The sequence below is a fragment of the Ulvibacter litoralis genome, from assembly GCF_900102055.1.
Classification (GTDB): domain Bacteria; phylum Bacteroidota; class Bacteroidia; order Flavobacteriales; family Flavobacteriaceae; genus Ulvibacter; species Ulvibacter litoralis.
Window position 1 is genome coordinate 633,400 of sequence record NZ_FNBA01000001.1, and the last position, 115,343, is coordinate 748,742.

Here is a 115,343-nt window from a genome sequence, read left to right on the forward strand (position 1 = left end):
AATCAGCGCTTACTGTTGTAGTGGCAGCCGTAGTAACCGAAATTGTTTCCTTATTTTCACAATCGTCATTTGCGATACTAGTATATGCCTGAATATCAAAATCAGAGCTATTCGCGAAAAGTGTTCGCTCCGCATATCGCAACACGTAAGTGGTGTCTTCAGTTAAATTATAAAAGAAATCATTCCCAGAAAAGCAGTGTAACTCTGTGCCTTCACAGGCGTCATACAAGGTAAAGGTCTCTGTATTTGCAGCATTTGAAATTTGAATATTACCCGCAACAGGCATGGTAAACTCATACCATACATCTAAAAAGTCAATAGAAGTTGAAGTTTCACAGTTGGTCACAAAATCGGGAGCAGTAGGACTAGCCGAACTAAAATCGGCACTTACTGTTGTAGCCGCAGCAGTAGTAACTGAAATTGTTTCCTTATTTGCACAATCGTCATTTGCGATACTAGTATATGCTTGAATATCAAAATCAGAGCTATTCGCGAAAAGTGTTCGCTCCGCATATCGCAACACATAAGTGGTGTCTTCGGTTAAATTATAAAAGAAATCATTCCCAGAAAAGCAGTGTAACTCTGTGCCTTCACAGGCATCATACAAGGTAAAGGTCTCTGAACTTGCGGCATTTGAAATTTGAATATTACCCGCAACAGGCATGGTAAACTCATACCATACATCTAAATAGTCGGCAGAAGTTGAGGTTTCACAACTGGTTATAAAGTCTGGAGCGGTAGGAGTTGCCGCGCTAAAATCTGTACTTACGGTTATAGGTGCAGTCGTCGTAACGGAAATTGTCTCTCTATCTAAACAATCATCATTTGCGATACTGGCATATGCCTGAATATTAAAATTGGAGTCGTTTGCATAAAGGGTTCGTTCTGCATATCGCAACACATAAGTCGTACTCTCCGTTAAATTATAGATGTATCCACCACCAAAAAAACAGCGTAATTCTGTTCCTTCACAAGCATCGTACAACGTAAATGACTCCGTACCCCCTGCATTTGAAATTTGAATATTTCCATCAACTGGCATCGTAAATTCATACCAAACATCTAAATAATCGGTAGAAGTTGAGGTTTCACAACTGGTTATAAAGTCTGGAGCGGTAGGAGTTGCCGCGCTAAAATTGGCATTTACTGTTGTCGTGGTAGCTGTCGTAACCGAAATGGTTTCCCGATCGGAACAATCGTCATTTGCAATAGTAGCATATGCCTGAATATTAAAACTAGAGTTATTTGCGTATAGTGTACGCTCTGCATATCGCAGCACATAAGTCGTACTCACCGTTAAATCATAGATGTATCCACCACCAAAAAAACAGCGTAATTCTGTTCCTTCACAAGCATCGTACAACGTAAATGACTCCGTACCTCCTGCATTGGAAATTTGAATATTTCCATCAACTGGCATCGTAAACTCATACCAAACATCTAGATAGTCAGCCGAAATTGAGGTTTCACAGTTGGTTAGAAAATCTGCCGCAGTAGGAGTCGCTGTTCCAAGAGCAGCCGATGTGTTTGTTGTCCCCGTTGTTGTTACGGTAATGCTAATTCTATCAGCACACGCATCATTAATGGGGGTTTGCGCAAAAGTTTGAAAGGAACTAAAAAAAAGAAAAAGTAGTAGTAAAGGTGTTTTCATACGATAGTTTTTAGAAAAAATTAAAAAACAGCTTACTTAAAAAAACAACTCCAACCATAAGGAAGAAGCTATTTACTGTGAGGAGTTTAGACGACCAATATTATAAAAAAAGAAAAGAAAATTGCTCACTGAAATCTAAGAGAGATAAAAAGTACCTGTTTTCAGTTAGGAAAAATCGTACACAAAAAACCCTTTTACAATAAAGTAAAAGGGTTCTAATTTGGTTAGTCACTAAATCTTATAAACAAATGTAAACTTTAACACTTGCAATATAGAGTTAAGTATCATAGCATGATATACGTATAATCACGTATTTACTACGTGTATGCTCTTAGAGTTCTAAAATCACATTTCTATTCGATATCACCCAATTAATCAACGAATTACTTCCCTTTTCTAGGTTTAATTTCACAATAATATTGCTTCGGTGTTTTTCAATGGTTCGAGTTGAGACACATAATGATTCTGCTATTTCGTTATTTTTCTTTTGAAGTGCGGCTAATTTTAAAATGGTTACTTCGGAAGGTGTTAATAGGCTCAATTTTTTTACTTCTTCGGAAGCTTCATTAACAATACTATTTCTAAAAGAGGAACTAAAATAAACGCGATTGTTCAAAACCGATTCCATACATTTTTCAATCTCCAAAAAGGAATCTTCTTTTAATAGATACCCTTCAATTTGAAGCGTTTTTGCCTGTGCAATATAGGACGTCTCTTTATGAAATGACAATACAATAAACTTTGTTGTAACCCCTTTTTCCTTTGCTTTTTTAATCACCTCAAAACCGGTTAACAAAGGCATATCTATATCTAACAAGGCCAACGTTGGCTCATTTGTTAGTATTTCTTCTAGAGCTTTCATTCCGTTTGAGACACTATTTATAACCCAATACCCATTTTCTATTAACTCGTCATTCAAGCCTTTTAAAAGTATTGGATGGTCGTCTGCAATTAGTATGGATACCTTTTTCTTCTCAATCATTTAAACGTAGGAATTATTAATTGGATTGTTGTTCCTTGATTATTTTTACTGCGAATATCTAAGCTCGACTTTATAATTTTGGCGCGCTCCATTAGGGTTTTCATCCCTAGACTTGTGGCTAGCTTTAGTTTTTCAGAATATTCAAAACCTTTTCCATTATCTACAATTATGGCCTCAACGGCATTGTTTCGGTACTCAATAGTTACTGAAGCCGATTTTGCTTCAGCATGTTTTACCATATTATTTAAAACTTCTTGTAAAATTCTATAAAGATGTAACGATGTTTCTTTCGATAATAAATCGTCTATATTTTCAATTTCATTGGTGAAAAATATATTCGTGTTTGCATCTACTTCATTAACCATCGATATAATTGCCTCTGTAATCCCTAGTTTTTCTAACGTGATGGGATGCAATCCTCTAGAGATACTACGTAATTCTTCCAACGTATTTCCCGCCAGGCAATCTATTTCAAAATCGCCAAAGCGTTTGGCTTGCTTGGTTAACAACATTAATTTTTGTCCAACACTATCGTGAAGTTCACGAGCTACTCTTGTGCGTTCTTCTTCTTGCGCTTTTATTAAGTCTTGTGAAAAGTCTTCTTGTAATTTTTGACGTTTTCTCGCGGCATTTCTAGATCGTGCCAAAACAACAACGGCAAAAAATGCCAACATTCCTATACCCCCAAAAAGAATTAACTGATTTTTAATTTTATTTTGTGCATCTAACAGCGCAATATCACGCTGTTGTGCTTGAATTTTAGCATCTCTCTTCTCTGTTTCATAAAGAGTTTGGTAATACGACAACCCTCTTACTTTTTGAACATTTCCAATCGAGTCTTTTAATGCTTCATAATTTTTAAAATGAGCATACGCTAAAGTATTATTCCCAAGAGCTTCATACACATCGGCTAGAAACTTTTCTCCTCGTTGAATTTCCTCAAAATGTGAGCCTTCTTTTTTAATAGAAAGATGCTCCTTACCGTATATTAAAGCATTAGCATAATCTTTTTTCGCAAAAGCTAAGTGTTTTAAAGCGTCTAGATAGGGCTCTTTATTTTTTCCTTGCGTGTTTTGTTCTGGAGACTTCTCAATTTCTTTTATATAAGATTCGGCAACAGAAACACTGTCTATTTTCGAATAAGCAATAGACAGTCCTGCTAATAACATGGCTTCGTAATATTCCGGACTTCTCGATTTTTTTGAAGCGTCTAAGGCTAATTTTAATTCTTTAATTTGCTCTTCATTATTTCCTTGTTTACCAGCGTCTGTTGCAGCATTGTAATAAAAGGAAACCAAATGTCCCTCACTTTTAATTTTTTTGGCAAGTACAATAGCTTCATCTCTTTCTGCTTTTGCTTCTTTAAAAAAATTATTCTGACTGTATAACACTGACAAGGAATTCCTCGAGCTAATAATATTGAAGGTGTCATTTGTTTTCTGAAAAATCTTTCGAGCTTCTTGTAGCAATCGAGATGATTCAGAAAAATCTCCCCAATTACTCAATGTAGCTGCTTTGTATAGCTTTGCCAAACCTACAAACCGATCGTCTTTCGCTTTTACAGCATTCGTTTCAGCCAAATCATAATATCCAATGGAGTTGTCATAATCTTCAAGAAAAAAGAAACTATCGCCGCCTTCAATATAAAATTTCGCCAACGCTGTATAATCTTTAGTTTTTTCGGATGTTTCTAAAAAATCTAAAAAAAGTTGCTTTCCCTTTTCTGGATTTCCTTTAATATTATTCTGAAAAAAAATAAGGTTCGCTGTTTGCCAAGTTGCAATACCAATCGAATCTATTTCTAAAGCGTATTGAACCGTAGCTTTAACAATTGAATCATTTTCAAAATTTGTATTGGAAGAGATATAATTAGACAAACTGTCCATTAATTGAAGCTTTTCCCCTTTATGAGATTGCTCAATTTTAAGAAGTAATGTGGCTATTTCTTTTTCTGAATCATCCTCTTGACCAGAAACGATCGTACAAAGTAATAGCACGAAAAATAATATCGTTTTTTTCACGGGGAGTAAATCAATTAGTTAGTACTCACAAATATATCACTTTTAAGCTCAATCCCTTTTAAGTATAAATACGTATATTCTAAGTTAAAAAAGAGGGTTTCAATTTGCAAATTCAAAATCTGGAATAATGCGATTTAATTTTCTTTACTACGCAGGTAAATATTGCTACTTTAGCTGAACGAATTATGGCAAAGACTAAAACAACTTTTTTCTGTCAAAACTGTGGCGCTCAGTTTGCAAAATGGCAAGGACAATGTACCTCATGTAAGGAATGGAACACCATTGCTGAAGAAGTCATTCAAAAAGCCGAAAAAGCAAGCTGGAATCCCTCTGAAGCTCCTTCAAAGCGAGTGGCAAAACCACAAAAAATAAGCGACATTACTACGGCTTCCGAAGCGCGTTTAAACACCAAAAACAACGAATTAAACAGAGTGCTTGGTGGCGGACTCGTACCAGGATCGCTCACCCTTTTAGGAGGGGAACCTGGAATTGGAAAAAGTACGTTAATGCTTCAGATTGCCTTGCAATTACCGTACAAAACACTCTATGTTTCGGGAGAGGAAAGTGCACAACAAATTAAAATGCGCGCCGAACGTATTCATCCAAATTCTGAAAATTGTTACATTTTAACCGAAACAAAAACACAACATATTTTCAGAAATATAGAACAAATGAACCCCGATATCGTGGTGATAGATTCTATACAAACCCTACACACCGATTATATTGAAAGTAGTCCTGGAAGTATTTCTCAAATTCGTGAAACTACGACCGAACTTATAAAATTTGCCAAAGAAACAGCGACTCCTGTGATATTAATTGGTCACATTACCAAAGATGGAAACATTGCCGGACCTAAAATATTGGAGCACATGGTCGATACCGTACTTCATTTTGAAGGAGACCGCAACCATGTGTATCGTATTCTTCGCGCCAATAAAAACAGGTTTGGTTCTACCAACGAATTGGGAATTTATGAAATGCAAGGAAGCGGTTTACGTGAAGTATCGAATCCTTCCGAAATTCTAATTTCCAAAAACGACGAAGACCTCAGCGGAACCGCCATTTCGGCAACGTTAGAAGGCATGCGTCCGCTTATGATCGAAATTCAGGCGCTGGTAAGCAGTGCTGTGTATGGTACACCGCAACGAAGTGCTACAGGATACAATGCCAAACGTCTCAACATGATTTTAGCCGTTTTAGAAAAGCGCGCCGGATTTAAACTAGGCGCAAAAGATGTCTTTTTAAATGTAACTGGTGGAATCACAGTAGACGACCCAGCCATCGATCTTGCCGTGGTCGCAGCAGTTTTGTCTTCAAATATTGATATTGCCATCGATAAAACGATGTGCTTTGCTGCCGAGGTCGGACTTGCAGGCGAAGTGAGACCCGTTACTCGTGTGGAACAACGTATTCTTGAAGCCGAAAAACTTGGATTTACCTCTATTGTGATTTCAAAATATGCAAAGCTTCCGAAGCAAAACTACAACATCAACATTATTAAAGTAGCCAAAGTACACGATGTGGTGCACCATCTTTTCGGATAATACTGCGTTAAATAATTCAGTATTAACAATTTCTTAGGCGAAAGTAAACACAGGAGCGAGTATCTTTAAGAGACTCTAAAACTCGTACTATGTCTATTTTCTCAAAAATTAAACAGACTATTTCGCTCATGCAGGAAGTAGATCTAGATGCTTTAGCTAAAATTTCAAAAAAAATAAACATTCCTGAAGTCATGTCAGCCGTGGGTGAATTGGACGATACCCAATTAAAAGGCTTGATGAAAATGCTGAAAACACAAGGAAAAAGAGGGCAACACAAATTACCTCCTATCGATGGCGATTTTTACGACCTCAGCCTAAAACTGAGTCAGGAAGAACGCGATATTCAGATAAAAGTACGCAATTTCATGGAAGATGAAGTAAAACCCATCGCCAACGAATATTGGAATAAAGCCGAATTCCCACACCATATCATTCCTAAAATCGGTGCGCTTAATATCTGCGGAATCGCATATGAAGGTTACGGTTGCCCCAATCAATCTTTTTTAATGGAAGGCGTACTCGCCATGGAACTTGCCCGCGTAGATGTTTCTATTTCCACTTTTTTCGGGGTTCATAGCGGCTTGGCAATGGGCTCTATTTATCTCTGCGGAAGCGATGCTCAAAAAGAAGAGTGGCTTCCTAAAATGCAGCGTATGGAAGTGATTGGTGCGTTTGGCTTAACCGAACCCAATGTGGGATCTGCCGTTGCTGGTGGCATGGAAACTACCTGCTATAAAGAAGGAAACGAATGGATTTTAAACGGCGAAAAAAAATGGATAGGAAACGCAACTTTTAGTGATATTACAATTATTTGGGCAAGAGAAAAAGAAACCAATCGCGTAAAAGGTTTCATTGTTCGAAAGGAAAATCCAGGCTTTAAAGCCGAAAAAATGGAAGATAAAATGGCCCTTCGTACCGTTCAAAATGCGAAGATAACACTCACCGATTGTCACATTCCTGAAAGTGATCGTCTTCAAAAGTGTGATAGTTTTAAAGACACTGCCAAAGTGCTTAAAATGACACGTGCTGGTGTTGCGTGGCAAGCGGTGGGTTGCGCTAGAGGTGCCTACGAAAGCGCCTTAAAATACACCAAGAAAAGAGAACAATTTGGTCGTCCCATTGCGGCTTTTCAACTGATTCAAAATCATTTGGTAGAAATGCTCGCAAACCTTACTGCCATGCAAACCATGTGTTTCCGTCTTTCAGAATTACAAGACCAAGATCTTCTTACCGACGAGCAAGCTTCGTTAGCCAAGGTATTTTGTAGCATGCGAACTCGCGATGTGGTAAGTCGTGCACGCGAAGTCATGGGTGGCAACGGAATTTTACTTGAGTACGACGTTGCGCGTTTTGTAGCAGATGCCGAAGCCATTTACTCTTACGAGGGCACCAAAGAGATCAACACCTTGATTGTTGGTCGTGCAATTACAGGATATAGCGCCTTTGTAGGTTAAGATGCCGGATTCGGAATGCGTGCGTGAACTTGGTTTATTTCTTTTAAAATTTCTTCGGAAAGGGTTACGTGTACGCTTTCAATATTTTCGGAAAGTTGTTGCATTTTAGTTGCGCCAATAATTGTGGACGTTACAAAGTCTTGTTGCCGAACAAACGCTAATGACAACTGTGCTAAACTGAGTTCGTGTTTTTTAGCAATGTCATTATAAGCGCGAATTGCTTCAAAAGAGCCTTCACCGTGATATCGTACATAATTTGGAAACAATGTAACACGTGCATCTGAAGGGGTTGCGCCATTGAGGTATTTTCCGGTAAGTTGTCCAAAAGCAAGTGGCGAATACGGTAAATACCCAACATTTTCTTGCAACAATACTTCCGAAAGGCCAATTTCATCTCTCCTATTGAGCAAGTTATACGCATTTTGAACCGACACCATTTTCGTGGCTCCTTTACGCGATTCTTCCATGTAGCGCATCAGTCCGTAAGGCGTTTCGTTGGAGAGTCCGATGTGTTTAATTTTACCCTCTTTTACAAAACTTTCGAGACGCTCAATCACTTCGGAAAAGTTATCCTTCCAAGCTTCATTTTCACTATGATCGTACTCCCGAACTCCAAAAATATTGACCGCACGCTCGGGCCAATGCAGCTGATACAAATCTAAATAATCTGTTTGCAAACGCTTTAAACTTTTATGCAATGCGTCTTCCAAAGAAGCTTTGCTAAAATCTAAAGAGTCTCTTAAATAGGCAAATCCGCGCGATGGACCTGCAATTTTAGACGCCAAAACCACATTTTCTCGTTGGCCTGTTTTAGCCAGCCAAGTCCCTATGAATTTCTCGGTAAGACCCTGCGTTTCTTTACTTGCTGGAGCAGCATACATTTCGGCAGTATCTATAAAATTAACTCCTTTATCAAAGGCAAAATTAAGTTGTTCGTGCGCTTCTTGTTCGGTGTTTTGTTGCCCAAACGTCATGGTTCCAAGGCATATTTCACTAACGTCAAGATCGGTATTGGGTAATTTTGTGTATTTCATGTAAGCGTTTAAAAGCGATTTCTAGTACAACAAACTGCGACTCCTAAATCTCGTTTAATAATTTGTTTATTTCGTCAAGTTTTGGCGTTAAAATCACTTCAATACGTCTGTTTTTAGCGCGTCCTTCCGAAGTATTATTTGGAGCAATCGGTGCGTATTCGCCACGCCCTGCTGCTGTCAGGTTGTCTTTTAAGATAGATCCATTTTGCGTTAAAATAGTAACCACTGCGGTAGCTCTTTTTGCAGAAAGATCCCAGTTATCTTGTAGTGTTCCATTACCACCATACGGTACGTTGTCTGTATGCCCTTCAATTAAAACGGCAATCTCTGGATTGTCGGCCAATACTTTTCCTAACGCCACTACGGCTTCTTTTCCACGACTGTTCACGGCCCAGCTTCCACTTTCAAACAACAATTTGTTTTCCATAGAAACATACACTTTTCCGTCGCGTTGCTCTACGGTTAAGCCATTGCCTTCAAAATTGGTAAGCGCTGCCGAAATTGCATTTTTCAAGGCCTTCATTTTTGCATCTTTTGACGCAATGATTCCTTCCAATTCATCTACACGTTGTGAACGCGCAGCCAAATCGCTTTGAAGCTGCTTCAATCGCTCCGCTTCTGCCGTTAATGCTCTTTCTTTTTCCTCTAGTTGGGTTAACAGGTTTCTGTTCAGTTCTAAATTTTCAGTAAGCGAAGAAGAACTGTTTTTTTCCAAGGCATCGTACGAATCTTTCAATCGTTTGTAGTTACTTTCTGAAGCAGACAAATCCATCGCCAACCTACTTTTTTCAGCATTTAATTCGTCTAATTTTTTCTGAAGATTCGCCAATGTATAGGTATCTGCGTTGCCTTCAGCGCCATCTAACTGCGACATTAAATCTTCATTTTCAGACTTAAGGGATGCGTATTTGTCTTTTAAATCTTCGTAGATTTTTGAAGAGACACAAGAGGTGGTCATTGCAACAAGTGCAATTCCGAAGAAAATATTTTTAATCATTTAAATGCTATTGTAGGTTACTATTGGGTTTTAATTTTTAGACTATGCAAAAGAGAGCTCCACCAAATGCGGACAGTGATCACTATGCATCGCTTCTGGTAATATAACGGCGCGTTTCAAGTTTTCTTGTAAAGGTTGCGACACCATATTGTAATCGATACGCCATCCTTTATTGTTTGCGCGAGCATTAGCCCTGTAGCTCCACCATGTGTAATGGTCGGGCTCTTTATTAAAATGACGGAACGAATCTATAAATCCGCTCTCCATGAAATTTCCAATCCATTCGCGTTCAACAGGTAAAAAGCCAGACACATTTTTGTTGCGAACTGGATCGTGAATATCGATTGCTTCGTGACAAATATTATAATCGCCACAAATCACCAAATTCGGAATTTCTTTTTTCAGCTCATTAATATAGTCTTGGAACAATGCCATAAATTCAAATTTATGCTCCAAACGGGCAATATTGGTTCCACTTGGCAAATACAAACTCATTACTGAAACATTTTCAAAATCGACACGAATGTTCCGGCCTTCAAAATCCATAGACGGAATTCCTGTTCCGTAGGCAATATTTTTAGGCTTCTCTTTGGTAAAAATAGCAACGCCACTGTAGCCTTTTTTCTGAGCACTAAACCAATAATGATGGTAACCAGCCGCTTCAATTTGATCTACTTCCACTTGATCCATATTGGCTTTGGTCTCTTGAATGCAAATAACATCTGGATTGGCTTGTTGCAGCCACTCGATAAAACCTTTGCGCATGGCTGCTCTAATTCCGTTAACGTTGTACGATATAATTTTCAAAATGATTGATTGTATTGCCCTTTTTGTGTGATCTTACCTGTAAAAACAAGCTAAAAAGGAATTGCTATTAAAAACTACTAATTTAAATAACATTGTATTTTTACACGGTACAATCGCAGAACTATTTTTAAAAAACAATCAACAAAATAAACTGCGCTGTGAGTAGTTCTATAAGTAATGAAAATATACCTGTTCCTTTTTGCGTTTTGCTTGGCTTCTTTAGGCTATGCTCAAGATACTACGGCTACGTATCGCACGAAGAGAATTGCGGTTACCGACACCATCGTTTTAGACACGGTAAGTATTAATCCTGCTCGTTTTGAAATGAAGGATCACTTCGGAAAGGTAATAGACACCACACAATATACCGTAGATTATAAAAAGGGAGTTGTCTTTCTTTCTGAAAGTTTGCAACAAACAACCGACACCTTGGTCATCGATTATTTGCGCTACCCGAATTTCTTAACCCGTAATTATTTTACGGTAGACCCTAAAGTGATTGTTCCCAATACAGGCAAAATAGACCGTTTGTATTCGTTACAACAAAGCAACTCTAACAAAACCTTTACCCCTTTTGACGGTTTAAATACCGCAGGTAGCATTTCGAGAGGAATTACCATCGGAAATAATCAGAATGCAGTAGTAAATTCTGAATTAGACCTTCAAATTACAGGAAAATTAAGCGACAAGGTTTCTATTAGAGCCTCCATTCAGGATGCTAATATTCCCACGCAAGAAGGTGGTTATTCGCAAAGCTTGGACGAATTTGATCAAATTTTTATCGAACTCTACAGCGACAATTGGAACATTCGCGCAGGTGATGTTGATTTGCAAAATAGCAACAGCTACTTCGGACGTTTCAACAAAAAAGTACAAGGTATTTCGTTGAGCGGTTCTGTAACACATAAAAGTGGCGCCAAAACAACGGCGTATGCTGCTGGTGCTTTAGTGAGAGGTGTGTTTGCTAGAAGTGCTTTTGTGGGACAAGAAGGAAACCAAGGTCCATACAAATTAGTAGGTCCTAACGGAGAACTCTTTATTTTAATTGTCTCGGGAAGTGAGCGTGTTTATGTGAATGGATTGTTGTTAGAGCGAGGCGAAAACGAAGATTACGTTATCGATTACAACGCAGGGGAACTTAAGTTTAATGCGACCTATCCGATTACTGAAAACATGCGAATTTCGGTCGAATATCAATACACCGATAGAAATTACACGCGTTTTATTGGGTATGGCGGCGGAAACTATACCAGCGACAAACTCGATATTGGAGTTTATGTTTATTCTGAAAACGATGCTAAAAATCAGCCGTTACAGCAAAATTTATCCGAAGAGCAAGTCGATATTTTACAAGTGGCTGGAGACAATCCAGATTTAATGAATGCACCATCGGCAGTGTTGGACAGTTATTCTGAAAACAAAATATTGTACCGTAGAGCGATTCAAAACGGGGAAGAAATATATATATTTTCAACCAATCCGGAAGACGAATTGTACAGCGTTCGATTTACGTTGGTGGGCGATCAACTAGGGAACTATGTGTTAAACAGCACCAATGCGATTAACCGCATTTTTGAATATGTGGCACCGATAAACGGCGTTCCTCAAGGAAATTACGAACCTATTATTCAATTAAGTGCGCCTACCAAATTACAAATTGGTGGTTTGAATGGAAGCTACCATCCTTCAGAAAAGACTAGAATCGACTTTGAAGTGGCGGGAAGTAAAAATGACCTCAACCTGTTTTCAAACATCGACGACAGTAATAATAATGGCTTTGCAGGAAGACTAAACGTAAAACAAATCCTTCTTACTACTGCAGACACCTTGCAAGTAAAAGCATTTGGGTCTATCGATTTTCTAAATGAAGACTTCAGAAACATTGAACGGATTTACAATATTGAGTTTGCCAGAGATTGGAACCTTACCGACCCCTTAGGAAATCAACGATTTGTTACAACTGGACTTGAAGTTTCAAAACCAAATGTAGGTGGTGCACAGTATTCGTTTCAGAATTTAGATTACTCTGAAAACTTCAAAGGGTCCCGACACGAAATAGTTTCCGCAGTACAGTTAAAAAAGCTTCAAACGAATACCAATGCTAGTTATTTAGATAGCAAAGGCGCTACCTATGATTCGAAATTTTTCAGACTTCACAACAAGACGGTATATTCTTTAAATAAAGCGTGGGTAGGTGCAAAAGTAAGTATAGAAAATAACAAAGTAAAAACCATCGCCAATGACAGCCTAACGCCCTTAAGTCAGAGTTATACATCCTACGAAGCATTTACCGGAATTGGAGACAGTACGGGTGTTTACATAGAAGCTGGATACCAACATCGCGTGAATGATAGCTTGCGAAATTTGGCACTTACCAAGGTGAGCACGTCGCATACGTATTACTTAAAATCGAAACCTATTAATGGTAAAAATGCACAGCTCACACTTTATGCAAATTATAGACTTCTGAAAGATGAATATGGTGACGAAGCTGACGATGCTTCCTTAAACTCCCGTATTTTATACAATCAGTCGCTTTTAAACGGCGGAATTCGGCTGAATACTGCTGTTGAAACCAACAACGGTGTAATTCCGCAGCAAGAATACACCTACGTTCAAGTGGAAGCTGGAAATGGTGTTTATACGTGGATTGACTACAACCAAAATGGAATTCAGGAATTAGAAGAGTTTGAAATTGCACAGTTTCAGGATGAAGCCGAATACGTTCGCGTGCTATTGCCCAATCAGGTGTTCTTGAAAATTAGAGAAAATAAATTCAGTCAGATTGTGACGTTAAATCCGCAATCTTGGTCTTCAAAAGAAGGGTTTCAGAAGATACTATCACGCTTTTACAATCAGACCTCCTATATCATCGATCGGAAAATAAAACGTAAAGATGACAGTTTTGAAGTCAATCCGTTTCAAGATGGTGGTGAAGATCAGCTTGGGTTAACGCTAAATTTCAGAAATGCGTTATTTTTTAACCGCGGAAAGCAACGATACACCACAAGCTACACCTATTTATCTACTTCGAGCAGTAATTTACTATCGCTTGGACTTCAGGAAAACAAATTGAAAAGTCATCAGCTAAGTTTTAACCACAAACTATGGGAAACTTGGTTGGCAAATGTAAAAGGGACGTTAGGAAGTAACGAAAGTATTTCCGACAATTTTGTAGCTCGAAATTACACATTAGACACTTACGAAATAAACCCGAAATTGTCCTACTTACTAAACAATCAGACCAGTTTTGATGTGTTCTATCAGTTTTTAAACAAACGCAATCAGTTGGGCGATATGGAAACGTTGGATCAGCAAAAACTAGGATTTTCATTCTCGTACACCAATGCTGAAAAAATATCGATCAATGGTGAGTTTAATTACATCGACAACGACTTTTCGGGAAGTGCTTTTTCTCCCGTTGCCTATCAAATATTGGAAGGATTGCAACCTGGCGTCAATTATACGTGGCGCTTGTTATTTCAGAAGCGAATTACCAAATACTTGGATGCTAATTTGTCGTACTTCGGAAGGGATAGTAAAAACGCGAATACCGTTCACACCGGAAGTGTACAATTAAGAGCTTATTTCTAAAAAAAACAGCTTCAATTATAAAACTGAAGCTGCTTAGATATGTATTATAAAGTTTACTGCTTACGGAAGCCATTTTTTAAATGAAATCGTTTCTTGCATTTTCTCTGAAATTTCAGAAATAGCAATACGCTCTTGCTCCATCGAATCTCTATAGCGAATCGTTACCGTGTTGTCTTCTTTGGTTTGATGATCTACCGTAATACAGAAAGGAGTTCCGTTAGCATCTTGGCGTCTGTAACGTCTTCCAACAGCGTCTTTTTCATCATAGATTACATTGTAGTCCCACTTTAGGTCATTGATAATACCTTCAGCAATTTCTGGCAAGCCATCTTTCTTTACCAATGGCAACACTGCAGCTTTAACTGGAGCTAAGATAGAAGGTAGTTTTAAAACGGTACGTGTGCTTCCGTCTTCCAACGTTTCTTCTTGCAATGCTTTGCTAAATACCGCTAAAAACATTCTATCTAAACCTATAGAAGTTTCTACTACGTATGGCGTGTAGTTTTTATTAGTTTCATGGTCAAAGAACTGTAGTTTCTTTCCCGAATGCTCTTCGTGAGCTTTTAAATCGAAATCGGTACGCGAGTGGATTCCTTCTAGTTCTTTAAAGCCAAATGGGAAATTAAACTCAATATCGGCAGCAGCATTTGCGTAATGTGCTAATTTTTCGTGATCGTGGAAACGGTAATTTTCTTCCCCCAATCCTAACGAATGGTGCCATTTTAAACGGGTTTCTTTCCAGTATTCATACCATTTCATTTCTTCGCCTGGACGTACAAAAAATTGCATTTCCATTTGTTCAAATTCACGCATTCTAAAAATAAATTGACGCGCTACAATCTCGTTACGAAAGGCTTTTCCTGTTTGAGCAATTCCGAAAGGAATTTTCATTCTTCCCGTTTTTTGAACGTTCAGGAAGTTCACAAAAATACCCTGTGCTGTTTCTGGACGTAAGTACAAATCCATCGCGCTATCTGCAGAAGCTCCTAACTTGGTTCCAAACATCAAGTTAAACTGACGTACATCGGTCCAATTTTTAGAACCTGTATCAGGATCGGAGATTCCAAGCTCTTCAATAAGTGCTTTTACATCGGCTAAATCTTCTTTTTCTAAAGACCTCGCCATGCGCTCTAAAATTTCTTTTTGCTGTGTTTTATAACGAACCACACGATCGTTGGTTGCTACAAACTGAGCTTCGTCAAAGCTTTCGCCAAAACGTTTTTTTGCTTTATCAATTTCCTTTTGGGCTTTTTGATGTAGCTTTTCGGCATAGTCTTCTACTAAAACATCGGCACGATATCTCTTTTTCGAATCTTTATTGTCGATTAAAGGATCGCTAAACGCATCTACGTGTCCAGAAGCTTTCCAAGTAGTTGGATGCATCAAGATTGCTGCGTCTATTCCCACAATATTCTGGTGCATATACACCATACTGCGCCACCAATATTCTCTAATGTTCTTTTTTAGTTCGACTCCATTCTGTGCATAATCATACACAGCACTAAGTCCGTCGTAAATTTCACTAGACGCAAAAATGTATCCATACTCCTTTGCGTGTGATATTACCTTCTTAAACTGATCTTCGTTATTTGCCATAGTCTCGCAAAAATAAAAAAACCGCTACGATAAGTTCGTAGCGGTTTCAAGTTTTTTTTGCCAAAAGGCGTATAATTTTATTTCAAATCCATAGTTGTGGTAGCAACTTGTCTTGCGCCATCAAAAACATTGATGGTGTATTTCCCTTCAATAAGATCATCTTCTGCAGCATTCACTAAAATACATACATCCAATTCGTCATTTTCATAAAATACTTTACTAGAAGCACTATATTTAAGTTCGGCATCGTCTATCATAATAGATTCATTGTTTCCTAAAAGTGCATTTCTAGGATTTATTACCTGTACAAAAAGTAATTTATCTCCCTTTTCAGCAATATTATTTGGTGCCAATGTAAAGCAAGCTCTTACTTTATCAGCTCTGCTAGAACGTCGTGTATCAACAATTTTCCCACTTTTTCTAACAATTACAGCATCTCCACGAAGATCGGTAGCACTTAACGTTGCTCCTCTTTTAATGGTTTCCGCCATAGCAGTATTCTTTTGATTTACAGAATCTACCACCATATAAGTTTTAGAAAGCACATTAGAAGTACTATCTCTTTCTAGCGCCAATCGTTGGTTTGCGTAAATTAAGCTGTCTGCTTTTTTGAAAAGCAATTTACGCTCTTCTTTTAGCCTACCAATTTCAGCTTTGTAACGTCCAATAAGTGCCATATTAGCTTCCGATTTTTTTACGGATTCTAACAATTCTTCAATACGTTCTCTGGCTGCTAATAAATCTTTATCTTTTAGTTCATTGTCTTGAATTACCTCGTCATAATTTGCAATTAATGACTCTAATTCAGTTTCAATATCTGCTTTTTGTTGTTCTAATCCAGTAACTGCGGTTTTGCTATCGTTGTATAGGGATACCGTATAAACGGCTAATCCAATCAATAAAACTGATAAAACACCAATTAATATCTTAAATTTAGAACTGTTATTCTCTGTGTCCATTAGGTTACATGTTATTGTTTGAAGAAGCTAAAGTAGTAAGTGTGTTAAAATAAAACGTTTATAAAATGATAAAAAAAATTAAAATATGTTAAATGTTTTATTTCCAAGGACTTGTAACGCCTGTAAATCAACGCTTTCCAAAGCAGAAACCGTCATTTGTGTAAAATGCAGGCATGCACTTCCTATGATAAGTCATCATAAAACGGATAATGAAGCTATGAAAGTTGTTTTTTATGGAAGATTTCCTGTTGAAAATGCAACAGCTTTAATTCAGTTTCAGAAAAAAGGAATTACGCAAGAGTTATTACACAATCTTAAATACCGCGGAAAGAAGGAAATTAGTTCCTTTTTCGGGAAATGGCTTGGCAGTGAACTTTCAGAAGTAGCTGCTTATAAAGCGATAGATGTGGTAGTTCCTGTGCCGCTTCATAAACAAAAACGTAAAAAAAGAGGCTACAACCAAGTTGAGGGCTTTGGAAAGGAAATAGCCAAAGCACTTCAAATTCCGTATGAAGACAAAGTGCTTATAAAAATTTCAAAAACCGAATCACAGGTATTCAAGCAGCGGTTTACACGTTTTAATTCCGAAGAAATATTTGCGGTACAACATCCTGAAAAACTAACAGGCAAGCACATTTTACTCGTGGACGACATTATTACCACAGGTGCTACCCTCGAAAACTGCGCCTTGCAATTGCTTAAAATTGAAAACACAAAAATAAGCCTTGCTACAATTGCCATTGCCTAACAAAAATCTTATTACTTTTGCTGCATGAAACATCGGTTACTGTATATTCCCATCCTTTTTTTGCTGTCACTTTCATTTGTAGATTGTGCTAAAAAGGGCTCTCCGTCTGGAGGGAAACGCGATAGCATTCCGCCCGTAATTGTAAAAAGTAATCCAGAAAATTACAGCACACAGTTTACCGGAAATGAGATTCGTATTTATTTTGATGAATATATTAAACTGAAAGACCTTCAGAAGGAGTTAATTATTTCTCCTCCCATGAAAAACGCACCTAGCATCACGCCTTTAAGTGCTTCAAAAGTGCTGAAAATTAAAATTTTGGATACTTTAAAAGAGAATACAACCTATTCTTTTAACTTCGGAAACAGCATCGTTGACAACAATGAAGAGAATGCATTTGAATATTTTAAATATGTCTTTTCTACCGGAAGCTATATTGACAGCTTAAAAATTTCAGGGAAAATTGTAGATGCAGAATTGGCAAAACCAGAAACCCCTACTACTGTTGTTTTATACGAAGTAAACGATACATTTAAAGATTCCTTGGTCCTTTCAGAAAAACCAACCTACATCACCACCACAAAAGATTCGACAAGTACCTTTGAACTTACCAATATCAAGGAAGGGAATTATCTATTACTAGCACTGAAGGAAAAAACGAATGATTATACTTTTCAGCCAAAAAATGATAAAATTGCGTTTGAAAAATCGATTGTAACCTTGCCTACCGACAGCTCGTACACCTTAACTCTTTTCAAAGAAAAACCCGCCTATAAAATAGCACGACCGAAACACGAAACGAAAAACCATATCTCGTTTGGTTTTGAAGGCGATGCTACAAATTTGGAGCTTGAAGTGCTTTCTGAAGTTCCTTCCGATTTTGAATATACGACCTATAGAGATTTAAAAAAGGACACGATTCATTATTGGTTTAAACCTGCATTTGAAGCAGACTCTTTAATTTTTTTGGCGAAAAATTACACTAAAAGAGATACGCTTACCGTACGAATGCGCGATTTGTTTGCAGATTCACTCTCCTTTTCGCACATGAATGCGGGAACATTAACTTCTTTAGACACCCTAAAAATTCAAGCGACGAGACCTCTCGTAAAAGTGGCTTCGGAAAAATTACAGGTCTTAGACAAAGATTCGGTTGCGGTACCTGCTTCCATCGTTTTAGATTCAACTTATAATGTGGCTAAAATTGTATTCGACAAAAAAGAAGAACAACGATATGCCATAGAAATACTACCTGGCGGAATTACAGATTTCTTCGGAAAGACCAATGATTCCTTATTTTATAGAGTTACTACAAAGCCAACTTCCGACTATGGAAACTTAACGCTGGCGCTTAAAAATGCCAAAGAATTTCCTATTATCGTACAATTGGTTACTGAAAAATTTAAAGTGGTTTCTGAAACCTATCTAACTGAAAACAATTCTGTATTGTTCGATTATATCAATCCTGGCAAATATTACATTCGGATTATCTATGACGAAAATGGCAATAAAAGATGGGATACTGGAAATTTCTTGCAGCGTTTAGCACCAGAAAAGATTCTGTATTATCCATCCAGAATTGAAGTGAAAGCCAATTGGAGTTTAAATGAAACCTTTATTTTAGACTAAACGAATCACGATCTTTTAGAAACTGAAGGTGCTCGCGATTCTTTGTAATATGTGATTTCTGAAGCACAATCGTTTCTGAAAATTCTGTTTCAAAATCTTTTGTTGAAATTTGTTCCCCTAGCACATCATATACTGCCGAATGCCCAACGTATTCGTGTCCCATTCCGTCCAAGCCAATTCGGTTAACACCCACACAATACGTCATATTTTCGATAGCGCGTGCTTTTAATAATGCGTCCCAAGCCGTAATTCTTTTTTTAGGCCAATTAGCAACATAAAGCAACACATCGTAAGCTTCCGTATTCCGCGCCCACACTGGAAATCGAAGGTCGTAACAAATCAACGGACAAATTTTCCAGCCTTTATACTCAACCAACAAGCGTTCTTCTCCCGCAGTATAGGTTTCATGTTCTTTGGCAAGCGTAAACGTATGTCGCTTGTCGTAAGTAGTGTAAGTTCCGTCTGGAAATACAAAGAATAGACGGTTGTAATACGTATTATTTTCAGCAATAATAACACTTCCTGTGATGGCTGTTTGTTGTTTTTTTGCTTCTGAAATCATCCATTGCAAAGTCGCGCCATCGGTAGCTTCAGAAAGCTCTTTGGCATTCATTGAAAATCCCGTGGTAAACATTTCGGGCAATACAATAAGATCTGTTTTTTCAGAAATAGCCGCAATTCTTTCAGAAAAATGAGCGCGATTCGCTACTGCATTTTCCCAATGCAAATGCGACTGAATAATAGTAACAGCAAGAGTTTCCATTAGGTGAGTTCTTCTAATAAATTGATTATTTCTTTACTGCCTTGCATAGTAGCATGGTCTTTTGCAGTAAGCCCTTTGTCATCTTTAACCATTGCATCTGCACCGTTTTCAATTAATAGTTTCAGAATGTCTTTATGTCCAAAAGTTGCAGCGAAAATAAGTGCCGTAGCGCCATTGTAATTTGGAACATTTACGTTTGCTCCTTTTTCTAATAAAAGTTTCGCTAACGGCTCATATCCTTTGAAACAAATCCCCATAAGGGCCGTATTTCCTGAAGCATCTTGTGCATCTATATTTTGAGGGTGATTCAAAATAATTTCTGTAATGTCTTTGAACCCATAATAGGTCGCTAAAAGCAAGGGCGTAGAACCTCTCGCGTCTTTTTCGGTCACTAACTGAGGTGCTTCTTTTAAAACCTGTGCTACTTTGGCTGCATCCTCGTTTCGAATGGCATTAAAAAGTTCTTCTTTCATAACACTAAATATAAATAAACAAAGCAACATATAGATATGCTGCTTTGTTAAACTAATGATAAGATAAATTAATCTGTTTTTGAATTATGTCTTAAGATTATTTTACATCGAAACGATCTAAATTCATCACTTTATCCCAGGCTGCGATAAAGTCGTTTACAAATTTCTCTTTAGAATCTTCACAAGCGTATACTTCTGCAATGGCTCTCAACTCTGAATTAGATCCAAAAATAAGATCGGCTCTTGTTCCAGTCCATAAAAGCTCACCTGTTTTTCTATTGCGTCCTTCAAAAACTTGATCGTCATTGGAAGTTGCTTTCCATGTAGTTCCTAAATCGAGAAGGTTTCCAAAAAAGTCGTTGGTAAGCGCATCAGAAGTAGTTGTAAATCTTCCATGCTTAGAACCATCAAAATTAGTATTTAAAGCACGCATTCCGCCAATAAGCACGGTCATTTCTGGTACCGTAAGCGTTAATAACTGTGCTCTATCGATTAATAGTTCTTCTGCCGTTGCCTTTTGATCGGTATGTAAGTAATTTCTAAATCCGTCCGCCACAGGCTCTAAGTGTGCAAACGACTCTATTTCTGTTTGCTCTTGCGATGCATCTTCTCTTCCTGCAGTAAAAGGAACTGTAACATGATGCCCTGCATTTTTTGCCGCTTGTTCTATGGCAGCTACTCCACCTAAAACAATAAGGTCGGCGATTGAAACCTTTTTATCGCCAGATTGTGCATCATTGAATTCTTTCTGAATACTTTCGATTGTCTCTAAAATTTTCGATAACTCAGTAGGATTATTCACTTCCCAATCTTTCTGTGGTGCAAGACGAATACGTGCGCCATTGGCACCTCCGCGCATATCAGAATTTCGATACGTTGATGCGGAAGCCCAAGCAGTAGTAACTAATTGTGAAATACTTAATCCTGAAGCCAATAGTTTTCTCTTTAATACTTCAACATCTGCTGCATCAATTAATGTATAAGTAACTGCTGGAATTGGGTCTTGCCATATTAACTCTTCAGAAGGCACTTCTGGACCTAGGTATCGAGATACAGGTCCCATGTCACGGTGCGTTAATTTATACCATCCACGTGCAAAGGCATCTTCAAACTCTTTTGGGTTTTCAAGAAAATGTTGTGATATTTTTTTATACGTAGGATCCATCTTCAGCGCCATGTCTGCCGTTGTCATCATCAAATCTTGCGTTTTAGACTTATCGTGCGCCATTGGTGCTTTTCGAGCGTGGGAAGCTTCCGTAGGCTTCCATTGATGTGCTCCAGCAGGACTTTTTGTTAACTCCCATTCATATCCAAGTAACACTTTAAAGTAATCGTGATCCCACTGATTTGGAACTGGAGTCCAAGCACCTTCAATACCACTGGTAATTGTATCATCTCCACTACCAGAACCATACGTACTTAACCATCCTTTCCCTTGAGCTTCTATTCCAGCACCTTCAGGCTCTACCCCTACCAATTCTGGATCTCCTGCGCCATGTGCTTTTCCAAAAGTATGTCCTCCTGCTATTAATGCAACAGTCTCTTCATCATTCATAGCCATACGTCCAAACGTTTCTCTAATGTCAACCGCCGAACCAAGAGGATCTGGTTGTCCATTAGGACCTTCTGGATTTACATAAATTAGTCCCATGTGAGCAGCTCCAAGCGGTTTTTCAAGCTCTTTGTTTTCATAACGTTCTTTATTTCCCATCCATTCCGTTTCGGAACCCCAATAAATATCTTGTTCAGGTTCCCAAACATCTTCTCTTCCTCCAGCAAACCCAAACGTTTTAAAGCCCATCGACTCTAACGCACAGTTCCCTGCAAGAATCATAAGGTCTGCCCAAGAAATCTTTTTTCCATATTTCTTTTTAATAGGCCAAAGCAATAATCTTGCTTTATCTAGATTTCCATTATCGGGCCAACTATTTAAAGGAGCAAAACGTTGATTTCCGGTATTTCCACCCCCACGACCATCGGTGACACGATACGTTCCTGCGCTATGCCATGCCATTCTAATAAAAAGACCTCCGTAATGACCATAATCTGCAGGCCACCAATCTTGTGAATCTGTCATTAATGCAACTAAGTCTTTCTTTAATGCTTCATAATCTAAGCTATTAAACTCTTTGGGGTAATCAAATTCTTGTGACATAGGATTGGATTTCCATGTGTTTTGTCGAAGAATTCCTAAATTTAACTTGTTAGGCCACCAATCGCGATTGGAAGTTCCTCCACCCGCTACTTCATTTTGGATTCCTTCAAAATAAGGACACTTTACTCCATTACTATCATTAATTTCCCATGCTTCTCCTTTGTTGTTTGACGGATGATCTTTCATACTATTTATGTTTTTAAATGCGTTTATTTCACTAATAATGATAAAGTTACCTATTATTTACGTTTTTTGTATTGAAAAGCAATCGTATCTTTTAATTTTTTAATAGATAAAACTTATGCAAAAAGCACAACGCTATAACAATTAGACATTAAAGTTTATTTAAAATTGCAGCAGCTTCTTCTAAAGTTTCATTTGTCTTTGCAAAACAAACTCTAATTTGTTTGAAATCTTCTTTATTGGCATTGAACACAGAGGTTGGAATGGTTGCTACTTTGAGTGTTTTGGTAAGTCTTTCAGCAAAAGCAATGTCTCCTTCCGAGGAGATAGCTGAGAAATCTAATAATTGGAAATAGGTACCTTGAGAGGGAAGTATGCTAAAGCGTGATTTTTTCAGTAAGTCTAAGAAAAAATCTCTTTTCTCTTGATAGAACCTTGAGAGTCCAAGGTAATTTTCAGGATTTTGCAAATAGGTTGCCAATGCCTTTTGAACAGGATGATTTACACTGAACACATTAAACTGATGTACATTTTGAAAAGCCTTCATTAAAGGTTCTGGTGCGACACAATAGCCAACTTTCCAGCCTGTATTGTGGAATGTTTTTCCAAAAGAGGCTGTTATAAAGGTTTTGGAAGCTAACTTCGGAAACATTGCTGCACTTTGATGCTGTGCGCCGTCAAATATAATGTGTTCGTACACTTCATCACTAATTACGAGAAGATTGTGTTTATCAACCAAATTTTCCAACTGAAGCATATCACTTTCAGAAAAAAGCATTCCGCTAGGATTATGTGGTGAATTGATAATTATCATCTTAGTAGAAAGAGTTATTCTTTCAGCAACTTCATCCCAATTTGGCGCATAATTAGGTGCTTGTAATTGAATAGGAACTGCTACACCACCAAATAATTCTATCGTCGGTTGGTAACAATCGTAGGCTGGTGTAAATAAAATGACTTCATCACCTTTTTTGATAGTCGCTGCTATGGCAGTGAAAATAGCCTGTGTAGCACCAGCTGTAACAGTAATTTCAGTATTTGGATTGTATCTCTTAGAAGCTGTCCTTTCAATTTTAGACGCAATTGCCTCTCGAAGTCCCATATCACCAGCCATTGGAGCATATTGATTATACCCTTCATTCATCGCTTTTGTTACAAGATCGACCAGAACAGGATCACTTTTGAAGTTAGGGAAGCCCTGCGAAAGATTTATCGCTTTGTACTCTAAAGCCATTTGACTCATTACTGTAAAAATACTTGTTTCCATTTGTTTTTTATTTGTAAGTGTTCGCTTACTAAATTACCAATAGTATATCGTTGAAGTTCTTAAAATATCGATTTATAACCTATATATAAGAAAATGTGTATATTAGCTCAACCAAATTTTCCAAATCCAATGAAGAAATTTACAACTCTTTTATTGATATATTTTGTTTGTTTTACACTTTCAGCTCAAAAATCTTTATCTACTGAAGAACTATTAAGTAGTAGCGAAGAGGAAATCTCTGAGTATTTTTCAAAATTAGCAGACTCATCGAACAACTTTTATTCAAAAGGAAATTACAAACAATCTCTCGAAGTTAACATTGATTTTTTAATTAAAGCCTTTGCTTCAGAAAACCCATACTACATCCATCAAGGATACCGTTTATTGGGGCATAATTACGAAGCAATTAATGATACCATTCTTGCAAAAGAGAGTTTTGAAAAATCAAAAAAATTCGCTAAACTTTCAGAAAACAATCAAGCGACTGCACAATCGTATATGGATTTGGCGGGAATATTTACCACAAATAACAATCCCGACAAAGCCTTTGCCTATCACGATAAATCTATCGAGCTTTTTGAAAAATTAAAAGATTACGAAGGTCTTACGAAAGCACATTATAACACCATACTAACCGCCATGAAAGTGGACGATAGTAAAAAAGCATACTTACATATTTTAAAGGCACGAAGGCTTAATAATTTTGAAAAAGACAGTGTTATAAGTGTTGGCTTAGACTACTATTCTGGATTGTACTATGCAAAAAAGCATAAGTACGACATGGCTGAGAAATACCTCTTAAAAACCATCAAAGGTGCTGAAAAAGCAAAACTTACCGTTCAACTAGAACGGGCGTATGACGCTTACAGTCAAAACCTTGCAAAACAAGGTAAAAATGAAGAGGCAGCGGTTGCCGAAACCCTGTTTGAAATGTACAAACATCTTAATGAAGAAAATATAAAATCGTTAGAGACAGAAGCATTGTCAGCAAAATTTCAAGTTTCTGAATACCGAAAAGATGTTGAAGCTGCCGAGTTACAAAATCAATTACAAGCCGAAATAGTAAAAAGTAAAAGTAATTTAAATACAATATTAATTGTTGTTACTAGTTGCTTTTTAGTAATGTTTATCGCACTGTTTTTTGCGTATCGAAACAGGAAAAAGTTGGTAAAAGAATTAAAAGTAAAGAACAAAGAGTATTTGGCGGCTAAAGAACATTCTGAAATGCTATCTAAAACCAAAAGCACCTTCTTTTCTACCGTAAGTCATGAGTTACGTACTCCTTTATATGGTGTAATTGGATTAAGTACTATATTACTAGAGGACAAGACACTTAAAAAACACGAAGAAGATCTAAAGTCCTTAAAGTTTTCTGCCGATTATTTACTTGCCCTTATCAATGATGTGCTTCAAATCAATAAGATTGATTCCAAAACAATTGAAGACGAACAAACCTCTTTTAGCATTCGAGATTTATTCAAAAAAATTACGGCTTCTTTTGAATATATGCGACTTCAAAACAAGAACAGAATACACATTCATATTTCAGAAACCATTCCGAAGCACGTTCGAGGAAACTCCGTTCGATTGTCTCAAATATTAATGAATCTTATAGGAAACGCGTGTAAATTTACGGAAGACGGTGATATTTATTTAATTGCTGAAACGGGATCGGAAACTGAAGGTAAAACAACGATTAAATTTTATATAAAAGACACTGGAATTGGGATTCCGAAGGAAAAGCAGGAAACTATTTTTGAAGAGTTTTCGCAAGCTAATTCTATTAACTACCACTATCAAGGTACGGGTCTTGGACTTCCAATTGTGAAGAAACTACTTGCTTTGTCTGATTCTGAAATTCACTTAGAAAGTGAATCAGGAAAAGGCTCTTTGTTCTCGTTTGAACTTACATTTGATATTGCTGAAAATATTGTAGAGAAGAAGGAAGTTTCTATCTTAGATACAAGCAGATTGGACGGAAAAAGCATCTTAATCGTTGAAGACAACCGTATTAATCAGACAGTAACTAAAAAGATTCTTGAGAATAATAACGCTCTTTGTTCTATTGCGAATAATGGGGAAGAAGCTATTTCTAAGGTTAAAAATAACGCCTACGACCTTGTATTGATGGATATTAATATGCCACTTAAAAATGGTATGGAAGCCACGCAAGAAATTAGAACCTTTAACAAAACAATTCCTATTGTAGCTTTAACGGCAGTTGAAGTTGAAGAAATGCGTTTCAAAATTTTCGATTCAGGAATGAACGACATCATTGTTAAACCTTACGATATTAACAAGTTTATTCAAACCATTCTTAAAAACATCGTTACTGAAAAGCAAGAAGTTTCAAAAACAAAAGATATCAATACGCGCTTAAGAGCTGTTTAATTACAAACTAGCTTTTAAATATTCACGGTTCATACGAGCGATATTCTCTAATGAAATTCCTTTAGGACATTCAATTTCGCAAGCACCTGTATTGGTACAGTTTCCGAAACCTTCATTATCCATTTGCTCTACCATATTTAAAACACGCTGTGTCGCTTCTACTTGTCCTTGAGGCAGTAATGCATATTGAGATACTTTAGCTCCAACAAACAACATAGCAGAGGCATTTTTACAAGCGGCTACACAAGCACCACAACCAATACAAGTAGCTGCATCCATCGCTTCATCTGCAGCTTGCTTAGCGATAGGAAGTGAATTTGCATCTTGTGTATTTCCAGATGTATTTACAGAGATAAATCCACCTGCTTGTTGAATACGATCGAAAGAAGTTCTATCTACTACTAAATCTTTAATTACTGGAAATGCCTTAGCTCTAAACGGCTCTATGGTAATAGTATCACCATCTTTAAACATTCGCATGTGAAGCTGACATGTTGTTACTCCACGATCTGGGCCATGTGGTTCTCCATTAATTTGCATAGAACACATTCCGCAAATTCCTTCACGACAGTCGTGATCAAATGCAACAGGCTCTTCACCAGAATTAACAAGTTGTTCATTTAGAACATCCATCATTTCTAAAAAAGACATATGTTCTGAAATTTCAGAAACCTTATATGAGACCATTTTACCTTTAGACGTTCCGTCTTTTTGTCTCCAAATTTTAAGCGTTAAATTCATAATGTCTTTTTTATTTATATGAACGTTGTTTTAACTCAATATCTTTAAATTCTAACTCTTCTTTATGCAGTACAGCATCTCCTGGTTCTCCTTTGTATTCCCAAGCAGAAACATACGCATACTCTTGATCGTTACGTTTTGCCTCCCCTTTTTGCTCTCCATCTAACTCTACAGACTCTTCTCTAAAGTGACCTCCACAAGATTCTTCTCTGTTTAATGCATCTTTAGCGAACAACTCTCCTAATTCTAAGAAATCTGCTACACGACCTGCTTTTTCTAATTCAGGATTCATTTCGTTAGCATTTCCAGGGACTTTTACGTTTTTCCAGAAATCTTCACGAAGGGCTTTTATTTCAGACATCGCCTCGGTAAGACCTTTTCTATTTCTAGCCATTCCTACTTTGTCCCACATAATTTTTCCTAATTTTTTGTGGTAGTAATCTACAGAATGTTGCCCTTTATTATTGATAAAGAAATCTATTTTGTCTTTTACTTCTTTTTCAGCAGCTATAAACTCAGGAGTCTCTGTTGAGATTTTTCCTGTTCTAATTTCATGTGCTAAATAATCACCAATTGTATAAGGCAATACGAAGTAACCATCGGCAAGTCCTTGCATTAAAGCAGAAGCTCCTAATCTATTTGCTCCGTGATCTGAGAAATTAGCTTCACCAATACAATACAATCCAGGAACTGTAGTCATTAAATTATAATCTACCCAAACACCACCCATAGTGTAGTGAGTTGCAGGATAAATCATCATAGGTGTTTTGTATGGATCTTGATCGACAATCTTCTCATACATTTGGAATAAGTTACCGTATTTTGCTTTTACAATTGCAGCTCCTAATTCCGTTATTTTTTCTTGTGAAGCATTATGTATATGGTGCAATTTTGCTTGCTCTTCTCCATAACGTTGTATTGCAGATTTAAAATCTAAATAAACAGCTTCACCTGTTTTGTTAACTCCATACCCAGCATCACATCTTTCTTTAGCAGCCCTAGACGCTACATCTCTTGGCACTAAGTTTCCGAAGGCAGGATAACGACGCTCTAAGTAGTAATCTCTATCTTCTTCTGAAATCTCTGTTGGCTTTAACTTACCTTCACGAATGGCAAGAACATCCTCCATTTTTTTAGGCACCCAAATTCGACCATCATTCCGAAGTGATTCAGACATTAAGGTTAATTTAGATTGGTAATCACCAGAACGTGGAATACACGTTGGGTGAATTTGTGTATAGCAAGGGTTTGCAAAAAAGGCTCCCTTTTTGTGTATTTTCCAAGCAGCGGTTGCATTAGAACCCATTGCATTGGTTGATAAATAATATACATTACCATAACCACCAGACGCAATCACGACTGCGTGCGCTGAATGGCGTTCAATTTCACCTGTGATAAGGTTTCTAGCTATAATTCCGCGAGCTTTTCCGTCGACTTTTACAACATCTAGCATTTCGTGACGGTTAAACATCTCGATTTTACCACGTGCTATTTGGCGATTCATTGCTGAATATGCTCCTAATAGTAATTGTTGTCCTGTTTGACCTTTGGCATAAAAGGTTCTAGAAACTAACACACCTCCAAAAGACCTGTTGTCTAATAACCCACCATAATCACGTGCAAAAGGAACTCCCTGCGCAACGCATTGGTCAATAATATTTGCTGAAACTTCAGCCAGACGATACACGTTCGATTCTCTAGAACGGTAATCTCCTCCTTTTACTGTATCATAAAAAAGACGGTACGTTGAATCTCCATCCCCTTGGTAATTTTTTGCTGCGTTAATTCCTCCTTGTGCTGCAATAGAGTGTGCACGTCTTGGTGAATCTTGATAGCAATATGCTTTTACGTTATATCCAAGTTCTGCAAGTGTTGCTGCAGCACTTCCTCCTGCCAAACCGGTTCCAACAACGATTACATCAATGTTACGTTTATTGGCTGGGTTAACAAGATTAATTTGATTTTTATAATTTGTCCACTTATCGGCTAAGGGTCCTTCTGGAGTTTTAGAATCTAATATCGACATAGCTACTGCTTTTAGTGGGATAATTGGTTAAAGTGATGATACAATGCAATAAAAATAAATCCTAATGGAATTGCAATTGCATAAAATTTAGTGAATCCTTTCAATGCTCTTGAATACATATTATTGAATCCAATACTTTGAAGCGAAGAAGAAAATCCGTGCCATAAGTGAAATGCCAATAAAACAAAAGCAATGACGTAAATCCCAACTCGTATAGGACTCTCAAACTTATGAACCACTTCTGGAAAATATCGTGTTGCATCCTCAGGATTAGACTCTATATATTTATAAACAATTTCTGGAACCCAAAAATCGTAGAAGTGTAAACCTAAAAAAGCAAGTATTACTAAACCAGAAATAATCATATTTCTAGAAGCCCAACTTGAATTTGCGCTTCCTTTGTAAGAAACGTAATTAACTGCACGAGCATTTCTGTTTCTAAGTTCTAGTACAAAGCCCATCACAAAGTGAAAAATCACTCCGAAAATCAATACTGGTTGCAAGAGTCCTTGAACCAAACCATTGGTTCCCATAAAATGAGACCAACTGTTAAAGGTATCTGGTGCAATGACCGAAGTAAGATTTATGACAAAGTGTTGGCCTAGAAAAAATACAAGAAATAAGCCCGAAAGTGCCATCGCAACTTTCCTAGCGATTGAGGAGGTAAGTATTCCCATTATGGTTTTCTTTCAAAAATTAAGATTCACAAAAATACGCTTCAAATAAACGTTTGCCAAAAAATAATCTTCTTATCTCCTTATTTAGAATAATAATAAGTTAATAGAAAATTTTCAGCATAAAACAAAAAAGCCACCCCAATGTTGGGATGGCTTTTTTTATAGCGTGACTAAAATGTCTTATTTTACGATAAGTTTTTTAGTAGCTGTTGCATTGTTTTGAGTTACTTGAACCATATATACACCTTCTTGTAAAGATGAGATATTTAATTCAGTTCCTTCAAGAGTTGTAGAAATTACAGTTTTTCCTAATACATCAAAAACAGTTACTTGCTTAGCTCCTTGAGTTTCAGTTTCGATAGAAACAACTCCTCTTGAAGCAGGGTTTGGATATAAAGAGAAATTAGATAAGCTATTGTCATTAACACCAGCTGTATTCTCTAGCAATTCTACTGCAAAGATAATATCAGAAGGAGTTCCTTGATCTAAACCAACTAAAGCAATTACACCTGGAGAAACCTCATCAGAGATAATTAATCCACCTGCAATACCTGTAGCTCCCGCTGGCATGTCATTAGCAAAATCATACTCTACACCTGTTGGAATACCTGTAGCTGGGTCAAGTTGTGTAATTAAATCTTGACTAACTCCTTGGTTGTGAATCCATAAAAATGGACCTCCTGGAGATACATTATCAATTGCACCACCATATACAGCTGTACCATGAGTAGCAGCAGGAATAAGAGATAACTCATTTCCAGACATGTCTACAGAAGCAATATCGTTTCCGAAGTTACCAATCCAGAATCCACCAGCACCACCGTCTAATGTTTCATCATAAGTTACCATTCTAGCAGTTGCAGCAGAAGTAATGTTAATAATTGCATCGATACTTCTAGTTCCTGGATCTACTTGATAAATTTGAGTTCCAGCTGTACCAATGTAAATACTAGTTCCATCTGTAGTCATTGAACGAGTTCCTGTAATTCCAGGAATAGTAAATGTCTCAACAAATGCTCCTGTTACATCCAACACATGAATAAGGTCTGAAGCCCATGCAGAAACCCAATACTGTCCATCCATGAACATGATACCAGCATTACCGTTTGCTCCAATAGTTCCATTCGCTCCGATATCAATTGTATACAACAAATCGAATAAAGCGTTTTGAGAATTACTTGATTCTCCGGCTGTTGGACTAGCCTCTCTTAATTGTGCATTAGCAGAAATTGTCCCCACTAACAACGCCAAAATAAATAATTGTAGTTTTTTCATCATAATTAGTTTTTAGTTTAAGTCCTAAAGATAAGAAATTATTTTATTGTAAAAACATTCCTTGTTATTTTTGAATTAAATTTTACCAATATTACGTATTCTCCTACAGGCAAGTAAGTTAACCCATTACCGCTTTCACGCAACTTCACTCCATCTTTCTTTAGCAACTTTATTCCTTTTTCTGAAAGTGATACATTATACTCAAAGTTTGAAATTCCTTTTGAAACTTCCATAGTATACTGCTGCAGTTCTTTTCCATCTTTCGTTTCTATTGAAATTGAAGCCGTACCATTTTGAGGAGTATAAAACTGAATTGGAATTGAAGGTTCATACACAGTGCTCCATTGACTATAACCATCCCCCCAACGTCTTGAATGTTCAATACTTTCAATAGGAGCAACTAACAATTCATTTTTCGTAGCAGGATTTATTTGTTGTAACAATGAAATATCTGCAATATAAATAGACCTTCCGTGTGTTCCAACCACCAAATCTTTTGCGGCAGGTTGCACGACCACATCGTGAATCGCAACATTTGGCAATCCTTCTGAAAAAGCCTCCCAACTTTCACCACGGTCAAAAGAAACATACATTCCATTATCTGTACCCACATAAAGTAAGCTTTCATTCTCTGGATCTTCTTTAATAACATTAACCGCTCCTACTGGCAAACTGGCTCCAATATTTTTCCAAGTAACTCCATAATTTTCACTCATATATATATGAGGTGTGAAATCGTCCCAGCGATACCCGTTAAGCGTTACATAAACACGCTCCTTTTTATGTGAGGAAGCAATCACACGACTTACCCACAGCTCTTTCGGAAAAGAATCGGACAATCGACTCCAACTGCCACCGCTGTTTTTGGTAACCGACACCAAACCATCATCACTTCCCGTATAGATCAATCCAAACTGAAAAGGAGACTCGCTTATCGTTGTTAATGTTCCGTAAGCCACATTCCCTGCTCTGCCTCCTCCTGTAAGATCTTCAGAAATTGCAACCCAATCATCTCCTTGATTCATGCTACGCATCAATTTATTTCCCCCTAAATACAAAATATCTTGATTGTGCGGACTTAACAAAATAGGGGTTTGCCAATTAAAGCGGTACGGACTTTCACCCAATTCGTGTTTTGGCTGAATATATTTGTTTTTGTGCGTATCTCGATTGATGCGATAGTAGTTTCCGAATTGAAACCCTGTATACACAAGAGCACTGTTTCTGTTATCTATTTCAATTTGCATTCCGTCTCCTCCCATAATAGATTCATAGGGATAATCTCCTGTTTGATGCCATCTTTTATCTTCTTCAGCTGTATGAGGCCCCACCCAAACACCATTATCTTGCAAACCACCGTACACATTATAAGGTGTTTCATTATCTACATTCACAGCATAAAATTGCCCTACGGAAGGTGCATTGTTCTTTATCCAGCTTTCACCATCATCATAGGTAATATTTACACCTCCATCGTTCCCATCAATTAAATGACCTGGAAGATTAGGGTTAATCCATAAGGCATGATGATCGGCATGCACATTGTGAGCACTAATAGACGTAAATGTCTTTCCACCATCTTTCGATTTTACAATAGGAACACCATAAATATAAATCGAATTTTTATCTTGAGGCGCAACGTGTATCTTTCCGAAGTAATACCCGTACGAATAATAAATATCGTCTAAATAGCCTTCATGGGTTTTGTTCCACGTAACACCGCCGTCGTTACTTTTATAGACCTCAGCCCCTACCACAGGAGTATCGAACAACATCGAATTGGCATCCTCAAGGTATTTTGCCAGATCGATAGGCTTCACAGAACCAACACGCACCATTTGCTTTACATTTTCAGCTTTGTACTTTTCTTGAAACCCATTATTCCGAAGGTATTGATCCAGTTTTTTGTTTTCCAATGCAAGAAATTGAGCCGTAGTCATGGCCTTAAAATCGTCTTTTGCAAGTCCATCTTTAGCCGGAGTTGAACGATTGCTTTTTCGTCTGGTCTGATTGTCTAAAACGGCATACACCGTGTTTTCATCAAAAATTGCAATTCCAATACGTCCCACACCCTCTCCCGTTGGGAAACCACTAGATTCGGTAGAAACCTTTGTCCATGTTGTTCCCGCATCGGTACTTTTATAAATAGCACTTCCCGCTCCATCTCCTTTAAAATTCCATGCTTTTCGGTCTTTTTCCCAAGAAGAAGCAAACATGATATTAAAATTGGAAGGCGCAACCTCTAATTCTATCACACCCGACCGATCGTTTACAAACAATGTTTTTTTCCATGTTTTTCCGCCATCGGTAGTTTTAAAAACACCTCTTTCTTCGTTATTAGAATACAAATGCCCGACAGCTCCTACTACAAGTTCGTCCGAGTTATTTGGATTGATAAGAATACTGCTAATATGATGGGAATCTTCCAAGCCCATATTCTTCCACGTCTTACCATTATCGTTTGATTGCAATATTCCAATGCCAGCATACGATGAACGCGACGCGTTTACTTCTCCAGTTCCCACCCAAAGCGTATTTGTTTTCCAATCCATGGTTACGCAACCTACATTTTGTGTCGGACTGCTATCTAAAACAGGCGTAAATGTTGTTCCGTTATTTTTAGTATGCCAAACACCACCACTTGCATATCCTACATAAAACTCCACAGGATTATTAGGGTTTACAGAAAGTCCCACCACACGACCGCTCATTATAGTAGGTCCAATGTTTTTAAACGGAAGGTTTTTTACTACTGAATTTTGCGTGAGCGTTTCTTTTTTCAGCAATCCATTTTTCACAACAGTAGCCGAAGTAGCGGGTTGTTGCGCAAATGAAACAAAGCCAATAAAACATAATAGAAAGAGTAATTTATTTTTCATGTAAAGTATTTTTATCTGCTGAAAGTACTCAAATGCGCTAGCTTCTCAAAATTTTATATCGGTATTAACAGCCAATGGATTAATTTCTATTAATTTTGAATAAATTCTGAAAATTAAGCTCATGAAATACGATAGAATAGACAACTCCTTATTTATAAAAAACAGAAAAAACTTTGCTTCTCAAATGAAGCCGAAGAGTTTAGCCATATTCAACTCTAACGATATATATCCTATTAGCGCCGATAGCACCATGCCGTTTGAACAACATCGTGATATCTTTTTCTTAAGCGGTGTAGATCAAGAGGAAAGTGTATTGGTTCTTTTTCCAGATTGCCCGAACGAAAAACATCGTGAAATTTTATTTCTGAAAGAAACGAACGCACACATTGCTGTTTGGGAAGGTGAAAAACTTACCAAAGAAGCTGCATTCGCAACGAGTGGTATTAAAACCGTTTATTGGCTTCAAGATATGGAGAAGATTTTGTTTGAAATCATGACACAATCAGACACCGTGTATATCAATACCAATGAGCATTATCGTGCTACCGTTGAAACGGAAACAAGAGAAGCGCGTTTCACAAAATGGTTATTGGCAAAATACCCTGCACATTCGGTAGCAAAAAGCAATCCTATTTTACAACGATTACGTTCGGTTAAAGATCCGATCGAATTAGACTTATTACAACAAGCGTGTACTATTACTGAAAAAGGATTTCGTAGAATTCTAGGTTTTGTTAAGCCTGGCGTTTGGGAGTATGAACTGGAAGCAGAATTCATGCACGAGTTTTTAAGAAATCGCTCCAAAGGATTCGCTTACACTCCTATTATCGCAAGCGGAAACAACGCCAATGTTTTACACTATGTTGAAAACAACCAACAATGTAAAGACGGCGATTTAATTTTGTTAGATGTAGGTGCCGAATACGCAAACTACAGCAGTGATATGACACGTACTATTCCTGTAAGCGGAAAATACAGCAAACGTCAGTTAGAAGTTTACAACGCCGTTAAACGCGTAAAAGATGAAGCGACAGAATTATTAGTTCCGGGCGCTTATTGGAAAGAGTACCACGAAGAGGTTGGAAAATTAATGACGCGTGAGCTACTAAACCTAAAACTGATTGACAAAGCGGATGTGAAAAATGAAAACCCAGACTGGCCTGCCTATAAAAAATACTTCATGCACGGTACATCACACCATATGGGACTAGACACCCATGATTATGGATTGCTTTGGGAACCAATAGAGGCAAATATGGTATTTACCGTTGAGCCTGGTATTTATATTCCTGAGGAAGGCTTCGGAGTTCGTTTGGAAGATGATGTGGTAGTTCAAGAAAAAGGATCGCCTTTCAATTTGATGCGTAACATTCCTATTGATGCGGAAGAAATTGAAGACATTATGAATTCGTAAACACTTCTGAAATTAGCATTCAATCCGATACAGCAATCTAACCCATTGTTGTATCGGATTTTTTATTTCTGAAACCGAACAAATTCATTAGCAAAAAAGCAAGTGCCGCTGGCAACACCCAGCCCAAACTATTTTTCGATAGTGGAACGAGCGCTTTAATGGGGGCTGCAAAACTTTCCGAAGTAATAAAAGGTAAAAAATCTGGAACACTAAACAACAACGTAACAATTGTAACTGCTCTAAAAACTAGTGGGGAAGCAAATCGTTTTGGAAGTGCATTTAACAGAATTAAAACAATGGTAATTGGGTAAATAAACATAAGCGCTGGCAACGCGATATCGATGATATACCCCACATTAAATTGCCCCACTACAATCCCCAATAAACACCCTAAAACTGCCGTAACTTTATAAGCCACGGGAGAATTTCCCACAAGTCCTTTCACAAAATCTGACGTTCCTGTTACAATTCCGACTGCGGTGGTAAAACAAGCAAGCGCTACTAAAACAGCTAGAAATGCCGTACCAACATTTCCTAAGGTTTCTGTACTCAACACTGTTAGTAGCTCCGTTCTATTTGCCGCTTCTAAGGTGGTGTTATGCATCGCTCCCAAAGCGATTAATCCGCCATAAATAAGAAACAAAGCAATTCCCGCAATCAATCCTCCTTTAGCGATTATCGATTTTTTCTCGGTGTACGAAAACGTTCCTTGCAACGCCAATGAAATGACAATAACACCTCCAACCACGACACCTCCAATAGCGTCGAATGTTTGGTAGCCTTCTAAAATTCCTTCCGTAAACGCATTTCCAAATATTGAGGGCTGCATCGGACTTACATCCGCAAAAAAACCAATTCCGATGATGCTTATTAACAATATGAATATAAGCGGTGTTAGAAATTTTCCAATAAAGTCCAACACCTTTAGCCTGTTCAATACAAAAACCAAGACCAATCCAAAATACACAATACTTGTCCAAAGGGAAGAAACATCAAAATACGGTTGTATTGCCATTTCGTGGGTTACCGAAGCGGTTCTTGGCGAAGGCAAAGCAATGGAAATTGCATAGACAATGACCGCATAGACAAGCGCAAATTTTGGAGATACCTTTTTTGCAAAATCTAGCATTGTTCCTTGCAATCGTGCGTACCCATAAATAGCGAGAATAGGAATGATTACCGCCGAAATCGCAAATCCAAAACTCACCAACAACCAATCGTCACCTGCATTAAACCCTAAAAAAGGTGGTAATATAAGGTTGCCCGCGCCAAAAAATAGGGAGAACAATGCAAATGCAGTTATAAAGGTTTGTTTGCTGTTATTCATTGGTAGATATTTGTGGCTCGAATATAGAAAAATGATACTGAATTATAACAACGCTTCCATTTATTACGAAATTCACGGAGAAGGTCCTGTGCTTCTATTGCTTCACGGTTTTTTAGAAAGTGCAACCATGTGGGAAAAATTTATTCCTGAAGTTGCTTCAAAATACACTATAATAACAATGGATTTCCCTGGTCACGGAAAAAGTGAATGTATTGACAAGGAACACACTATGGAACTATTGGCAGAAGTTGTTCATGCGCTTTTACTAGAACTGAATATTAATTCTGTTTCAATCATGGGGCATTCTATGGGAGGATATGTGGCTTTGGCATTCGCCGAAAAGTACGATGAAAAGCTACAAAAGTTGGCACTATTAAACTCAACTTCGGCTGAAGATTCTGCAGATCGGAAGCTGAATCGTGAACGAGCCATTCAAGTAATTTCAAGAAATCCTGCTGCTTTTATCAGTATGGCTATTAGTAATTTATTTTCAGAAAATACCCATCAAAAGTATGCTTCAGAAATCCAAAATCTGAAGAATGAGGCACTTAAATTTCCGTTAGAAGGCATTCTTGCAGCCGTAATTGGCATGAAAAATCGAAAAGATAGGACCACTATTTTAAAAAATTTCAGCAAAGAAAAAATTCTAATTTGCGGAAAAAATGACCTTATCGTTCCTTACGAAACCTCTAAAACACTGGCATCACACACGTTAAGCAAATTAATTGAGCTCGATGGAGGACATATGGGAATGGTTGAAAATTTAAAAGAAATTACAAAAATTTACACTTAATCGTTGATTACGTGTATTTTGTCGTCTTTTTTGTAGTATATTTATACCAACTAAAAATTACTACTATGAACCATATTTCCCCTAAACCATCAAAATCCATTACTGGAATTATGTGTACCACCTTTGGGCACAAGTACAAAGTTACTCGTAAGGTTACCAACCACATTAACGAATACAAATGTTCGCATTGTGGAAAAGAAGTAACCGATAACATGTCTGGAAAACTAGAAGTACTTACTTACAAAATAAAGAAAGTAAACTCGACCCTATCTGTCTATTTTCAGAAAAGATCAAGTAGAGTCACAAGACAAAGCGCATGAAATTATTTACCTGTAAAATTAAAGGTCATAAGTTAACGACTATTAAAAAGGATAGTATTCTAATTAAAGAATTTGAATGCATCAATTGCAAGAAAAAATTTACAACAGATGGGTATGGAAAAGTTGTAAAATTAAACTCGTATTGGGAGCAAAATAATTTATTGTTTGAGCAACTACAAAAAAGGCAAAAAGCACAAGCTTCTTAAATTATTCTTCTTGTAAAGAATTCCACCCTCGTGCTACAATAGGAATTTTAGTGTTAGCACGGGTTATTAAATGCACCCCTTCTTTTTCATGGGTCATGTGTCCAATAATTGATAAATTCGGGTTTCCTTTAATTTTTGGAAAATCTTCTTGCTTTACCGTAAACAACAACTCATAATCTTCACCGCCACTTAGTGCGATAGTTGTACTGTCCATTTTAAATTCTTCCGAAGTAGAAATTACCTGAGGGTCTAATGGAATTTTATCTTCATATAAATTACACCCAACTTTAGAGTTTTTACACAGATGTAATATCTCTGAAGAGAGTCCGTCGCTAATATCAATCATTGATGTTGGCAACACTTCTAAATCGGCTAAAAGCTTTACAATGTCTTTTCTAGCTTCAGGTTTTAACTGACGCTCTATTAAATAAGTATATGCATCTAAATCGGGTTGTGAATTAGGATTCACTTTAAATACTTGTTTTTCACGTTCTAATATTTGCAATCCGAGATACGCTGCTCCAAGATCACCAGAAACCACTAATAAATCTGAATCGCCAGCACCATCACGGTACACAATGTCTTCTTTTTTGGCATGTCCAATAGCTGTGATACTAATTAGAAGTCCGGAGGTTGAAGAAGTTGTATCACCCCCAACAACATCTATCCCATATATTTTAGCTGCAGTAGCAATTCCTGCATACAACTCTTCTAAAGCCTCCACTGGAAATCGATTTGAAGCTGCGATAGAAACCGTAATTTGTGAAGGAGTTGCATTCATTGCATACACATCAGATAAGTTTACAATAACTGCCTTGTAACCTAAATGCTTTAAAGGCATATAACTCAAATCAAAATGAACACCTTCTACCAAAAGATCAGTAGTTACAACAATAGGTTCGTCTAATGTAATCACTGCAGCATCGTCTCCAATTCCCTTAATCGTAGATTTATGTTGAATTGAAAACTGTTTGGTTAAATGGTCTATAAGTCCAAATTCACCTAATTGTGAAATATCTGTTCTAGAATTGTCTTTATTTTCAAGCATGTTTCCTTTGTTTACAGGTGCAAAAATAAGGCTTCATAAACGAACTCCATATATTTTTTGATGAATAATAAGTTTCAAGTAATTTTTCAGTTTTAAATCTATTTTTTAAGGCTGCTTAGAAGTCACTTTTAAAAGCAATAAAAGTTGTTAAAAAAAGACTATCTCTTTGCTAAAAAATTTCCTTTCCAGCAATTCAAAAAACCGCTTAACCTACTAAAACACTAGGATAAACACAAGTGGTAAAAAATATGTTAAGCCTCTATTTTTTTAACAAAAAAATATGTTAAAGTCTAGGCAATTAGCTTAAAATCTATATAAATTAAGGTAAACTTGCAAATCTCAAACTCCTATCTCATATAAAAAATAACTCATGAAAAATTTATTACTCCCTGTTTTTCTTCTTTTTGCTGCTGTTTCTATGGCACAAACACCTTGTTCTGGAGGTACTGCAGGACCTTATCCTTGCAATGGCATCGATTTACAATCAAATATCTCGCTAGCCGATATGAATGCCAGTGATGGAAATGACTCTTGGGGTTGGGAAGACCCTGACACTGGAAAAGAATACGCCTTAATGGGACTAAATAACGGTACTGCCTTTATCGATATTTCGGACCCTATAAATCCTATTTATTTAGGAAAATTACCAACACATACCAACAATAGTATTTGGAGAGATGTTAAAGTATATAGCAACCATGCATACATTGTAAGTGAAGCAAATGGTCACGGAATGCAAGTTTTCGATTTAACAAGATTGAGAACAGTAACAAGTCCACCGCAAACATTTACTGAAGATGCACACTATAATGCTTTTGGCCATGCACACAATATTATTATTAATGAAGATACTGGATATGCGTATGCCATAGGTACTTCTACCTATAATGGAGGACCTCACTTCATAAACATTCAAGACCCTAAAAACCCAATAGCTGCTGGAGGTTTTGCTATAGACGATTATAGCCACGACGCACAAGTGGTTACGTATTGTGGACCAGATAGTGATTATACTGGTAGAGAAATATTAATTGGAAGTAACGTTTACGAACTTTCTATCGTAGACATTACCGACAAAGCCAACCCAATAAGCATTTCGACCTTATCGTACTCAAATGTTGGATACACTCACCAAGGTTGGTTTACAGAAGACCAACGCTTTTTTATTCTTGGTGATGAACTAGATGAACAAGATTTTGGATTTAACACAAGAACGTTAATTTTTGACCTTGACGACTTAGACAACCCTCAGTTTTCTTTTTCTTTTGAAGGAGCAACAGCTGCTATAGATCATAATGGTTATGTAAAAGGTACTAAATTTTATTTGTCAAATTACAGAGCTGGTCTTCGTATTTTTGATGTTTCAGACATTGCAAATCAAGGATTTACTGAAGAATCTTACTTTGACACATTCCCAAACAACAACAACGCTAGTTTCAACGGAGCTTGGAGCGTTTATCCTTACTTAAAAAGTGGAAACATTATTATTAGCGATATCGACAGAGGTTTCTTTTTAGTGCGTCCTAATACTGCAATAGACAATGTAAATCCTGTAGCAAGTTGCAAAAACGCTACTGTTTCTCTAAATGCAGACGGAATTGCTACCATTACTAGTGATGATATTAATGATGGTTCATCAGACAATAGTGGAACGACTTATTTTATCATTTGCAAACACACTTTTGATTGTTCAGAAATAGGAGAAAATACAGTCGAACTAGAAGTATATGATGCCTTTGGCAATAAAGATTATTGCACCGCTACAGTTACTGTTGTTGACGATATAGACCCTACTATAACTTGCCCTGCCGACTTCTCTGTTGGATTTGGCGGAGGAAGCTCTTATGTAGTTCCAAATTATATAGCAAATGGAACAGCTTCAGCAACCGATAATTGTGACTTTACTACAACGCAAACACCAGCTGTTGGAAGTGAATTAACCGATGGCGTATATCCAGTAACTATTACCGTTACAGATGCAAGCGGAAACGAAACCGCATGTACTTTCCAACTAACCGTAGATCACACTCTTTCTGTTAATAGCATTGCATTAGAAAACAGCCTTGCTATTTTCCCGAACCCTGCTTCAGATGTACTTACAATAGAATCTAAGGACCACACGATAACTGACATTGCAATTTTCGACCTTCTTGGGAAACAATTGTATTCTGAATCGAATATTAATTCAGAATACACCACTATTGATGTTTCTTCGTATGCGAAAGGAATGTATTTTGTTACCGTAAACAATAAACTAACAAAGAAGATTGTTAAAGAATAATAATTTTTCAGAAGAAAAACAGCCCTAAAAAGCAATATACAGCACTAATTTTTAACAAGGTACGTTAAGATTAGTGCTGTATAATTATTAAGTTTACATCCCCTTTCTACCATAAAAAGGAGTTTTTTAAATAAAAAGCTATGCTATTACGATCACAAAAAACGATTAAGTACTTCCTACTACTTATATCATTCGGTATTTTTATTTCCTGCGGAAAAGATGATCCAGAGCCGCAAACTACATCAGATGATGATCCAATTATAGAAGAACCTTTTACTGGTGAAATCGACTTTATAAAAACATACGGAGGAAGCAATGAAGACTTTGGAACTTCTATTATTCGCTCTAATGATGGTGGCTATATGGTTTTAGGATCCACAAAAAGTAGCGATGGAGATCTTGCTTCACGAACTGGCGACGATTTTGATTATTGGTTATTAAAATTAAATGCTTCTGGAGACATTGTTTGGAACAAAACATACGGAGGTTCTCAAGATGATACCGCAACAAACATAACACAAACTAGCGATGGTGGTTATGCATTAAGTGGCTACAGTAGAAGTAGTGATGGCGATGCAACTGAAAATGCAGGATTTCAAGACTTTTGGCTTGTGAAAATAAGCTCCGACGGAACCCTACAATGGCAAAAAAGTATTGGATTTTCAGGTTTAGATCAAGCTTTTAAAATGTTTGAAACTGCTGAAGGAAACTTTTTCGTGACAGGCTTTTTCGATGTCAGCGCTTGTGGCGTCAATCCGTGCCCAGGAGACGAGTTACTTCCAGGAAACCAAACTGTAGTTTCAAAAAACTCAAAACACGGTGTTGGTGAGTTCTGGGGAATTTTATTAGATTCCAATGGAGAAAAAATTTGGCGAAATTACTATGGTGGAACCAACAATGATAGAAGCTACGATGCGATACAAACAAGTGATGGCGGATTTCTACTAACAGGGTCTTCTGAAAGTGTTGATTTCGACATTACAGACGCTAAAGGATCGTACGACTTTTGGGCGGTTCGGATAAATGCTTCTGGAGAAATAATCTGGACCCGCTCTTTTGGAGGTTCTGAAATTGATGTGAGCTATGCGCTTACAAAAACACCCGATGGAAATTACATAATGGTGGGTGATTCTAGAAGTCAAGACCAAGATGTTACCGCTGCTTTTGGAAATGCAGATGCATGGGCCGTAAAGTTTGATGATAATGGATCAATTATTTGGCAAAAATCTTACGGAGGTTCTGGGTTTGATTCTGCAAGAAGTATCGCTCCTCTAGCAAATGGCGGCTATGTACTCTCTGGTTCTTCAAGAAGTAACGATAATGACTTAACAGGGAATTTAGGTGTTAATGATTTCTGGCTATTTACCATTGATGAAGAGGGAGAACTCACCTTTCAAACAAACAAAGGAGGAACCGATTTAGATTTCTCTTACAGCGCTGTTGAAACTTCAGACCTTAAATTAATTGGAGTTGGAGATACAGAAAGTAACGACATCGACATACCTTCAAATAGAGGTAGCAAAGACCTCCTTGTTATAAAAATTAAATAAGTACTACTCTAACATAGACCGTTATTAACTATTAATCCAATTAAAAAAAATGAAAAAATTTGCCCTATTTTTTGCAGCAGCAGTTAGTATAATTGCTGTAAGCTGTAAAAGCGATGACGATAGCACCCCAGAAGTAACCCCAGTAAGCGTTGATTTAAACTTTACTCACAATTGGGACGGAAGTAACATCGAAAATGCAGACTTTGAAACCACACAATATACCAATGCGAATGGAGAAGAATTGACACTCTCTAAAATTGTATATTTAATTTCTGACGTAACCTTTACCAATAGTGCTGGAGAAAGTTTTGACGCTGGAGATTACAATCTTGTTAATGTAAGGGAAGAAGACAACTTAACATTTACACCAGGTATTCAAATACCTCCAGGAGACTACACTGTATCATTTACGTTTGGTTTTGATGACGAAGACAATATTGATGCCGTTTATCCAGACTTAAACCAAACTCCTGAAGGTTCTTGGGGCGTACCAATGATGATGGGAGGTGGGTATCACTACATGCGCTTAGAAGGTCGCTTTTTAGACAATACATCTACAATAACTGGTTTCCAATACCACGCTATTAGAGCGAACGATCAAAGCACAACACCTGTTACTCTTCAAGACACTTCTATTCCTGTAACTTTAGGTCAGGTAACGATTGGAGACAACACAACCATTGAGGTTAAAATGAATGCTGCAGAATGGTTTAAAAACCCGAATCAGTGGGACTTAAATGCATTACCAGGAATGCTAATGCCAAATTTTGCTGCACAAATAATGATTTCTGAAAATGGTGCTTCTGTATTTAGCTTAGGTGCTGTAACACAATAATCAACAATAACTCAATGAGATATCTAGTAGTAGCGAGCATTCTAAGTTCATTTTTGTTTTTTTCTTGTTCTGAAAAAGATGACGGATACACGCCTACACCAGTATCTCTAGAAATACCGCAATTGTTTGGTCAATTGCTTCTCCCTCCTACAATTCCTTCAGATAATCCGTTAACGGCTGAAGGAATTGCATTGGGAAAAAAACTTTTTTACGACCCAATTCTTTCCGCAGATGGCACACAAGCTTGTGCTACTTGCCACGACCCGCAAGCTGCATTTTCGGACACAAGAAAATTTAGCATTGGGATTGATGGAATAGAAGGGACTCGAAACTCTATGCCGCTTTTTAATCTTGCATGGAATTCTAATCAAAATTTCTTTTGGGACGGCAGAGCAAACTCACTCGAAAATCAAGCGCTCGAACCTGTCGAAAACCCAATTGAAATGCACAATACTTGGGGAAATGCCACTGCTGAATTACAAGCTACAGCAAACTATCCCGAATTATTCTCAAAAGCATTTGGAACCGATGTCATTACAAAATCACTTGTTACAAAAGCCATTGCCCAATTTGAAATGACGTTAATTTCTGCCAACTCAAAATTTGACAAATATCTTTTAGGAGAAGCTACTTTAACAGAGTCTGAATCAAACGGTATCGCTGTTTTTATGGACGAAACAAGAGGTGATTGTTTTCATTGTCATGGCGATCCAAACAGTCCACTTTGGACAGATAACACCTTTCACAACAACGGCTTAGACGCAACTATTACAGATCTCGGACTAGGAGGCTTTTCAGGAGATCCGCGAGAATTTGGTCTTTTCAAATCCCCATCACTTCGGAATTTAGCCTATACCGCACCCTATATGCATGATGGTAGATTTCAAACTTTAGATGAAGTTATAAACCACTATAGCGAAGGGTTGGTTTATTCTGAAACTATCGATCCTTTAATGAAAAAAGTATCAGAAGGTGGCGTACACCTTACTGAAGAAGATAAAGCAGACTTAAAAGCGTTTTTACTAACCTTATCAGAGCCTGGTTTTCGGAACAATCCCGACTTTCAAAATCCAAACTAATCACCGTTTTTTGATCTAAAAAACAGACACCTTTCCAGTATCAATTAAACCTATATCGACATAAGTTTAAATTCTTTTGAGCGTATGGTTTAGAGTAGTTTTTACCGTATCTTTGCACCCTAATTTAGAATAAATCTACACTAAATGATAAAAGTAAGTGATACCGCAAAATCAAGAATTGCACATCTTATGGCCGAAGAAGGTTTTAATGTTGTTCAAGACTTTGTGCGTGTTGGCGTAAAAAGTGGTGGCTGCTCCGGCTTATCTTATGAGCTGAAATTTGATCACACACTTGGAGAAAACGACAAACTTTTTGAAGACAAAGACGTAAAAATTGCTGTGGACAAAAAGAGCTTTTTATACCTAGTTGGTACAACACTAGAATACAGTGGTGGCCTTAACGGAAAAGGATTTGTTTTTAATAACCCGAACGCAAATAGAACTTGTGGTTGTGGGGAAAGTTTTTCACTATAAATTCAAAGTACCTTTTTGAATTTAGAATCTAGCATATGAAGTACACTGAAGACGATTTAAAAAAAGAATTAGAAACCAAAGAATACGAATATGGTTTCTACACTGACATAGACTCAGATACATTCCCTATTGGGTTGGATGAAAATATTGTTCGCGCTATTTCAAAAAAGAAAGAAGAGCCACAATGGATGACAGATTGGAGACTTGAAGCTTTCCGTCATTGGAAAGAAATGGTAGAACCAGAATGGGCTAATGTTCATTACCAAAAACCAGATTTTCAAGCCATCTCTTACTATTCAGCACCAAATAAAAAACCTAAGTACGATAGTTTAGACGAGGTCGATCCCGAATTATTGGACACCTTCAAACGACTTGGAATTTCATTAGACGAACAAAAAAAGTTAGCAGGAGTTGCAGTTGATATTGTAATGGATTCTGTTTCAGTAGCAACCACCTTCAAAAAGACCTTGGCTGAAAAAGGAATTATTTTCTGTTCTATTTCAGAAGCGATTAAAGAGCATCCTGAATTAGTAAAAAAATATATTGGTTCGGTAGTTCCGCAGAGAGACAACTTTTATGCAGCCTTAAACAGTGCTGTATTTAGTGACGGTTCTTTTTGTTACATTCCGAAAGGAGTTCGTTGCCCAATGGAACTTTCTACCTATTTCCGTATCAACCAAGCAGGAACAGGTCAGTTTGAGCGTACTTTAGTCATTGCAGACGAAGGAAGTTACGTAAGTTACCTTGAAGGTTGTACGGCGCCAAGTAGAGATGAAAATCAATTACACGCAGCCGTTGTAGAGCTAGTTGCTTTAGACGATGCTGAAATAAAATACTCGACCGTACAAAACTGGTATCCTGGTGGAAAAGACGGTAAAGGTGGTGTTTTCAACTTTGTAACCAAAAGAGGTATTTGCGAAAAGAACGCAAAAATTTCTTGGACGCAAGTGGAAACAGGAAGTGCTGTCACTTGGAAATACCCAAGTTGTATTTTAAAAGGAGACAATTCTATTGGCGAATTTTATTCAATAGCCGTAACCAATAACTACCAACAAGCAGATACTGGAACGAAAATGGTTCACTTAGGGAAAAACACCCGAAGTACTATTATTTCGAAAGGGATCTCTGCGGGTAAATCACAAAATAGCTACCGAGGTTTGGTAAAAATAAGTCCGAACGCAGACAACGCCCGTAACTTTTCACAATGTGATTCGTTATTGATGGGAAATAGCTGTGGCGCACATACTTTTCCATATATCGAAGTTAAAAATAAAACAGCTCAAATAGAACACGAAGCAACCACCAGTAAAATTGGGGAAGACCAAATTTTCTATTGCAACCAAAGAGGAATTAATACTGAAAAAGCAATTGCATTAATTGTAAACGGCTTTAGCAAAGAAGTATTAAACAAGCTTCCTATGGAATTTGCTGTGGAAGCACAAAAATTATTAGAAATAAGCCTTGAAGGATCAGTAGGATAATTGCTATCCCTTCTGAAAGGTTTTTAATAACAACAAAAATTGTATTACAAATGAAAAAAATCATTTTGCTAGTTGCCGTTTTTACACTCGTTATTTCTTGTAAAAACACAGAAGAGAAACAAACTGAAGCTACCGAAGTTTCAACTGAAACGGAAGCAGCTTTTAAAACATTTAAAGGAGAATTTTTGTACATGGCAGATGCCGCAGTACTTAAAGGGGATAATTTCATCTACGGTGTTGCCTTAGACGAAACCTCAAAAAACCTTGCCGATAAAGTAGCTCCAGTAAAAAAAGATCCATTCGACATGGTAGAAGTGTACGTTCGTGGAACGCTACAAAACAAACCTGACGGTGCAGAAGGCTGGGATGAAATACTTACCATTAAAGAAATTATAAGCATAAGCGACACCCCTGCTGAAGCTGATATTAAAATTGAAGAAAAGAAATCATAATCATGTTAGAGATAAAAGATTTACACGCCGGCGTAGCAGATAAAGACATTTTAAAAGGAATTAACATTTCTGTTAAAGCAGGAGAGGTACACGCTATTATGGGTCCGAACGGATCTGGAAAAAGTACATTAGCTTCTGTAATAACTGGTAAAGAAGAATTTGAAGTTACCAAAGGTGAATTGCTTTTTGAAGGAGAAGATATTTCAGAATTAGACCCTGAAGAAAGAGCTCATAAAGGCCTTTTTCTATCGTTTCAATATCCTGTTGAGATTCCTGGAGTGAGTGTAACAAACTTCATTAAAACAGCTATTAACGAAAATAGAAAAGCAAAAGGACTGGAAGATATGCCAGCTTCAGAAATGCTTAAGATGATTAAAGAAAAAGCCGATTTATTAGAAATTGATCGTAAATTTTTATCGCGTTCGTTAAACGAGAGTTTTTCAGGAGGAGAGAAAAAGAGAAACGAGATCTTTCAAATGGCAATGCTTGAACCAAAGCTAGCGATATTAGACGAAACAGATTCTGGACTTGACATCGATGCCCTTAAAATTGTTGCAAACGGTGTTAACAAACTAAAAAGCAAAGACAACGCAGTAATCGTAATTACGCATTACCAACGTTTGTTAGACTATATCGTTCCAGATTATGTACACGTACTTTTAAATGGAAAAATAGTAAAATCTGGAACCAAAGAACTCGCTTACGAGTTAGAAGAAAGAGGATACGACTGGATTAAAGAAGAAGTTAAATTAGCGTAAGCACCAAACTTCCGAAAGGAATTTGATGTCACGTAAATATTGAATTAAAATGGGACTAAAAGATAAATTACTTTCCTCATACATTGCCCTAGAAGATCATTTAGAAGATGATTCACCGCTGCATGAATTAAGAAGCAAGGCAATCAAAACCTTTGAGGCAAAGGGTTTCCCAACTAAAAAAGAGGAAGCTTGGAAATATACTTCCCTAAATTCGTTGTTAAAAACGGACTATAGTATTTTTCCGAAGCAAGAAAACGCCATAGAATTTAAAGACGTAAAAAAATACTTTTTACATGAGATCGATACCTACAAAATTGTATTTATCGATGGTGTTTACAATTCCTTTCTTTCTGAAACTACGCACGATAAATTAGATGTTTGTTTACTTTCATCTGCTTTAAATAAATCGAAGTATAAACCAATTATTGAAGCGTACTTCAATAAAGTTGCTAAAGATGACAGCTTAACATCTTTAAATACAGCTTTTGCAAAAGAAGGCGCTTACATTCGTATTCCGAAAAACAAAGAAGTAGAAAAGCCGATTGAAATTTTAAACTTCTCTACAGGGAATGAAGGTGCAGTTTTATTACAACCTCGTAATTTAATTGTGGTAGAAGAAAACGCACATGTTCAGATTATTGAGCGTCACCAAAGTTTGTCAGAAAACGCTGTGTTTACAAATTCAGTAACTGAAATTTTTGCTGAAAAAAGAGCGTATGTAGATTTTTATAAAATTCAGAACGACGGCCCTTCAGCCTCTTTAATAGATAACACCTATATCTCGCAAGATCGTGATAGTAACTGTAAAGTACACACTTTTGCTTTTGGTGGAAAGTTAATTCGAAATAACTTGAATTTTTACCAAAATGGAGAACATTGCGATTCTACGTTAAAAGGAATTACGATTCTTGAAAACAAACAACACGTAGATCACAACACACTGGTACATCATATTGCACCAAATTGTGAGAGTCACCAAGATTACAAAGGTATTTTTGGCGATGCTTCTACAGGTGTTTTTAATGGTAAGATTGTAGTTGAAAAAGACGCTCAAAAAACGGATGCTTTTCAGCAAAACAACAACATTTTAGTAGACGACAAAGCGACAATTAACGCAAAGCCGCAATTAGAAATTTTTGCAGATGACGTAAAATGTTCGCACGGTTGTACTATTGGTCAATTAGACGAAGAAGCTTTATTCTACCTACGTTCTCGTGGAATTGCTAAGAAAGAAGCTCGTGCTTTACTAATGTACGCATTCGCTAATACTGTTTTGGAAAGTGTAAAAATTCCAGAATTAAAGGGCCGTATTAACAAGTTAATCGCCAAAAAAATTGGTGTTAATTTAGGGTTCAACGTATAAAAACGTCCTTTATTTAAACGTATTTATTCCTTTAGAAATAGGAAAAACTGTTATTAAATCACACACATGGTTTTTGATGTTCAAAAAATAAGAGCCGATTTTCCAATCCTAAAACGTACGGTAAATGGGCACCCATTAGTCTATTTAGACAATGCCGCAACATCGCAAAAACCGCAAGTTGTCATTGATGCTATTGTAGACTATTACAGCAATTACAACTCGAACATACATCGTGGTGTGCACACGCTTTCGCAAGAGGCAACCGATGCGTATGAGACGGCACGACAAAAGCTTCAGAAGCATTTCAACATACAACACGCACACGAAGTCATTTTTACAGCGGGTACCACACACGGAATCAATCTCGTTGCCAATGGATTTTCAGAAATACTAAAAAAAGGGGATGAAATAATTGTTTCGGCATTAGAGCATCACTCTAATATTGTGCCATGGCAAATGCTTTGTGAACGCACAGGCGCTATTTTGAAAGTAATCCCAATGGATGTTGATGGGACTTTAATTTTTTCAGAATACGAAAAACTACTTTCAGAAAAAACCAAGCTCGTTTTTGTAAATCACGTATCTAATGCTTTAGGAACGATTAATCCTATTGAGAAAATCATTGAAAAAGCCCATGAAAAAGGTGCTGCCGTTTTAATTGATGGTGCACAGGCTTGTTCGCACATAAAACCAGACCTTCAAAAATTAGAGGTCGACTTTTACGTTGCTTCTGCACATAAAATGTGTGGTCCTACCGGCGTTGGCGTATTATACATGAAGGAATCTTGGGGCAAAACACTTCCACCCTACCAAGGGGGAGGCGAAATGATTAAAGAAGTAACTTTTGCCAAAACTACCTATGCCGATATGCCGCATAAGTTTGAGGCTGGAACTCCAAATATTTGCGGAGGTATTGCTTTTGGCGTTGCGATTGATTATCTTAACCGAATCAGTTTCAGTGCTATTGAAACGTATGAAGATTCATTACTAGCCTACGCAACAGAACAATTGTCGGCTATTGAAGGACTTACAATTTATGGAACAGGAGCTGCTAAAACAGGGGTTGTATCGTTTAATATTGATGGCATTCATCCATACGACATTGGTACTATTATTGATAAATTAGGAATAGCAGTTAGAACTGGACATCATTGTGCGCAACCCATCATGGATTTTTATAAAATTCCAGGAACGGTTCGTGCTTCGTTTGCGTTTTACAACACATTTGAAGAAATTGATGTTTTGGTTGCCGCTGTAATTAAAGCAAAACAAATGCTTACTTAAAAATCGATACTATGAAACAGTTTGCAATTTTCAACATTATCATCCTTTCATTATTAGCCAGTGGCTGTAATTCTACCAAAAACAAAATAGGAGCTGCCGCAGTGTCAGACCTAGAGGGTAGTTTTACCGTTACTGAATCTGAAGAAACCACCTCTAAAGCAGAAACGATTACATTTACACTTTCACCTAAAAAGAAAACAATTAAGGGAACTACTGGTTGTAATTCTTTCTTCGGAAGGTTTGAAATTGATGTATATGCTATCAACTTTTTGGAAATAGCAGCTTCAGAAAGATATTGTTCTGAGCCTATTATGGATGCTGAACGATTATTTTTAAACGCACTGCGTCAAACAGGGTCGTACGCTATTAAAAATGGGACCCTATTATTGTATTCTAAAACTGATAGAAGTGTCGTTTTGAAGGCCGTAAAAGATCAAAACACAGAAGTAAATTAAGTATGACGATTGAAGCAATACAAGAAGAGTTAATTGACGAATTTTCCATGTTTGACGACTGGATGCAACGTTACGAGTATATGATTGACCTCGGAAAATCATTGCCTATTATAGATGAAAACTTAAAAACAGACGACAAGCTAATTAAAGGGTGTCAGTCTAAAGTATGGCTAAATGCTGAATTAAAAGATGATAAAGTTGTCTTTACAGCCGATAGCGACGCTATTATTACCAAAGGTATTATTGCCATTTTAATTAGATCGTTCTCAGGCCAAACACCAGAAGCAATTCTGAGTGCAAATACCGATTTTATTGATGAAATTGGATTAAAAGAACATCTCTCACCAACTCGAGCTAATGGATTGGTATCTATGATTAAGCAACTCAAATTGTACGCACTTGCTTATCAAACACAATTAAAGAATTAGAATTATGACAACTGAAGAAATAGACACTACCGAATTGGGTGAAAAAATAGTGAAGGTTTTAAAAACTATTTTTGATCCTGAAATTCCTGTAGATATATACGAACTCGGACTTATATACGACGTTTTTGTAAATGAAGATTACGAGGTGAAAATACTAATGACACTTACCACTCCAAACTGTCCGGTAGCAGAAACATTACCTGTTGAAGTGGAAGACAAAGTGAAATCTATAAAATCGGTAAAAGACGCTGAAGTAGAAATTACCTTCGATCCGCCTTGGACACAAGACTTAATGAGTGAAGAAGCGAAACTAGAATTAGGAATGCTTTAAGCGTTTTTAAACGGAACCGTAACTTTTATAAACACCTCTATTTTTTTTACAATGCAAGAAGAAATTATAAACCGTGTTGCCAACAGCAAACTTGCTACGTTGGATTTGGAAGATTTCTATCCTTCAGGGCAGCGTATTGCTATTGATATTTCACAATGGCTTTACGAAGGGTTTGTTTTGCGTGAAAAAGACTTTAGAGCCGCAACAAACGAACATGATTGGTCACAGTACCAAGATTGCTATGTCGCATTACATTGTAAAACGGATGCTATCGTTCCAGGATGGGCATATATGCTTCTTTCATTAGCCTTGGCTCCGTATGCTAAAAAAACGGTGGTTGGTGATTTAGAACTCTTAGAAAGTATTCTTTTTTCAGAAATCATAGAAAACTTACCCTTAGACAGTTATAAAAACAAGCCTGTTATTATTAAAGGTTGCGCTCACAAACCCATTCCTCAAAATGCATTTGTTCTTCTTTCACAGCGCCTTCAACCTATCGCAAAGAGTATTATGTACGGAGAAGCGTGTTCTTCAGTACCACTTTATAAGAAAAAATAGGCTTTTAGTCGGTATTCAACGTCCTTAATCGAAACCCATTTTTTTTATTCTTCGGAATGTATAAAGAACATTTATTTTTGCACAAAACTTTAATAATTTATAAAATGAAAAAACTTTTAGTACTTACTGCACTTTTTATAACTCCTTTGTTTATGATGGCGCAAGATGCTGAAGAAACAGAAGCACCTAAAGACGGATGGCATAAAGCGGGTAATATTTCTTTATTATTCAATCAAGCTGCCTTTAACCACGAATGGACTGGTGGTGGTTCTTCTAATTACTCTGCTAATTTAGGGTTAACTTATGATGCAAATTACCGTAAAGGGAAACTTACATGGGATAACCGCATTATGGCCGACTACGGAATAAGTAGAATTAGAGACGATGAGTACACTCGTAAAACGAATGACCGTTTAGAATTAAACTCTATTGTTGGTAAACAACTGAATGAGTCTTTATGGTACTTTTCTTACTTTTTAAACTTTAAAACTCAGTTTGCCTCAGGATATACATATGGTACTGATGCTGAAAATAATGTAACTAGAGATGAAACTACTAAATTTTTATCTCCAGGATATTTACAAACAGGTCCGGGCATGTTGTGGAAGAAAAATGACAACCTTAAAGTAAACATTGCACCAGCAACAGCACGTTTAATATTTGTGGCTAGCGAATTTACAGATGTTGGAAATGATCCCTTAGCAATTGCAGCTTTTAACGAATCTCCTTACTTTGGAGTTGAAGCAAACGAAACAACTCGTTTTGAATTTGGTGCTTCTGTTTCTGCCTATGCAAAAATTAATTTGATGGAAAACATCGCAATGGAAAATGTATTAAGTTTATTCTCTAACTACCTTGAAGATCCTCAAAACGTAGATATTGATTACACAATGAACTTAGTAATGTCTGTAAACAAGTGGATAACTGCGAACGCAACATTCCAAGCTATTTATGATGACAACGCCGTTAAAGGTTTCCAAATCCGAGAAGGATTAGGGATTGGAGTAACGTACGGTTTCTAAAAACAAACAACCTTCACTATTCATAAAAAAGTCGTTTCCAATACTTAGGAAACGACTTTTTTTTTATTCTTCTTCTAAACTTTTTTATTCTTCTTCTGAATGGTATTCAGGATACAAGAAACTGTTGTAAGGAAAACGTGTGGTATGTATTTCTCTTACTTTCTCGTAAACTACTTTTCTGAAATCTTCAAAATTTTCTTTATGCAGTGCTGAAATAAATACTGCATCTCCGTCCATTTTATTCATCCATGTTTTTTTCCAGTCTGAAAGTGTGTAATGCGCCGTCGTCCTTTCGGTTACTAAATCGTCGTCATCGATGGTTTCAGATTTATACGCATCAATCTTATTGAAAACCATTAACATGGGTTTGTCAGAACTTCCAATTTCATCTAAAATTTTGTTTACGGAAGCAATGTGATCTTCAAAAGAAGCATGCGAAATATCTACAATATGCAACAGCAAATCAGATTCTCGAACCTCATCTAAGGTTCCTTTAAAAGACTCTACCAATTGTGTTGGCAGCTTTCTAATAAATCCAACCGTATCGGTTAATAAAAATGGAAGATTTCCAATTACCACTTTACGAACTGTGGTATCTAAGGTTGCAAAAAGCTTGTTTTCGGCAAACACATCACTTTTACTAATCACATTCATTAAGGTAGATTTCCCAACATTGGTATACCCTACTAATGCAACACGAACTAAAGACCCACGATTTCCTCGCTGTACTTCCATTTGTCGGTCAATTTTCGCTAGTTTCTTTTTAAGTAATGAAATACGATCACGCACAATACGTCTATCTGTTTCAATTTCGGTTTCACCAGGACCACGCATTCCAATACCTCCACGTTGTCGCTCTAAGTGAGTCCACATTCCAGACAGTCGAGGAAGTAAATATTGGTATTGTGCCAATTCAACTTGTGTACGTGCATAACTAGTTTGTGCACGTTGTGCAAAAATGTCTAGAATCAGATTGGTCCGGTCAATGATTTTACAATCTAAAATCTTTTGAATATTTTTTTGTTGTCCAGGCGAAAGTTCATCATCAAAAACAACAGTGTCGATTGCATTGGCTTCAACATAAGCGCGCACCTCTTCCATCTTACCAGTTCCTATAAATGTTTTAGGATTCGGCATTTCCATTTTTTGCGAAAAGCGTTTTAAAACCTCTCCTCCAGCTGTAAAAGCCAAAAACTCAAGTTCATCTAAATACTCTTTCGATTTCTCTTCATCTTGATGCTGCGTAATTACTCCAATTAGAATAAATTTTTCATACGCTATGTTTAATTCTTCTATCATAAATAAAATTATTTAACAAAGGTACAAAACACATCGTTAGAGATTTTTGTATTTTAGCTAAACTCTTATTAAGGAACATATAAATTTTTACACATTAAAGTTAATAAAATAGAGAAAACTCCCCTAACTTTACAATAATACCCTATTGATGCTTGAACCTTCAACGGAAAAAACAAATCAGTACACATTTGCGTTTTATAATCTTGAAAATTTATTTGACACAAAAGACGACCCTGAAAAACTAGATGATGATTTCACCAAAGACGCCGATCGGAAATGGAATGATAAACGCTTCAGAAAAAAAATTAGAAATTTAGGAGATACCATTCATCAAATTGGATATCAAGATATTTTACACCCTCCTGTGGTTATTGGTGTTGCTGAAGTTGAAAACCGATATGTTTTACAAGAACTAGTAGCTTCAGAAGCACTAAAACATAAAGGGTACGAATTTGTACATTTTGATTCGCCCGATGAAAGAGGAATAGACACCGCGTTACTTTTCCGAAGAGATTATTTTAAAGTGATTGAAAAGGAAGCCGTTACATTAGACCTAAGAAACGAAATTGGAGAAAGAGATTTTACACGTGATATCTTGCATGTAACAGGAATTTTAGAAAATCATCCGGTACATATTTTAGTAAATCATTGGCCTTCCAGACGTTCAGGATCTGAAACTACAGCGCACAAACGACTCGCAGCTGCCCAAAAAAACATTGAAATAACCACAAAAATAAAAGCAAATAATCCTGAAGCTCGAATTATCATTATGGGCGATTTTAATGATGACCCAACAAGCGATAGTATTCAGCACTTGGTAGGAACAGCATTGTATAATCCTATGGAATTGTTGCTTACTAAATATGAAGGAAGCTTAAATTATAGAGGAAATTGGAATTTGTTTGATCAAATTATCATGTCCACTAATTTTTTACAACAACACGGGAACAATTTCCGGTTTATAGAATCAAAAATTTTTAACCCAAAATCACTTACAGAATACGAAGGTAGAAACAAAGGAAATCCATTTAGAACATTTATAGGGAAAAAATATTTAGGAGGAATGAGCGATCATTTTCCCGTTTATAGCACTTTTACAATAAAAAAATAAGAGTGTTAATAAAATGGTAATTAATCCGAAATTTCTTACTTTACATCTAAAAATTTAAGGATGCATTTAATACTGCATATAATTGTATATTTTTAAAATTATTTAACCACCAATTTAAACCTCATGATAAAAACAATACCCCAAGATGTGTCGCTTGGTATTTCTAACTTGCGTTCATTTTATTCAAAACACACCTTAACAGGTTTTTTCCTGTTTTTCTTTTTGTGTGTCGCTCCTTCTGCCTTTTCTCAAGGAGGAACTTGTGCAGAAATAGAACCTTTTTGCGCAGGAAACGAAGCTTTTATATTTGCTAATTGTAATGAAGATGAACCTAGCTGTACGTTAGCAGCAGAGCCAGGTCCTGATTATGGATGCTTAATTCAGCAGCCCTATCCTGCTTGGTTTTATTTACAAATTGACGAAGCTGGAAGTTTAGACTTCGAGATTGTTCAAAACACTGAATTTGATGTTAACGGAAATCCAATCGGTACGGGCTTAGACGTAGATTTTATCGCTTGGGGGCCTTTTGCTCAAGGAGATGATTTATGTGATTACAGTCAATTGCAAAGTTTTAATGAAATAGGATGTAGTTATTCTATTCAACCTGTCGAAACATTTAGTATTCCTAATGCCCAAGCGGGAGAAATTTATGTGTTAGTCATTACCAACTATGACGAATCTGCTGGATTCATCAAATTAGGTCAAACAGGAGGAACAGGCTCTACAAATTGTGACATTGTATTAGAATGTAGTGTAACTATTGACGGCGGTGACCAATCGTATTGTGATGTTGACGAAGTAACCTTAACCACCTCTACCACAGGTCCGGTTCAATCTTACCAATGGTACTTAAACAATACAATTTTAACGGGTGAAACTTCTGAAACCTTAACTGTTAGTGAAACGGGAGATTATAAAGTTTCCATCGACGGAACAGATTGTGATACTACGGAAGAAGACGAAGTAACCGTTACATTTCTTGAACTACCTTGTAATATCTCGGTTTGTACTTCAATCGATTTTGAAGAAGACTTCGGAACAGGTACAGAACGTGTTTGTTTAGATCCTAACGTTTCTTCATCTACCTATATCTGTAACGATACTACTCAAATTGAAGACGGACAGTATTGTATTTATAACACTTCTACCGGTTTAAACACAGGCTGGCATGTTGGCATGGAAGATCATACTGAAGGTGATGTAGATGGAAGAATGCTCTTTGTAAATGCAGCTTTTGATCCAGGAGAATTTTACAGAAGATCTATCATTTTAACTGAAAACGAAAACTTTTCATTCAATGCTTGGATTACTACTGTGTACGACACCGACACAAACATTTGTGGAGGAAACTCAATTCCTGCAAACGTATTATTCAGAATAGAAGACCCAAGTGGAGCTCTAATTGCTGAAACCAATACAGGTGACATTCCAAATGGACCTGACCCAAACTGGTTACAATTTTCAATTACATTTAATACCGGTGCAAATACCGAAATTCAATTGGTACTTATCAACAACTCTATTGGAGGCTGCGGAAATGACCTAGCAATAGACGATATTACACTAACGAAAGAAGGGGAATCACCAACCATTGAAACACCGCCAGATTTAACGGAATGTAATGCTAGCGGAACAGGAACAGCTATTTTCGATCTTGAGAGTCAGATCCCGACGATCTTAAATGGACAAAACCCTGCCGATTTCAACATCACATTCCACTTAACACAAGGTACAGCCGAATTAAACCAAAATGCAATTGCAACTCCAGGCGCTTATGAAAATACGAGCAATCCGGAAGCAATTTATGTACGTGTAGAAAAGGCAAGCGAACCAACTTGTTTTAGTGTGGTTTCATTCAATTTGAATATTGCAGAAGAATTAGTCCTAACGACCGATTTACCAGACACGATTGAACTATGTTCAACGGATCCATTCCCTGCACTAGACGCAACGGTAACCAATACCGGAATTGACATCACACTCGCTACATACCTTTGGACGGACACTTCTGGAACAACTGTTTCAACAGATCCAATTTTCACGCCAACAGCAGCTGGAGTATATACGGTAGTAGTTACTTATACACCAAGTTGTAGTGAAGAAACCTTTACAGTAGAAGTAATTGTTTACGATCCAGCAACTATTGATTTAGGTGCCGACCAAGTGATTTGTGAAGGAACTGAGTTCCAAATTGTACCCACTATTACAGGAAATACCACCGGAATTACATACCTATGGAGTCCTGGCGGACAAACATCACCAACGATAACAGTAACCGAAGCTGGAACGTATTCTGTAGAAATTACCACCAACGGACTTTGTTCAGCAACAGATAGTGTTACCATTGCCGTGACAGAAAGTCCAATCGTTGAATTAGGCGAAGGATTTGAAACTTGTTTTGAAGAAGCTACTATATTAGACGCTTCCCCTTCAAACTACGATCCTGCAACAGCAACCTACCAATGGATGCTTGATGGTGTGGTTATTCCTTCGGAAATAAATGCAACGATAGATGTTACATTATATGGATATGGAACCTATTCAGTGACAGTAACGGCTGATGGTTGTACTGGAGAAGATTCAGTAACGGTTTCGCCACGAAGTGATCTTATAGTAAGCATTGGAGACGGTTTTAACACATGTCCAGACGAACCTCAGACATTAACCGCAACGACTGATGAAACGGATGTAACATACCAATGGTTTTTAAACGGAACTCCTATCACAAACGAAACAAGCAGTACTTTAAATTTCGAAGTTCCTGCAGGATCCATAGGAGCTCAAAATTACTCGGTAGTGATTACAAAAGGAGATTGTTCTGGAACAGCAGCTGCTGATATCACATTATACGATATCGATAATTGTACCATTACGCAAGGAATATCACCAAACAATGATGGGTACAACGATGCATTAGACCTTACTTTTTTACAAGAGCGTGTTGGAATAGACAAACTTCAAATATTTAATAGGTACGGTACCTTAGTGTTTGAACAAAGTAATTACAGCAATGAATGGTTTGGTCAAACCAATGAAGGTGACGAGCTTCCATCAGGAACGTATTACTATGTAATTAACCTGTTAGGAAACGATGCTGTTTACGGACCGCAAGCATCTGGTTTTATATATATTAACAGAGAAACCAAGTAATGATGAGCACTAAAACTTTTTCAACCTCCAAAAAGACAGAAATGAAAAAACTATATATACTAACGTGCTTACTTGGATTTCTTTTTTTCCAAGACACACACGCACAACAAGACCCGCAATACACCCAATACATGTATAACATGAACGTGGTGAACCCTGCATATTCAGGATCTAAAGAAGGACTTTCAGTTACTGCTTTGTACAGAAATCAATGGTCTGGCTTTGATGATGCTCCTGTCACTTTTACCTTTTCGGCACACACGCCTATTAGTGATAAAGTAGGTTTAGGACTTTCAGCAATAAAAGATGAACTAGGACCTATAAGTGAAACCAATGTGTTTGCAGATTTCTCGTACACACTTCAACTAGGAGCGAAAACAAAACTTGCCTTAGGACTTAAAGGAGGATTTACGTTTCACGATGTAGGATTAATAGATTTAGAACTACAAGATGAAAACGATCCCTTTTTCAGTCAAGATATAAACAACACCTACCCTAATATTGGTGCGGGTGCCTTTTTATATGGCGATAAGTTTTACATAGGATTGTCTGTACCAAACATGCTAAAATCTGTTCACTTAGATGAAAGTGGAATTCAATACGGTTCAGAAACAAACCATTTCTTCGCAACTGCAGGATATGTTTTTCAAATGTCTGAAAATTTCAAGTTGAAACCTTCTGTAATGCTTAAATCAGCGTTTGACGCTCCCTTATCATACGACATAAACGTAAACGGATTGTTTTACGAGCGTTTTGAGCTTGGGGCTTCGTATCGTTTAGACGATTCGTTTAGTGGTCTTGTAGGCTTTCAGGTAACACCTAATATACGTGTTGGATACGCTTACGATAGTGTTACCTCCGATATTAAAACAGTAGCAAAATCATCTCACGAAGTTATCGTAACGTTCGACTTACTATTTAAGAAACGTACGTTACGTTCACCTAGATACTTCTAATAACTAATTCAATTTCATTCAAAATGAAAAAAATATATACAATTCTTTTGCTTATTGTGGTAAGTACCTCCATAGCAACCGCCCAAAATAGTAAAACTAAAAAAGCCGATCAGTTATACGACCGTTTGGCATATACAGATGCTGCTGAAGCCTATCAAAAGCTATTGAAAAAAGGAGAAGGTAGCAAATACGTTTTTGAGCGTTTGGCCAATAGCTATTACTACATTAACGATACTAAAAAAGCCGAACCTTATTACAAACGTGTGGTAAAAGGGAAAAAAGTAGCGCCTGAGCTTATGTACAACTATGCACAATGTTTAAAAGCAAATGGTAAAATAGGCGATTACAACACATGGATGCAGAAATTTGCAGAAGAGAAACCAGCAGATTCGCGGGCAGTAGAATTCATGAAAAACCCGAACTACGTTCCACAAATGATTGAAGCATTCGCATTATTTGAAGCAAAAAATCTTGCCGACATTAATTCAGAGTATTCAGAATTTGGAGGACTTTTAGTTGGGAAAGACTTTTACTTTTCTTCTGCTAGAAACACGTCTCGTAAAAAATACGACTGGAACGAACAACCTTTCTTAGATGTTTACAAAGCAGAAATGGTAGGAACAACTATCAAAAATGCGACACTATTAGGAGGAGATGTAAATACAAAATACCACGAAGGAAATGTGACAGTAACTGCAGACGGAAAACGCATGTATTTTGATCGTAACGATTATTTTAAAGGAAAATTTGAGAAAAACGAAGACGGCGTAAATCAGATCAATATTTATTATACTGAAAAAATTGATGGCAACTGGAAAGGCGTATTCTCTGTTCCTTTTAATAATTCTGAATATTCTGTTGGACATCCAGCCTTAAGTCCAGACGGTAACACACTTTATTTTGTAAGTGATATGCCAGGCGGAAAAGGAGATTCAGATATTTACAAAGTGTCTATTGACACTAAAGGGAATTTTGGAAAACCAGAACGTCTTGGAGACAACATCAATACAGAAGGAAAAGAAGTTTTTCCGTACGTAGATAGCAATGGTGCATTATACTTTTCGAGCAACGGTCATCAAGGTTTAGGAGGCTTAGATGGGTTTTATGCAGAAGCAAACGGAAGTAACTTTAAAGACCCTATCAACTTAGGAAATGGTGCAAATAGCGTGGCAGACGATTTTGCCTTTAACTACAATCCAAATACAAAAACAGGCTTTATGTCGTCTAACAGAAAAGGCGGAAAAGGAAGTGATGATATTTATATGATTTCGGCTATTGAAGCTCCTTGTGTTGTAACCATAAATTCTCAAGTGCTAAACGAATACACCAAAGGACCTATTTCGGGAGCACGCGTTGATTTATACGATACTTCAGAAAATAAATTAAGCACTAAAACAACCGATGCTAACGGAAAAGTATCTTTTGAAGTTGAATGCGATAAAGCGTATGTTGTGCAAGCTGTTGCTACCGACTACGAAAGCAACGCTGTAACTACCAAAGAAGCAAATAAGACGACCATAACAACTACGGTTGCACTAAAACCAATCGAAGAAATTATCGCGGACGGCAAAGTGATATTGAATCCAATCTTTTTTGACTACAATAAGCACAATATTAAATCGCAAGCAGCTTTCGAATTAGATAAGCTAGTATCAATTATGAAAAAGTATCCTGAGATGGTTATTAAAGCGGAAAGCCACACCGATAATAGAGGTAAAGATGCTTATAATTTAAACCTTTCGGAAAGACGTGCACAAGCTACGGTACAGTACGTTATTTCAAAAGGAATTGCTGCAAGTAGAATTACAGGTCAAGGATTTGGTGAAAGCAAACCAATAAACAACTGTGGTGATAATTGTTCTGAAAAACAACATCAAGAAAATCGTAGATCAGAATTTATCATCGTAAAGTAAATTTCCCCTATACTAACTTCACACCAACCTAACTTAAGGCCCTTATTCTTCTGAATAGGGGCTTTTTATTTTCTAATCATATAACGCTGTTATAAAGCTTCAGAAGGGATTATTTTCTTCGGAAAGGCATATCTCGTCCCGCACCTTATTTTGAGTTGATACCGAAAGCCATATCGCAATCTCGTATGTTTCCGAAGCAGTACTAAAAACTAACTATTGTTCATAAAGATTCACGCTTTATAAAAGCACGCCAGTGTATTTTTTCTTCGGAAGGTATATCGTTGCAAACCTTATGTTGAAATACTATCAAAAAAAACATGTCGCGATCTTGTATGTTTCCGAAGTAATAAAAAAACTACTACAATTAATAGAGAAGGATTTCGCTTTACTAAAGCACGCCAATGCAGTTCTCAACCGCACTCGAACAGCCATAAAACAAAAAAGGCTCCCTTTCGGAAGCCTTTTTTAAAATTTTATAGTTTGAAACTAGTTTGTATCGAAGCTAATGTTGTCAATTTGATAGGTCGTTGTAATACCACCATCTGCACCAGCATATTTAAAACCGATAAACACTTCTTGACCAATATAAGCTGATAAATCTAAATCGCCTGACGATGTAAAGTTAGCAGCATATCCGCTTGTGTTTCCAGTAGAAATTGTCGCGTTTAAGTCGGTCCAAGTAGCTGTGGTAACATCTCCTGAAAAATCAGTAGACACTAATACAGTTAGTGCTTCACCATTGTTGTATCCATCTTTTGTTCCAAAGTTGATTGATGCTGCAGAATTTCCAGCAGGAATAGTAAACCCTGGTGTAACTAACCAAGCATCTAAAGGATCTTCACCAGAACCAAATGCTGTAATTTGCGCATATTTATTGTTGCTAAATTCTCTAGCTTCGTATCTTTCTTCACCACCATTTACATTAACATTTGTCCAACCTGGCAGGTCGATATACTCTCCGTTACCTGTTACTGCAAGCCCTTCGAAATTTTCTTCGAACAATGCTTGTGCACAACGATCACCTTCCATGTTCACATCATCTGTATCTCTAATAAATGTTTGGTAGTCGCTATTGAAAATACTCAATACTGCGGTTAACGTACCATTACCTTCTGGTAATAATTTGTTTTTAAATGTAGAGTAACCACTATTTCTTAAAATAACTTGGTTTTCTTCACAGTCTTCAACCACTCTATTCACACTGAAGTTATTGTCGATGTTTGCGTATGATTGTCCAGCTAGGCTTGAAGGAAATTGTACATTTTCGAATTGTACCAAAGTATTTAATCTAGATTCGTTTTGAGCTTGCTCCATTGTAATTACTGTGGGAACTAAAGTTGCTGTTTCAGTAGAACGCAATACTCTTTCTTCAAATTCAGCAATACTAATTCTCCCTACATCAGATCCATCTTGAATTCCTAAGGTTGGTAATCCTGCGTATTCTCCAATAAATAGTCCATCTACACGAATGTACACTTTTCTTCCTGGCTCAAATCTAGTGTATAAATCTTGTGCTTCCGTTGAAATAGATAATCCAGCGGTTGGGTTTTCAGGAAGATCTTGAATGACCAATTGCTTGTAAAAATTTCCTGTTTCATCGCTAGAAATAACATAAGCTTCGATGTACAATGGATCTGTAGATCCTGCACCTGCTTCAATTAATACCGGTTCAAAACCTTGATAAGTTCCTTTTACTGCAGCAATGTCAAAATTAACGTCAACATTTGGTTCTTCAACATTGATTTCAGGAATGTCGTAATCGTCTCCTTTTACACAAGAAACTAAGATCGATCCTACAATGAAGAGGATGCTTAAAAATTTGATGTTCTTAAAATTTTTCATACTAATAAAATTTATTTCTTTTTCTTATCTATTAAAATCTAACATATACGTTTACGTAGTACGTAGTACCATATCCGTAAAAATATTTTGGTCCGAAAACTCTAGTATCATTTGCTGTATCTTCAGAAAGTGTTCTGTAGTTTGCATTTCTACCTTGCTCAAAACCACCTGTTTTGTATTCTTGGTTAAATATATTGTTTATGGTTGCAAAAAATCCAACGTAGTAGTCGTTTACTTTCCAAGATTTACCCCCCACAACGTTTACCAACATATAGTCGTCAAACTTTTCTTGTTTTAGTAACTCTCTTGCAATTTCTGGGTCGTAATCGTTGAATGGAAGACCATCTGTATCTAAATAGAAGTTTTTAGTTCTATTTAAAGGCGACACATCTACATAGGCATTTGAAAAGAAGTTAGAAGTTGCTCCTACCCACCAGAAATCTGGATCTCTATATTCGAAACCAATTTGATACGCTTGTTGTGGACCCCCAGAAACTCTGTAGTTTTCTAAAGTTGCTTCACCGTAATCGATTAGTTCGTCTGTAAAATCTTCAGACGTTAAGTATAAGTTTGGATTGTTTTGGTAAGTGTTTTCACCATACGCAGCAGCAGCTTTCAATTTAATTGTTGGTGTTACTTGCGCTTCAATTCCTAATTCCGCTCCTATATTTTGTTTGTCGACACCCGTTAATACTTCTTGTACAAAAGCAGTTGTATTGTCTCCTTGACCAGAGATTCCGTCAGCATAGTAGAAAGAAATTTCGGAAGCATCTTGAATGCTTGTATAGTATCCTGTTAATCGTGCTTGAACGATTGGAGAACGGAAGATATAACTTGCATCAAAATTGGTGTTTTTCTCTTCAGTTAACCCCACAACTGTATTGTTATTTTGTCTAGAGTTAGAGAAAGTGTTACGAATGGTTGGCGCATCTGTAAAGTAAGCCGTATTCATTGTAAGTAAGTGTCTTCCTGTAAGCTTGTAAGTTAATCCACCTTTAAGACCGAAAGTTGTAAAGTTTAATTTTTCACTTTCCCCTTCAGAATTGTCTTCAAAACTTCCGTTTTTAAACAATCCATTTCTTTGGTAGCTTGTTTGTCCAGCTTCAGCAGCAACATAAAAATCTACCATGTTGTATTTAAATTGCCCTTGTGCAAAACCTCCTACTTCAGTACCATCAATTTCGTAATTGTATTTAATAATATCATCTTCACCAACCACACGATCAGGATTGTTTAAATCAGGTTGTGCTTCAGATCCAGTATTAAAAGTATCAATATCTAAATACCCATTACCTCCTAATAAATCGATCATATTGGCGAAGTTATGAGAGTTTAAGCTTTTATAATTTAACGAAGCGTTTAAGGTAACATTCTCGTTAAGCTCAGATAAATAAATGGTGTTCACTGTAAACTGCTTATCATCTACTCTATCTTCATATAAATAGTATCTAGAAGTCCCTCCGTACAAAATATTTGTTTCGTATAAGTTGTTCCAATCTATTTGACCGTCGTTTGTAACGTTGCTATAGGCATTATAAGCACCGCTTAAATCGGCTCCATTCGGATTTGCTAAAAAGTAACTTGGTAAGTATTGGTAATAGGTTGGATCTGGATTTGGAACGTTGTCGTATCCTAAACGGCTGTTTCCTATTTTACCGAATTGATACGCTACGTTTGTATTTAAAGAGCTGTTTTCTGAAAGATCCCAATAGTGATTTAACATGATTACTGGCTCTTCAACTTCTTTGATTCTAGAGTTTCTTTTTTCTCCATCTTGTTCACCCCAATACGAGTTATAATTTACCCCTTTCAAGTCGGTAACCTCTTGTGTGTTTGGGGATGACTTCCCTCTTCTGTTTGGAGTATAAAAAGCTGTAAAGTTAAGGCTGTGCGCGTCGTTGATCTTTTTTTCAACAGAACCAAAAAATGAATTTGCATCGTATAAACTTCCTTCTCTAATACCTTCGTCACCAAAACGTCTAGAAATTAAAACCGAATATGCCCAACCGTTTTCCATTAATCCGCTATTGTACGATCCCATGACACGTCCACGGTAGCTTCTATTTGAAGTTGCATACGAGATTCTTCCTCCTTGTCTGTATTGAGAAGCTCTCATAATCATATTGGTTGTACCTGCTAAGTCACCAAATGTATAGTCGTTAGCAGACAATCCCATTGAGAAAACCTGATTGCGTTGTACATCATTAAGACCTCCCCAGTTTCCCCATTGTGGTCTTCCGTCGTACAATTTATTCATTTTTACACCATTGATAAGCACTGCTCCATTTTCTGAATCGTATCCTCTTGGTCTAAAAAAGGTTGCGCTAAAATCATATGAGGCAGCTCTAAGAAATACATCTTTTGAAGCTGAAAGTAATCCAGAAACATTAAATGAGGTTCCTTCATCTTCGTCTAATTCATTATCTGAAAGACTAATAATTCCAATTTGAGCTTCTAGGGCTGACAAATCTAGTTCTAATAAAATAGGGTCTAAATTAATCGTTGTTCCGTTTTGGATAGTAACAGGAATACGTTGTGTGATGTACCCTGATTTTGAAACCAATAACACCTGTTCTCCTTGTGGTAAATTAGCGCCAATAATGTTGAATAAACCTTCAGCGTTAGTGGCTGTATTAAAAATACTAGTTTGAATGCTTACATCCACATCTGGTATTACTTCACTGGAGTTTGTGTCCACTATCCTTCCTTTAACAATTGCATCTTGCGCAAAAAGCGAAACGCCTCCTAACAATGCTATGAAAAAAGTAAAAATGAATTTTCTCATTCTGTAATAAATTGTTTATTAGATTAAATAATTGTTATAAATGGGATGCAAAACTACATTTTTTAAATGAATTACCTACTTTTGGCGCAACAATTGTAAGGTTGTTTACGTAAACTTAATATACCAAAAGTAATGAAGATAAATTATTGTTTCTTAACCCTTTTCACCCTTTCTTTTTTCATTTCTAGTGCCCAAAACAAGAAGAATTACAAGGTAAATACCATTGCCTTTTACAACGTTGAGAACCTCTTCGATTTTGAGGACGACCCAATTACTTTTGATGACGATAGAACGCCAACAGGAAAAGATCATTGGACAGAAGAAATTTACAACGCAAAGCTAAAAAACATGGCAAAGGTGATTGCTGAAATTGGAAGTGACGTTACAGGAACTTCACCTGCAATTATAGGTGTTTGTGAAACGGAGAACAGAAGAGTTCTTGAAGACTTAGTAAATCAAGAGCCTTTATTACAAAAAGATTACGGAATCATTCAATTTGACTCTCCTGACAGACGTGGTATTGATGTTGCTCTTTTATATCAGAAAAAATTATTTACCCCTACAAATTATAAAGCGCATGAGCTTTTAATTTACGACAATAATGATGCAACAAAACGTATTTACACAAGAGATCAATTGTTGGTAAGTGGTATGTTAGACGGTGAAAAAATTCACGTTATTGTAAATCACTGGCCTTCTAGAAGTGGTGGAGAAGCTCGCAGTCGTCCTAAGCGTATTAAAGCAGCCAAACTAAACAAAAGGATTATTGACTCGTTGTTCACGGAAGATCCGTACGCCAAAATCATTACCATGGGCGATTTAAACGATGATCCCACAAGTCCAAGTGTAAAGGAAGTATTAAAAACCAAAACAGATCGTGATAAGTTAAAGCCTAAAGAACTATACAACCCTATGGAAGAAATGTTCAAAAAAGGGTTGGGTACACTTGCATGGCGCGATAGCTGGAATATATTTGACCAAACGATTGTTTCTACCGAGCTAATGAAAAAAGACTATTCATCATATCGTTTTTATAAAGCGGGTATTTACAATAAGTCTTACTTAGCAAACTCTAAAGGGCAATACAAAGGCTATCCTTACAGAAGCTTCGGAAACGGAGCATTTACAGGAGGATATAGTGATCACTTTCCTGTATTCGTATATCTTATAAAAGAAGTTCCTTCAAAATAAACATACATTTAAATTTAATAAAAAAAGGCACGCTGTTTAGCGTGCCTTTTTTGTTTTCCGAAGTACGAAAAATTAGAACCATTGGTTCCACGGAATTCTACTCAACAATAAAACTAAAGCTACGGTATAAAAGATAGCTAAGGTTTTAAACTTTGTTGCAGAAACCAATTTACTCTTATGTTTTGAATACCCCATTGTTATAAAAACCACTACTAAGATCATTACAAAGGGATGCTCTACTGCATTCAATCGTAATACGGAATCTTTCATCACAACTCCCATTCCGTTGTTTGTAATTGATTGTAACCCTAAAGGTGATACAAAAAATAAAACAAGACCAATTAACAATTGAATGTGCGTTACGATTAATCCAAATAATGAAATTCTAAAATCTTTAGGACCGTATTCTCTTTTCGAAAAATTCCCCATTAATGCATTAATGGTTGCTAATACTATGATTAGTACTACTAAATAAGCCCAATAGGAATGAATAAATTGTATTGTTGTGTACATACTCTCTTTTTTAAGTTGACTTTTTCAAAGGTACATTAATTGCATAAAAAAACCGCCTGTTAAAAACAGGCGGTTTAAAATAAAGTATGTTAGCTATACCTTAGAAGTTGTACTTTACACTTGCGTTATAAGTTCTTCCATTTTCAGTATAGTAACCAAAAGCATCTGTATTTTGTAATCCAATATAGTCAAATGCATTGTATAAGTTTCCTCTAAAAGTTAAGTCGTTTCCACCACCTAAGTTAAACTCATAAGACAAACCAAAGTCAGTAATTGAGTAAGGACTCAATTGACGTGGTTGGTAGTCAGATGCTGGAGTAGAAGGATCTGTAAACTCGTAGTGACCTGCACGGTAGTTAATGTTACCATCTACACTTAAAGCGCTTGTAATTCTTGCTTTAGCTCTAAGACCTGTAGTAAATTGTGGTGCAGAAGAAACTTTTACACCATTTCTATCAACACCTTCTTCTGATGAAATTAATTGATTGGTATCAACATTGTAAATATCTACACTAGACTCTCCTTTATATACCCAGCTACCACCAGAAATATATGAAGTAAGCGTTAACCAATCTGTAGCTCTGTATGCAATATCAAATTCTGCACCAGAGTGATATTGACGAATTCCTCTTTGTAGGATAGACATATCAAAATCATCAGTATCATCATCAGGAGTACCGTTGTCATTTGTATCTAAATTCGTGATTGTTCTGTTTGTCCAATCTGTAACGTATGCGTTAAAGTTAGCAGAAAAACGATTTATTTTGTAGTGGTATCCTGCTTCAAAAGAACGAATAATTTCATTATCAACTTCTGGGCTAATTAAATCAGCATTAGAACCGTTGAAAGCAAAAATGTTATCTAAGTAAGGTTGTCTTGAGTAGTATCCTCCGTTTAAGAAAATGGTACTTGACTCTTCAATTGTGTAAGAGATACCTCCTTTAAGGTTGTAACCACTTCTTGATACTTTTTCTGAAGTTTTGTTTTCAAATCTGTCTTCTCTTTGGTACGATTGACTAGACACAGAACCTTGGAAAAATGTTGAGAAATTATCACTAGCGTACTCTAATTGTCCAAATCCACCAACATAGTTAATGTCTTCTGAATAGTCATAATTAATACGATCACCTTCATCAGCATAACTAGTAAGTGCTGCCCAAGGAGTAGCATCAAAAGTAGCAGTAACGATAGCATCGTCTGGTCTGTCGTTAGACCATCCTGATAAACCGTAAAGATCTGTAACTTGTCTAAAATGATCTCCAGTATACATTCTACCATCTACACCCACATTAAACTTTAAGTTTTCAGTAATGTCATGGTTAAAGTTAGATACAACACCATACCATTGGTGATTGTTTACAGAAGATCTTCTAATATACCCAGCCCCATTGTCTGCACCGTAGTCTCCACCAAGACCTACAATTGCATTATTAGCAGCAATTGCATCGTAATCAATTTGACCACCTAAAGGACCATCTCCGTCAGGATCTTCCGTTCTTTTTCTTCCGTTTCCTCTATCTCCAGTTCCACCACCGCGGCCCCAAGATGCATATAATACAGTAGAAAGTTCAGATTTTTCACTCATTGTCCAGTCCCAGTTAAGGTTCATAACTGGCTTATGGTAGTAGTTTTGTCTTTCAGACTCGATACCATCTTCAGTATACCCCCAGTGTTGGTTATACTTAGGATCTGCTTCAATAATCTCTTTAGATTGAGACCATTTTTGACCGTGTAATTGTGGTGCACCAGTTAACAAGAAGTTAAATGAGTGCTTTTCGTTTGGCTCATAACCTACAGCAAAGAAATAGTTTTGTCCTTGTCCGTAAGTACCTTTCGCCCATTTTCTATGTGCTTGCCAGTAATCTACAAGTGCAGAAAATGCCCATCCTTTTTCATTTTTACCAGTGTTATAAGCAATAGTTCCTTTTGCGTAACTATCGTTCGCTCCTAAGAAACGTGCAAAACCACCTTCTTTTCTATCAGCAGCTTTCATTACAATGTTAGTTGTTCCACCAACAGATGAAATCGCTAATTTAGAAGCTCCTAAACCTCTTTGCACTTGAATTGCATTTGCAATATCTGCGATACCTGCCCAGTTAGACCAATATACTTTACCATCTTCCATTCCATTAATTGGCTGACCGTTTAATAAAACAGCAATGTTCGTTTGGTCAAATCCTCTTAAATAGAATTGTGAATCTCCAAATCCAGATTGTCCAGAAATGTGAACAGAAGGAGTGTTTTTTAACGCTTCTGTAATTTCAACGTTACCAACAACTCTATCTTGGATTTCAGCAGCTGAAATTGTAGATACTGCTACTGGTGTTCTTCTTCCTTCTGCAAGGTCAATTACACCTGTTCCAACAATAATAACTTCTCCTAAAGAATCTGCATCAGGAACAACAGAAATTGATCCTAAGTTTGCTTTTCCTCCAGATAATGTATAAGATACCTTTTTGTTTGTGTATCCTAAATAAGAAACTGTTACTGTTCCAGAATTAGAAGTAACATTTAATGTAAAATTACCATCCAAATCGGAAATTGCTCCGTTTGTGGTTCCCGTTTCAATCACATTAGCTCCAGACAATGGACCTCCCATATCGGAATCCATAATTACACCGGTAACTATACCTTGTGAAAAGGCAGTAAATCCGCCTAATAATAAAACTAATAGTAGTAGTTTTCTCATGAGTTGTTTATTTTGTTTTGTAAAATTTCAGCAAATGTACATTGAAGTGTTCAAAAAACAGCGCTCCAATGTTAACAAAATGCTAATTTTTTTGTTTACACAAAATTAACAGGAAAAAACACCTTTAACATTTTACGAATAGATAGTTATCAACAAATTGATTAACAGGGGGTTAATAAGAAATGCAGTCTAGCTGCTCTTTTAAAGGAGCTATAAATTCAAAATAATCCTCTTGATATTCTTTCGCAAGTGGTTTTGATAATGGTAAATCTTCCTTAAAAGGATCTACTTGTTTTCCATTTTTCCAAAAGCGGTAGCAAACATGAGGTCCTCCGGTATTACCAGTCATTCCTACCCAACCAATAACATCTCCTTGTTTTACATACTGTCCCACAGAAACATTTCTACTCTTCATATGTAAGTATTGTGTATCATAGGTTCCGTTATGTCTAATTTTCACATAATTACCATTGCCACCTTTTCTTTCCGACTTTGAAACAACTCCATCGGCCGTGGCTAAAATTGGAGTTCCAATCGGTGCTGCAAAATCGGTTCCTTTGTGAGGACGAAGTTTATAACCGTAGTATTTAATACGACGATTTAAATTGTAACGAGACGAAATACGACTAAACTTTACAGGAGCCTTCAAAAAAGCTCTTCTTAAATTATCTGCATGCTCATCATAGTAATCTGCAAACGCATTAAGTGTATCGATTTTATAGTTAAAGGAGTACAATGCTTTTCCTCTATGCTGAAAGTATGCCGCCTTTATTTCATCTAATCCAGCAGGGATGGTATCATTTATATACCTTTCAGTATACACCACCTTAAAGCGATCGCCTTCCTGAAGGTGAAAAAAGTTAACTGTCCAAGCATATATTTTTGCCAACTCGTCGGTCATATTTGCGCTCAGATTTTTTTCATCCATCGTTTGAGACAATGAACTTGTAATAATTCCTGAAGCTTCTTTCAGTTTGTATGAAATTGGTTTCTGACTTGTATAGCAGTTGAGTGTGTCTCGTAAATCGACAACGGCGTAATCTACTTTGTTCTTTTCGTAAATAAAAACTTGAGTTGTATTTACCGAATCTTTAGAATTTAGCAATACATACGGTTTCCCTACTACAATTTTTCGAACATCAAAACTGTCTCTAAATTTACTAGCAACTTCTAAAATTTTTTGATTTGGCACTCCATAGGAGTCTAAAATATCACCAAAAGTATCACCCGATCGAATCGTATCTCTAACGACATTAAAATCGTTTAATGCGTATCCGTATTCTTTAACAATAATGGGTTCTATTTCAATACTTTCAGTTGTGGTGTCGTCTTTAATATCATCCGTACAAGCAATAAAAGTGCATAATAGGGGGAGGAGAAATTTTACTATTTTCAATTTACTTTTTCTTTTTTTACGTTATACATCTTTTCCCCAGTCTTTCAACTCTTGTGCTGTCCAAACTTCTGGGAAGAAAATTCGGCGTTGGTATTTTGGAAGCATATATTTAGTCCAGTCACTTCCGCCTGTTGCTTCTACTTCTTTATGGTCTTTACCACCGCCTATATAATATTTAGCAGCATTGTAATGAGCCATAACCCAAGTAACATTTACAGTATAATCGTAATGACGCATCGCTTCTCTTAAGGTAGGGTCTTCTTTTACCTCGGTTGGAAGTTCTTTAAATTTTGCGTACAAATTTATGGTATTATATTCTTGTGTAAAGGCAATAAATTCATTTTTATATTGCTCTTCAAATGCTTTTAACAAATACGATTTTTTCCCTGTTTTGTAATCCTTTCCTGCAGCTTGCCAATACAAGTGTTCCAAGGCATGTTCGTAAGGCGTATTTCTATCAATAGAATCTCTAAAACGAGCGTCTATCAAGTTTATCAAATCTGTGGAAGCAAACTCTATTTTTCGGTACTGCGCACTCTGAAATCCACTAGCAGGAGTCAAAGTTGTTCTAAACTTCATGTATTGATCTACACTCATTCCTTCTCTCATAATGTTGAAAGAGGACGTAAGCATATCAAAATAGCGACTTATACGCATTAATTTTTCTGAAAAGAATGCTGCTGAAAGTGCTTCTTTATGTGCCACTTGCTGAATTTCCCAAAGAATCATTTTAAACAACAATTCATTAATTTGATGGTACATGATAAAAACCATCTCATCAGGCAATGTAGTTCGTTGTATTTGAAGGCTTAGTAATGCATCTGTTTGAATATAATCCCAATAGGTAATGGGCTCACTGTGCAATAGTCCTTCTAAATGGGTGTTTAAATCTTGATCTAAACCACTAAACTTTTTTTCTAGTTGTTCTAAAAGTTTCTTTGTTTCAGGCTTTATTTCCATACGGCTAGTCTACTAATATTTTGAAGGAATGTTGCAGTCCTTTATACTCTGTTAATGTTGCTTTTAAAGATCCAACAGCCAAGTCAGCTTTAATTAAAACGGGCATCTTATTTTTATCATCTGTTACCCAAATGGTTAAACTCTCGTTTTCTTTAAAAACCCTTCCTGCTTGCACATAAGGACGAAAGATTAAACAGGGAACTTTGCCAAAGTTAGTTTTTAAGGTTTCCCTACCCAAGAATTTAAGTCTAAATTTATAATTCTCTCTGTCAAAAAACATATCCATATCTATGAATTCGTCTTTCACGATATTATCTGTATCTAACTTATTCCGAAGGTAATAAAAAGCAGACACCATATCTTGCGCATCTTTTGGAAAAGAAAGCTCTTCTTTGGTATTGTGTTTTTTATTAAAGATCGTCGCTTTGTGATTGCTATGGTTAAAATCTATCTGAATGTCTTTGGTATAGCCTCCTTCATCAATTTTACGAATAAAACGATACGGAATGTTCTTTTCCTTATCTACATACGATTGATAATAATCCTCTACTTTAAAAAACCAACTTGACATTCCAACGGTTTTTCCCTCGCCTTTAATATGGTAAACCTCTTTCCCGTTAAGATTGGCATTGTTAACTTCTAACGTAGCATATCCTGCCGTTAACAATCCATAATGAATTCTAAACTTAAACCACTCACCATCTCCATAAGCTTTATGCTGCGCAGATAGTGTTGTAACACTTAAGAAGACTAAAAATAAAAGTACCTTTTTCATTGATTCGGGTTTAGCGTGTACGCTAGTATTACAAGTTCTATTCCAAAAACAAAACTCCATCAATAAGACGATGGAGTTTTAGAATTGTTACGCTTGTATTACAGTGTGCCACGAGCCGCTTGCTCACGCTCTATAGACTCGAATAAAGCCTTAAAGTTTCCTGCCCCAAAGCCTTTTGCTCCCATACGTTGTATGATTTCAAAAAACAAGGTAGGTCTATCTTCTAATGGTTTTGTAAAAATTTGTAATAAATACCCTTCTTCATCAGCATCTACTAAAATAGAAAGCTTCTGAAGTTCTTTAATATCTTCTTTCATCACATCCATGTGTACGCCTAAACGTCTTGGAATGTCATCGTAGTACTCTTGTGGTGGTGGTGGTAAAAACTCAACACCTCGTGCTTTTAGCTGAGCTACTGTACTTATTACGTCATCGGTTGCTAAGGCTAAATGCTGCACTCCTGCACCTTCATAAAAGTCTAAATACTCTTCTATTTGAGATCTTTTAATCCCTTTAGCAGGTTCGTTTATTGGAAATTTAATACGTCCATTTCCATTACTCATCACCTTACTCATTAAGGCTGAATATTCAGTATGGATTTGTTTGTCATCAAACGACAAGAAGTTTACAAATCCCATGACATCTTCATACCATTTTACCCAGGTATTCATTTGTCCCCAACCTACATTTCCAACCATGTGGTCTATGTATTTAAGTCCGGTAGGTTCTGGATTGTAATCTGATTCCCATTTTCTGAAACCTGGCAAGAAATCTCCTTTATAATTTTTACGCTCTACAAACATATGTACCGTTTCTCCGTAGGTATAAATTCCTGCGCGAACTACTTCTCCATGCTCGTCCGACTCTACTGTTGGCTCCATGTACGATTTTGCGCCACGTTTGGTAGTTTCCTCGTATGCACTTCTCGCATCTTCTACCCAAAGCGCTACAATTTTAACACCGTCACCATGTTTCACAATGTGGTCGTTAATAGGCGATTTACTGTTTAAAGGCGTTGTAAGTACAATTCTAATCTTATCTTGTTTTAAAACGTAACTTACTTGATCTCTAGATCCTGTTTCTAATCCTTTGTAGGCATGTGATTGGAATCCGAAGGCTGTTTTATAGAAATGTGCCGATTGCTTGGCGTTTCCTACATAAAACTCAACATAATCGGTTCCTAATAAAGGAAGGAAGTCTTCTGCTCCTTCGAATATTTTTTCTAACCCGTAGTTTACTGATTTTACTTCTTTGCTCATTCTTTTTAGTTTAGCCCTGATTGAAACGGCATCCTTTTTTGTTTTTCACAAAAAAGATACAGAGAAAAGCAGGAAATTGCTCCAAATTATTTTTACTCTAGCCAAGATTGGAAATAGGTGTCATCGGCAATTTTTAAAGCTTCTTCAGTTACTTGAAGCGGCTTAAACGTGTCGACCATCACGGCTAGTTCGTCTGTTTTTGTTTTTCCAATACTTCGTTCAGTCGCTCCTGGGTGGGGTCCGTGTGGAATACCCGCTGGATGCAATGAAATATGACCTGCATCTATATCGTTACGGCTCATAAAATCGCCATCTACATAATACAACACCTCATCACTGTCTATATTGCTGTGGTTGTAGGGAGCCGGAATGCTATCTGGATGGTAATCGTACAATCGCGGTACAAAACTACATATCACAAACGCATCGGTTTCGAAGGTTTGGTGTACTGGTGGCGGTTGGTGTATGCGCCCTGTAATCGGTTCGAAATCGTGAATAGAAAACGCATATGGAAAGTTATATCCATCGTATCCCACCACGTCAAACGGATGACTGGCATAAACCATGTCGAAAATATCGCCTTGTTTTTTTACTTTAATTAAAAAATCACCTTTTTCGTCGTAGGTCTCTAATTCTTGTGGTTTGCGAATATCGCGCTCACAAAACGGAGAGTGCTCTAACAATTGTCCGAACCAATTTCGGTATCGTTTTGGTGTGTAAATGGGACGGTACGATTCTACAATAAAAAGACGGTTGTCTTCGGTGTCAAAATCTAATTTATAGATAATTCCACGAGGAACTAATAAATAGTCTCCGTATTTAAAATCGAGGTTTCCCATGTGCGTACGAAGCTTCCCTGTTCCTTTATGGATAAAGATTAGTTCGTCTGCATCAGTGTTTTTATAGAAATAATCTTCTTGTGAATGTCTAGGCGCCGCCAAAATAATATTACAATCGCTGTTGGTAAGCATTACCTTTCGGCTTTCTAAATAATCGTTTTCTGGGGGTACTTGAAACCCTCTAAAACGATACGACTGCATGTTGTTTGCTTTCGCAACTTTTGGCGCTACGTTGTATTGCCTTTTTATCTCCTTTACCTGAGTTGGACGTTGTTCGTGGTACAAATTACTGTACATTCCATCAAATCCTATGGTTCCAAACAGTTGCTCGGAATATAGACTCCCATCGGGTTTACGGAATTGTGTGTGTCTTTTGGGCGGTATTTTTCCTAATTGATGATAAAACGGCATGATTTACATATTTATATTACAAATATCGGAAAAATTTACAGCTTATTTGAATAGATTTTATTAAAACCGAAAGCCTCCAGAAACATACCATTCACCTTTATCTCTTTCGGGAGAATAGGAGTATTTAATCTCAATGGGACCAAAGAAAGTTTCCAATCCATACCCAAAAGCATACCCGCTATAATCCACACCATCAATCCAGTTTCCACTAGTAAATAAATCATCTCCTACTTTGGCAATATTAACCGCAACGTTGATATGATTCTTTCTCACAATTTCATAATCTAACGTCAAACTTGATTTTAAATAGGTGTTTCCTCGCAAGCTTAAGGCTTCATACCCATACATCGGAATGATATTATTAATTTCTTTAAAGCCGAAGCCTCCTAAAGTAAAATCGAACGACTGAGTTTCGTCTCCTCCTCCAATTTTAAATCCGCCCTCGCTTGTTATTACTGCGGAAAAATCTGTGAAAAAAGATTTTGCGTATCCAATTTTTCCTTTTGCTATTGAAAACTGTGTAAAATCATCGTTTCGTCCGGAAGCGAACATATACAGATGAAAATCGCCATTAAAGAAAACTCCTTTTTTCGGAAAAAAACTATTGTCGTACGTATCGTATTTTAAGAAGCCGTACGTACTGTAGTAATTGGTGCTTTCAAAAACAGTTCGCGGCTTGTTATTTTCATCAATACCAAGCGTTTCAGACAAGTAATTTAAAAATTTGTGTTCAATCCCACCTCCCAGTAAAAAGCTTCTTCTAAAAAGTGTTTCAACATATAACTGATTGGTAAAATCTCCATACTCTAAATTAATTCGATTGATTTGATTGCTTCCTTCCGAAGTTAATTCAGGAAGCACAAAATCGATGGCAACGTCTTTTTCAAAATAGTTATAGCTTGAGTTTAGGCCTATACTCCAGTAAAATCCTTTGTCGATATAGTAGTTAAAATTATACCGTAAATTATCGCCCAACATCAAATCAAACGAAGCAATGTCGTTATTGGTAAGCAACCTCTTTTTGGTTAAATTGACCAGTGCTGTAGACTTGAACAAATTGTCGTAATGCGCCCCAAGTCTTAATAACATTGACGAGTTATTCTCTCGAAGCGTAAATTGAATCGAATATTTATCGTCTTCCAAAGGAACCAAACGGTAGTCGATATCTTGAAAATTTCCTGTTGCTGAAAGGTTATTAACTCCGTCACTAAAATCCTGATAGGTAACAACAGAAGGAGTTTTAAGCTTCAGTTTCCCTAAAACATAGGCGCGTGAGTATTTTTCATTTCCCGTAATTCCTACGTCATCAATATAAAATGAATTACGCTTGCGAAATGTAACTTCTTCTTTTGGTGGATGCAGCTGAAGCTTCGCGATTGAATCTAGTTTGTCTTTATACACAATAGAAGCCTCTACTCCCGATTCAATTATTTTTCGCCCATCACTAAAAGAAACCACTGAAAAATCATCAATGTTGGGGTGAATATAAATGTCTGTCTTTCCTTTCTTTTCAACCATATCCCCCACGGTACGATAGTTATTAATCTGCACCAATACATCGAACGCCGATTGAAGGGCCGTTCTATCTTTTAATCCATCCTGAACATCTACTCCAATAATTATGTCCATGCCTTTGGCGCGAACCTCATCGATGGGATAATTATTTACCACGCCGCCATCTACCAACAGCATACCGTCAATTACCACAGGACTAAACAAAGAGGGTAATGCCCCACTTGCTGTAATGGCTCGCGGCAAATACCCTTTGTTGAGCATCACCATTTTTCCTGTTTCAACATTTGTTGCCACACAAAAGAACGGTATGGGAAGTTTTTCAAAATCATTTACTGTGCTAACATGTGCCATCAATTTCGACATCATATTATACACATTCTGTCCTTTCGACAATCCTGATGGAAATCCTACTTGAAAATCATCAAACGGAAGTGTTAAGGTGTATTTTTCAGACTCATCTTTTTCGTAAAAAGTTTTAGCACTTCGCGGAATATCATCCTGAATCAGAGTGTTGAAATCAACTACATTAAAAATAGAATCCAATTGCTTTGCCGAATATCCTGAAGCATACAATCCCCCAACAATAGCTCCCATACTGGTTCCACCAACATAATCTACCCGAATTCCAGCCTCTTCAATCGCTTTTAAAACTCCAATGTGCGCCAATCCTTTTGCCCCTCCACCACTTAATACAACGCCCACTTTTAGGTCCTTCACCTCCTTTTCTTGAGAATAGAGAAGTCCCGAAACGAAACATACAATTACAATTAGGGCTTTTTTCATTTGGTTTGCTGAAAATGGGTTACAATTTTTTTTGCTCTGCTAGTGCCGACTACTTTTTCTAAATCGTCGAAAGTAGCTTCAGCAACGCGTTTGGTACTTTTAAAATGGGTCAATAATTCTACAATGGTTTTTTCGCCAATTCCAGAAATGGACTCCAACTCTGTATCTAACGCTTGTTTGCTTCTTTTGTTACGGTGAAATGTAATTCCGAAGCGATGCGCCTCATTTCGCAATTGCTGAATAATTTTTAAGGTTTCAGACTTCTTGTCTAAATACAACGGAATAGGATCGTCGGGATAAAACAATTCTTCCAATCGTTTTGCGATTCCGATAATGGCAATCTTTCCGCGTAACCCTAAAGCATCCAAACTTTTTAAAGACGATGAAAGTTGTCCTTTTCCACCATCTATAATGATAAGCTGTGGCAAAGGCTGCTCCTCTTCCAACAATCTTTTATACCGTCTATATACCACTTCTTCCATAGAAGCAAAATCGTCGGGACCTTCAACCGTTTTGATATTAAATTTACGATAATCTTTCTTACTTGGTTTTCCGTTTTTAAATACCACACAAGCAGCAACAGGATTGGTTCCTTGAATGTTACTATTATCAAAACATTCAATATGTCGTGGCTCTTCAGAAAGACGTAAATCCTTCTTCATTTGTGCCATGATTCTTTTTTCGTGACGGTCTGGATCTACAATTCTAGCTTGTTTAAAACGTTCCATTCTGAAATACTTGGCGTTCCGAAGCGACAATTCTAAAATATGTCGTTTATCGCCCGCTTTCGGAACATGTACCTTTACCCCTTCTTCTACAGTAATCGGAAATGGCACGTATACCTCTTTGCACTGTGACTCAAACCGTTGTCGCAATTCAATCACTGCCAACTGCAATAATTGCTTGTCACTTTCGTCTAGTTTCTTTTTAATTTCAAGCGTGTGCGAACGGATAATAGAACCAAAAGATATCTGAAGGTAATTTACATACCCATAACTTTCGTCCGAGAGCACCGTAAACACATCTACATTGTTAATCTTCGGATTCACCACCGTGGATTTCGCTTGGTAGTTTTCTAAAATGTCAATTTTTTCCTTGATGCGTTGCGCCTCCTCAAACTCAAGATTAGCCGCCAAGGTTGTCATTTGTTTTTTAAATGTATGCAAGGACTCTTTAAAGTTTCCCTTTACAATATTCCGGATCGCTTCAATATTATCGTTGTATTGCGCTTCCGAATAATAGGCTTCACAAGGTCCCAAACAATTTTTAAGATGGTATTCTAAACAGACTTTGTATTTTCCTGCTTGTATTTTTTCTTCGGAAAGATCATAGTTACACGTTCGTAAAGGGTACAAGCCTTTAATTAAATCGAGCAAGGTATGCACTGTTCGCATGCTGGTGTACGGTCCAAAATATTCAGAACCGTCTTTAATCATACGTCGGGTAGAAAAAACCCTCGGAAAGCGCTCGTTTTTTATGCAAATCCAAGGATACGTTTTATCATCCTTTAGCATTACATTGTAACGAGGCTGGTATTTTTTTATTAAGTTATTTTCGAGTAGTAGCGCATCGGTTTCAGTAGCAACCACAATATGTTTTACGGTAGCTATTTTTTTTACCAACAATCGGGTGCGCCCATTATCGTGCTCCTTGTTAAAATAAGAAGCCACGCGTTTGCGCAAATTAATGGCTTTCCCAATGTATAGCAGTTTGTCCTCTTTATCGTAATACTGATACACCCCTGGAGAATCCGGAAGTGTAGAAATTTGTAGTTTTACAGAAGCGTCTGCCATCCCCCAAAGATAACAGATGTTTTATTTTTTTTGTAAGCTTTCCCTGTGCAAATAGTGTTAAATCTGGGTTAAACATATTTTTAAAAAAACTAGAAATCCTTCTTTTACGTATTTATAAGTAGATACATTTAACCAATGCCAAAAAACTCACATATTCTAACCCTCAAAAAGCATTTTATTTTGCTTTTAGCAGTTTTGTATGTGGTGGCACCCTTAAAAAATGTATTTCTAGGTGGCTTACACGAAATTGAACACGCTTTTACACAAACGAGTGCTGCACATTCACATCAATTGGCACACGATCATGATGAGGAGCACGAACACGAACACAGAATTGTTTCTTTTTTCGCTACGCTTTTTTCTTCGGAAAGTAACGCGTCAGATTCAGATAAGGTAATTCTAAACGTTGAGTTCGATAAACACATTGTTCAGCAAACTAAATCGCTTCAACTCCCTCTGAAGCCTTTCAGAATTGATACTTATTTTTACGTTCCTGAAGTCTATACGGCTTCTTTCAGAAACACAACACCTCCTCCCGAACCTCACTTTTCATAATCAAATTCAACACGTTTCAGCAGTAAAAAACCGCCTGAAACAAACTGTCTATTTAATAAAATCAAAATTTATGAAAAGTAAACTTACCATAGGTTTACTACTTATCTGTATGTATGCGCAAGCGCAATTACTTACCGGTAAAGTAGTAGATCAAGATGCCAATGCCCTAGAAGATGTGGCATTATTTAACAAAACCAAAAACACACATTCGCACACCAATGGATATGGCGAATTCACCTTCGACAACGCCGCTGTAGGCGACCAAATTTACAGTTCGCATTTAGGCTATCAGAGCTATGCCTTCACGGTAAAGGAAGAAGATTTCGCTTCACCAATGGCGATTACCCTCTATGCGACTGCAATCTCATTAGAACAGGTTTCCATTACTCCAAACATCAATACCTTAAATCAGATTGCTAAAATTGATTTGGAGAGCAGCCCTGTAAAATCGTCTCAAGAAATACTTCGGAAAGTACCGGGGCTTGTTATTGGGCAACACGCAGGTGGCGGAAAAGCCGAACAGATTTTTTTACGCGGTTTCGATATTGATCACGGAACCGATATCAATTTATCTGTGGACGGAATTCCCGTAAATATGGTGTCGCATGCGCACGGACAAGGATACAGCGATTTGCACTTTATCATTCCAGAAACGATCGATAAAATTGACTTCGGAAAAGGACCCTACTACGCAGAACGCGGCGATTTTGGAACAGCAGGGTATGTTGCCTTTGCCACCAAAGAGAAATTAAAGAAGAACTCCGTTTCGGTTGAATATGGTGATTTTGATTCATTTCGCACGGTTGGATTGTTCAATTTATTAGACACCAAAACAAGTAATGCCTATGTGGCGAGTTCGTTAAATACGTTTAATGGTCCGTTCGATTCTCCTCAAAATTTTAATCGCTTCAATGTGATGGGGAAATACAATGTAACCTTGGCAGACCAACAAAAGCTAACACTAACTGCGTCTCACCTTCAGAGTAAATGGGATGCTTCAGGACAGATTCCGCAGCGTTCTATCGATGACGGAACCATTGACCGTTTTGGCGCTATCGACGATACCGAAGGTGGTAACACGAGTAGAACCAACATCATTGTAAATCACAGCAAAAAACTTTCCGAAGCAAAAAAAATAAAGACCAATGCGTTTTATTCACACTATGACTTCGAATTGTTTTCAAACTTCACCTTCTTTTTGGAAGATCCTGTAAATGGCGATCAAATTACGCAACGGGAAGACCGAAACATTTTTGGTTTTGATACGGCACTTTCAGAAAAAATAAAAGGAGATGCCTTCGATTTTGAATATACAGCTGGTGTCGGATTTCGATACGACGATGTGAACGAAGTAGAACTGTCGCACACCAAAAATAGACGGGAACTATTAGACCGCTTGTCGTACGGAAATGTAGATCAGGTAAATGCTTTTGGATACCTAAATACCGAATTCGATTTTGGTGATTTTAAAATAAATCCCGCCTTGCGATTGGATTATTTTAAGTTCGATTATGAAGATTTACTTTCAGAAACGTACGATAACAAAAGTGAAACCAAAGTTTTTGCGAGTCCGAAGCTTAATTTTCTATACAGTCCGAACCAAGACCTTCAATTATTTTTCAAAACAGGAATTGGGTTTCACTCCAACGACACACGTGTAGTGGTAGCCAATAATGGAGAATCTATTTTACCTGCTGCCTACGGAAGTGATCTAGGTGCCATCTACAAATTGACCGACAAACTGATTGTAAATACTGCTTTTTGGGCCTTATTTTTAGAACAAGAGTTTGTGTACGTGAGCGATGCGGCTATCGTAGAGCCTAGTGGAAAAACACGTCGTTTGGGAGTGGATTTCGGACTGCGCTATGAAGCCTTAGACTGGTTGTATTTGTATGGAGATGTAAATTACACTTACGCCAGAAGTACCGAAGAACCAAGCGGACAAGATTATATTCCGTTGGCGCCAGACTTAACGACAACGGGAGGACTTTCCATTGAAAATGTAGGTGCTTTTTCTGGCGGACTCAACTACCGATTTGTAAAAGACAGAGCCGCAAATGAAGATAATAGTATTGTAGCCGAAGGGTATTTTGTAACCGATGCCAACATAAATTACACCTATAAAAATGTAGTTTTTGGTGTGATTGTAGAAAATGTATTCAATACAGAATGGAATGAAACTCAATTTGCAACCGAAAGTCGTTTGTTTAACGAGGCCGAATCGGTTGAAGAAATTCATTTTACGCCGGGAACGCCCTTTTTTATTAGGGGAAAGGTAACGTATAATTTTTAATGCGATACAATTTGGTAGTATGTATTTTTAATTAAATTGCACTGCCTAATATGTACAAATGAATATCGCCATTTTATCGCGAGGAGAATTCCTCTATTCTACCCAAAGTCTGATTACTGCTGGTGAAGCAAGAAATCATGAAATGGAGGTATTAGATCCGACCCTATTTACTTCGGGAATAGAAAACGGAACTCCTGTTTTGTATTACGGAAGCGAATTAGTGGACGATTTAAACGCAATAATTCCTAGAATTGGAGCCACAAACACGTTTTTTGGCTCCGCTCTAGTGCGTCAATTTGAGGCTATGGGCGTTTTTTCTATTGTTGCTTCGGAAAGTATTTTGCAATCGAGAAACAAGTGGACTAGTTTTCAAATTTTAGCGTCGGCAAACATACCGATGCCCAAAACATTTTTAGGAAGCGCATTTCAAGCGGAAGAAACCTTACAGAGGTTTGGAAACAACCCGGTAATCATAAAAGTGCTAGAAGGAACCCATGGTGCAGGCGTTATTTTAGCCGAAACCTATCAATCTGCATTATCTACCATTGAAACGTTAAGTGCTTCAGAAGTACGCTTTGTGATTCAGGAATACATTGCCGAATCTAAAGGATGCGATGTGCGCGCCATTGTAGTAGACGGTGTTGTGGTAGCAGCCATGAAAAGACAAAGTAAAAAAGGAGATTTCCGATCTAATTTACACCGAGGAGGCTCTTCAGAATTAATACAACTCACCCCCGAAGAAAATAAAATTGCCTTAAAAACCGCTAAAACTTTAAGAATGGGCGTTTGCGGCATTGATATTTTACAATCGAAGCAAGGTCCCATGGTGTTAGAAGTAAATTCGACACCAGGTTTGGAAGGCATAGAAACCACCACAGGCGTGGATATTTCAAAACATATTATACGTTATATTGAACGAAATAAGCAGTAATATTTCTGACGAATTTCTTCAAAAAACCCGTGCTTTAATAAATAACATTCCCTAACACATTTTGTATATTGTTCCCCTATGAAGAATCAGGTACATTCAAAAAAAATAATAGGCCGCGTTGACAAAGCAGATTTTCCACAACTTAGTTTAAGTAATATAGATGTGAAAATTGACACAGGAGCCTTCACTAGTAGTATTCATTGTAAAAATCTGGTGGTAAAAGACAACTACTTAAAATGTGTGTTTTTAGACCCAGAACATCCGGCATATCACGAAAAAGAATTCGTTTTTGATCAATACGACGTAAAAGTAGTAAAAAGCAGTAACGGACAAACAGAAGCTCGTTACCGTATTTTAACGGAAATAGTTTTATTTGGAGAAACTATTCCTATATTTTTAACCTTGAGTGATCGAGAAGAAATGCGTTATCCTGTTTTATTAGGGAGAAATTTTTTAACTAAGAAATTTATCGTAGATATTAACAACACAGACCTTTCATACAAACAAAAAGTAAAAGATGAACATTAAAATATTATCTGCAAACCCTAATTTATATTCTACACAGCGCCTTGTTGAAGCTGCAAAAAAAAGGAACCACACCATTGAAATTATAAATCACACCAAATGTGATATTGTAATTGAAAAGAAAAACCCTGTTATTTTCTACAAAGGAAAAAAACTGGATCATACAGATGCTATTATTCCACGAATAGGCGCTTCTGTTACTTTTTATGGGACTGCAGTTGTTCGACAATTTGAAATGATGCGTGTTTTTACCACCACCGAATCGCAAGCATTGGTTCGATCTCGCGACAAATTGCGTAGCCTTCAAGTACTTTCGAGAGCTGGACTAGGACTGCCTAAAACTATTTTTACCAACTATTCTAGAAACGTAAAGGAAATCGTAGAACAAGCAGGGGGCGCTCCTGTTATTATTAAGCTATTAGAAGGAACACAAGGAATTGGAGTTATTCTTGCTGAAACTAAAAAAGCGGCAGAATCGGTAATTGAAGCTTTTAACAATCTACAGGCTCGTGTTATTGTTCAAGAATATATTAAAGAAGCAGGTGGTGCAGACATTCGCGCTTTTATTGTAGACGGTCAAGTAGTAGGTGCTATGAAACGCCAAGGGAAAGAAGGGGAGTTTAGAAGTAATTTACATCGTGGTGGAACTGCCTCTGTGATAAAATTAACCGACGAAGAAGAAACAGCCGCTTTAAAAGCTGCTCGTGCTATGGGTCTTGGTATTGCAGGTGTTGATATGCTACAATCTGCGCGTGGTCCTTTAATTTTAGAAGTAAACTCTTCGCCTGGACTAGAAGGAATTGAAGCCGCTACAGGAAAAGACATTGCAAATACAATCATAAAATACATCGAAAGAAACGTAGATTAATGAAGTACCCAGGAGACGATTTTATTATTTTAGGGCAACGCATTCGTTTAGGAGAAAGCAAAACGATAGACTTTAGCATTGCCAAATTATACACTTCTACAAACATTGAAATTCCAATTATTATAGAGCGTTCTACTGTCCCAGGACCTACTATTTTATTAACTGGAGGAATTCATGGCGATGAAATTAATGGCGTTGAAATTGTACGTCAGATTATTGCTAAAAAAATAAACAAACCGAAAAGAGGAACGATTATTTGTGTCCCTATTTTAAATATTTTTGGGTTTTTAAACTCTGATAGAGCTTTTCCAGATGGGCGCGATTTAAACAGAGTCTTTCCTGGATCTAAAACAGGATCGCTCGCCAGTCGGGTAGCCTATCACTTTACGAAAGAAATTGTTCCACTTGCCGATTTTTGTATGGACTTTCATACGGGTGGCGCAAGCCGATTTAATGCGCCACAAGTGCGTATTAAACCAGACGACAAGCAATTGTTGCATTATGCACACGTTTTTAATGCGCCTTTTACCGTTTTCTCTCCTAATATTGACAAATCGTACCGAACTACCTGCGACAAGATGAACATTCCGATTATCTTGTTTGAAGGTGGAAAATCACGAGATGGGAATAAATATATTGTCAAACATGGCGTCGATGGGGTCACCCGAATTTTAAAAGAATTTGAAATGCTATCCGATAAGCATACTGCAAAAGAAATCACCTCCGAAACCATTCTCATTGAAAAAAGCAAATGGATTAGAGCACAGCGAAGCGGATTATTACACGTAAAAATTGATTGTAATAAACACGTTGAAAAAGATGAGTTTTTAGCCACCATTACCGATCCTTTTGGCGCTATGCGATTTATTGTACGCGCTCCAAATGAAGGGTATATCATTAATGTAAACCATTCGCCAATCGTACATCAAGGAGATGCTATTTTTCATATTTCTACTATAGATTCTAACATGACTACTGCTGAAAAAAGTGAATAAAACTAAATCGGAACTTCGCAACGAGTACAAAGTAAAAAGACAACAACTCACACCAGAAATGGTAGAAGAGTTAAGCCTTCAAATAGCCAATCAAACCTTAAAGCTAGACATTTGGGATAAAACGTATTACCATGTTTTCTTGCCTATTGCTGAAAAAAAAGAAGTAAACACGGAATACATACTTCATATTTTACAAGGAAAAGACAAAAGTGTTGTGTTGCCGAAAGCTTATTTTGAAACAGGAGAAATGAAACACATATTACTTCAAGAAAACACCGTTTTAAAAATCTCACCGTATGGAATTTCCGAACCCGTTTCAGGAATAGAAGTGCCCGTTTCACAATTGGAGGTTGTTTTTGTTCCTCTTTTAGCGTACGATTTAAAAGGAAATCGTATTGGATACGGAAAAGGATTTTACGATCGGTTTTTAAGTCATTGCCATCCAAACACCCTATTTATTGGATTATCTTTTTTTGAACCCGAAATTAACGTTGTCTATGAAAACATAGATATTCCCCTCCATTTTTGTGTAACTCCTCGAAAAATTCACTCTTTTTGAAAAAAACACAGTATATTTAATTTATTATTAACCGAATAACCATTCAAATCAATGGAAACATCAAACAATCAAGCAGGTACACCTCCTGACAATAATTTAGTATGGGCAATCGTATGTACCGTATTATGTTGCCTTCCTTTAGGGATTGTAGCAATTATCAAATCGACTAAAGTAAAAGAGCTATGGGCTCAAGGAGATCATGTAGGAGCTCAAAAAGCTGCCGATGACGCTAAAAAGTTTTCCTTATGGGGCGCTGGTTTAGGTCTTGTATTTTTTGTTCTTTACATTATTTTAATGGCTGTTGGATTTGCTGGAGGTAACTTCTAAGAAAATTATAACTCTTACCCTCATCGCAGCAGTGCTTGGGGGTATTTTTTTTGTTTTCCACTCGTACAACCCTTCTCACCACTCGTTTTTTCTACCATGTCCCTTCAAATACACTACGGGATATCACTGTCCGGGTTGTGGGTCGCAACGCGCTATACATCAGTTAGCGCAAGGAGACGTCACAACTGCATTTGGTTTAAATCCGCTGATGGTTCTTTCACTACCATTGATAATTTACGCTTTTGGACTTAAACTTTACAACTATCTTTTCTCAACACAGCTCCGTGTTCATTTATTTTATAATCCTTTTTTTATTTACGGATATTTTGGAATTGTAGCCATTTATTGGATTGCAAGAAACATTCCGATGTACCCTTTTACAGTACTCGCACCTACAGGTTAACGATAAATTTTACACTTTTATCTTGTTTCTAATAAAATTAACTATATTTAACTCCTTAGTTATTCGAAGTTTATCTTTTCCCCCGTAAAAAACTAATCCTAATTTTATAAAAACAACTAATTGTGAATAGCAACTTTAATAATTTTTACTATAAAGAAGTTGCCAAATTAACGGGTGCTGGTAGCTGGAGTGTTAACTTCAAAGACAAAACAAGTATGCTTGATCCCTTAGCGCGTCGCATATTAAACACTCCAGAAGATTTTAAACCCACTCCTAAAAATGCAATGGGTTTTTATGCCTTAGACGAAATAGTTAGAGCTCAGAATTTTTTTAATGATTGTATGAAAGGAATTCCTTTTAATACTACCATCAAAATGCTTACTTACGACAAAAAAGAATTTTGGGTGAAAGCGGCTGGACAACCCTTGTTTGATGAGCAAAATAATATTGTTGGGGTACGAGGAGTTTTTCAAGACGTGAATGTTGAAAAAATGAAAGAATTAAGTCTTGAGAAATCATTAGAAATTATAGCTTCTCAAAACGCTAGACTTTTCAACTTTGCGCACATAGTTTCGCATAATTTACGCTCTCACTCCAGCAACTTACAATTAACCGTTGAGTTATTTAATTCGCTGCACAATTCAGAAGAAGAAGAGAAAGAATTAAAAGATAATTTGGTTTCCATTTCTGAAAGCTTAAACAAAACGATATCGCATTTAAATGAAATTGTTTCAACACAATCTCAGGCCGATGATGATAAAAGTGATGTTGTTTTTGAAGATGTTTTAAAAACCGTAAAAAAATCAATACAATGCACCCTTAATAAAAGCAAAGCGACTATAATTTCCGACTTTTCAGGAGTACCAATGATTCCTTATATTCCAGCTTATATGCAAAGCATTCTTTTAAATTTCATTTCTAATTCAATAAAATACAAGCATCCAGATCGTGATCCAATTATAGAAATTAAAACTTTTTCAGAAGAAAATAAAAACTACCTCACTGTAAAAGACAACGGAATCGGTATAAATCTTCAGAAGTATAAAAATAAACTATTCAATATGTACCAAACATTTCACAGAAACGAAGACGCTGTCGGAATCGGTTTGTATATCACAAAAAATCAAGTAGAAGCCTTACAAGGCACAATCACTGTTGAAAGTGTAGTAGATCAAGGTTCCATTTTTAAGGTTAAATTTTAATATATATGATGCCAACAGTAAGCCCGATTAAAGTTGCCTGCATTATTGATGATGACGAAATTTATGTACATCTAATCAAAAAGATAATTAAAATGAAAAAATTATCTGAAGAGTTGCTGGTATTTAGCAATGGACAAGAAGCGCTTACATATTTTGAAGCTCTTCCTGAAAAACCAACAGTTTCTGAACAAAACACGTTACCACAAATAATTCTTTTAGACCTTAATATGCCTGTAATGGATGGATGGGATTTCTTAGAAAAATACAAGAATACCGCCTTTTCAAAAAATCCTAAATCGACCCTTTATATTGTTAGCTCGTCTATTGATCCTTACGAAATGGAAAAAGCGAAGTCTATAGATTCGGTGACAGACTATTTAATAAAGCCTATCAGCATTGAACATTTTCAAACTATTTTTAATAAAACTGTTTAAGATTATGCTTCTATCTCCTTTTTAGGAAATGCTCTTTTATTAAAAGCAATTAAAAGTCCAACCCCCGTACTAATAGACATATCTGCGATGTTAAAAACGGGATCGAAAAAGGTAAAAAACTTTCCTCCCCAAAAAGGAAGCCACTCTGGCAAATATCCTTTCCATAAGGGGAAGTATAGCATGTCCACTACTTTTCCATGAAGCAATGTACCGTAGCCTCCATCTGCAGGTAAAAATGTAGCTACTTGATGATGACTGTCGTTAAAGAGCAAGCCGTAAAATACCGAGTCTATAATGTTTCCGAACGCACCTGCAAAAATCAAAGCAATTGCCACGACTAATACCCGCGATGCTTTCTTTCGAACCGAATCCCACAACCAATATCCAATTCCAACGATGGCTATAAGCCTAAAAACGGTTAGAAACAGCTTTCCATATTCTCCCGGGATTTTAGCTCCCCAAGCCATTCCTTCATTTTCAACGAATAGAATCTGAAACCAATCAAACACTTTTACACCGTCGCCTAACGAAAAACTCGTTTTGATATAAACCTTAGATATTTGATCTACCAATAAGACCAAAATGATAATTAAAATCGATTTTTTTAACGACATGCAGTATAAATTAGTAGAAGTATCCTTCTTTCTGTGTGTTTGTAAAGTGACACAAAAATAGGAATATTATTTGGTTTGAAATAGGCCAATTGCACCACTTCTGCTTTCAGCAATAATACGATACATTCCGTTAGAAACAAGTTCATTTTCAACCCTTCCTTTTACCGAATTTGCCGTTCCAGAAACCGTACTATTAGTATATACGGTAATTGCGCCTTTTTGGGTTTTAATTCGGGCGTTTCCTATAAAATCTTGCACCAAACAATTGCCTCCGCGAAGTGTAATAGATAGTAAATCAAAGCTTCCGCTGGCTTTTACTGAAGCTATTTCAGAATTAATTGCAATACTAAAAAATTCAGGTACTATCACCGTCATTTCTATTGAAATTACCTTATGTGCGGCTAATTTGTCATTTTCCGCAGTAAAAAAAGGAATGTACGATGTATCGAGAATAAGTGTTTTATTTTCTTCGGAAGTAGTTACCACCAAGTTCTCGTAGGTTTCACCAGAAATCTTGGTTAAGATGGTAATTTTATCTGTTTTTTCTGAAACAATTGAAATACGAGAAATTGTTTTTGAACTGATAAGAATCCGTTCCAATCCTGAAGCATCGAGCGACTTCTCAACCACTTTTTGTCCATAACTGAAGCTGAACATCAAAAAAAAGCAAAAAGAAACTGTTTTCAACATACGATTCGAGACTCTAGTACACTCTTGAGAGCATACTCATTTAATGGCAGAAATAAAAAGTCACGCTTTGCAGAAGCGAGCAACCAAAAATCCCCTCTCGAGATGAGAAGGGATTTGATGTATACTATATATTTTACTGCATGTTTTTCGCCTCGATGCTCAACGTTGCATGAGGAACTAACTTTAAACGCTCTGGATTAATTAGTTTTCCAGTCACACGGCAAATACCGTAGGTTTTATTTTCAATTCGAATCAATGCATTTTTAAGATCGCGAATAAATTTTTCTTGTCGAATCGCAAGCTGAGATGCCGTTTCTTTCCCCATTACTTCGCTTCCTTCATCAAAGGCTTTAAAAGTTGGTGACGTATCGTCTGTACCATTATTAGTATCGTTTCTGTATGAACTTTCGATCATTTCCAATTGTGCTTTTGCTTTCACAATTTTTTCTTGAATCAATGTCCTGAAACTTTCTAACTCCTTGTCGCTATATCTAACTTTAATGTCTTGCTGCATAATACTAGTGTTTTTTTATTCTCAACATCGTTGTGATATCATCAAAAGCAATTTCTATTCCATTTTCTACTTCTGACTCAAATTGCAACACCTCTGTTAAGGTTTCTTGTTTAATATATTCTAAATTACCTTTCACTGCTTCTTCCAATAATTCATTCGCTTGAATGGTAACCTCTACTCTATCTGTCACTTCAAATCCAGAGTCTTTTCTAATATTCTGAATTCTATTTACCAACTCTCTCGAGATTCCTTCTTTTTTCAACTCCGGACTAATTGTTACGTCCAATGCAACCGTTGTTCCTCCACTATTAGCAACCAACCATCCTTCAATGTCTTGTGAGCTAATTTCAACGTCATCGAGGGTCAATTTAGTATTTTTTTCGTTAAGCAAAATACTAATTTCTCCTTCTTTTTCTAACAAAGAAATTTCTTCTTGTTGAAAACTTGTAATTGCCTGAGCAACAGCTTTCATATCTTTCCCAAAACGTGGTCCTAGCTTTTTGAAATCTGGTTTTATTTGTTTTACCAAAATCCCCGAACCTTCATCAATAAGTTCAATTTCTTTTACGTTTACTTCAGACTTAATTAAATCTGAAACAGCTAAAATTTCATCTCTAGAGGCGTCATCCAAAACGGGGATCATGATTTTTTGAAGTGGCTGACGTACTTTTATTCTTTCTTTTTGTCGTAACGATAATACCAAAGATGATATTGTTTGCGCTTTTTGCATTTTATGCTCTAAAGCACGGTCTATATACGACGGGTTGACCGTAGGGAAGTCACTTAAATGTACTGATTCTTTTCCACTTTTGGAAACCCCATTCGTTAAATCTTTATACAACCGATCCATGAAGAACGGTGCGATTGGCGCCCCCAGCTTTGCAACTGTCTCTAAACAAGTATATAAGGTTTGATATGCCGAAATTTTATCGGTTGCATAACTTCCTTTCCAATAACGTCTTCTGCTTAAACGAACAAACCAATTGCTTAAGTTTTCTTGTACAAATTCTGAAATTACACGTGCTGCCTTGGTAGGTTCATACTCATTATAAGCTTCATCTACATTGGCAATAAGGCTGTGTAATTCTGAAAGAATCCAACGGTCAATTTCTGGGCGTTCTTCCAAAGGAATATCGGCTTCAGAATAATCGAAATTATCTAAATTAGCGTATAAACTGAAGAAGCTATAAGTATTGTAAAGTGTTCCGAAGAATTTATTACGAACCTCACCAATTCCGTCCAAATCAAACTTTAAATTATCCCACGGATTCGCATTGCTAATCATGTACCAACGTGTCGCATCAGGACCATAGGTATCTAACACCTCAAACGGGTCTGCCGCATTTCCTAAACGCTTGGACATTTTCTGTCCGTTCTTGTCTAAAACAAGTCCGTTAGACACTACATTTTTATACGCAACATCATCAAAAATCATGGTTGCAATGGCATGAAGTGTATAAAACCACCCTCTGGTTTGATCTACTCCTTCTGCAATAAAATCGGCTTTACGCCATGTTTTTTCTACTTTCTCTTTATTTTCAAACGGGTAATGCCATTGTGCGTACGGCATACTTCCGCTGTCAAACCAAACATCAATCAAATCGGCTTCACGCTTCATTGGTTTTCCACTTTCAGAAACCAATGTAATTTCGTCGACAATATTTTTATGTAAATCTACTTTGTTGTAATTCTCTTCGGAATAATCGCCTACGACAAAATCTTCAAAAATAGCCTTGTCTAATACCCCTGCTGAAACTGCTTTTTCCATTTCAGCTTTCAACTCTTCGATCGAGCCTACAATAATTTCTTCTGAACCATCTTCTGTGCGCCAAAGAGGTAAAGGGATTCCCCAATAACGAGAACGCGATAAATTCCAATCGTTTGCATTGGCAAGCCAGTTTCCAAAACGCCCTTCACCAGTTGCTTTTGGCTTCCAGTTAATGCCTTTGTTCAATTCAAACATACGGTCTCTAAACTCGGTTACTTTTATAAACCAAGAATCTAACGGATAGTATAAAATAGGCTTATCGGTACGCCAACAATTTGGGTAACTATGGACGTATTTCTCCACCTTAAAGGCTTTGTTCTCTATTTTTAATTTAATGGCAAGCTCTACATCTACACTCTTATCAGGTGCTTCGCCATCTTCATAATATTCGTTTTTAACGTATTTTCCAGCAAATTCGCCCATTTCTGGTCTAAATTTCCCTTGTAAGTTCACCAAAGGAACCAAAAATCCATTTTCATCTTTTACCAATAATGGCGGCACTTCTGGTGTAGCTTCTTTTGCCACTTTCGCATCGTCTGCTCCAAAGGTTGGTGCCGTATGAACAATTCCTGTACCGTCTTCCGTGGTAACAAAATCACCCGCTATGACTCTAAACGCATTTTCTGGGTTGTCATTTGGCAATGCGTAATCTAATAATTGCTCGTATCTAATTTCTAATAAATCGGCTCCTTTAAATTCTTTTAAAACGAAATACGGAATCTTTTTATCCCCTTCAGAAAAGGAAGCTAGCTCCGCTTCAGTTTCAACAGCGACAAACTTTCCAGCAAATTGCTTTCCGACTAAATTTTGAGCCAAAATCACGTTGATAGGTTCAAAGGTGTATTGGTTAAACGATTGTACTAAAACGTAATCTATTTTAGCGCCAACCGTTAATGCTGTATTACTCGGTAAGGTCCAAGGTGTGGTTGTCCAAGCCAATAAATGAATATCTCCAAGACCTTGTAAAATCTCTGGAAGCGTATTGCTTACAGCTTTAAACTGCGCCACAACTGTAGTATCGGTAACGTCTTGATACGTTCCTGGCTGATTTAGCTCATGCGAGCTTAAACCTGTTCCCGCTTTTGGCGAGTAGGGTTGTATGGTGTAGCCTTTGTATATTAAATCTTTTTTGTAAATCTCTTTTAGCAACCACCAAACCGTTTCCATGTATTTAGATTGGTAAGTAACATATGGATCTTCCATATCTACCCAATATCCAACACGCTCGGTTAATTTATGCCACACATCGGTATAACGCATCACCGCTTTTCTACAGGCTGCGTTGTAATCTTCAACAGAAATGGTTTTTCCAATGTCCTCTTTGGTAATTCCAAGTTCTTTTTCAACCCCTAGTTCAATGGGTAATCCGTGGGTGTCCCAACCTGCTTTACGATCTACTTTAAATCCTTTTTGCGTTTTGTAACGACTAAAAATATCTTTGATAGCGCGTCCCATAACGTGATGGATTCCTGGCATTCCGTTAGCAGAAGGGGGTCCTTCAAAAAACACAAAAGGTTCGCTTCCTTCACGAATGGCAATACTCTTTTCGAAAATAGTTTCTTTATTCCAAAAATCGAGTATCTCGTCTGCTAGTTTAGGAAGGTCTAAGCCTTTGTATTCCTTAAATTTTGTGCTCATAAATTGTTGCCTTTCAATAAGGTTGCGAAAATACTAAATTTTAAGTAAAAAGTAGCTACAACCCTTATTTAGAACTGTGATTTAATGTTGTGGTAAAATTGAACAAAAAACGCCACCCAAATTGGGTGGCGTTTCTGTATTTAATTGAATGTTTTTTACTGTCTTGTGAAGCGTAATTCTTCGGTATAAAGATATGTATCACCATTAGAGCTTGAAGCTTCTTCCAAACGTAATTGTAATTCATTCTCATTAAAAACAGTTACTTGATACGTCTCTCCGTCCAAAATTAATAATGATGTTGAAGCAGAAACAGAATAACCAGCAGTTTCATTTGAAATTACAATAATTTGTGAATCTTCTTCTGTTGTTTCTCCATTAACAACTACAGTGTAGGTTTCTCTAAACTCACCATCTACAGTATATGTTCCATTTTCAGAAAAAATAAAATCTACTTGAAAAGTGTCTCCTGTTGACGTTGTAGTTGTTGCAACTTCGTAACCATTAATAATAGTTGTTTCAACTTCTGTACTTACAAAATAATTAAGAGAATAGGTGCCTTCTAAGTTTGCTTTGTTATATACAAATTCATTTGCGCCATCGTCGTCACTTTTACAGCTTACAATTGAAAGCGCTACAAATAAGACGGCTACTATTTTTGATAATTTCATGGGTTTGTTATTTTTATTTGGCAAATATAAGATGTTTTTCTTCAGAATGAACATTCAATAAATGAATCTATGCTAGTAAATGGATTTTTATATCTTTAACTGAACCAACAAACTACCCCTTTGAGAAAATTTCTTATCGTTCTATTTCTTTTACCTTGCTTCGGAAATGCCCAGAATTATGTGGATCTTTTAAAGATTGGCTACGGACAAACATTCAGTAACAATTTTGAAAATACCAACAGTAGCACCCATGTTTCTTTTTCTGAAGCTGACGTAACGGTGCCTGTTGTACTTTCTGAAAACAATGCTTTCATTACGGGAATTGGCTTTAGTCAAACCCGATTACAGTTGTTTCCTGAAGCTGAAAATAAAAACCTTTACAGTACTACATTAAAAATTGGGTTGGCAACAACCTACAACGATACTTGGAGTTCTACTGTGGTATTGCTCCCTAAAATTGCTTCAGATTATGCAGCTGTTTCTGGCGATGACTTTTATATGGGTGGTTTTGGAGTTGTGAAATTTCAAAAGACAAAAAATTTAAAATATCGTTTTGGAGTTTATGCGACTATGGAAGCTTTCGGACTCTTTACAACCCCGATTATTGGTTGGTATTATTTAAGTGAAAATAAAAAATTTGAAATGGACGTCTCCTTGCCCATTTCGGTAGACGCAAGTTATGCGTTAGGAAAAACGTCTGTTGGATTCGATTACTACGGAATAGGACGCAGTTTCGCTTTTACTGAAAACAATACTTCACTATATGTAGACCAAAGTTCGTTAGAGTTTTCTGGGTATGTTCAATATGCAATGCTTCAGAAAAGCATTTTAATTCGCGGAAAAATTGGATATGCAACAAGTAATAATGAAGTATATGCAAAAGACGACACCATCGACTTAGGTGTTTCAGCTTTTAGTTTTGGCGACAATAGAATCCTCTTAAATCCAGATCTTAATGGGGGTGCTTTTTTAAAGCTTGAAGCCGTTTATAGATTCAATTTACCCGCTAAACAACTGGAAAACAAGCCATAAAATCCTATTTGTGTACAACCGAGAGATTTTATTATCTTTGGGCTAACTCCCTAATAAATTAAACATTGATAATCAATTTAAGAAATGAAGTCTGGAAAGACTACAAAAAGGACATTTGGCGCGATAATGAAATTTTTAAAATCTCGAACTACGGTCGAGTCTTGCGCTTTAAGTACAACCCTGACGGTGAATTAATGAAATTATACTCCTTAGGAGGATATTTTGTTTTTTCGTGCCTTAAAAAAGAAGGCAAAACAGATCTAGTCTATGTACATCGTGCAGTAGCTGAGCTTTTTCTAGAACCTGTAGAAGGCGGAATTTATGTGATTCACAAAAATTTTGACAAAGCCGATAACAATGCTACTAACTTGCAATTTGTAGATAGAAAGCAATTGTTTGCGCATAACAAGACAAATCCCGCAGTTATTAAAGCGAAGGAAAAAGCCTTGTTAAATCCAAAATATTCTAAGCTGTCTGCAGGAAAAGTACGAATGATTAAACGGAAAATTTTTGATCCCAATCGAAAAACTAGAATGCGACTTATCGCAAAACAGTTTGGAATTTCAGAGATGCAACTCTACCGGATTAAATCTGGTGAAAATTGGGGGCATATTGTAGATTACTAGTCCATGGAAAAAAGTTGTCCCGAATGCGGCAATAAGATTATTGGTCGTGCAGACAAAAAGTTTTGCAGCGACGCATGTCGTAATGCGCATAATAATACGCTCAATAAAGACAACAAAAACCTTGTACGAAACATCAACAATAGGCTTCGAAAAAACTATCGCATCCTTGAAAAATTAAATACAAAAGACAAAACTAAAACCACAAAAGAAAAATTACTTCGTTTGGGTTTTAGTTTTGACTATTTTACAAGTATTTACACCACAAAAACAGGGTCAACCTATTTTTATCTGTACGATCAAGGTTATTTACCACTAGATAATGATTATTATTTATTGGTAAAACGTGAAGGTGGACTTTAAAAAAGTGGCACTATTTCCAAGTTTGCCCTTTAAGTTTTAAAGCGGCAATTAAAACATCCTTTTGGCTAATTTGCCCAACTAGTTTCCCGTTTTCTAAAATGGGAAATCGTCTGTGTTTGGATTCTAAAAATTTATTGGCGGCATCAAACACATTCATGTTTCCATCAATGGTTTCTACATTTGTAGCCATGTGTTTTTCTACAGTTACATCTTCTAGTGGATGGTTGTAGTATCTACTTTCGCTAATTTGTTTGATACAATCTCCTTCAGAAATAACACCAATCAATTCATTGTTTTCATTAACTACAGGCCCTCCCGAAATCTTTTTTGAAATTAAAACCGTCATCACTTCCATCACACTTTGTTCAGGTCGAAAAGTGGTTAAATTTCTTGTCATATAATCTGCCACTGTAATTTGCTCTTCACCTCCTTTTGTCGGCTTGGCTCTTTTTCCCATAAAACTTTTAATTCCCATACTGTTCGATTTTAACTCTCTAATATACTGAAAATTAAGATACGAAATTTTTGTTTATTTCTGAAGGCAACTAGATTTATCAGAAAATTGTACTTTTAAAATCTAATTAACCTCCTCATGAATAAATCGTATCCTTTTCTATCATTCCTTCTCATAGTAGGATTACTTTATTACAGTTTTTACAGTTTAATGCCCGCAAAAGGAACTGACGCCTCTATTTCTGAAACGGAATTCTCTACTGAGCGCGCGTTGGTACCCTTACAAGAAATTAGCAAAGCTCCGCATTACTTCGGAACACAAGAGCACGAGCGAGTTGGGTTATACCTAGAAAATCAACTAAAATCGCTTGGTCTTGAAACACAAATACAAGAAGGTTTTGTTTTAGACGCAGCTTCTAAAAATCTAGACAAACCTAAAAACATTATGGGCCGCCTTAAAGGCTCTGGAACAGGAAAAGCACTCTTGCTCTTGTCACATTACGATAGTGCCTTAGTACCTTCGTATGGTGCCAGCGACGCAGGAAGTGGCGTGGTTACGATTCTTGAAAGTATGCGTGCTTATATCGCTAGCGGAAAAACACCCGTAAACGACATTATTGTTTTATTTACCGATTGCGAAGAAATTGGACTTGACGGCGCTAATTTATTTGTTAACGAACATCCGTGGGCAAAAGATGTCGGATTTGTAATGAATTTTGAAGCTCGCGGAAGCGGAGGTCCTAGTGTTATGATTTTAGAATCGAATGCTGGAAATGCAAACCTTATCAATGCTTTTATTGAAGCAAACCCTGAATACCCTGTAGCGTCTTCTTTAATGTACAGTGTGTACAAAATTCTTCCAAACAGTACCGACTCTACTATTTTTAGAGTAGATGGAAACATAGACAGTTTCTTTTTCGCCTTTATAGACGATCATTTCGATTACCATACCGCCAATGATACGATTGAAAATTTAGACATTGAAACCCTACAACACCAAGGAAGTTATTTGCTGCCGTTGTTGCATTATTTTGCCGATGCCGATCTTTCAAATTTAAAATCAGATCAAGATGATGTCTATGTCAACCTTCCGTTTGTGAAAATGATTCACTATCCATTTTCTTGGATTTTGCCTTCAGTACTTATTGCTACGGCTTTATTTTTACTGCTTCTTTTCTTCGGAATTAAAAACAAGAAACTTACACTCGCCGGAATTGGAAAAGGATTTATTCCTTACCTACTTTCTTTAATTGGCTGCGGAATTGTAGGTTATTTTGGTTGGGTTTTACTTCTGAAACTGTATCCTCAATACCATGAAATTCAGCACGGATTTAAATACAACGGTCATAGTTACATCGCCTTTTTTGTATTGCTATCGCTCGGAATCCTTTTTTGGATGTATCGAAAATTTTCAGAAAAAGACAAACCTGCAAATCTATTTATTGCACCGATAACACTATGGTTGGTTATTAATGCAGCGGTATTCGCCTATTTAAAAGGTGCTGGCTATTTTATAATTCCCGTGTATTTTGGATTGGCAGCATTGTGGATTTTAATCCGTCAAGAAAAGCCAAACTTACTAGTAATGGTGCTTCTTGGCACACCCGCCATCTTTTTATACGCGCCGCTTATTCAGTTTTTTCCAGTCGCATTGGGCTCTGAAATGGTGGTCATTGCCTGTATCTTTACGGTCTTACTTTTCGGATTGCTACTTCCTGTATTTGGCTTTTATAGAAACAAAGGCTTTTTAGGCGCTATTTGCTTCATTGCCGCACTTTTCTTTTTTCTGAAAGCTCATTTTACAAGTGATTTTTCTGAAACTCGCCAAAAACCAAATAGTTTAATTTATTACCAAAATGTAGATGATGGCACTTCGTATTGGGCAACTTACGACACTATGTTAGACGACTGGACGAAAGGTTATTTAGGTAGTAACCCTACAAAAGCTTCCGAGTTTATTCCTGCAGTTTCTAGAAGCAAATACAACAAAGGATATACGTATGCTTCAGAAGCACCTCAAAAGAAAATCCCTTCGTTTGAAACAGTACTACAAAAAGATACGCTTATCGATTCGTACCAAGCGGTCACCTTTACTATTTTTCCGAAGCGCGCTGTCAACCAAATCGGTCTTTATGTAGACAAAAGTATTACCTTTCAATCCTTACGATTTAACGGAAAAGAAGTTCCGAAAGACAGCACTGGAAATGTATACAGCAACAGAACTAATAATGAGATATTGCGATATTACATTGCCGATAGAGATTCACTAGAGGTATCGTACACTATTGCTCCAAAAACTGAGGTTACATTTACAGCCTTAGAATACTCTTTCGACTTGCTGACCAATACACAATTTACTATAAACAAACGTCCAAAAAATACCATGCCGAAACCCTTTGTTGTTACCGATGCAATTGTCTTAAAAAAGACATTTTCTGTTGCATCCATGCAAAAACAAACAAACGATAGCATCGCAGAAATCCCCCTTTTAAATGAGTAAAACAATCGCAATTGCTGGCCTTGGATGGCTAGGAAGCCCTTTGGCACAACACTTACAATTTTTAGGATACCGCGTTAAAGGATCGGTTACAACCCTAGAAAAAGCAACATCCTTTCAAAAAAAAGGAGTGGATGCTTATGCGGTAGAGATTTCGGAAGAAGGAGTTTCGGGTTCGGTACAAGCGTTTCTTTCGGAAACGGACTGCCTTATAATTATGATTCCGCCGGGCTTGCGAAGAAATACAGGTGCCGATTTTGTGTTGAAAATGGCGCATTTTTTAACTGAAATAGAAAAAGCTTCTGTACCAAAAGTAATACTCGTGAGTAGCACTTCTGTGTATGATGATGCCCAAGGTGATGTAAACGAAAAAATACTTCCGAAGCCTTCTACGCAAGCCGGAAAGCAACTTTTACAAGTAGAACAACTTTTCTTTACTTCCGATAAATTTAAAACAAGTATTGTCCGTTTTGGAGGATTGTTTGGCGGTAGCAGACAGCCAGCACGTTACTTGGCAGGTAGAGAAAACTTGAATGATGGAAACGCTCCTGTGAATTTAATTCATAGAGATGATTGTATTGCCATACTTTCCGAAGTATTAAAAAAGGATGCTTTCGGACATCTTTTTAATGCCGTAACCCCCCAACATCCCTCAAAAGAAGACTACTATACCAAACAAACCAAAGCCTTAGGATTAACGCCTCCAACCTTTGCAGCGCCCATCGATGGGGAAGTATTCAAAAAAGTAGATTCGGTAACCATACCAGAGATTTTAAACTATCGTTTTAAGTATCGTTTGTCATAAAGAACAACTCTTATATAAAACAAAAAAGACCCGCCATTTGGCAGGTCTTTTTTTGTCTAGTAGTTAAATACGATTACCAGATACGTACTCTGTTTTCTGGTGCTACGTACATCGGATCTCCTTCTTTAATATCGAACGCTTCGTAAAAAGCATCTACATTTTTAAGAGGCTCAGTAGCTCTAAAGCGACCTGGAGAGTGTGGGTCTGTTTTTATTTGGTTGCGTAATGACTCATCACGTTGCTTTGTTCTCCAAACAGTTGCCCAACTCATAAAGAAACGTTGCTCAGCAGTTAAACCATCAATATCTTCTGGTCTTCCAATTTCTTTATACAAACGTTGCAACCCATCGTAAGCAGCTAATACACCACCTAAGTCACCAATGTTTTCTCCTAAGGTAAATTTACCGTTGATAAATACACTGTCTAAAACTTCAACACTATCGTATTGAGCAGCCAATGCATTTCCTCTTTCTGTAAAGTTCACTAAATCAGCTTCCGTCCACCAGTTTACAAGGTTTCCATCTGCGTCAAAACGAGAACCACTATCGTCAAAAGCGTGTGAAATCTCGTGTCCGATTACAGCTCCAATTCCACCGTAGTTTACAGCGTCGTCTGCTAAGTAATCATAGAAAGGTGGTTGTAAAATAGCTGCAGGAAATACAATCTCATTGTTAAAAGGATTGAAATATGCGTTTACAGTTTGTGGAGACATTCCCCATTCTGTACGATCTACTGGCTCGTCGATATCGTCTAAATTGTCTTTGAAAGCCCAATTTCCAACAGCAACCATATTATCGTAATAGCTAGCTCCTGGCTTCACATCCATTGTTGAATAGTCTTCCCATTTGTCAGGGTATCCAATTTTTACGGTGAATTTGTCTAATTTCTCAACAGCTTTAATTTTAGTGCTATCGCTCATCCAATCTAATGCATTGATACGGTCTTTATAAGCAGCAATTACATTTGCAATCATTGTTTCAGCTTTCGCTTTTGCTTCTGGAGGAAACATTTCGTCAACATATAATTTCCCTAAAGCTTCACCAACGGTTCCGTTTACAGTGCTTAGTGCACGCTCATCTGCTGGCTTTTGTGCTTTTGATCCATTCAACGTTTTGCTGTAGAAATCCCAGTTTGCTTTTTCAATATCTGTAGAAAGCATACTAGCAGCACCGTTAAGTGTTGACCAACGCATTACTGTTTTCCAAGTTGCTACATCTCCTTCGTTCAGAATTTTTTCAACAACATCCATATAGGCAGGTTGCATAACGATTACAGTGTCTAATTTTTTAGTTACCCCCATATCCTTAAAGGCTTGTTCCCATTGAATAGCCGGCGCCATTTTTTGAAGTTCAGCGATAGAACGTGGATTGTTAAAGTTTCTGAAATCTCTACTTGCAACTTTATCCAATCTTGGAACTGCTAATCTTGTTTCGAATGCTAAAATAGTTTCTGCTTGTGCACGAGCATCTGCTTCGCTATCTCCTAAAAACTGAAGCATTCTAGTTACGTGATCTACATACTGACCTCTAATCTCTACAGATTTAGCATCTGTATTTGTGTAAAAATCTCTGTCTGGCAATCCAAGACCTCCTGGAGTAACATATGCTGAGTTCATTGCACTATTGCTTGGATTAGAAAAAGCAGCAACTCCTAAAAATGGTTGTCCAACAGTAACAGCATCTTTTGTCATTACACTTTGGAAATCGGCCACATTAGTAATGCTTGCGATTTTATCTAAAGCTGGTTGTAATGGTTTTACTCCTGCTTCATTTCTTGCTACTGTATCTAACTCTGAAGAGAAAATAGCTAAGGCTTTTGCTTGGTCTGTATCTGCAGCATACGCGCCACTTTTCTCGGCTTTTTCAATAATTTTTAAAACATCTTGTGCTGTAGATTTACGCAATACACCAAAACCACCCCAACGAACTTCATCGTCTGGAATTTCAGTATTTTTCATCCAATTACCGTTTACGTAATTGTAAAAATCCTGTTTAGGACTTACAGTTGTGTCCATATTTGAAAGGATAATTCCTCTCTCTACGTCGTCTGCTTTCGCCATTTTCTTGTCGTTGTTACACGCAGTAAAGGCAGAAACAACAACAGCAGCAGCTACAGCCGATTTCAAAATATTAGTTTTCATTGTTAAGATTGGTTTTTGGTTTATAAATTCTTAAAAACTAGTGATACCTTGTGTATAAGTAGTTTTATTTTTATTTCGTTACACTTAATTGGATAAATTATCTTTTAGTTCAGATTGATAGACTGAGTCTAAAAATTGTTTTTGTTTTTCTAACTCCTTCTTTTCATCATCTTTTCGCTGAAAATCGATATTGTCTTTCTGAAACTTCTCGTTTATCTGAATAATTAAGTTGTTTGTTGCGGTATTCATTTCAGCAATTTGTGTTTGCAATCGAGCAGAGTCTACTTGTCCCATAAATAGCTCTTGCTTTAATATAGAAGCCCTTGTTTTTACAACCATCACTCTTGAAGTTATTGCCTCTGTTTTTAAGGTATCTGGAATTCGCTTGGAAAGGGAATCAACCTGCAATACAAGTCGCTCACTTTTTTCTTTAAGACTTTCAATCGTGCTTCCGTTTAAATTTTTTGCTTCTTTTTCAAAATCTTCAAAAGCACCCCATTGCATCATGTACATTTTGGCATTTTCAGAAAGTGATGTGAATACGGTTTTTTTACTTCCGAAGAGAGAAGAAGTAGTCTTAACATCTTGATTGCTAACGTTATCTTCTGAAGTATTTTCACAAGAAACCAACAACAAGGTTGATAAAATAATAAGAAGAGGTAAAAACTTCATTATAAGCTGCGCATTGTGGTGCAAATATAATTTTTATCATGGCATTGTAGGGTATATTTAAGAAAGAATTAGGAGAGAATATCGCTATATTTGCCCCGCATAATACCCATTTTATGAAAAAAAGAATTCTTATCATTGGAGCTTCAGGTCAAATAGGAACTGAACTTACTGCATATCTACGTTCGAAGCACGGAAGCCATAAAGTAATTGCGAGCGATATAAAAGAAGGAAACCAAGAGTTGATGGAGAGCGGTCCTTTCGAAATATTAGACGCAATGGACTATAATGCCATTCAAGATGTTGTAATACGACACGAAATTACCGATGTGTATTTAATGGCTGCAATGCTTTCGGCAACTGCTGAAAAATTTCCAATGAAAGCATGGAATTTGAATATGAATTCACTGTTTCACGTGCTAAATCTGGCGAAGGATAATAAAATTGAAAAAATATTTTGGCCTTCAAGTATTGCTGTTTTTGGACCCACAACTCCGAAAACAAATACCCCACAGCGAACCATTATGGAACCTTCTACCGTATATGGCATTAGCAAACAAACGGGGGAACGCTGGTGTGAATATTACTTCAACAAATATGGTGTCGATGTTCGAAGTATTCGATACCCTGGTTTAATTAGCTACAAAACAATGCCTGGTGGCGGAACTACAGATTATGCGGTAGATATTTACCACAAAGCATTGAAACACAATAAATATATCTGCTTTTTAAATGCTGAAACTACTTTACCTATGATGTTTATGGATGATGCAATACAAGCTACCGTAAACATTATGGAAGCTGACGAATCTGACATTCATGTTCGCAATTCATACAATCTTGCCGGACTTAGTTTTAATCCTGAAGAAATAACAGCGAGTATTCAAAAGCACCTTCCCGACTTTTCTATTGAGTATGAAGCTGATTTTAGACAAGAAATTGCCGACTCATGGCCACAAAGTATTGACGATACCGAGGCCCGTAAAGACTGGGGGTGGGAACATAAAGTCTCCTTAGATGAAATGACTGGAATTATGCTGAAAAATTTGAAAGATCAGTACTAAATTCTTCTTCCATACCAACGTAAAAGGGCTGCACAAAATGCAGCTCTTTTTTTATATCTAATATTTTGTTTTTAAAAAAAAGCCCTTATCACTTCATAAAGGCGCGGATATCATTGAATTAAAAAATAAACAAAAAAAACATTATTTTTATTTATTCTAAATAAGAATAATGTTATAGTTTTGCATCGAACAATTTAAAATGCGATGAAAAACACAAGCTTTTTACTTCTTTTTACACTCTCTACCATTCGTGTGTTTTCTCAAAATCAGCCTATTAAAGACACAACCACCGTTGAAAAACTGAACGAAGTAGTGGTAACCGGGCAACTGAATCCGCAAGCTGTGTCTAAATCGGTTGTGGAAGTAAAAGTGATTTCTCGTAGCGATATAGAGCGTCAAGGAGGAAACAATCTCGCCGATGTTTTAAATAGCACACTTAATATAAATATCACTCCAAACACAGCTACAGGGAAAAGTGGCGTGAGCCTTTTTGGATTAGACGGGCAGTATTTTAAAGTATTAATGGATAACATTCCAATTATTAATGAAGAAGGCGTCGGTAACAACACAGATCTTACCCTTATTAACATCGAAGACATAGAGCGCATTGAAATTGTGGAAGGTGCCATGGGGGTTCAATATGGCGCCAATGCGGTTTCAGGAATTATCAATATTATCACCAAAAAAGGGTCTAAAAACGACTGGGACATTACAGCTTCGGTTCAAGAAGAGACCATTGGGAGCGAATACGAATGGTTTGACAAAGGCCGCCATATTCAAACCCTAAAAATTGGGCATAATTTTTCGGAAAACTTCTATGCCAATGCTTCTTTTACCCGTAATGATTTTGGCGGATTTTGGAACGACAAACAAGGCGAGAATTACGATGCGAACGACGGACTTCGGGGTCATGAGTGGCTTCCAAAATTGCAACACAATGCAAAAGCAGTTTTGTCGTACGAAAAAGAAAATATCAAATTGTTTTATCGTTTTGATTACTTAACGGAAACCATCGATAATTTTAGTGAGAATGTTGACCTTAATGAAAATCCGGCGACAGCAACCACCAATCCGACAGCGCAAGATGAAATATACACTAACAATCGTTTTTACCATCATTTGAATGCTTCCGGAAGTTTGTTTTCGAAAATTCCTTACAACATTTCTGTATCGTACCAAGAACAAACTAAAGATTTAGAGCGTTACACATATTACATTCGTAGGCAACAAAGAGAAAATGTTGAAGAGGGCGAGTACCAAAGTAGAAGTGCGTTCTTTTCACGAGGGACCTTCAGTAATATTATTCAAACTGAAACGGCAAACCTTCAGTTAGGATACGAGTTAACCAACGAAAAAGGGACAGGCTCGTCCGTAGCCATTGTGATTGCACCCGGCGAAGAAGAAATTACTCAAAAACTCGATAATTACGATTTTTTCGCAGCTTCAGAATGGCAACTTACCCAGCGATTATCGCTACGCCCTGGCGCTCGTGTGTCTTTCAGTAATTTGTTCGACACTCAATATATTGGTTCTTTAAGTGCAAAACAAACCTTGGGAGATGATTGGGAAGTCCGCGGTATTATTGGCTCTGCAAACAGAACCCCTAGTTATGATGAGCTCTACACCTATTTTGTGGATGTGAATCATAACGTACAAGGAAATCCCGAACTGAATCCCGAAAAAGGGATCTCTACATTTTTACACATCAAGAAAAATTCAACACTTTCCGAAGGGAAAATTCGACTTAAAAACAAGCTTAGTTTTAACTATTTAGGCCTACAAGATCGCATCGAACTTATCGTAGTACAACAAAATCCGTTGGCGTATCAATACAGCAACATTGACAATTATAAGGCGATTGGTGCTTTTTCTGAAAATGAAATTTACTTCGGAAACTTTAAAGGACAACTAGGCGCTTCTGTGCAAGGAATCTCGAAAGTTTTAGACAGCAGGACAGACAGCAATGATGACTTTTTATTCAACCTTCAGCTGAATGCAAATGTGTCGTATTCCCTTCCCAAATACCGAACTACTTTTTCGTTGTTCTTTAAGCATATTGGCGAACAACAACAATTTGTAGAAAAAACAAATGATGAAGGAAATCAAGAATTTGTTGCCGGAACCACTGAAGCGTATAGTTGGTTGGATGCAACGATCAACAAATCATTTTTCAGCAAAAAACTAACCACGACCCTAGGCGCTCGGAATATTTTCGACATCACGGCTGTAAATACAACCGCTTTTGAAGGCGGAGCTCATAACAGTCCTGCAACTCAAATTCCGTTGGGCTACGGAAGGTCTTTCTTTTTAAAACTAACCTATAACATATCACTATGAAACCGTTTTCACTAAAATTAAAACCTGCTTTTTTATGCTTGCTCGCAGCGGCTTTATTTATTTCGTGTAGTGAAGATGATTCGGTAACCACTGCAACTCCTTTTGTGGTCGCTTTTGAAAATCTTTCTGCAAATATTAGCGATATAGAAACCTCTAAAACCCTTTCGTTGGTGTATTCTGAAACTGCTACGGTACAGGGAAGTTTTGAAGTTTCAATCGTATCGACCAATGCCATTTATGGGGTCGATTTTACCACCGAACCTGCTGCGGAAGGAAGTACAATTACACTTCCTATTGAAGCTTCAGAAAATGGAAAAAGCATTGTTTTCAACAAACTTAATCCGACGCTAGACGAAACGGTAACGATAGAATTAAACATTTCAGCAATACATTACCCTTCTTCTGTAATACAGGGAAATACGCGGTTTTTATTTGGAAATACGCCTGCATTAGGAACAGGATATAGCCCGAATGTTGGTGGACCCAATCAGCAAAACCAAGTGTATATCGATTTAAGCAGTGAAGCTGAAACGGTGGTACAAAGAGACACTTGGGACTTAGGTTTTTACGCAGGAGATGAGTTTCGAGTAGGTATTAACGGTGCAATTTATATGGCAACTGCCCAATTAGAAAGTACCGACATCGATGCTATATCGGAAGCTGATGTAACCGATTTACAACCACAAGTTGCTGTAGGAACCTTTGATCCCGACAATGTTGCGTACATAGATCATCCCGATGGGGCAATTACAAAAACAGCCATTGCTTCCATTAGCGCTACCGAAGCTGAAAACAAAGTATATCTCGTAAATCTAGGATACACCGTTGGAACAGATGCTCCAGAACCAGGAAGTGTGGCTGTTGCAGGAAGCGCAAGAGGTTGGAAAAAAATTAGAGTGTTGCGTCAAGGAGATGATTACCTGTTGCAATATGCAAACCTCAACGATACGACACATGAAGAGGTTGTGATTTCAAAAAATGAAGGGTATAATTTTACATTCTTCAGTTTTGATACTGAAAATGTGGTTACTGCCGAACCACGAGCCGATCAATGGGATCTCAATTTTACCGTGTTTACGAACATTATAGACGGTGCCGGATCGTATGGTTTTTCAGACGGTGTGTTGCACAACAGCAAGGGAGGCGTCACCGCTTACAGTGTGGAAACAACTGCGTTCGATTACGATACTTTTTCGGCTTCGGATGTGGTTCTGAATAATTTTGAGCAAGACCAACGTGTGATTGGAAGTACGTGGCGCGATGTCATCAACGATGATAAAGTGCTTATCGATACTATTTTTTACATCCTAAAAGACGCGAACGGAAATTTATACAAATTAAAATTTACCTCCTTACTCAACGAAAATGGGGAACGCGGGTTTCCAGAATTTAAATACAATCTTTTACAATAAATCAACAAACTAAAAACAAACACTATGAAAAAATTCTTACTATTCGTTGTACTTACCGTTACTGGTTTTGCAGCAACCGCACAACAAACAGCCGTCACCCTTTCTATGGGATCAGGTTATACCAACGAAGTGTATTACAGTTTTGCTTCGGAAACAGCCACTTCTTTTGATGCCAACAGCTGGGACATCGCCTTTTTACGTAACAGCAGTCAAAATATTGGAATTCGTGTAAACGCCGGAATTGGAATTCAGGTATTTGAAGCTGCCGATAGTGCTTCAGACTGGAATACAATTGATATTGCCGATGAAGCAAGTTGGACTCCTCTTTACAATGATGATACAAATTGGGACAATGGTGCATTTATGCAAGGTTCGGCATCGTACGGCTGGGGTGAATACAATCCGGTAACACATCACGTAGAAGGGACTATCGTTTTTGTATTGAAGTATGCGGATGGAACCTACAAAAAGTTCATTAATGAAGATTATTTTGGAGGTTACACCTTTAAATATGCTACTTGGGATGGAACTGCTTGGATAGGAGAAACCACACAAACCGTTGCAAATTCTAGCAATCCTGATAACAGATACAACTACTACTCTTTACAAAATAATGAAGAAGTAATTGCGGAGCCAGCAGATACTGCTTGGGATATGGTCTTTACTAAATATGTTACTGATTTAGGAGGCGGAATGTTCTACAATGTAACAGGTGTTTTACACAGTGCGAATGTTACTGTTGCACAAAATGAAGAAATTACTGGCGGTGGCGATCCAAATGGATTGGATTATTTGGAAGCTATTAATACGATTGGGTATGACTGGAAGTCATTTAACGGAAGTGCATACGAGGTAAATGATGCGATGGCGTATTATATTAAATACGATGAAAGTACGGTGTACCGCCTTGTTTTTAATGATTTTGAAGGTTCTTCAACGGGGAATATTACCTTCAATTTTGAGGATGTTTCAGATGTATTAGGTTTTGAAACTGTTTCAGAAGGGGTTTCCTTCGGAATGTATCCGAATCCGACTACAAACAAACAACTTACCATCGTATATGATGCAAGTACGGCAGTTTCCGAAGCATCTAACATTGATATCTACGCATTAAACGGAGCTAAGGTATTTTCCGAAGCAATGACAACAGGATTTAACAACAAACAACTAGACCTTTCCGCATTACAATCGGGACTATATGTGGTCACTTTTACATCAGGAACCAACAGTATTACAAAAAAATTGATTTTAAACTAGAGAAATTATGAAACAACCATTTTATGTATTAGCCGTTTTATTGCTTTCAGGAATAAGCGTATTTGCACAAAGTAAAAAAGATTTGGACAGACAGTCGATAAAGGATATGTGTGGCTGTTACAAAGTAACGTTTAAATACACCGAAACTTTTGCGCCAGAAATTGATTATGAGAAAAAACTAGACTATACCGCCTACGCCTTAGAATGGGCTGAAGCGATTGAGGATAGCAAAGATCATATTTCGTTACAGCATTTACTAATTGTAAATGACTCGATGGTAATTAAGCATTGGCGTCAAGACTGGGACTACGAGAACAAAGATGTTTTTTACTACGACAAAGACAACTCTTGGGTATTTACCTCCCTTCCTGAAGACGAAGTAAAAGGACAATGGACACAAAAAGTATATCAAGTAGATGATAGTCCGAGGTATTCAGGATCTGCCACATGGATTCACGCCGATGGGAAACATTACTGGGAAAACACTGCCTCTTCACCCTTGCCAAGACGTGAATACAGCAAAAGAAGCGATTACAATGTAATGGAGCGGGGAAACCGTCAAGAAATTACAAGTTACGGTTGGATGCACGAACAAGACAACAATAAAGTGGTTCGTGCCGACGGAGAAGAAGATGTATTGCTAGCGCAGGAAAAGGGATATAATACCTATACAAAGTTACCGGACGAAGACTGTAAAGTAGCGCAAGACTGGTGGAAAGAGAACAAAAAACTTTGGAAAAAGGTGCGTAAAGTTTGGGCGGAAGTATATGACAGAGAAGGTGCTTTTACGTTGAAAAAGAGTGTTGAAGATTCGCCAATGTTTATGCATTTCTACAAATTAAATAATGATTCGTCGGAAGCTGAAATTCGTGAACTTATTGAGAAATTTATTGCCTCATGATGTTTGCCAAATTCATTTTAAAAATTACAACGGTGGCACTCGCCGTTGTAGTTTTGGTTTCTTTTTCTTCGGAACAAATTCCGAAAGTGATTCAGACTAAAATTGAAAAATCTGTAAAGGAGACTTATAATGTTCCTGAATTTACGATGGAACAGATAACCGTTTCTGAAGCTGTTCAAAAAGAAGTGAAAGCTGAATTAGGCGTTAATCATTTGTTTAAGTTAAAAAGTAACACTGAAACATTGGGCTATTTGTATTTAGGAGAAGCACCAAGTAAAAAAATGGTGTTCGATTACATTGTGATGTTTACACCTGAAGTAACGGTAAAGAAATCGAAGGTATTAATTTATCGTGAAGACTACGGACGCCAAATTGGGAGTCAGCGATGGTTAAAACAGTTTATTGGTTTATCTCCAGACGATGCTGTAAACTATGGTGAAAACATAGATGCTATTTCGGGAGCGACCATTTCGGCAGCTTCGATGACAACGGCAATTTCAGAGGTGTTAGCCGCGATGAAAGTACTTAAAACGTACACTATTTTATAAAAATAATTGCTTTGGAAGATATAAATACGCTTTATTACAATAGCTTCGGAATTGCTTTTCAATGGAAACGCACTGCTGCAAGAGATTACCGAAAAATCCAATTGGTATTTAAAGATATTGGGTTGTTTTTAACTTCTGAAGAATTAGTACAATTTGCCAAGCAAATCAACACGGTCTTTCGTCATCCGCCTTTATGCGATGATTGTAGAAAAGGATCCAAATGCAATTCATATCTTGTAAGTACTCCTGCTACTCAGGTTAGTCTCGCTTTGAGTCATGCAGAGTTACGAGAGGCGAAAGATCTTATTGAAGGTACGTTGTTTCAATTAGAACTCTCACATTTGTTAAAAGATATTCTTTAAGCAAAGTTATTATGCCAATGTTATAGGTGTAATTTTTAATAAAAAAAGAAAGCCCTTGCTACATTATGTGTAGCAAGGGCTTTTCTGTATGTTCTAAGTTTCCTTACAATTATTCTTTTGTAACGGCTGCTTATTTAATTTCAACCACTTCAAGATCAAAAACAAGGTCTTTACCAGCTAAAGGATGATTACCGTCTACAACAACGCTTTCTTCTTTAACTTCTACAACCAATAAATTCATTTCTTGTCCGTCTGGAGATTTAGAAACAAGTCCCATCCCTACTTCTGGCGCAATATCTTGCGGAAGGTGGCTTTTATTTACTTCTTGTCTTAGGTCCATATTAACTGGGCCATATGCTTCGGCTTCAGCAATTGTAATGGTTTTCTTTTCATTTAATTTCATGTCTAGCACACCTTTTTCGAAACCAGGAATCATTTGTCCTTGTCCTAAGGTAAATTGTAATGGTTCTCTTCCTTCAGAACTGTCAAAAACTTGTCCGTCGGCTAATTTACCTGTGTAATGTACTTTTACTGTGTTGTTCTCTTTTACTTGAGTCATACTCTTTTTAATTTAAAAAATGGGTTTTACATACTTCTTACGCAGCCACCATTTTAGTTTCAATATCTGACATCCTACCCGCGAAAACCACGCCAAAGAACGGAAGGAACCAGAAACACACTTTGCTTAACCCTAAAAAAGAGTTGTAGCTCCTTGCTATACTTACGTACCATTCTTTTATTACCGGTAGGTATGGTGTGTGAGGGAACATGAAAATGTGTCAGTTAGAAGGGGAATTTATGATATTTAAGGTGTGTTAGGATAGAAAAAAAGAAAACACTGAAAATCCAAATATCATAATTGTTGTAATAACAAGAAGCAGATACACAAAGGGTTTTATTTGATGGAAGTGGCTCCCCTCTTTTATCACTATTTTTTTGGTATAAAAAATCCCCACGCAACTTGGTGTTGTGTGGGGGTTTTATAAATATAAGGTGAAATTTTTAGGTTTTCAACAGGAAAACTCCTGTTTTGTTTTTTTTTGAGGGGATTTGTATATAAACGCTATAAAAAGTGGGTATGAGAAGGTTATGCTTATTTATTGGTTTTTTGCGTATTTGTGTTACTGATATTACTTGAATCATTTGAGTTAAAGTTGACGTTTATTCCAAAGCCAAGCCAAGGTTTTTTGTTGTGAATCCACTTTAGTTTTTCTTGGTCAGAGCCTTCAAGAAAATCCCATCCATAGAAAAGTCCAAAGTTTACATTTTTTGCTAAGTGAATTGCTAATCCAAAAGATGTTGTCAATGCACTTTGCGATAAGGTATTTAAGTCAGGGTTAACCGTTTTAATATCACTATTATCTTCTGTCAAATTAACTTTTGTAAGACTAATACCAAATGATAATTCTGCATACCCTAAATCGCCATATCTGCTAAAATTAATTCCTTTAGCAATATTAGCTCCTAGTGATAAATTAGATTCAAATTCAAAATTTTCATTCTCTGATCTTATTCTTATAGGGACTGTATAAGCTCCAACTTTCCATTCTCTTAATCTTGAAAAATATTTATTAGTATAGAAACTGAAATCTTCAATAGTCATTGTCAGCGTTTCATTATCTTCATTATATAACTTTTTTAGTCCTTCATCATCAAAAGTCAAATATCGATATGAAACATTTTTGCCATCAAAATTTACAATCTGTATAATGTGCTTTTTCTTAATTTCTAATTTTCCGTTTAACCCTGTAATTCTTTCTTGAGAATCTGCAGCATTTAGTGATTTGGTAAAATAATACTGCCCATTTTCAACCAAATAGTTATTTTCTTGAGAAAATGTAATTAAAGGGAGGAGAATCAATAGTATTAAATAATTTTTCATCGGTTGCTTTTTATTGGTTAGTAATATAAAACTGTTAAAGAACTCTGCTTTTAAAATACCCAACAAGTATTATTAAATACTATTTAATTTCTTATCAATTAAGTTTCTCGACAAAAACAAAAAGTATCCTAAACAAAAAATCCCTACGCAACAGGTTGTTGCCTAGGGATTTATAAATATAATTCAAAAAATTTAAGGAACCAACAGGAAAAACCCTGTTTTGTTGTTTTTAAAGGGGTGCTCCTCTTTTATTGGAGCAATTCTAGTTCTTCTCGCTTCCCTTCATCTTCCACCTTTTTCTGGTTCCAATAGGGTTCGTTGATACTTTTTTTCAAGGTAGCTTCTGTGAGTAATCCGTCGCCATCGTCTTCTGTCCAGGAAAGGATTTTATAAGGGAATTCTTTTTCAACAGTGATCGCAACCTTTCTAGCATAACTCAAGTAGTCAATGGTATAAATCACGGTGGTGTCCAATTCTGTTTTGCTAATGGTAGCTTTGGTGGGTTTCAATTCCTGATTCGCAAAACGACTGTAAATCGTTGAAAAAATTAAATCAATTTCTCCTAAGGGAAGTTTCCCTTCATGCAATCGAATTCGTGTCATGAGCTCGTCTTCTAGAAGCGCTACAGGAATGGTTGTTTCGGTATCGCCGTCTTTTTCAAAATAAGAAAACTCTTGGACCTGATAGGCATTTTCTTTGAGATTTAGTTGTGTAAAGGTATGTCCGCACCATTCTTGAATGCTGGTATTCAGTTTTAAGGTGTGCGGGTAGTTTATAGCACTAACGGGTGTAAACGTAGAAGTGACAATTGAGTAATCATAAATTCCTGTGCTGAATTTTCTGATGTTGTTTACTTTTAAAACAGACACATTATCTTCTCCGGCATCCTGAGGGTGATCTAATTTCACCTGTTTGCTTTGCGAAAAGGGTTCGGTTACAAATACCAAAACCACTTCCCCTTCACGGATTTCTCCATAGCGAGATTGTTTCAGTGCATAGCTATTTAGTTCTGCTTTTCCAGAATACCAATAGTCACTAAATTGTTTTGTGAGTGGTACCTCTTCTTTTCGGGTTGTGGGGATTGTTTCGTCTGCAGGCACTTTAGTGTCAAATTCACAAGCAATAAGTGAAAAGATCCCTAAAAAGCACCCTATTTTTAATAGTTTGTTCATATTTTTTTAATTGGCTACGCTTTGTGTTGTAACTACGAAGGAATTCTATAATCCATCTGCTCTTTCAACTAAAAACGGAGTCTATGTCATAAAACCTCATCATAAAGTGCGCTAAATGAGCTTGTATAAATATATGGCTAAAATTTTTATGTGTTCAAAAAGAAGCGACTGTTTCCTTTTTTAGAAAGTTGTTTAGACTGTTTCGTCTGTAAGTCGGTCAAACTTTTCTTTCATAGTTGGGTTTCCATACGTTAATTTTTTTATGGTTAAATCGTCCGCTTTATTATTTGCCAAGCGCAGATTATTTTCTGAAGACAACAAAGCATCTTTGGTTTTTTGAAGATGGGTAATGGT

At 36.9% G+C, this 115,343-nt stretch carries 96 protein-coding genes (2 of these 96 only partly in view); 53 read left to right on the top strand and 43 right to left on the bottom strand.

The window, feature by feature from the left end; translation table 11 throughout:
* The 3 genes from BLQ00_RS02985 to BLQ00_RS02995 all read right to left on the bottom strand — a co-directional run.
* Nucleotides 1-1,651, bottom strand: the 5' portion of a protein-coding gene (locus BLQ00_RS02985; protein WP_093140308.1) for a T9SS type A sorting domain-containing protein. It extends 2,369 nt beyond the left edge of the window; 1,651 of the gene's 4,020 nt are visible here — the first part of the coding sequence; it begins with the start codon at nt 1,649-1,651; its stop codon lies off the left edge, out of view.
* 331 nt (nt 1,652-1,982) lie between these two features.
* A complete protein-coding gene (locus BLQ00_RS02990) occupies nt 1,983-2,633 on the bottom strand; it encodes a response regulator (RefSeq protein WP_093140310.1) in 651 nt (216 codons plus the stop codon).
* Nucleotides 2,630-4,630 carry a tetratricopeptide repeat-containing sensor histidine kinase gene (locus BLQ00_RS02995; RefSeq protein ID WP_139149351.1) on the bottom strand — a complete coding sequence of 667 codons (2,001 nt, stop codon included), beginning with the start codon at nt 4,628-4,630 and terminating at the stop codon, nt 2,630-2,632. The genes BLQ00_RS02990 and BLQ00_RS02995 overlap by 4 nt, the downstream gene beginning before the upstream one ends.
* Before the next feature lie 209 nt (nt 4,631-4,839).
* Between BLQ00_RS02995 and radA the strand changes: the two genes are divergently transcribed.
* Both radA and BLQ00_RS03005 read left to right on the top strand, forming a co-directional pair.
* The gene (gene radA / locus BLQ00_RS03000; protein WP_093140316.1) at nt 4,840-6,201 is read left to right on the top strand and encodes a DNA repair protein RadA; all 1,362 of its coding nucleotides are present in this window, start codon (nt 4,840-4,842) and stop codon (nt 6,199-6,201) included.
* 89 nt (nt 6,202-6,290) lie between these two features.
* Nucleotides 6,291-7,655, top strand: coding sequence for an acyl-CoA dehydrogenase family protein (locus BLQ00_RS03005; protein WP_093140318.1), 1,365 nt, complete (start codon nt 6,291-6,293; stop codon nt 7,653-7,655).
* Here BLQ00_RS03005 and BLQ00_RS03010 read toward each other — a convergent pair.
* The 3 genes from BLQ00_RS03010 to BLQ00_RS03020 are packed head-to-tail and all read right to left on the bottom strand — an operon-like array spanning nt 7,652 to nt 10,493.
* On the bottom strand, nt 7,652-8,689 hold the full coding sequence (locus BLQ00_RS03010; protein WP_093140321.1) for an NADP(H)-dependent aldo-keto reductase: 1,038 nt from the start codon (nt 8,687-8,689) through the stop codon (nt 7,652-7,654). The genes BLQ00_RS03005 and BLQ00_RS03010 overlap by 4 nt on opposite strands.
* A 43-nt stretch (nt 8,690-8,732) precedes the next feature.
* Entirely contained in the window at nt 8,733-9,686 is a 954-nt protein-coding gene (locus BLQ00_RS03015; protein WP_093140323.1) for an OmpA family protein, read from the bottom strand.
* 42 nt (nt 9,687-9,728) lie between these two features.
* Complete coding sequence (locus tag BLQ00_RS03020; protein WP_093140326.1) at nt 9,729-10,493, bottom strand: exodeoxyribonuclease III; 765 nt, start codon at nt 10,491-10,493, stop codon at nt 9,729-9,731.
* 177 nt (nt 10,494-10,670) lie between these two features.
* Between BLQ00_RS03020 and BLQ00_RS03025 the strand changes: the two genes are divergently transcribed.
* Nucleotides 10,671-14,087 carry a hypothetical protein gene (locus BLQ00_RS03025; protein ID WP_093140329.1) on the top strand — a complete coding sequence of 1,139 codons (3,417 nt, stop codon included), beginning with the start codon at nt 10,671-10,673 and terminating at the stop codon, nt 14,085-14,087.
* Between the two features lie 60 nt (nt 14,088-14,147).
* Here the strand turns inward: BLQ00_RS03025 and BLQ00_RS03030 are convergent, their stop codons facing one another.
* Nucleotides 14,148-15,683, bottom strand: coding sequence for a glycine--tRNA ligase (locus tag BLQ00_RS03030; protein ID WP_093140332.1), 1,536 nt, complete (start codon nt 15,681-15,683; stop codon nt 14,148-14,150).
* 77 nt (nt 15,684-15,760) lie between these two features.
* Nucleotides 15,761-16,642 (bottom strand): hypothetical protein, encoded by an 882-nt coding sequence (locus tag BLQ00_RS03035; RefSeq protein WP_093140334.1) that lies wholly within the window; start codon nt 16,640-16,642, stop codon nt 15,761-15,763.
* A gap of 85 nt (nt 16,643-16,727) precedes the next feature.
* Here BLQ00_RS03035 and BLQ00_RS03040 point away from each other — a divergent pair, with 85 nt between their 5' ends.
* Both BLQ00_RS03040 and BLQ00_RS03045 read left to right on the top strand, forming a co-directional pair.
* The gene (locus BLQ00_RS03040) at nt 16,728-17,390 is read left to right on the top strand and encodes a ComF family protein (protein WP_093140337.1); all 663 of its coding nucleotides are present in this window, start codon (nt 16,728-16,730) and stop codon (nt 17,388-17,390) included.
* Nucleotides 17,391-17,414: 24 nt separating this feature from the next.
* Complete coding sequence (locus tag BLQ00_RS03045; protein ID WP_093140339.1) at nt 17,415-19,019, top strand: Ig-like domain-containing domain; 1,605 nt, start codon at nt 17,415-17,417, stop codon at nt 19,017-19,019.
* On the opposite strand, the gene BLQ00_RS03050 is transcribed toward BLQ00_RS03045, so the two are convergent.
* The 4 genes from BLQ00_RS03050 to BLQ00_RS03065 all read right to left on the bottom strand — a co-directional run bounded on the left by BLQ00_RS03050 (nt 19,006) and on the right by BLQ00_RS03065 (nt 23,860).
* Complete coding sequence (locus tag BLQ00_RS03050) at nt 19,006-19,782, bottom strand: amidohydrolase (protein ID WP_093140342.1); 777 nt, start codon at nt 19,780-19,782, stop codon at nt 19,006-19,008. The genes BLQ00_RS03045 and BLQ00_RS03050 overlap by 14 nt on opposite strands.
* A complete protein-coding gene (locus BLQ00_RS03055; RefSeq protein WP_093140344.1) occupies nt 19,782-20,255 on the bottom strand; it encodes an ankyrin repeat domain-containing protein in 474 nt (157 codons plus the stop codon). Before BLQ00_RS03055 ends, BLQ00_RS03050 begins: the two co-directional genes overlap by 1 nt.
* Nucleotides 20,256-20,352: 97 nt before the next feature.
* Nucleotides 20,353-22,596 (bottom strand): catalase/peroxidase HPI, encoded by a 2,244-nt coding sequence (katG, locus tag BLQ00_RS03060; RefSeq protein WP_093140347.1) that lies wholly within the window; start codon nt 22,594-22,596, stop codon nt 20,353-20,355.
* Between the two features lie 148 nt (nt 22,597-22,744).
* Nucleotides 22,745-23,860, bottom strand: coding sequence for a methionine aminotransferase (locus tag BLQ00_RS03065; protein WP_093140350.1), 1,116 nt, complete (start codon nt 23,858-23,860; stop codon nt 22,745-22,747).
* 129 nt (nt 23,861-23,989) lie between these two features.
* Between BLQ00_RS03065 and BLQ00_RS03070 the strand changes: the two genes are divergently transcribed.
* Complete coding sequence (locus BLQ00_RS03070) at nt 23,990-26,251, top strand: response regulator (protein WP_175445403.1); 2,262 nt, start codon at nt 23,990-23,992, stop codon at nt 26,249-26,251.
* Here the strand turns inward: BLQ00_RS03070 and BLQ00_RS03075 are convergent, their stop codons facing one another.
* The 5 genes from BLQ00_RS03075 to BLQ00_RS03095 all read right to left on the bottom strand — a co-directional run bounded on the left by BLQ00_RS03075 (nt 26,252) and on the right by BLQ00_RS03095 (nt 33,849).
* A complete protein-coding gene (locus BLQ00_RS03075; RefSeq protein ID WP_093140355.1) occupies nt 26,252-26,992 on the bottom strand; it encodes a succinate dehydrogenase/fumarate reductase iron-sulfur subunit in 741 nt (246 codons plus the stop codon).
* Nucleotides 26,993-27,002: 10 nt separating this feature from the next.
* Nucleotides 27,003-29,018, bottom strand: coding sequence for a fumarate reductase/succinate dehydrogenase flavoprotein subunit (locus BLQ00_RS03080; RefSeq protein WP_093140358.1), 2,016 nt, complete (start codon nt 29,016-29,018; stop codon nt 27,003-27,005).
* Nucleotides 29,019-29,029: 11 nt separating this feature from the next.
* Nucleotides 29,030-29,695: a succinate dehydrogenase cytochrome b subunit gene (locus BLQ00_RS03085; protein ID WP_093140361.1), complete on the bottom strand. Its 666-nt coding sequence runs from the start codon at nt 29,693-29,695 to the stop codon at nt 29,030-29,032.
* A gap of 180 nt (nt 29,696-29,875) precedes the next feature.
* On the bottom strand, nt 29,876-30,973 hold the full coding sequence (locus tag BLQ00_RS03090; protein WP_093140364.1) for a T9SS type A sorting domain-containing protein: 1,098 nt from the start codon (nt 30,971-30,973) through the stop codon (nt 29,876-29,878).
* Nucleotides 30,974-31,008: 35 nt separating this feature from the next.
* Entirely contained in the window at nt 31,009-33,849 is a 2,841-nt protein-coding gene (locus tag BLQ00_RS03095; protein WP_093140367.1) for a VPS10 domain-containing protein, read from the bottom strand.
* 121 nt (nt 33,850-33,970) lie between these two features.
* Here BLQ00_RS03095 and BLQ00_RS03100 point away from each other — a divergent pair, with 121 nt between their 5' ends.
* A complete protein-coding gene (locus tag BLQ00_RS03100) occupies nt 33,971-35,263 on the top strand; it encodes an aminopeptidase P family protein (RefSeq protein WP_093140369.1) in 1,293 nt (430 codons plus the stop codon).
* A 37-nt stretch (nt 35,264-35,300) separates the two neighbouring features.
* Here BLQ00_RS03100 and brnQ read toward each other — a convergent pair whose 3' ends face one another.
* Entirely contained in the window at nt 35,301-36,590 is a 1,290-nt protein-coding gene (brnQ, locus tag BLQ00_RS03105; RefSeq protein ID WP_093140372.1) for a branched-chain amino acid transport system II carrier protein, read from the bottom strand.
* A gap of 31 nt (nt 36,591-36,621) precedes the next feature.
* Here brnQ and BLQ00_RS03110 point away from each other — a divergent pair, with 31 nt between their 5' ends.
* The 3 genes from BLQ00_RS03110 (at nt 36,622) to BLQ00_RS03120 (ending at nt 37,909) form a co-directional block, all read left to right on the top strand.
* Nucleotides 36,622-37,383 carry an alpha/beta fold hydrolase gene (locus BLQ00_RS03110; RefSeq protein ID WP_093140375.1) on the top strand — a complete coding sequence of 254 codons (762 nt, stop codon included), beginning with the start codon at nt 36,622-36,624 and terminating at the stop codon, nt 37,381-37,383.
* A 65-nt stretch (nt 37,384-37,448) separates the two neighbouring features.
* Complete coding sequence (locus tag BLQ00_RS03115) at nt 37,449-37,703, top strand: hypothetical protein (RefSeq protein WP_093140378.1); 255 nt, start codon at nt 37,449-37,451, stop codon at nt 37,701-37,703.
* Nucleotides 37,700-37,909: a hypothetical protein gene (locus tag BLQ00_RS03120; RefSeq protein WP_093140381.1), complete on the top strand. Its 210-nt coding sequence runs from the start codon at nt 37,700-37,702 to the stop codon at nt 37,907-37,909. The genes BLQ00_RS03115 and BLQ00_RS03120 overlap by 4 nt, the downstream gene beginning before the upstream one ends.
* A 1-nt stretch (nt 37,910) precedes the next feature.
* Here the strand turns inward: BLQ00_RS03120 and thiL are convergent, their stop codons facing one another.
* Nucleotides 37,911-38,957: a thiamine-phosphate kinase gene (gene thiL / locus BLQ00_RS03125; RefSeq protein ID WP_093140383.1), complete on the bottom strand. Its 1,047-nt coding sequence runs from the start codon at nt 38,955-38,957 to the stop codon at nt 37,911-37,913.
* A gap of 370 nt (nt 38,958-39,327) precedes the next feature.
* On the opposite strand from thiL, the gene BLQ00_RS03130 reads away from it, so the two are divergent.
* From BLQ00_RS03130 to BLQ00_RS03200, 15 genes are all read left to right on the top strand, one after another.
* Nucleotides 39,328-41,238, top strand: coding sequence for a choice-of-anchor B family protein (locus BLQ00_RS03130; RefSeq protein ID WP_093140386.1), 1,911 nt, complete (start codon nt 39,328-39,330; stop codon nt 41,236-41,238).
* A gap of 140 nt (nt 41,239-41,378) precedes the next feature.
* Nucleotides 41,379-42,788 (top strand): hypothetical protein, encoded by a 1,410-nt coding sequence (locus tag BLQ00_RS03135; protein WP_093140389.1) that lies wholly within the window; start codon nt 41,379-41,381, stop codon nt 42,786-42,788.
* 49 nt (nt 42,789-42,837) lie between these two features.
* A complete protein-coding gene (locus BLQ00_RS03140; protein ID WP_093140392.1) occupies nt 42,838-43,623 on the top strand; it encodes an MbnP family protein in 786 nt (261 codons plus the stop codon).
* Between the two features lie 14 nt (nt 43,624-43,637).
* On the top strand, nt 43,638-44,702 hold the full coding sequence (locus BLQ00_RS03145; protein ID WP_093140394.1) for a cytochrome-c peroxidase: 1,065 nt from the start codon (nt 43,638-43,640) through the stop codon (nt 44,700-44,702).
* Nucleotides 44,703-44,846: 144 nt separating this feature from the next.
* Complete coding sequence (locus tag BLQ00_RS03150; RefSeq protein ID WP_093140397.1) at nt 44,847-45,176, top strand: HesB/IscA family protein; 330 nt, start codon at nt 44,847-44,849, stop codon at nt 45,174-45,176.
* A 35-nt stretch (nt 45,177-45,211) separates the two neighbouring features.
* The gene (gene sufB, locus BLQ00_RS03155) at nt 45,212-46,657 is read left to right on the top strand and encodes a Fe-S cluster assembly protein SufB (protein ID WP_093140400.1); all 1,446 of its coding nucleotides are present in this window, start codon (nt 45,212-45,214) and stop codon (nt 46,655-46,657) included.
* A gap of 50 nt (nt 46,658-46,707) precedes the next feature.
* On the top strand, nt 46,708-47,109 hold the full coding sequence (locus BLQ00_RS03160) for a hypothetical protein (RefSeq protein ID WP_093140403.1): 402 nt from the start codon (nt 46,708-46,710) through the stop codon (nt 47,107-47,109).
* A 2-nt stretch (nt 47,110-47,111) separates the two neighbouring features.
* Complete coding sequence (sufC, locus tag BLQ00_RS03165) at nt 47,112-47,867, top strand: Fe-S cluster assembly ATPase SufC (protein ID WP_093140406.1); 756 nt, start codon at nt 47,112-47,114, stop codon at nt 47,865-47,867.
* Nucleotides 47,868-47,916: 49 nt separating this feature from the next.
* Nucleotides 47,917-49,230 carry a Fe-S cluster assembly protein SufD gene (gene sufD / locus BLQ00_RS03170; protein WP_093140409.1) on the top strand — a complete coding sequence of 438 codons (1,314 nt, stop codon included), beginning with the start codon at nt 47,917-47,919 and terminating at the stop codon, nt 49,228-49,230.
* A 66-nt stretch (nt 49,231-49,296) separates the two neighbouring features.
* Nucleotides 49,297-50,514, top strand: coding sequence for an aminotransferase class V-fold PLP-dependent enzyme (locus BLQ00_RS03175; RefSeq protein WP_093140412.1), 1,218 nt, complete (start codon nt 49,297-49,299; stop codon nt 50,512-50,514).
* Nucleotides 50,515-50,525: 11 nt separating this feature from the next.
* A complete protein-coding gene (locus tag BLQ00_RS03180) occupies nt 50,526-50,969 on the top strand; it encodes an META domain-containing protein (protein ID WP_093140415.1) in 444 nt (147 codons plus the stop codon).
* Nucleotides 50,970-50,971: 2 nt separating this feature from the next.
* Nucleotides 50,972-51,397 (top strand): SufE family protein, encoded by a 426-nt coding sequence (locus tag BLQ00_RS03185; RefSeq protein ID WP_093140418.1) that lies wholly within the window; start codon nt 50,972-50,974, stop codon nt 51,395-51,397.
* A 4-nt stretch (nt 51,398-51,401) separates the two neighbouring features.
* Nucleotides 51,402-51,728, top strand: a complete 327-nt coding sequence (locus BLQ00_RS03190) for an SUF system Fe-S cluster assembly protein (RefSeq protein ID WP_093140421.1) — start codon at nt 51,402-51,404, stop codon at nt 51,726-51,728.
* A gap of 51 nt (nt 51,729-51,779) precedes the next feature.
* Nucleotides 51,780-52,286: a DUF2480 family protein gene (locus BLQ00_RS03195; RefSeq protein ID WP_093140424.1), complete on the top strand. Its 507-nt coding sequence runs from the start codon at nt 51,780-51,782 to the stop codon at nt 52,284-52,286.
* 104 nt (nt 52,287-52,390) lie between these two features.
* A complete protein-coding gene (locus BLQ00_RS03200) occupies nt 52,391-53,308 on the top strand; it encodes a DUF3078 domain-containing protein (RefSeq protein ID WP_093140427.1) in 918 nt (305 codons plus the stop codon).
* An 84-nt stretch (nt 53,309-53,392) separates the two neighbouring features.
* On the opposite strand, the gene hflX is transcribed toward BLQ00_RS03200, so the two are convergent.
* On the bottom strand, nt 53,393-54,607 hold the full coding sequence (hflX, locus tag BLQ00_RS03205; RefSeq protein WP_093140429.1) for a GTPase HflX: 1,215 nt from the start codon (nt 54,605-54,607) through the stop codon (nt 53,393-53,395).
* Nucleotides 54,608-54,755: 148 nt separating this feature from the next.
* Here hflX and BLQ00_RS03210 point away from each other — a divergent pair, with 148 nt between their 5' ends.
* From BLQ00_RS03210 to BLQ00_RS03225, 4 genes are all read left to right on the top strand, one after another.
* Nucleotides 54,756-55,718, top strand: coding sequence for an endonuclease/exonuclease/phosphatase family protein (locus BLQ00_RS03210; protein ID WP_093140432.1), 963 nt, complete (start codon nt 54,756-54,758; stop codon nt 55,716-55,718).
* Between the two features lie 123 nt (nt 55,719-55,841).
* Nucleotides 55,842-58,868, top strand: coding sequence for a T9SS type B sorting domain-containing protein (locus BLQ00_RS03215; protein ID WP_093140435.1), 3,027 nt, complete (start codon nt 55,842-55,844; stop codon nt 58,866-58,868).
* 41 nt (nt 58,869-58,909) lie between these two features.
* A complete protein-coding gene (locus BLQ00_RS03220; protein ID WP_093141890.1) occupies nt 58,910-59,824 on the top strand; it encodes a PorP/SprF family type IX secretion system membrane protein in 915 nt (304 codons plus the stop codon).
* A gap of 23 nt (nt 59,825-59,847) precedes the next feature.
* Nucleotides 59,848-61,737, top strand: a complete 1,890-nt coding sequence (locus BLQ00_RS03225) for an OmpA family protein (RefSeq protein ID WP_093140438.1) — start codon at nt 59,848-59,850, stop codon at nt 61,735-61,737.
* A 486-nt stretch (nt 61,738-62,223) separates the two neighbouring features.
* On the opposite strand, the gene BLQ00_RS03230 is transcribed toward BLQ00_RS03225, so the two are convergent.
* Nucleotides 62,224-63,579: a DUF5689 domain-containing protein gene (locus tag BLQ00_RS03230; RefSeq protein ID WP_093140441.1), complete on the bottom strand. Its 1,356-nt coding sequence runs from the start codon at nt 63,577-63,579 to the stop codon at nt 62,224-62,226.
* Between the two features lie 31 nt (nt 63,580-63,610).
* Nucleotides 63,611-66,364: a carboxypeptidase-like regulatory domain-containing protein gene (locus BLQ00_RS03235; RefSeq protein WP_093140444.1), complete on the bottom strand. Its 2,754-nt coding sequence runs from the start codon at nt 66,362-66,364 to the stop codon at nt 63,611-63,613.
* 132 nt (nt 66,365-66,496) lie between these two features.
* Between BLQ00_RS03235 and BLQ00_RS03240 the strand changes: the two genes are divergently transcribed.
* Nucleotides 66,497-67,555 (top strand): endonuclease/exonuclease/phosphatase family protein, encoded by a 1,059-nt coding sequence (locus BLQ00_RS03240; RefSeq protein ID WP_093140447.1) that lies wholly within the window; start codon nt 66,497-66,499, stop codon nt 67,553-67,555.
* 72 nt (nt 67,556-67,627) lie between these two features.
* On the opposite strand, the gene BLQ00_RS03245 is transcribed toward BLQ00_RS03240, so the two are convergent.
* The 9 genes from BLQ00_RS03245 to uvrC form a co-directional block, all read right to left on the bottom strand.
* Nucleotides 67,628-68,068, bottom strand: a complete 441-nt coding sequence (locus tag BLQ00_RS03245) for a hypothetical protein (RefSeq protein ID WP_093140450.1) — start codon at nt 68,066-68,068, stop codon at nt 67,628-67,630.
* A 100-nt stretch (nt 68,069-68,168) separates the two neighbouring features.
* Nucleotides 68,169-70,757: a TonB-dependent receptor gene (locus BLQ00_RS03250; protein WP_093140453.1), complete on the bottom strand. Its 2,589-nt coding sequence runs from the start codon at nt 70,755-70,757 to the stop codon at nt 68,169-68,171.
* A gap of 172 nt (nt 70,758-70,929) precedes the next feature.
* A complete protein-coding gene (locus tag BLQ00_RS03255) occupies nt 70,930-72,153 on the bottom strand; it encodes a M23 family metallopeptidase (RefSeq protein ID WP_308425250.1) in 1,224 nt (407 codons plus the stop codon).
* A gap of 21 nt (nt 72,154-72,174) precedes the next feature.
* Nucleotides 72,175-73,113 carry a tryptophan 2,3-dioxygenase family protein gene (locus BLQ00_RS03260; protein ID WP_093140455.1) on the bottom strand — a complete coding sequence of 313 codons (939 nt, stop codon included), beginning with the start codon at nt 73,111-73,113 and terminating at the stop codon, nt 72,175-72,177.
* Nucleotides 73,114-73,117: 4 nt separating this feature from the next.
* A complete protein-coding gene (locus BLQ00_RS03265; protein ID WP_093140458.1) occupies nt 73,118-73,888 on the bottom strand; it encodes a DUF3108 domain-containing protein in 771 nt (256 codons plus the stop codon).
* Nucleotides 73,889-73,986: 98 nt separating this feature from the next.
* The gene (gene hppD, locus BLQ00_RS03270; RefSeq protein WP_093140461.1) at nt 73,987-75,147 is read right to left on the bottom strand and encodes a 4-hydroxyphenylpyruvate dioxygenase; all 1,161 of its coding nucleotides are present in this window, start codon (nt 75,145-75,147) and stop codon (nt 73,987-73,989) included.
* Between the two features lie 92 nt (nt 75,148-75,239).
* Nucleotides 75,240-76,397: a homogentisate 1,2-dioxygenase gene (locus tag BLQ00_RS03275; protein WP_093140463.1), complete on the bottom strand. Its 1,158-nt coding sequence runs from the start codon at nt 76,395-76,397 to the stop codon at nt 75,240-75,242.
* A gap of 60 nt (nt 76,398-76,457) precedes the next feature.
* Entirely contained in the window at nt 76,458-78,695 is a 2,238-nt protein-coding gene (locus BLQ00_RS03280) for a patatin-like phospholipase family protein (protein WP_093140466.1), read from the bottom strand.
* Entirely contained in the window at nt 78,692-80,488 is a 1,797-nt protein-coding gene (gene uvrC / locus BLQ00_RS03285) for an excinuclease ABC subunit UvrC (RefSeq protein WP_093140469.1), read from the bottom strand. The genes BLQ00_RS03280 and uvrC overlap by 4 nt, the downstream gene beginning before the upstream one ends.
* 180 nt (nt 80,489-80,668) lie before the next feature.
* On the opposite strand from uvrC, the gene BLQ00_RS03290 reads away from it, so the two are divergent.
* From BLQ00_RS03290 to BLQ00_RS03340, 11 genes are all read left to right on the top strand, one after another.
* On the top strand, nt 80,669-81,043 hold the full coding sequence (locus tag BLQ00_RS03290) for a hypothetical protein (RefSeq protein ID WP_139149352.1): 375 nt from the start codon (nt 80,669-80,671) through the stop codon (nt 81,041-81,043).
* 70 nt (nt 81,044-81,113) lie between these two features.
* Nucleotides 81,114-83,336, top strand: coding sequence for a TonB-dependent receptor (locus BLQ00_RS03295; protein WP_093140475.1), 2,223 nt, complete (start codon nt 81,114-81,116; stop codon nt 83,334-83,336).
* A 58-nt stretch (nt 83,337-83,394) separates the two neighbouring features.
* Nucleotides 83,395-84,267, top strand: coding sequence for an ATP-grasp domain-containing protein (locus BLQ00_RS03300; protein ID WP_093140478.1), 873 nt, complete (start codon nt 83,395-83,397; stop codon nt 84,265-84,267).
* A gap of 78 nt (nt 84,268-84,345) precedes the next feature.
* Entirely contained in the window at nt 84,346-84,795 is a 450-nt protein-coding gene (locus BLQ00_RS03305; protein WP_093140480.1) for an ATP-dependent zinc protease family protein, read from the top strand.
* On the top strand, nt 84,785-85,660 hold the full coding sequence (rimK, locus tag BLQ00_RS03310) for a 30S ribosomal protein S6--L-glutamate ligase (protein WP_093140483.1): 876 nt from the start codon (nt 84,785-84,787) through the stop codon (nt 85,658-85,660). Before BLQ00_RS03305 ends, rimK begins: the two co-directional genes overlap by 11 nt.
* Nucleotides 85,660-86,655 (top strand): succinylglutamate desuccinylase/aspartoacylase family protein, encoded by a 996-nt coding sequence (locus BLQ00_RS03315; RefSeq protein ID WP_093140485.1) that lies wholly within the window; start codon nt 85,660-85,662, stop codon nt 86,653-86,655. The genes rimK and BLQ00_RS03315 overlap by 1 nt, the downstream gene beginning before the upstream one ends.
* The gene (locus tag BLQ00_RS03320; RefSeq protein ID WP_093140488.1) at nt 86,648-87,214 is read left to right on the top strand and encodes a 5-formyltetrahydrofolate cyclo-ligase; all 567 of its coding nucleotides are present in this window, start codon (nt 86,648-86,650) and stop codon (nt 87,212-87,214) included. Before BLQ00_RS03315 ends, BLQ00_RS03320 begins: the two co-directional genes overlap by 8 nt.
* A gap of 51 nt (nt 87,215-87,265) precedes the next feature.
* On the top strand, nt 87,266-87,541 hold the full coding sequence (locus tag BLQ00_RS03325; RefSeq protein WP_093140490.1) for a CD225/dispanin family protein: 276 nt from the start codon (nt 87,266-87,268) through the stop codon (nt 87,539-87,541).
* Nucleotides 87,542-87,572: 31 nt separating this feature from the next.
* On the top strand, nt 87,573-87,944 hold the full coding sequence (locus tag BLQ00_RS17905; protein WP_262891361.1) for a DUF2752 domain-containing protein: 372 nt from the start codon (nt 87,573-87,575) through the stop codon (nt 87,942-87,944).
* A 122-nt stretch (nt 87,945-88,066) separates the two neighbouring features.
* Nucleotides 88,067-89,146 (top strand): PAS domain-containing sensor histidine kinase, encoded by a 1,080-nt coding sequence (locus tag BLQ00_RS03335; protein WP_093140496.1) that lies wholly within the window; start codon nt 88,067-88,069, stop codon nt 89,144-89,146.
* Between the two features lie 5 nt (nt 89,147-89,151).
* On the top strand, nt 89,152-89,580 hold the full coding sequence (locus BLQ00_RS03340) for a response regulator (RefSeq protein ID WP_093140499.1): 429 nt from the start codon (nt 89,152-89,154) through the stop codon (nt 89,578-89,580).
* A gap of 2 nt (nt 89,581-89,582) precedes the next feature.
* On the opposite strand, the gene BLQ00_RS03345 is transcribed toward BLQ00_RS03340, so the two are convergent.
* The 5 genes from BLQ00_RS03345 to BLQ00_RS03365 form a co-directional block, all read right to left on the bottom strand.
* Nucleotides 89,583-90,194, bottom strand: coding sequence for a lipoprotein signal peptidase (locus BLQ00_RS03345; RefSeq protein WP_093140502.1), 612 nt, complete (start codon nt 90,192-90,194; stop codon nt 89,583-89,585).
* 66 nt (nt 90,195-90,260) lie between these two features.
* On the bottom strand, nt 90,261-90,884 hold the full coding sequence (locus BLQ00_RS03350) for a hypothetical protein (RefSeq protein WP_139149353.1): 624 nt from the start codon (nt 90,882-90,884) through the stop codon (nt 90,261-90,263).
* A 133-nt stretch (nt 90,885-91,017) separates the two neighbouring features.
* Nucleotides 91,018-91,398 carry a TraR/DksA family transcriptional regulator gene (locus tag BLQ00_RS03355; protein WP_093140508.1) on the bottom strand — a complete coding sequence of 127 codons (381 nt, stop codon included), beginning with the start codon at nt 91,396-91,398 and terminating at the stop codon, nt 91,018-91,020.
* A 4-nt stretch (nt 91,399-91,402) separates the two neighbouring features.
* On the bottom strand, nt 91,403-94,804 hold the full coding sequence (gene ileS, locus BLQ00_RS03360; protein ID WP_093140511.1) for an isoleucine--tRNA ligase: 3,402 nt from the start codon (nt 94,802-94,804) through the stop codon (nt 91,403-91,405).
* A gap of 155 nt (nt 94,805-94,959) precedes the next feature.
* A complete protein-coding gene (locus BLQ00_RS03365) occupies nt 94,960-95,472 on the bottom strand; it encodes a hypothetical protein (protein WP_093140514.1) in 513 nt (170 codons plus the stop codon).
* A 120-nt stretch (nt 95,473-95,592) separates the two neighbouring features.
* Here BLQ00_RS03365 and BLQ00_RS03370 point away from each other — a divergent pair, with 120 nt between their 5' ends.
* The 3 genes from BLQ00_RS03370 to BLQ00_RS03380 all read left to right on the top strand — a co-directional run bounded on the left by BLQ00_RS03370 (nt 95,593) and on the right by BLQ00_RS03380 (nt 97,490).
* A complete protein-coding gene (locus BLQ00_RS03370; protein WP_139149354.1) occupies nt 95,593-96,504 on the top strand; it encodes a DUF6268 family outer membrane beta-barrel protein in 912 nt (303 codons plus the stop codon).
* A gap of 65 nt (nt 96,505-96,569) precedes the next feature.
* Nucleotides 96,570-97,130: an HNH endonuclease gene (locus tag BLQ00_RS03375; RefSeq protein ID WP_229792577.1), complete on the top strand. Its 561-nt coding sequence runs from the start codon at nt 96,570-96,572 to the stop codon at nt 97,128-97,130.
* 3 nt (nt 97,131-97,133) lie between these two features.
* The gene (locus BLQ00_RS03380; protein ID WP_093140520.1) at nt 97,134-97,490 is read left to right on the top strand and encodes a DNA gyrase inhibitor YacG; all 357 of its coding nucleotides are present in this window, start codon (nt 97,134-97,136) and stop codon (nt 97,488-97,490) included.
* A gap of 10 nt (nt 97,491-97,500) precedes the next feature.
* Here the strand turns inward: BLQ00_RS03380 and BLQ00_RS03385 are convergent, their stop codons facing one another.
* Nucleotides 97,501-97,965 carry a CBS domain-containing protein gene (locus BLQ00_RS03385; RefSeq protein ID WP_093140523.1) on the bottom strand — a complete coding sequence of 155 codons (465 nt, stop codon included), beginning with the start codon at nt 97,963-97,965 and terminating at the stop codon, nt 97,501-97,503.
* A gap of 117 nt (nt 97,966-98,082) precedes the next feature.
* Here BLQ00_RS03385 and BLQ00_RS03390 point away from each other — a divergent pair, with 117 nt between their 5' ends.
* Nucleotides 98,083-100,443 carry a M28 family peptidase gene (locus BLQ00_RS03390; protein ID WP_093140526.1) on the top strand — a complete coding sequence of 787 codons (2,361 nt, stop codon included), beginning with the start codon at nt 98,083-98,085 and terminating at the stop codon, nt 100,441-100,443.
* Complete coding sequence (locus BLQ00_RS03395) at nt 100,436-101,245, top strand: NAD(P)-binding domain-containing protein (protein ID WP_093140528.1); 810 nt, start codon at nt 100,436-100,438, stop codon at nt 101,243-101,245. The genes BLQ00_RS03390 and BLQ00_RS03395 overlap by 8 nt, the downstream gene beginning before the upstream one ends.
* A 73-nt stretch (nt 101,246-101,318) precedes the next feature.
* Here the strand turns inward: BLQ00_RS03395 and BLQ00_RS03400 are convergent, their stop codons facing one another.
* Nucleotides 101,319-103,385 (bottom strand): M13 family metallopeptidase, encoded by a 2,067-nt coding sequence (locus BLQ00_RS03400; protein ID WP_093140530.1) that lies wholly within the window; start codon nt 103,383-103,385, stop codon nt 101,319-101,321.
* 84 nt (nt 103,386-103,469) lie between these two features.
* On the bottom strand, nt 103,470-104,057 hold the full coding sequence (locus tag BLQ00_RS03405; protein ID WP_093140532.1) for a hypothetical protein: 588 nt from the start codon (nt 104,055-104,057) through the stop codon (nt 103,470-103,472).
* Nucleotides 104,058-104,170: 113 nt separating this feature from the next.
* Here BLQ00_RS03405 and BLQ00_RS03410 point away from each other — a divergent pair, with 113 nt between their 5' ends.
* The 7 genes from BLQ00_RS03410 to BLQ00_RS03440 all read left to right on the top strand — a co-directional run bounded on the left by BLQ00_RS03410 (nt 104,171) and on the right by BLQ00_RS03440 (nt 111,935).
* Nucleotides 104,171-105,118, top strand: a complete 948-nt coding sequence (locus BLQ00_RS03410; protein ID WP_093140534.1) for an NAD-dependent epimerase/dehydratase family protein — start codon at nt 104,171-104,173, stop codon at nt 105,116-105,118.
* Between the two features lie 204 nt (nt 105,119-105,322).
* Nucleotides 105,323-107,455: a TonB-dependent receptor plug domain-containing protein gene (locus BLQ00_RS03415; protein ID WP_093140536.1), complete on the top strand. Its 2,133-nt coding sequence runs from the start codon at nt 105,323-105,325 to the stop codon at nt 107,453-107,455.
* Nucleotides 107,452-108,867, top strand: a complete 1,416-nt coding sequence (locus BLQ00_RS03420) for an HmuY family protein (RefSeq protein WP_093140538.1) — start codon at nt 107,452-107,454, stop codon at nt 108,865-108,867. The genes BLQ00_RS03415 and BLQ00_RS03420 overlap by 4 nt, the downstream gene beginning before the upstream one ends.
* A 24-nt stretch (nt 108,868-108,891) precedes the next feature.
* Nucleotides 108,892-110,124, top strand: a complete 1,233-nt coding sequence (locus BLQ00_RS03425; RefSeq protein ID WP_093140540.1) for a T9SS type A sorting domain-containing protein — start codon at nt 108,892-108,894, stop codon at nt 110,122-110,124.
* A gap of 7 nt (nt 110,125-110,131) precedes the next feature.
* Complete coding sequence (locus BLQ00_RS03430) at nt 110,132-111,025, top strand: DUF6607 family protein (RefSeq protein ID WP_093140542.1); 894 nt, start codon at nt 110,132-110,134, stop codon at nt 111,023-111,025.
* Nucleotides 111,022-111,573 (top strand): FMN-binding protein, encoded by a 552-nt coding sequence (locus BLQ00_RS03435; protein ID WP_093140544.1) that lies wholly within the window; start codon nt 111,022-111,024, stop codon nt 111,571-111,573. The genes BLQ00_RS03430 and BLQ00_RS03435 overlap by 4 nt, the downstream gene beginning before the upstream one ends.
* Nucleotides 111,574-111,584: 11 nt before the next feature.
* Complete coding sequence (locus BLQ00_RS03440) at nt 111,585-111,935, top strand: hypothetical protein (protein ID WP_093140546.1); 351 nt, start codon at nt 111,585-111,587, stop codon at nt 111,933-111,935.
* Between the two features lie 130 nt (nt 111,936-112,065).
* On the opposite strand, the gene BLQ00_RS03445 is transcribed toward BLQ00_RS03440, so the two are convergent.
* The 4 genes from BLQ00_RS03445 to BLQ00_RS03460 all read right to left on the bottom strand — a co-directional run.
* Nucleotides 112,066-112,494: an FKBP-type peptidyl-prolyl cis-trans isomerase gene (locus BLQ00_RS03445; RefSeq protein WP_093140548.1), complete on the bottom strand. Its 429-nt coding sequence runs from the start codon at nt 112,492-112,494 to the stop codon at nt 112,066-112,068.
* 534 nt (nt 112,495-113,028) lie between these two features.
* Nucleotides 113,029-113,817: a hypothetical protein gene (locus BLQ00_RS03450; RefSeq protein WP_093140550.1), complete on the bottom strand. Its 789-nt coding sequence runs from the start codon at nt 113,815-113,817 to the stop codon at nt 113,029-113,031.
* Nucleotides 113,818-114,065: 248 nt separating this feature from the next.
* The gene (locus BLQ00_RS03455) at nt 114,066-114,989 is read right to left on the bottom strand and encodes a hypothetical protein (RefSeq protein ID WP_093140552.1); all 924 of its coding nucleotides are present in this window, start codon (nt 114,987-114,989) and stop codon (nt 114,066-114,068) included.
* Nucleotides 114,990-115,181: 192 nt separating this feature from the next.
* Nucleotides 115,182-115,343, bottom strand: the 3' end of a protein-coding gene (locus BLQ00_RS03460) for a DUF2130 domain-containing protein (RefSeq protein WP_093140553.1). 1,116 nt of this gene lie beyond the right edge of the window; the window shows 162 of its 1,278 coding nt (coding positions 1,117-1,278); the start codon falls outside the window, past its right edge; it ends in the stop codon at nt 115,182-115,184.

Bases quoted from the DNA above. Each gene is read 5' to 3' on its own strand.
- BLQ00_RS02990 (WP_093140310.1), bottom strand. From the start codon at position 2,633: ATGATTGAGAAGAAAAAGGTATCCATACTAATTGCAGACGACCATCCA.
- radA (WP_093140316.1), top strand. From the start codon at position 4,840: ATGGCAAAGACTAAAACAACTTTTTTCTGTCAAAACTGTGGCGCTCAG.
- BLQ00_RS03005 (WP_093140318.1), top strand. From the start codon at position 6,291: ATGTCTATTTTCTCAAAAATTAAACAGACTATTTCGCTCATGCAGGAA.
- BLQ00_RS03010 (WP_093140321.1), bottom strand. From the start codon at position 8,689: ATGAAATACACAAAATTACCCAATACCGATCTTGACGTTAGTGAAATA.
- BLQ00_RS03015 (WP_093140323.1), bottom strand. From the start codon at position 9,686: ATGATTAAAAATATTTTCTTCGGAATTGCACTTGTTGCAATGACCACC.
- BLQ00_RS03025 (WP_093140329.1), top strand. From the start codon at position 10,671: ATGAAAATATACCTGTTCCTTTTTGCGTTTTGCTTGGCTTCTTTAGGC.
- BLQ00_RS03030 (WP_093140332.1), bottom strand. From the start codon at position 15,683: ATGGCAAATAACGAAGATCAGTTTAAGAAGGTAATATCACACGCAAAG.
- BLQ00_RS03035 (WP_093140334.1), bottom strand. From the start codon at position 16,642: ATGGACACAGAGAATAACAGTTCTAAATTTAAGATATTAATTGGTGTT.
- BLQ00_RS03040 (WP_093140337.1), top strand. From the start codon at position 16,728: ATGTTAAATGTTTTATTTCCAAGGACTTGTAACGCCTGTAAATCAACG.
- BLQ00_RS03045 (WP_093140339.1), top strand. From the start codon at position 17,415: ATGAAACATCGGTTACTGTATATTCCCATCCTTTTTTTGCTGTCACTT.
- BLQ00_RS03050 (WP_093140342.1), bottom strand. From the start codon at position 19,782: ATGGAAACTCTTGCTGTTACTATTATTCAGTCGCATTTGCATTGGGAA.
- BLQ00_RS03055 (WP_093140344.1), bottom strand. From the start codon at position 20,255: ATGAAAGAAGAACTTTTTAATGCCATTCGAAACGAGGATGCAGCCAAA.
- katG (WP_093140347.1), bottom strand. From the start codon at position 22,596: ATGAAAGATCATCCGTCAAACAACAAAGGAGAAGCATGGGAAATTAAT.
- BLQ00_RS03065 (WP_093140350.1), bottom strand. From the start codon at position 23,860: ATGGAAACAAGTATTTTTACAGTAATGAGTCAAATGGCTTTAGAGTAC.
- BLQ00_RS03070 (WP_175445403.1), top strand. From the start codon at position 23,990: ATGAAGAAATTTACAACTCTTTTATTGATATATTTTGTTTGTTTTACA.
- BLQ00_RS03075 (WP_093140355.1), bottom strand. From the start codon at position 26,992: ATGAATTTAACGCTTAAAATTTGGAGACAAAAAGACGGAACGTCTAAA.
- BLQ00_RS03080 (WP_093140358.1), bottom strand. From the start codon at position 29,018: ATGTCGATATTAGATTCTAAAACTCCAGAAGGACCCTTAGCCGATAAG.
- BLQ00_RS03085 (WP_093140361.1), bottom strand. From the start codon at position 29,695: ATGGGAATACTTACCTCCTCAATCGCTAGGAAAGTTGCGATGGCACTT.
- BLQ00_RS03090 (WP_093140364.1), bottom strand. From the start codon at position 30,973: ATGATGAAAAAACTACAATTATTTATTTTGGCGTTGTTAGTGGGGACA.
- BLQ00_RS03095 (WP_093140367.1), bottom strand. From the start codon at position 33,849: ATGAAAAATAAATTACTCTTTCTATTATGTTTTATTGGCTTTGTTTCA.
- BLQ00_RS03100 (WP_093140369.1), top strand. From the start codon at position 33,971: ATGAAATACGATAGAATAGACAACTCCTTATTTATAAAAAACAGAAAA.
- brnQ (WP_093140372.1), bottom strand. From the start codon at position 36,590: ATGAATAACAGCAAACAAACCTTTATAACTGCATTTGCATTGTTCTCC.
- BLQ00_RS03110 (WP_093140375.1), top strand. From the start codon at position 36,622: ATGATACTGAATTATAACAACGCTTCCATTTATTACGAAATTCACGGA.
- BLQ00_RS03115 (WP_093140378.1), top strand. From the start codon at position 37,449: ATGAACCATATTTCCCCTAAACCATCAAAATCCATTACTGGAATTATG.
- BLQ00_RS03120 (WP_093140381.1), top strand. From the start codon at position 37,700: ATGAAATTATTTACCTGTAAAATTAAAGGTCATAAGTTAACGACTATT.
- thiL (WP_093140383.1), bottom strand. From the start codon at position 38,957: ATGCTTGAAAATAAAGACAATTCTAGAACAGATATTTCACAATTAGGT.
- BLQ00_RS03130 (WP_093140386.1), top strand. From the start codon at position 39,328: ATGAAAAATTTATTACTCCCTGTTTTTCTTCTTTTTGCTGCTGTTTCT.
- BLQ00_RS03135 (WP_093140389.1), top strand. From the start codon at position 41,379: ATGCTATTACGATCACAAAAAACGATTAAGTACTTCCTACTACTTATA.
- BLQ00_RS03140 (WP_093140392.1), top strand. From the start codon at position 42,838: ATGAAAAAATTTGCCCTATTTTTTGCAGCAGCAGTTAGTATAATTGCT.
- BLQ00_RS03145 (WP_093140394.1), top strand. From the start codon at position 43,638: ATGAGATATCTAGTAGTAGCGAGCATTCTAAGTTCATTTTTGTTTTTT.
- BLQ00_RS03150 (WP_093140397.1), top strand. From the start codon at position 44,847: ATGATAAAAGTAAGTGATACCGCAAAATCAAGAATTGCACATCTTATG.
- sufB (WP_093140400.1), top strand. From the start codon at position 45,212: ATGAAGTACACTGAAGACGATTTAAAAAAAGAATTAGAAACCAAAGAA.
- BLQ00_RS03160 (WP_093140403.1), top strand. From the start codon at position 46,708: ATGAAAAAAATCATTTTGCTAGTTGCCGTTTTTACACTCGTTATTTCT.
- sufC (WP_093140406.1), top strand. From the start codon at position 47,112: ATGTTAGAGATAAAAGATTTACACGCCGGCGTAGCAGATAAAGACATT.
- sufD (WP_093140409.1), top strand. From the start codon at position 47,917: ATGGGACTAAAAGATAAATTACTTTCCTCATACATTGCCCTAGAAGAT.
- BLQ00_RS03175 (WP_093140412.1), top strand. From the start codon at position 49,297: ATGGTTTTTGATGTTCAAAAAATAAGAGCCGATTTTCCAATCCTAAAA.
- BLQ00_RS03180 (WP_093140415.1), top strand. From the start codon at position 50,526: ATGAAACAGTTTGCAATTTTCAACATTATCATCCTTTCATTATTAGCC.
- BLQ00_RS03185 (WP_093140418.1), top strand. From the start codon at position 50,972: ATGACGATTGAAGCAATACAAGAAGAGTTAATTGACGAATTTTCCATG.
- BLQ00_RS03190 (WP_093140421.1), top strand. From the start codon at position 51,402: ATGACAACTGAAGAAATAGACACTACCGAATTGGGTGAAAAAATAGTG.
- BLQ00_RS03195 (WP_093140424.1), top strand. From the start codon at position 51,780: ATGCAAGAAGAAATTATAAACCGTGTTGCCAACAGCAAACTTGCTACG.
- BLQ00_RS03200 (WP_093140427.1), top strand. From the start codon at position 52,391: ATGAAAAAACTTTTAGTACTTACTGCACTTTTTATAACTCCTTTGTTT.
- hflX (WP_093140429.1), bottom strand. From the start codon at position 54,607: ATGATAGAAGAATTAAACATAGCGTATGAAAAATTTATTCTAATTGGA.
- BLQ00_RS03210 (WP_093140432.1), top strand. From the start codon at position 54,756: ATGCTTGAACCTTCAACGGAAAAAACAAATCAGTACACATTTGCGTTT.
- BLQ00_RS03215 (WP_093140435.1), top strand. From the start codon at position 55,842: ATGATAAAAACAATACCCCAAGATGTGTCGCTTGGTATTTCTAACTTG.
- BLQ00_RS03220 (WP_093141890.1), top strand. From the start codon at position 58,910: ATGAAAAAACTATATATACTAACGTGCTTACTTGGATTTCTTTTTTTC.
- BLQ00_RS03225 (WP_093140438.1), top strand. From the start codon at position 59,848: ATGAAAAAAATATATACAATTCTTTTGCTTATTGTGGTAAGTACCTCC.
- BLQ00_RS03230 (WP_093140441.1), bottom strand. From the start codon at position 63,579: ATGAAAAATTTTAAGAACATCAAATTTTTAAGCATCCTCTTCATTGTA.
- BLQ00_RS03235 (WP_093140444.1), bottom strand. From the start codon at position 66,364: ATGAGAAAATTCATTTTTACTTTTTTCATAGCATTGTTAGGAGGCGTT.
- BLQ00_RS03240 (WP_093140447.1), top strand. From the start codon at position 66,497: ATGAAGATAAATTATTGTTTCTTAACCCTTTTCACCCTTTCTTTTTTC.
- BLQ00_RS03245 (WP_093140450.1), bottom strand. From the start codon at position 68,068: ATGTACACAACAATACAATTTATTCATTCCTATTGGGCTTATTTAGTA.
- BLQ00_RS03250 (WP_093140453.1), bottom strand. From the start codon at position 70,757: ATGAGAAAACTACTACTATTAGTTTTATTATTAGGCGGATTTACTGCC.
- BLQ00_RS03260 (WP_093140455.1), bottom strand. From the start codon at position 73,113: ATGGAAATAAAGCCTGAAACAAAGAAACTTTTAGAACAACTAGAAAAA.
- BLQ00_RS03265 (WP_093140458.1), bottom strand. From the start codon at position 73,888: ATGAAAAAGGTACTTTTATTTTTAGTCTTCTTAAGTGTTACAACACTA.
- hppD (WP_093140461.1), bottom strand. From the start codon at position 75,147: ATGAGCAAAGAAGTAAAATCAGTAAACTACGGGTTAGAAAAAATATTC.
- BLQ00_RS03275 (WP_093140463.1), bottom strand. From the start codon at position 76,397: ATGCCGTTTTATCATCAATTAGGAAAAATACCGCCCAAAAGACACACA.
- BLQ00_RS03280 (WP_093140466.1), bottom strand. From the start codon at position 78,695: ATGAAAAAAGCCCTAATTGTAATTGTATGTTTCGTTTCGGGACTTCTC.
- uvrC (WP_093140469.1), bottom strand. From the start codon at position 80,488: ATGGCAGACGCTTCTGTAAAACTACAAATTTCTACACTTCCGGATTCT.
- BLQ00_RS03295 (WP_093140475.1), top strand. From the start codon at position 81,114: ATGAAAAGTAAACTTACCATAGGTTTACTACTTATCTGTATGTATGCG.
- BLQ00_RS03300 (WP_093140478.1), top strand. From the start codon at position 83,395: ATGAATATCGCCATTTTATCGCGAGGAGAATTCCTCTATTCTACCCAA.
- BLQ00_RS03305 (WP_093140480.1), top strand. From the start codon at position 84,346: ATGAAGAATCAGGTACATTCAAAAAAAATAATAGGCCGCGTTGACAAA.
- rimK (WP_093140483.1), top strand. From the start codon at position 84,785: ATGAACATTAAAATATTATCTGCAAACCCTAATTTATATTCTACACAG.
- BLQ00_RS03315 (WP_093140485.1), top strand. From the start codon at position 85,660: ATGAAGTACCCAGGAGACGATTTTATTATTTTAGGGCAACGCATTCGT.
- BLQ00_RS03325 (WP_093140490.1), top strand. From the start codon at position 87,266: ATGGAAACATCAAACAATCAAGCAGGTACACCTCCTGACAATAATTTA.
- BLQ00_RS03340 (WP_093140499.1), top strand. From the start codon at position 89,152: ATGATGCCAACAGTAAGCCCGATTAAAGTTGCCTGCATTATTGATGAT.
- BLQ00_RS03345 (WP_093140502.1), bottom strand. From the start codon at position 90,194: ATGTCGTTAAAAAAATCGATTTTAATTATCATTTTGGTCTTATTGGTA.
- BLQ00_RS03350 (WP_139149353.1), bottom strand. From the start codon at position 90,884: ATGTTGAAAACAGTTTCTTTTTGCTTTTTTTTGATGTTCAGCTTCAGT.
- BLQ00_RS03355 (WP_093140508.1), bottom strand. From the start codon at position 91,398: ATGCAGCAAGACATTAAAGTTAGATATAGCGACAAGGAGTTAGAAAGT.
- ileS (WP_093140511.1), bottom strand. From the start codon at position 94,804: ATGAGCACAAAATTTAAGGAATACAAAGGCTTAGACCTTCCTAAACTA.
- BLQ00_RS03365 (WP_093140514.1), bottom strand. From the start codon at position 95,472: ATGAAATTATCAAAAATAGTAGCCGTCTTATTTGTAGCGCTTTCAATT.
- BLQ00_RS03380 (WP_093140520.1), top strand. From the start codon at position 97,134: ATGGAAAAAAGTTGTCCCGAATGCGGCAATAAGATTATTGGTCGTGCA.
- BLQ00_RS03385 (WP_093140523.1), bottom strand. From the start codon at position 97,965: ATGGGAATTAAAAGTTTTATGGGAAAAAGAGCCAAGCCGACAAAAGGA.
- BLQ00_RS03390 (WP_093140526.1), top strand. From the start codon at position 98,083: ATGAATAAATCGTATCCTTTTCTATCATTCCTTCTCATAGTAGGATTA.
- BLQ00_RS03395 (WP_093140528.1), top strand. From the start codon at position 100,436: ATGAGTAAAACAATCGCAATTGCTGGCCTTGGATGGCTAGGAAGCCCT.
- BLQ00_RS03400 (WP_093140530.1), bottom strand. From the start codon at position 103,385: ATGAAAACTAATATTTTGAAATCGGCTGTAGCTGCTGCTGTTGTTGTT.
- BLQ00_RS03405 (WP_093140532.1), bottom strand. From the start codon at position 104,057: ATGAAGTTTTTACCTCTTCTTATTATTTTATCAACCTTGTTGTTGGTT.
- BLQ00_RS03410 (WP_093140534.1), top strand. From the start codon at position 104,171: ATGAAAAAAAGAATTCTTATCATTGGAGCTTCAGGTCAAATAGGAACT.
- BLQ00_RS03415 (WP_093140536.1), top strand. From the start codon at position 105,323: ATGAAAAACACAAGCTTTTTACTTCTTTTTACACTCTCTACCATTCGT.
- BLQ00_RS03420 (WP_093140538.1), top strand. From the start codon at position 107,452: ATGAAACCGTTTTCACTAAAATTAAAACCTGCTTTTTTATGCTTGCTC.
- BLQ00_RS03425 (WP_093140540.1), top strand. From the start codon at position 108,892: ATGAAAAAATTCTTACTATTCGTTGTACTTACCGTTACTGGTTTTGCA.
- BLQ00_RS03430 (WP_093140542.1), top strand. From the start codon at position 110,132: ATGAAACAACCATTTTATGTATTAGCCGTTTTATTGCTTTCAGGAATA.
- BLQ00_RS03435 (WP_093140544.1), top strand. From the start codon at position 111,022: ATGATGTTTGCCAAATTCATTTTAAAAATTACAACGGTGGCACTCGCC.
- BLQ00_RS03445 (WP_093140548.1), bottom strand. From the start codon at position 112,494: ATGACTCAAGTAAAAGAGAACAACACAGTAAAAGTACATTACACAGGT.
- BLQ00_RS03450 (WP_093140550.1), bottom strand. From the start codon at position 113,817: ATGAAAAATTATTTAATACTATTGATTCTCCTCCCTTTAATTACATTT.
- BLQ00_RS03455 (WP_093140552.1), bottom strand. From the start codon at position 114,989: ATGAACAAACTATTAAAAATAGGGTGCTTTTTAGGGATCTTTTCACTT.